General features: G+C 61.2%; 104 protein-coding genes and 1 other RNA gene (1 of these 105 cut by a window edge). 56 read left to right on the top strand and 49 right to left on the bottom strand.

What is annotated here, in order from left to right:
* Positions 1-160 precede the first annotated feature (160 nt).
* Positions 161-721 (top strand): PAS and helix-turn-helix domain-containing protein, encoded by a 561-nt coding sequence (locus tag AKL25_RS19140; protein ID WP_050479316.1) that lies wholly within the window; start codon positions 161-163, stop codon positions 719-721.
* Between the two features lie 7 nt (positions 722-728).
* On the opposite strand, the gene AKL25_RS19145 is transcribed toward AKL25_RS19140, so the two are convergent.
* Positions 729-1,628, bottom strand: coding sequence for a LysR family transcriptional regulator (locus AKL25_RS19145; RefSeq protein ID WP_050479317.1), 900 nt, complete (start codon positions 1,626-1,628; stop codon positions 729-731).
* Positions 1,629-1,782: 154 nt separating this feature from the next.
* Between AKL25_RS19145 and AKL25_RS19150 the strand changes: the two genes are divergently transcribed.
* Positions 1,783-2,691: an MBL fold metallo-hydrolase gene (locus AKL25_RS19150; RefSeq protein ID WP_050479318.1), complete on the top strand. Its 909-nt coding sequence runs from the start codon at positions 1,783-1,785 to the stop codon at positions 2,689-2,691.
* 104 nt (positions 2,692-2,795) lie between these two features.
* On the top strand, positions 2,796-3,452 hold the full coding sequence (locus tag AKL25_RS19155; RefSeq protein WP_050479319.1) for a DsbA family protein: 657 nt from the start codon (positions 2,796-2,798) through the stop codon (positions 3,450-3,452).
* A gap of 6 nt (positions 3,453-3,458) precedes the next feature.
* Here the strand turns inward: AKL25_RS19155 and AKL25_RS19160 are convergent, their stop codons facing one another.
* Together AKL25_RS19160 and AKL25_RS19165 are read right to left on the bottom strand one after the other, a co-directional pair.
* The gene (locus AKL25_RS19160) at positions 3,459-4,115 is read right to left on the bottom strand and encodes an HAD family hydrolase (protein ID WP_205627277.1); all 657 of its coding nucleotides are present in this window, start codon (positions 4,113-4,115) and stop codon (positions 3,459-3,461) included.
* 41 nt (positions 4,116-4,156) lie between these two features.
* A complete protein-coding gene (locus tag AKL25_RS19165) occupies positions 4,157-5,593 on the bottom strand; it encodes an aminotransferase-like domain-containing protein (RefSeq protein ID WP_050479321.1) in 1,437 nt (478 codons plus the stop codon).
* Between the two features lie 238 nt (positions 5,594-5,831).
* Here AKL25_RS19165 and aptA point away from each other — a divergent pair, with 238 nt between their 5' ends.
* The 11 genes from aptA (at position 5,832) to AKL25_RS19215 (ending at position 17,796) form a co-directional block, all read left to right on the top strand.
* Positions 5,832-7,154 carry an omega-aminotransferase AptA gene (gene aptA, locus AKL25_RS19170; RefSeq protein WP_050479322.1) on the top strand — a complete coding sequence of 441 codons (1,323 nt, stop codon included), beginning with the start codon at positions 5,832-5,834 and terminating at the stop codon, positions 7,152-7,154.
* 21 nt (positions 7,155-7,175) lie between these two features.
* On the top strand, positions 7,176-8,669 hold the full coding sequence (locus AKL25_RS19175; RefSeq protein WP_050479323.1) for a CoA-acylating methylmalonate-semialdehyde dehydrogenase: 1,494 nt from the start codon (positions 7,176-7,178) through the stop codon (positions 8,667-8,669).
* A 597-nt stretch (positions 8,670-9,266) separates the two neighbouring features.
* Positions 9,267-10,460 (top strand): ABC transporter substrate-binding protein, encoded by a 1,194-nt coding sequence (locus tag AKL25_RS19180; RefSeq protein WP_050479411.1) that lies wholly within the window; start codon positions 9,267-9,269, stop codon positions 10,458-10,460.
* A gap of 59 nt (positions 10,461-10,519) precedes the next feature.
* Positions 10,520-10,594: non-coding RNA, sX9 sRNA (locus AKL25_RS23890), on the top strand.
* Positions 10,595-10,680: 86 nt separating this feature from the next.
* Complete coding sequence (locus tag AKL25_RS19185; protein WP_050479324.1) at positions 10,681-11,541, top strand: branched-chain amino acid ABC transporter permease; 861 nt, start codon at positions 10,681-10,683, stop codon at positions 11,539-11,541.
* Between the two features lie 10 nt (positions 11,542-11,551).
* Positions 11,552-12,544 (top strand): branched-chain amino acid ABC transporter permease, encoded by a 993-nt coding sequence (locus AKL25_RS19190; RefSeq protein ID WP_050479325.1) that lies wholly within the window; start codon positions 11,552-11,554, stop codon positions 12,542-12,544.
* Positions 12,544-13,338, top strand: coding sequence for an ABC transporter ATP-binding protein (locus tag AKL25_RS19195; RefSeq protein WP_050479326.1), 795 nt, complete (start codon positions 12,544-12,546; stop codon positions 13,336-13,338). Before AKL25_RS19190 ends, AKL25_RS19195 begins: the two co-directional genes overlap by 1 nt.
* Positions 13,335-14,039, top strand: a complete 705-nt coding sequence (locus tag AKL25_RS19200; RefSeq protein WP_050479327.1) for an ABC transporter ATP-binding protein — start codon at positions 13,335-13,337, stop codon at positions 14,037-14,039. The genes AKL25_RS19195 and AKL25_RS19200 overlap by 4 nt, the downstream gene beginning before the upstream one ends.
* Positions 14,040-14,084: 45 nt before the next feature.
* Positions 14,085-15,338, top strand: coding sequence for a Zn-dependent hydrolase (locus AKL25_RS19205; RefSeq protein ID WP_050479328.1), 1,254 nt, complete (start codon positions 14,085-14,087; stop codon positions 15,336-15,338).
* A 20-nt stretch (positions 15,339-15,358) separates the two neighbouring features.
* Entirely contained in the window at positions 15,359-16,858 is a 1,500-nt protein-coding gene (locus AKL25_RS19210) for a M81 family metallopeptidase (RefSeq protein ID WP_050479329.1), read from the top strand.
* Between the two features lie 5 nt (positions 16,859-16,863).
* A complete protein-coding gene (locus tag AKL25_RS19215) occupies positions 16,864-17,796 on the top strand; it encodes a DMT family transporter (RefSeq protein ID WP_240475801.1) in 933 nt (310 codons plus the stop codon).
* Here AKL25_RS19215 and AKL25_RS19220 read toward each other — a convergent pair whose 3' ends face one another.
* Positions 17,797-19,809 (bottom strand): bifunctional diguanylate cyclase/phosphodiesterase, encoded by a 2,013-nt coding sequence (locus AKL25_RS19220; RefSeq protein ID WP_167541918.1) that lies wholly within the window; start codon positions 19,807-19,809, stop codon positions 17,797-17,799. It abuts the gene before it with no gap.
* Between the two features lie 357 nt (positions 19,810-20,166).
* On the opposite strand from AKL25_RS19220, the gene AKL25_RS19225 reads away from it, so the two are divergent.
* Positions 20,167-21,867, top strand: coding sequence for a methyl-accepting chemotaxis protein (locus tag AKL25_RS19225; RefSeq protein ID WP_050479331.1), 1,701 nt, complete (start codon positions 20,167-20,169; stop codon positions 21,865-21,867).
* A gap of 92 nt (positions 21,868-21,959) precedes the next feature.
* Here AKL25_RS19225 and AKL25_RS19230 read toward each other — a convergent pair whose 3' ends face one another.
* The 5 genes from AKL25_RS19230 to AKL25_RS19250 form a co-directional block, all read right to left on the bottom strand.
* Positions 21,960-22,517: a peroxiredoxin family protein gene (locus AKL25_RS19230; protein ID WP_050479332.1), complete on the bottom strand. Its 558-nt coding sequence runs from the start codon at positions 22,515-22,517 to the stop codon at positions 21,960-21,962.
* Between the two features lie 236 nt (positions 22,518-22,753).
* Positions 22,754-23,407 (bottom strand): BON domain-containing protein, encoded by a 654-nt coding sequence (locus tag AKL25_RS19235; RefSeq protein WP_050479333.1) that lies wholly within the window; start codon positions 23,405-23,407, stop codon positions 22,754-22,756.
* Positions 23,400-23,996 (bottom strand): phosphoheptose isomerase, encoded by a 597-nt coding sequence (locus tag AKL25_RS19240; protein ID WP_050479334.1) that lies wholly within the window; start codon positions 23,994-23,996, stop codon positions 23,400-23,402. Before AKL25_RS19240 ends, AKL25_RS19235 begins: the two co-directional genes overlap by 8 nt.
* 173 nt (positions 23,997-24,169) lie before the next feature.
* Positions 24,170-24,565, bottom strand: a complete 396-nt coding sequence (locus AKL25_RS19245; protein WP_050479335.1) for a YraN family protein — start codon at positions 24,563-24,565, stop codon at positions 24,170-24,172.
* A gap of 23 nt (positions 24,566-24,588) precedes the next feature.
* A complete protein-coding gene (locus tag AKL25_RS19250; RefSeq protein ID WP_050479336.1) occupies positions 24,589-25,872 on the bottom strand; it encodes a penicillin-binding protein activator in 1,284 nt (427 codons plus the stop codon).
* An 11-nt stretch (positions 25,873-25,883) separates the two neighbouring features.
* Here AKL25_RS19250 and rsmI point away from each other — a divergent pair, with 11 nt between their 5' ends.
* Positions 25,884-26,825: a 16S rRNA (cytidine(1402)-2'-O)-methyltransferase gene (rsmI, locus tag AKL25_RS19255; RefSeq protein ID WP_050479337.1), complete on the top strand. Its 942-nt coding sequence runs from the start codon at positions 25,884-25,886 to the stop codon at positions 26,823-26,825.
* Between the two features lie 34 nt (positions 26,826-26,859).
* Here rsmI and AKL25_RS19260 read toward each other — a convergent pair whose 3' ends face one another.
* The 8 genes from AKL25_RS19260 to AKL25_RS19295 form a co-directional block, all read right to left on the bottom strand.
* On the bottom strand, positions 26,860-27,192 hold the full coding sequence (locus tag AKL25_RS19260) for an SMR family transporter (protein WP_050479338.1): 333 nt from the start codon (positions 27,190-27,192) through the stop codon (positions 26,860-26,862).
* Positions 27,193-27,231: 39 nt separating this feature from the next.
* Positions 27,232-28,368: a septal ring lytic transglycosylase RlpA family protein gene (locus tag AKL25_RS19265; RefSeq protein ID WP_083444799.1), complete on the bottom strand. Its 1,137-nt coding sequence runs from the start codon at positions 28,366-28,368 to the stop codon at positions 27,232-27,234.
* 140 nt (positions 28,369-28,508) lie between these two features.
* Positions 28,509-29,618 carry a rod shape-determining protein RodA gene (gene rodA / locus AKL25_RS19270; protein ID WP_050479414.1) on the bottom strand — a complete coding sequence of 370 codons (1,110 nt, stop codon included), beginning with the start codon at positions 29,616-29,618 and terminating at the stop codon, positions 28,509-28,511.
* Positions 29,619-29,626: 8 nt separating this feature from the next.
* Positions 29,627-31,576 carry a penicillin-binding protein 2 gene (mrdA, locus tag AKL25_RS19275; RefSeq protein ID WP_050479339.1) on the bottom strand — a complete coding sequence of 650 codons (1,950 nt, stop codon included), beginning with the start codon at positions 31,574-31,576 and terminating at the stop codon, positions 29,627-29,629.
* 26 nt (positions 31,577-31,602) lie between these two features.
* A complete protein-coding gene (gene mreD, locus AKL25_RS19280) occupies positions 31,603-32,115 on the bottom strand; it encodes a rod shape-determining protein MreD (RefSeq protein WP_050479340.1) in 513 nt (170 codons plus the stop codon).
* Complete coding sequence (mreC, locus tag AKL25_RS19285) at positions 32,112-33,239, bottom strand: rod shape-determining protein MreC (RefSeq protein WP_050479341.1); 1,128 nt, start codon at positions 33,237-33,239, stop codon at positions 32,112-32,114. Before mreC ends, mreD begins: the two co-directional genes overlap by 4 nt.
* Before the next feature lie 6 nt (positions 33,240-33,245).
* Positions 33,246-33,440, bottom strand: a complete 195-nt coding sequence (locus AKL25_RS19290; RefSeq protein WP_050479342.1) for a hypothetical protein — start codon at positions 33,438-33,440, stop codon at positions 33,246-33,248.
* Positions 33,441-33,486: 46 nt separating this feature from the next.
* Positions 33,487-34,530, bottom strand: a complete 1,044-nt coding sequence (locus tag AKL25_RS19295) for a rod shape-determining protein (protein ID WP_007881173.1) — start codon at positions 34,528-34,530, stop codon at positions 33,487-33,489.
* 400 nt (positions 34,531-34,930) lie between these two features.
* On the opposite strand from AKL25_RS19295, the gene gatC reads away from it, so the two are divergent.
* The 5 genes from gatC (at position 34,931) to AKL25_RS19320 (ending at position 40,322) form a co-directional block, all read left to right on the top strand.
* On the top strand, positions 34,931-35,233 hold the full coding sequence (gatC, locus tag AKL25_RS19300) for an Asp-tRNA(Asn)/Glu-tRNA(Gln) amidotransferase subunit GatC (RefSeq protein WP_007881174.1): 303 nt from the start codon (positions 34,931-34,933) through the stop codon (positions 35,231-35,233).
* A 72-nt stretch (positions 35,234-35,305) separates the two neighbouring features.
* Positions 35,306-36,772 carry an Asp-tRNA(Asn)/Glu-tRNA(Gln) amidotransferase subunit GatA gene (gatA, locus tag AKL25_RS19305; RefSeq protein ID WP_050479343.1) on the top strand — a complete coding sequence of 489 codons (1,467 nt, stop codon included), beginning with the start codon at positions 35,306-35,308 and terminating at the stop codon, positions 36,770-36,772.
* A gap of 153 nt (positions 36,773-36,925) precedes the next feature.
* A complete protein-coding gene (gatB, locus tag AKL25_RS19310) occupies positions 36,926-38,386 on the top strand; it encodes an Asp-tRNA(Asn)/Glu-tRNA(Gln) amidotransferase subunit GatB (protein ID WP_050479344.1) in 1,461 nt (486 codons plus the stop codon).
* A 361-nt stretch (positions 38,387-38,747) separates the two neighbouring features.
* Positions 38,748-39,644, top strand: coding sequence for a TauD/TfdA dioxygenase family protein (locus AKL25_RS19315; protein WP_050479345.1), 897 nt, complete (start codon positions 38,748-38,750; stop codon positions 39,642-39,644).
* A 171-nt stretch (positions 39,645-39,815) separates the two neighbouring features.
* The gene (locus AKL25_RS19320) at positions 39,816-40,322 is read left to right on the top strand and encodes a LapA family protein (protein WP_050479346.1); all 507 of its coding nucleotides are present in this window, start codon (positions 39,816-39,818) and stop codon (positions 40,320-40,322) included.
* A 183-nt stretch (positions 40,323-40,505) separates the two neighbouring features.
* On the opposite strand, the gene pyrE is transcribed toward AKL25_RS19320, so the two are convergent.
* The gene (pyrE, locus tag AKL25_RS19325) at positions 40,506-41,168 is read right to left on the bottom strand and encodes an orotate phosphoribosyltransferase (protein WP_050479347.1); all 663 of its coding nucleotides are present in this window, start codon (positions 41,166-41,168) and stop codon (positions 40,506-40,508) included.
* Positions 41,169-41,295: 127 nt separating this feature from the next.
* Here pyrE and AKL25_RS19330 point away from each other — a divergent pair, with 127 nt between their 5' ends.
* Positions 41,296-42,072: an exodeoxyribonuclease III gene (locus AKL25_RS19330; protein WP_050479415.1), complete on the top strand. Its 777-nt coding sequence runs from the start codon at positions 41,296-41,298 to the stop codon at positions 42,070-42,072.
* Positions 42,073-42,188: 116 nt separating this feature from the next.
* Here AKL25_RS19330 and AKL25_RS19335 read toward each other — a convergent pair whose 3' ends face one another.
* The 4 genes from AKL25_RS19335 to AKL25_RS19350 all read right to left on the bottom strand — a co-directional run bounded on the left by AKL25_RS19335 (position 42,189) and on the right by AKL25_RS19350 (position 47,652).
* On the bottom strand, positions 42,189-44,837 hold the full coding sequence (locus tag AKL25_RS19335) for a DNA topoisomerase III (protein WP_050479348.1): 2,649 nt from the start codon (positions 44,835-44,837) through the stop codon (positions 42,189-42,191).
* Positions 44,838-45,091: 254 nt separating this feature from the next.
* Positions 45,092-45,568: a Smg family protein gene (locus AKL25_RS19340; protein WP_050479349.1), complete on the bottom strand. Its 477-nt coding sequence runs from the start codon at positions 45,566-45,568 to the stop codon at positions 45,092-45,094.
* Between the two features lie 106 nt (positions 45,569-45,674).
* Entirely contained in the window at positions 45,675-46,796 is a 1,122-nt protein-coding gene (gene dprA / locus AKL25_RS19345; RefSeq protein WP_050479350.1) for a DNA-processing protein DprA, read from the bottom strand.
* Positions 46,786-47,652 carry a hypothetical protein gene (locus AKL25_RS19350; RefSeq protein ID WP_157050705.1) on the bottom strand — a complete coding sequence of 289 codons (867 nt, stop codon included), beginning with the start codon at positions 47,650-47,652 and terminating at the stop codon, positions 46,786-46,788. Before AKL25_RS19350 ends, dprA begins: the two co-directional genes overlap by 11 nt.
* A 173-nt stretch (positions 47,653-47,825) precedes the next feature.
* Between AKL25_RS19350 and def the strand changes: the two genes are divergently transcribed.
* Positions 47,826-48,338, top strand: a complete 513-nt coding sequence (def, locus tag AKL25_RS19355; RefSeq protein ID WP_050479352.1) for a peptide deformylase — start codon at positions 47,826-47,828, stop codon at positions 48,336-48,338.
* Positions 48,339-48,400: 62 nt separating this feature from the next.
* Here the strand turns inward: def and AKL25_RS19360 are convergent, their stop codons facing one another.
* A complete protein-coding gene (locus AKL25_RS19360; RefSeq protein WP_050479416.1) occupies positions 48,401-49,468 on the bottom strand; it encodes an MBL fold metallo-hydrolase in 1,068 nt (355 codons plus the stop codon).
* A gap of 172 nt (positions 49,469-49,640) precedes the next feature.
* On the opposite strand from AKL25_RS19360, the gene AKL25_RS19365 reads away from it, so the two are divergent.
* The 13 genes from AKL25_RS19365 to AKL25_RS19425 all read left to right on the top strand — a co-directional run bounded on the left by AKL25_RS19365 (position 49,641) and on the right by AKL25_RS19425 (position 63,253).
* Positions 49,641-50,081 (top strand): MerR family transcriptional regulator, encoded by a 441-nt coding sequence (locus AKL25_RS19365; RefSeq protein WP_050479353.1) that lies wholly within the window; start codon positions 49,641-49,643, stop codon positions 50,079-50,081.
* Between the two features lie 109 nt (positions 50,082-50,190).
* Positions 50,191-51,375 (top strand): isovaleryl-CoA dehydrogenase, encoded by a 1,185-nt coding sequence (locus AKL25_RS19370; RefSeq protein WP_050479354.1) that lies wholly within the window; start codon positions 50,191-50,193, stop codon positions 51,373-51,375.
* Between the two features lie 212 nt (positions 51,376-51,587).
* Positions 51,588-52,781, top strand: a complete 1,194-nt coding sequence (locus AKL25_RS19375) for an acetyl-CoA C-acetyltransferase (RefSeq protein WP_050479355.1) — start codon at positions 51,588-51,590, stop codon at positions 52,779-52,781.
* Between the two features lie 18 nt (positions 52,782-52,799).
* Positions 52,800-53,411, top strand: a complete 612-nt coding sequence (locus tag AKL25_RS19380; protein WP_050479356.1) for a 2-hydroxychromene-2-carboxylate isomerase — start codon at positions 52,800-52,802, stop codon at positions 53,409-53,411.
* Entirely contained in the window at positions 53,411-53,839 is a 429-nt protein-coding gene (locus AKL25_RS19385) for a YchJ family protein (RefSeq protein ID WP_050479357.1), read from the top strand. Before AKL25_RS19380 ends, AKL25_RS19385 begins: the two co-directional genes overlap by 1 nt.
* A 26-nt stretch (positions 53,840-53,865) precedes the next feature.
* Positions 53,866-55,488: a carboxyl transferase domain-containing protein gene (locus AKL25_RS19390; protein ID WP_050479358.1), complete on the top strand. Its 1,623-nt coding sequence runs from the start codon at positions 53,866-53,868 to the stop codon at positions 55,486-55,488.
* Between the two features lie 198 nt (positions 55,489-55,686).
* Positions 55,687-56,784, top strand: a complete 1,098-nt coding sequence (locus AKL25_RS19395; protein ID WP_157050706.1) for a DUF4410 domain-containing protein — start codon at positions 55,687-55,689, stop codon at positions 56,782-56,784.
* A gap of 117 nt (positions 56,785-56,901) precedes the next feature.
* A complete protein-coding gene (locus AKL25_RS19400) occupies positions 56,902-57,768 on the top strand; it encodes an alpha/beta hydrolase family protein (RefSeq protein WP_083444800.1) in 867 nt (288 codons plus the stop codon).
* Positions 57,769-57,820: 52 nt separating this feature from the next.
* Positions 57,821-59,833, top strand: coding sequence for an acetyl/propionyl/methylcrotonyl-CoA carboxylase subunit alpha (locus AKL25_RS19405; RefSeq protein WP_050479361.1), 2,013 nt, complete (start codon positions 57,821-57,823; stop codon positions 59,831-59,833).
* 10 nt (positions 59,834-59,843) lie between these two features.
* Positions 59,844-60,779, top strand: coding sequence for an MBL fold metallo-hydrolase (locus tag AKL25_RS19410; RefSeq protein ID WP_050479362.1), 936 nt, complete (start codon positions 59,844-59,846; stop codon positions 60,777-60,779).
* A gap of 61 nt (positions 60,780-60,840) precedes the next feature.
* Positions 60,841-61,770 (top strand): 2-hydroxyacid dehydrogenase, encoded by a 930-nt coding sequence (locus AKL25_RS19415; RefSeq protein WP_050479363.1) that lies wholly within the window; start codon positions 60,841-60,843, stop codon positions 61,768-61,770.
* 2 nt (positions 61,771-61,772) lie between these two features.
* Positions 61,773-62,291, top strand: a complete 519-nt coding sequence (locus tag AKL25_RS19420) for a YbaK/EbsC family protein (RefSeq protein WP_050479364.1) — start codon at positions 61,773-61,775, stop codon at positions 62,289-62,291.
* 53 nt (positions 62,292-62,344) lie between these two features.
* The gene (locus AKL25_RS19425; protein ID WP_050479365.1) at positions 62,345-63,253 is read left to right on the top strand and encodes a hydroxymethylglutaryl-CoA lyase; all 909 of its coding nucleotides are present in this window, start codon (positions 62,345-62,347) and stop codon (positions 63,251-63,253) included.
* 131 nt (positions 63,254-63,384) lie between these two features.
* On the opposite strand, the gene AKL25_RS19430 is transcribed toward AKL25_RS19425, so the two are convergent.
* Positions 63,385-65,193: a methyl-accepting chemotaxis protein gene (locus tag AKL25_RS19430; RefSeq protein ID WP_083444801.1), complete on the bottom strand. Its 1,809-nt coding sequence runs from the start codon at positions 65,191-65,193 to the stop codon at positions 63,385-63,387.
* Between the two features lie 508 nt (positions 65,194-65,701).
* On the opposite strand from AKL25_RS19430, the gene AKL25_RS19435 reads away from it, so the two are divergent.
* Positions 65,702-66,673 carry an NAD(P)H-dependent flavin oxidoreductase gene (locus AKL25_RS19435; RefSeq protein ID WP_050479366.1) on the top strand — a complete coding sequence of 324 codons (972 nt, stop codon included), beginning with the start codon at positions 65,702-65,704 and terminating at the stop codon, positions 66,671-66,673.
* A gap of 214 nt (positions 66,674-66,887) precedes the next feature.
* The gene (locus AKL25_RS19440; RefSeq protein WP_050479367.1) at positions 66,888-67,154 is read left to right on the top strand and encodes a hypothetical protein; all 267 of its coding nucleotides are present in this window, start codon (positions 66,888-66,890) and stop codon (positions 67,152-67,154) included.
* 220 nt (positions 67,155-67,374) lie between these two features.
* Here the strand turns inward: AKL25_RS19440 and AKL25_RS19445 are convergent, their stop codons facing one another.
* Genes AKL25_RS19445 through AKL25_RS19455 form a run of 3 tightly spaced genes read right to left on the bottom strand, consistent with a single transcriptional unit; the run spans position 67,375 to position 69,751 of the window.
* Positions 67,375-68,070 carry an alpha/beta fold hydrolase gene (locus AKL25_RS19445; protein WP_050479368.1) on the bottom strand — a complete coding sequence of 232 codons (696 nt, stop codon included), beginning with the start codon at positions 68,068-68,070 and terminating at the stop codon, positions 67,375-67,377.
* Between the two features lie 30 nt (positions 68,071-68,100).
* Positions 68,101-68,571: an META domain-containing protein gene (locus AKL25_RS19450; protein WP_050479369.1), complete on the bottom strand. Its 471-nt coding sequence runs from the start codon at positions 68,569-68,571 to the stop codon at positions 68,101-68,103.
* A gap of 19 nt (positions 68,572-68,590) precedes the next feature.
* Complete coding sequence (locus AKL25_RS19455; protein WP_050479370.1) at positions 68,591-69,751, bottom strand: MFS transporter; 1,161 nt, start codon at positions 69,749-69,751, stop codon at positions 68,591-68,593.
* A 196-nt stretch (positions 69,752-69,947) separates the two neighbouring features.
* Between AKL25_RS19455 and AKL25_RS19460 the strand changes: the two genes are divergently transcribed.
* Complete coding sequence (locus AKL25_RS19460; protein WP_050479371.1) at positions 69,948-70,598, top strand: HD-GYP domain-containing protein; 651 nt, start codon at positions 69,948-69,950, stop codon at positions 70,596-70,598.
* An 83-nt stretch (positions 70,599-70,681) separates the two neighbouring features.
* Positions 70,682-71,920, top strand: coding sequence for a YbfB/YjiJ family MFS transporter (locus AKL25_RS19465; RefSeq protein WP_050479372.1), 1,239 nt, complete (start codon positions 70,682-70,684; stop codon positions 71,918-71,920).
* Between the two features lie 6 nt (positions 71,921-71,926).
* On the opposite strand, the gene hisC is transcribed toward AKL25_RS19465, so the two are convergent.
* On the bottom strand, positions 71,927-72,994 hold the full coding sequence (hisC, locus tag AKL25_RS19470; RefSeq protein WP_050479373.1) for a histidinol-phosphate transaminase: 1,068 nt from the start codon (positions 72,992-72,994) through the stop codon (positions 71,927-71,929).
* A 221-nt stretch (positions 72,995-73,215) separates the two neighbouring features.
* Between hisC and AKL25_RS19475 the strand changes: the two genes are divergently transcribed.
* Entirely contained in the window at positions 73,216-73,794 is a 579-nt protein-coding gene (locus AKL25_RS19475; protein ID WP_050479374.1) for a DUF4337 domain-containing protein, read from the top strand.
* 39 nt (positions 73,795-73,833) lie between these two features.
* Here the strand turns inward: AKL25_RS19475 and AKL25_RS19480 are convergent, their stop codons facing one another.
* From AKL25_RS19480 to AKL25_RS19550, 15 genes are all read right to left on the bottom strand, one after another.
* Positions 73,834-74,427 (bottom strand): putative pterin-binding protein, encoded by a 594-nt coding sequence (locus tag AKL25_RS19480; protein WP_050479375.1) that lies wholly within the window; start codon positions 74,425-74,427, stop codon positions 73,834-73,836.
* Between the two features lie 117 nt (positions 74,428-74,544).
* Positions 74,545-75,465, bottom strand: coding sequence for a ketopantoate/pantoate/pantothenate transporter PanS (gene panS, locus AKL25_RS19485; RefSeq protein WP_050479376.1), 921 nt, complete (start codon positions 75,463-75,465; stop codon positions 74,545-74,547).
* A 325-nt stretch (positions 75,466-75,790) separates the two neighbouring features.
* Complete coding sequence (locus AKL25_RS19490) at positions 75,791-76,081, bottom strand: hypothetical protein (protein WP_157050707.1); 291 nt, start codon at positions 76,079-76,081, stop codon at positions 75,791-75,793.
* A gap of 119 nt (positions 76,082-76,200) precedes the next feature.
* The gene (locus AKL25_RS19495; RefSeq protein WP_240475802.1) at positions 76,201-77,382 is read right to left on the bottom strand and encodes a branched-chain amino acid ABC transporter substrate-binding protein; all 1,182 of its coding nucleotides are present in this window, start codon (positions 77,380-77,382) and stop codon (positions 76,201-76,203) included.
* Between the two features lie 190 nt (positions 77,383-77,572).
* Complete coding sequence (ettA, locus tag AKL25_RS19500; RefSeq protein WP_050479379.1) at positions 77,573-79,240, bottom strand: energy-dependent translational throttle protein EttA; 1,668 nt, start codon at positions 79,238-79,240, stop codon at positions 77,573-77,575.
* 69 nt (positions 79,241-79,309) lie between these two features.
* Positions 79,310-80,194: an EamA family transporter RarD gene (gene rarD / locus AKL25_RS19505; protein ID WP_050479380.1), complete on the bottom strand. Its 885-nt coding sequence runs from the start codon at positions 80,192-80,194 to the stop codon at positions 79,310-79,312.
* Between the two features lie 132 nt (positions 80,195-80,326).
* Positions 80,327-80,881 carry an ureidoglycolate lyase gene (locus tag AKL25_RS19510; protein ID WP_050479381.1) on the bottom strand — a complete coding sequence of 185 codons (555 nt, stop codon included), beginning with the start codon at positions 80,879-80,881 and terminating at the stop codon, positions 80,327-80,329.
* The gene (locus tag AKL25_RS19515) at positions 80,868-82,100 is read right to left on the bottom strand and encodes an amidase (RefSeq protein WP_050479382.1); all 1,233 of its coding nucleotides are present in this window, start codon (positions 82,098-82,100) and stop codon (positions 80,868-80,870) included. Before AKL25_RS19515 ends, AKL25_RS19510 begins: the two co-directional genes overlap by 14 nt.
* A gap of 58 nt (positions 82,101-82,158) precedes the next feature.
* Positions 82,159-83,175 carry an ABC transporter ATP-binding protein gene (locus AKL25_RS19520; RefSeq protein ID WP_050479383.1) on the bottom strand — a complete coding sequence of 339 codons (1,017 nt, stop codon included), beginning with the start codon at positions 83,173-83,175 and terminating at the stop codon, positions 82,159-82,161.
* Positions 83,168-84,214, bottom strand: coding sequence for an ABC transporter ATP-binding protein (locus tag AKL25_RS19525; RefSeq protein WP_050479384.1), 1,047 nt, complete (start codon positions 84,212-84,214; stop codon positions 83,168-83,170). Before AKL25_RS19525 ends, AKL25_RS19520 begins: the two co-directional genes overlap by 8 nt.
* Positions 84,211-85,104, bottom strand: coding sequence for an ABC transporter permease (locus tag AKL25_RS19530; protein WP_050479417.1), 894 nt, complete (start codon positions 85,102-85,104; stop codon positions 84,211-84,213). The genes AKL25_RS19525 and AKL25_RS19530 overlap by 4 nt, the downstream gene beginning before the upstream one ends.
* 17 nt (positions 85,105-85,121) lie before the next feature.
* Positions 85,122-86,075, bottom strand: a complete 954-nt coding sequence (locus AKL25_RS19535) for an ABC transporter permease (RefSeq protein ID WP_050479385.1) — start codon at positions 86,073-86,075, stop codon at positions 85,122-85,124.
* A 105-nt stretch (positions 86,076-86,180) separates the two neighbouring features.
* On the bottom strand, positions 86,181-87,833 hold the full coding sequence (locus AKL25_RS19540; RefSeq protein WP_050479386.1) for an ABC transporter substrate-binding protein: 1,653 nt from the start codon (positions 87,831-87,833) through the stop codon (positions 86,181-86,183).
* A gap of 109 nt (positions 87,834-87,942) precedes the next feature.
* Entirely contained in the window at positions 87,943-88,626 is a 684-nt protein-coding gene (locus AKL25_RS19545; RefSeq protein ID WP_050479387.1) for a FadR/GntR family transcriptional regulator, read from the bottom strand.
* A gap of 425 nt (positions 88,627-89,051) precedes the next feature.
* Positions 89,052-90,278 (bottom strand): Bcr/CflA family multidrug efflux MFS transporter, encoded by a 1,227-nt coding sequence (locus tag AKL25_RS19550; RefSeq protein ID WP_050479388.1) that lies wholly within the window; start codon positions 90,276-90,278, stop codon positions 89,052-89,054.
* A 378-nt stretch (positions 90,279-90,656) separates the two neighbouring features.
* On the opposite strand from AKL25_RS19550, the gene AKL25_RS19555 reads away from it, so the two are divergent.
* The 3 genes from AKL25_RS19555 to AKL25_RS19565 all read left to right on the top strand — a co-directional run bounded on the left by AKL25_RS19555 (position 90,657) and on the right by AKL25_RS19565 (position 95,763).
* A complete protein-coding gene (locus AKL25_RS19555; RefSeq protein ID WP_083444802.1) occupies positions 90,657-91,973 on the top strand; it encodes an ABC transporter substrate-binding protein in 1,317 nt (438 codons plus the stop codon).
* Between the two features lie 86 nt (positions 91,974-92,059).
* Positions 92,060-93,790, top strand: a complete 1,731-nt coding sequence (locus AKL25_RS19560) for a sensor domain-containing diguanylate cyclase (protein WP_050479390.1) — start codon at positions 92,060-92,062, stop codon at positions 93,788-93,790.
* A gap of 242 nt (positions 93,791-94,032) precedes the next feature.
* On the top strand, positions 94,033-95,763 hold the full coding sequence (locus AKL25_RS19565) for a methyl-accepting chemotaxis protein (RefSeq protein WP_050479391.1): 1,731 nt from the start codon (positions 94,033-94,035) through the stop codon (positions 95,761-95,763).
* 96 nt (positions 95,764-95,859) lie between these two features.
* Here AKL25_RS19565 and AKL25_RS19570 read toward each other — a convergent pair whose 3' ends face one another.
* The 4 genes from AKL25_RS19570 to AKL25_RS19585 all read right to left on the bottom strand — a co-directional run bounded on the left by AKL25_RS19570 (position 95,860) and on the right by AKL25_RS19585 (position 99,629).
* On the bottom strand, positions 95,860-97,413 hold the full coding sequence (locus AKL25_RS19570) for a methyl-accepting chemotaxis protein (protein WP_050479392.1): 1,554 nt from the start codon (positions 97,411-97,413) through the stop codon (positions 95,860-95,862).
* Between the two features lie 165 nt (positions 97,414-97,578).
* On the bottom strand, positions 97,579-98,136 hold the full coding sequence (locus AKL25_RS19575; protein ID WP_050479393.1) for a chlorite dismutase family protein: 558 nt from the start codon (positions 98,134-98,136) through the stop codon (positions 97,579-97,581).
* 83 nt (positions 98,137-98,219) lie between these two features.
* A complete protein-coding gene (locus AKL25_RS19580; protein WP_050479394.1) occupies positions 98,220-99,263 on the bottom strand; it encodes an oxidoreductase in 1,044 nt (347 codons plus the stop codon).
* Between the two features lie 24 nt (positions 99,264-99,287).
* A complete protein-coding gene (locus AKL25_RS19585) occupies positions 99,288-99,629 on the bottom strand; it encodes a zinc ribbon domain-containing protein YjdM (RefSeq protein ID WP_050479418.1) in 342 nt (113 codons plus the stop codon).
* Positions 99,630-99,786: 157 nt separating this feature from the next.
* Between AKL25_RS19585 and AKL25_RS19590 the strand changes: the two genes are divergently transcribed.
* The 3 genes from AKL25_RS19590 to AKL25_RS19600 all read left to right on the top strand — a co-directional run bounded on the left by AKL25_RS19590 (position 99,787) and on the right by AKL25_RS19600 (position 102,626).
* Positions 99,787-100,200 (top strand): hypothetical protein, encoded by a 414-nt coding sequence (locus AKL25_RS19590; RefSeq protein ID WP_050479395.1) that lies wholly within the window; start codon positions 99,787-99,789, stop codon positions 100,198-100,200.
* A gap of 125 nt (positions 100,201-100,325) precedes the next feature.
* Positions 100,326-101,288 carry a sulfonate ABC transporter substrate-binding protein gene (locus AKL25_RS19595; RefSeq protein WP_050479396.1) on the top strand — a complete coding sequence of 321 codons (963 nt, stop codon included), beginning with the start codon at positions 100,326-100,328 and terminating at the stop codon, positions 101,286-101,288.
* A 9-nt stretch (positions 101,289-101,297) separates the two neighbouring features.
* Positions 101,298-102,626 (top strand): LLM class flavin-dependent oxidoreductase, encoded by a 1,329-nt coding sequence (locus AKL25_RS19600; RefSeq protein ID WP_083444803.1) that lies wholly within the window; start codon positions 101,298-101,300, stop codon positions 102,624-102,626.
* A 220-nt stretch (positions 102,627-102,846) separates the two neighbouring features.
* Here AKL25_RS19600 and AKL25_RS19605 read toward each other — a convergent pair whose 3' ends face one another.
* Positions 102,847-105,552 carry a DbpA RNA binding domain-containing protein gene (locus AKL25_RS19605; RefSeq protein ID WP_050479397.1) on the bottom strand — a complete coding sequence of 902 codons (2,706 nt, stop codon included), beginning with the start codon at positions 105,550-105,552 and terminating at the stop codon, positions 102,847-102,849.
* 314 nt (positions 105,553-105,866) lie between these two features.
* Entirely contained in the window at positions 105,867-106,094 is a 228-nt protein-coding gene (locus tag AKL25_RS19610) for a hypothetical protein (protein ID WP_240475803.1), read from the bottom strand.
* 490 nt (positions 106,095-106,584) lie between these two features.
* Between AKL25_RS19610 and infA the strand changes: the two genes are divergently transcribed.
* The 9 genes from infA to urtD form a co-directional block, all read left to right on the top strand.
* The gene (gene infA, locus AKL25_RS19615) at positions 106,585-106,848 is read left to right on the top strand and encodes a translation initiation factor IF-1 (RefSeq protein ID WP_007881321.1); all 264 of its coding nucleotides are present in this window, start codon (positions 106,585-106,587) and stop codon (positions 106,846-106,848) included.
* 13 nt (positions 106,849-106,861) lie between these two features.
* Entirely contained in the window at positions 106,862-107,170 is a 309-nt protein-coding gene (locus AKL25_RS19620; protein ID WP_050479399.1) for a hypothetical protein, read from the top strand.
* Between the two features lie 251 nt (positions 107,171-107,421).
* A complete protein-coding gene (locus tag AKL25_RS19625; protein ID WP_007881326.1) occupies positions 107,422-107,634 on the top strand; it encodes a cold-shock protein in 213 nt (70 codons plus the stop codon).
* A gap of 232 nt (positions 107,635-107,866) precedes the next feature.
* On the top strand, positions 107,867-108,550 hold the full coding sequence (locus AKL25_RS19630; protein ID WP_050479400.1) for an HD domain-containing protein: 684 nt from the start codon (positions 107,867-107,869) through the stop codon (positions 108,548-108,550).
* A gap of 115 nt (positions 108,551-108,665) precedes the next feature.
* A complete protein-coding gene (locus AKL25_RS19635; RefSeq protein ID WP_050479401.1) occupies positions 108,666-109,493 on the top strand; it encodes a ferritin-like domain-containing protein in 828 nt (275 codons plus the stop codon).
* Positions 109,494-109,726: 233 nt separating this feature from the next.
* Positions 109,727-110,980, top strand: coding sequence for an urea ABC transporter substrate-binding protein (gene urtA, locus AKL25_RS19640; protein ID WP_007881331.1), 1,254 nt, complete (start codon positions 109,727-109,729; stop codon positions 110,978-110,980).
* Between the two features lie 205 nt (positions 110,981-111,185).
* Complete coding sequence (urtB, locus tag AKL25_RS19645; RefSeq protein WP_050479402.1) at positions 111,186-112,802, top strand: urea ABC transporter permease subunit UrtB; 1,617 nt, start codon at positions 111,186-111,188, stop codon at positions 112,800-112,802.
* The gene (gene urtC / locus AKL25_RS19650; protein ID WP_050479403.1) at positions 112,799-113,926 is read left to right on the top strand and encodes an urea ABC transporter permease subunit UrtC; all 1,128 of its coding nucleotides are present in this window, start codon (positions 112,799-112,801) and stop codon (positions 113,924-113,926) included. The genes urtB and urtC overlap by 4 nt, the downstream gene beginning before the upstream one ends.
* On the top strand, positions 113,923-114,721 hold the 5' portion of the coding sequence (gene urtD / locus AKL25_RS19655; RefSeq protein WP_007881334.1) for an urea ABC transporter ATP-binding protein UrtD. Its footprint extends 56 nt past the window's final position; only the first 799 of its 855 coding nucleotides appear in the window; its start codon is at positions 113,923-113,925; its stop codon lies off the right edge, out of view. The genes urtC and urtD overlap by 4 nt, the downstream gene beginning before the upstream one ends.

Below are 114,721 nucleotides of genomic sequence, written 5' to 3' on the forward strand. Positions count from 1 at the left end.
CGTGTCTCCTTTCGATTCTTATAGTTTGAAAATGTCAGCTGGCATCATAGGTTGCTGACATAGCCCCTACAATACGGTAAAAATACCTAGAACTCCCACCAGGCCTTATTATTGAGGATTCTTAGCAGTATTTTTACGATACAAGAATTAGCAACGGACAATGAGCAACTCGCATCTCGTCGACTTCGAACAAGTATTCATGCATGCCCCGATCGGCATGTGCGTATCGCATAACCGCGTCATCCAGCAAAGCAACCTGGCGCTGGCGAAGATGTTCGGTTACGCGCCGGGCGAACTGTCGGGGCTCTCATTCATGGTGCTGTATCCGACGCCCGACGAGTTCGAACGCACCGGCGTGCGGCTGGTGCCGATTCTCAACGAGAAGGGTTTTTACTCCGACGAGCGCATCATGAAGCGCGCCAACGAAGAAATGTTCTGGTGCCACGTCACCGGCGCGTCGCTGGTGCAGGGCGATCCGCATGCGGCCGGCATCTGGACTTTTGAAGACGTCAGCGCCAAGCGTCCGCTGGCTCCCGGACTGACGCCGCGCGAACGCGAGATCGCCGCGCTGCTGGTGGAAGGCAAGACCAGCAAACTGATCGCGCGCCAGGTCGAACTCAGCCCGCGCACGGTGGAAATGCACCGCGCGCGCCTGATGCGTAAATTCGGCGCGGCGACTTCTTCCGAACTCGTGCACAAGCTGCTTAGCATCACACCCTAGGGCCAATCTAGCCCTCACCCCATTCCGGCTCGCCGGTAAATCTCTCCGCCAGAAAATCCAGCATAGTGCGCAGCGTCGCCGGCATGTGCTTGCGCGAGGCATACACGCCGTAGATGTCGAGCACGGTCGGCTCATGTTGCGGCAGCAGCGCCACCAGCTTGCCTGACGCCACATAGGGCGCGGCCGCATAGGACGGCAGATGTGCAATCCCTGCGCCGGCCAATGCGGCGGACAGCAAGACCATCGCTTCGTTGGCGCTGATGTTGCCGCTGACCGCGACCGAACTCTGCTTACCCTTGTGATCGAACTCCCACAGGCTTTTTCCGACATAGGAGTGCGTCAGGCAATTGTGCAGGGCCAGATCCGCCACCTTCTTCGGCGTGCCGTGCTCGCGCAGATAATCGGGTGAGGCGCAAATCGTCGAACGGCACACCGACAGCCTGCGCGCAATCAGGCTGGGGTCAAGCCGGGTGGTCATGCGGATCGCCAGGTCGATGCGCTCTTCCACCAGATTGACGGTGCGATCCAGCATCATCAGGTCGACCGCCACCTCCGGATAACGCTTGCAATAGGCCGTGACGGCGCGTGCCAGTTGCGGACCGAACGAGGTGGTTGTGGTGATGCGCAGCAAGCCCCTGGGCGCCTGCTGCGGCTGGCTGACGGCGTTCTGCAGATCGCTAGCGGAAGACAGCATCTGGCGGCAGCGTTCGAGAATCTCGTTGCCGGCCGGCGTCAGGCTCAGGCGGCGCGTGGTCCGGTGCAACAAGCGCGCGCCGACCCACTCCTCCAGCTCCGCCAGATAACGCGAAATCACCGGGCGCGACATGTCCAGCTGCAAGGCCGCCGCCGACTGGCTGCCGCTGTCAACAACGCTCACAAACACCTGCATTGCCGTCAATCTGTCCATGTTGCGCTCTCCGTCCTTGGCTTCATATGCACGATTTCAGAAACAAACTATGTTTCATTATGCTGTTTTTCCAAAACAAATAAATCATTAATCTTCATCCGTCGCACTTTTCCCTGTGCTTAAACCGTTCTTAAACCGTTTTGGAGAGATCAACATGCATTCGCGCTTCCACATAATTTCCCGCCCATTGCTGGCCATCGCTGCCGCCATCGGCATCCTCGCCGCCGGCGCCGCTGCAGCGGCAACAACCGCATCCGGCGACGCTCTCAAGCTGGACGTCTACAACCCCGGCGACAAAGGGCTGTTCCCGGTCAGTTCGGTGCTGGTCAGCGGCAAGCAGGATGCGATTCTGGTCGACGCGCAATTCGGCCGCGCCCAGGCAGAGCAAGTCGTGGAGAAGATCCGCGCCAGCGGCAAGAAACTGGTCGCGGTCTACATCAGCCACGGCGACCCGGATTACTACTTCGGCCTCGACACCATCAAGGCCGCCTATCCCGACGTGAAGATTCTGGCGACGCCACAGACAGTTGCCCACATCAAGGAAACCGTCGCCCACAAGCTGGCCTTCTGGGGACCGAAACTGGGCGCCGATGCGCCGAAGCAAACCATCGTGCCCGACGTCCTTGACGGCAACACGCTGACGCTGGAAGGCAAGAAGCTGCAAGTGATCGGCCTCGACGGTCCGCAACCGGAGCGCAGCTTCGTCTGGATTCCTTCGATCAGGGCGGTGGTCGGCGGCGTGGTTGTCGATGGCAACGAACACGTCTGGATGGCCGATACGCAAGGCGCAAAGTCGCACAAGGATTGGCTGAGCACATTGGCCCATATCGAAAAACTGAAACCGAAGACCGTCATCCCCGGCCACTACGCCGCCGGCGCGCCGATGAACATCGCCTCGGTGAAATACACCCGCGATTACATCAAGGCCTTCGATGCGGAAACCGCGAAGGCAGCCGACTCCACCGCGCTGATCGCGGCGATGAAAGCCCGCTATCCAACACCAACCAATTTCTCGTCTCTGGAGTTGAGCGCCAAGGTCGCCAAGGGCGAGATGAAGTGGTAAGCCGGGTCAACACACATTGATCAACGAGGTCCTGTCTTGAATAGCCGGCGCACATGCGCCGGCGTTTCACGTTAGGCTACCGATCTCTCTTCAAGGAACGCATCATGAGCACTCACAACGCGAGCGGCGCTACTGCGCTGCACTACATCTACGACCCGCTATGCGGCTGGTGCTACGGCGCCGCGCCGCTGGCCGCAGTTGCACGCGAAGTCATGCCGGTGATCGGCCATGGGGGCGGCATGATGATGGGCGCCAACCGCCAGCAGGTCAGCCCGACTCTGCGCAATTACGTCATGCCCTACGATCATCGGATCGCAGAATTGACCGGCCAGCCATTCGGCGACGACTACTTCAACGGCTTGCTGTTGGACGACACCGCTGTCTTCGACTCAGCGCCGCCGATCAGGGCGATTCTGGCGGCGGAAGAAATTGCGGAGCGTGGCCTCGACATGCTGTCGCGTTTGCAAGTTGCGCATTACGTCGAAGGCAAGCGTGTTGCCGATACAGATGTGCTGCAAACCTTGGCGATAGAACTGGGATTGGATGCCGATGAATTCGCACAAGCATACGAGCGCATCGGCGAAGAAGAATTGCAGCAACACATCGCCGCCAGCCGCCGCTTGCTGGCGCAGGTCGGCGGTCACGGCTTTCCGACTTTTGTGCTGGAGCAGGACGGCCGCTTCGAAATGCTCGACGCCGGCCGCTGGCTCGGTGAACCCGACGCGTGGCGCGAGCATCTTGCCGCGTACACGCGTCGCTGATCCCGCTTAGACAGGCAAGCCGAGTTCTCGCAACTGCTTCACCGTCTCGGCGCAATCGACATGATGAATCGCATGCCAGCCGAGACGGCGCGCCGCTTCGACGTTCTTGGCGGAGTCGTCGAGGAAGACCAGTTCCGACGGCTTCAGATTGGGCAGATGCTTGCCGTAACGCGTCAGCGCGATCTGATAAATCACGTCGTCCGGCTTGATGCATTGCTCGGTGCCCGACACCACGATGTCGCGGAAGATCTGCAGGAAATCGTAGTTCGCCAGCGCATATGGAAAAGTCTCCGACGACCAGTTGGTGAGGCCGAACAGCGGCACTTCCTTGTCGTGCAAGGTGCGCAACAATTCCACGCCGTCATGCAACGGGCCGCGCAGCATTTCGGTCCAGCGATCGTAGAAGGCGCGGATCATCGGCTCATGCTGCGGATGTTCGGCCACCAGCAGTTCGGTGCCGTCCTTCAGCGTGCGGCCGCCGTCCTGGCGGATGTTCCAGTCGGGGGAGCAAACATTGCTCAGGAAGTGTTCGCGCTCGGCGGCGTCGGGAATCAGTTGTTGATACAGGTGCAGCGGATTCCAGTCGAACAGCACGCCGCCGAAATCGAACACCACGGCGCGAATGCCGGCCGAGCTTGCATAGTCAGGGTTAAATTTTTGCATCAGGCTTCATCAGATGAGTGGTGGAGGGAATGAGCTAGACATCACAGGGTGCGGAAAAATTCATACAGCTCGGGCGCATCCGCATACGCCACATTGAAACGGAACCACGGCTCGTCCGGCGGCGTGAGATGGAAGAATTCTCCCGGAGCCAGCCAAATTCCCTTCTGCCGCGCACGGTCGGCGATCTCGCGCGCGCTCAGCTCGCAACCGTCCAGCTTGGCCCAGGAGAACATGCCGCCGCGCGGCGTGGTGAACGGCGTCAGGCCGGTTTCGCTGAGCTTGCTGTTGACGCGCGATTGCGCATTGAGCAGGGATGCGGCCAGGTTTTCGACGTGGCGGCGATGATGGCCTTCGGTCAGCACGCTGTGCACCAGGCGCTCGTTGATTTCGGAATTGGTCAGGCTCAGCACCATCTTGGTATGCACCAGCTGGCGCGCCAGATCGCGCTGGCAGGCGATGAAGCCGAGGCGCAGCGACGGCGCGATGGTCTTGGAATAACTGCCGACGTAGATCACGCGCTGCAAGCCGTCCAGCGCCGCCAGCATGGGATCGGTCGGCTGGCCCAGCTCGCGGAAGATGTCGTCCTCCACCACCCAGAATCCGTGCCGCTCGGCCGCCTGCAACACGCGCATCGCGCACGCCGGCGTGTACGAAGTGCCGGTCGGGTTGTGCAGCACGCTGGTGGTGAAAAACAGTTTCGGCTTGTGCGTGCGCGCCAGCGTCTCCAGCATCTCGGTATCGACGCCGGTGGGCGTGCGCGGAATGCCGATGACGTTGAGGTCGGCCATCTTCAGCATGGCGATCAGATTGCAATAGCCGGGATCGTCGACCAGCACGGTGTCGCCGCGCTTGACCATGGTGCGGATGATCAAATCCAGCCCCTGCGTCGCGCCGTGCGAGGTCAGCACCTGATCGAGCGACACTTCCAGCGACCAGTTCGCCAGGAACTGGCAGATGATCTGGCGCAGCGGCGCGTAGCCGTAGGGGTGGCCGTAGCCGACCTGCTGCGCGCCGGGCGAACGGATGATGCGGCGCTCAGCCTGATGCAGGCCTTCGTCGTCCAGCCATTTGCCCGGCAGCCAGCCGCAGCCGGCCTTGATCGGCACGCGCTCGTCGGCAAACATTTCCGACAGCAGCCAGGCCGAATCGATGACCGGCTCGGGCGGCGTGAACGCCAGGCTGGGCGGAATATTGGTCCCTTTGGGGGCGATGAAGAAACCCGCTCCGCGCCGCGCCACCAGCAGGCCGCGCGCCACCAGTTGCTCGTAAGCCTCGACCACGGTGGAAGCGCCGATGCCGTGCGATTCGGCAAACTGGCGCACCGAAGGCAGCCGTTCACCCGAGCGCAGAGCGCCCTGTGCTATCGATTGCGCCAGTCCGCTCACCACTTGCTCGACCAGGCGCGTGGCGCCGCTCCGCTCCAAAGTCAGGAAAACCGCCTCGGGCTGCGTCTTTACTGCTTTTGCCGCATTCGTCATTCCATCCCCGCCACATTAGTCACGTCAGTCACATCGGGCTGCCGGGCTTGTCTCGCCGGCAACTGTTATCAATACAGATTGTTGAATTAAACAATACAGTTTTTCAGTTAATTCCAAAGTGTATCTAACAATACCGGCGGCGTCTCGCAATAATCGTCTCATTGATCATTGCATCGATCCTTCATCCATTCCTGTTTCGTCAACTCTTGTTTCGTCAACCCGCCAAGGTGCGCCTGAAATGAACAAACCACTGTCCTCTTCCGACCTCTCCGCTTACTGGATGCCCTATACCGCCAACCGCAACTTCAAGGCCAGCCCGCGCATGCTGGTCTCGGCCGAAGGCATGTACTACCGCGACGACGCCGGCAACGCCATCCTCGACGGCACCGCCGGCCTGTGGTGCGTACCGCTGGGTCATGCCCAACCGAAGATCGTCTCCGCCGTGCAAAAGGCCGTGGCGACGCTGGACTATGCGCCGTCCTTCCAGCTCGGCCATCCGATGGCATTCGAACTGGCCGAACGCCTGAAGCAATACACCGGCAACCGTTTTTCGCAAGTGTTCTACACCGGTTCCGGTTCGGAAGCGGTCGACACCGCCCTGAAAATTGCCCTGGCGTATCACCGCACCCGCGGCGACGCCACCCGCACCCGCCTGATCGGCCGTGAGCGCGGCTATCACGGCGTCGGTTTCGGCGGCATGTCGGTCGGCGGCATCGGCACCAATCGCAAAACCTTCAATTCGGCGCTGCTGCAAGGCGTGGATCACCTGCCGCACACGCACAACCTCGAAAAGAACGCCTTCACCAAGGGCGAGCCGGAATACGGCACGCACCTGGCCGATGAACTGGAACGCCTGGTCACGCTGCACGACGCTTCCAACATCGCCGCCGTCATCGTCGAGCCGGTGGCCGGCTCCACCGGCGTGCTGATTCCGCCCAAGGGTTACCTCAAGCGCCTGCGCGAGCTGTGCACCAAGCACGGCATCCTGCTGATTTTCGATGAAGTCATCACCGGCTTCGGCCGCCTGGGCACACCATTCGCGTCCGACTACTTCGACGTCGAGCCGGATCTGTTCACCACCGCCAAGGGCCTCACCAACGGCGTGGTGCCGATGGGCGCCGTGTTCGTCAAACCGCATATCCACGACGCCTTCATGCAGGGTCCGGACGGCATCGAACTGCTGCACGGCTACACCTACTCCGGCCATCCGCTGGCCTGCGCCGCCGGCCTGGCCTCGCTCGACATCTTCGAACAGGACGGCATCCTGGAACACGCCAACGGCGTCGCCGACTACTTCCAGGAAGCGGCGCATTCGCTGCGCGGCCTGCCGAACGTGATCGACATCCGCACCATCGGCATGATCGCCGGCATCGAGTTGTCGTCGATTCCGGGCAAGCCGGGCGCACGCGCCTACGACGCCTTCCGCCGTGCTTTCAACGACGGCATCCTGATCCGTGTGACCGGCGACATCATCGCCTTGTCGCCGCCGCTGATCATCGAGAAGAAACACATCGACGAACTGTTCGGCAAGCTCGCTGCGATTTTGAAAACCCTGGATTAATCTGAAAAGCATCTGCACAACATGGAAAAAATTACTCACTTCATCGGCGGACGCCGCGTCGACACCAACAGCGACCGCTACGCCGATGTCTTTAATCCTGCCTTGGGCGTTGCCGTAGCGCGCGTGGCGCTGGGCACGGCGGAAGAAGTCGATACCGCCGTCGCCAGCGCCGTCGCCGCTTTCCCGGCGTGGTCCAACACGCCGCCGCTGACGCGCGCACGCGTGCTGTTCAAGTTCCTGAACCTGATCCAGCAACACGCCGACGACTTCGCCGCCATCCTCACCCGCGAACACGGCAAGACCTTCTCCGATGCGCAAGGCGAAGTGGCGCGCGGCATTGAAGTGGTCGAGTACGCGGTCGGTATTCCGCAAATGCTCAAGGGCGAATACACCGATCAGATCGCACGCGGCATCGACGCCTGGTCGATGCGCCAGCCGCTGGGCGTGGTAGCCGGTATCACGCCGTTCAACTTCCCGGCGATGGTGCCGATGTGGATGTTCCCGATTGCGCTGGCCTGCGGCAACTGCTTCATCCTCAAGCCGTCCGAACGCGATCCGTCGGCCTCGCTGCTGATCGCCGAGCTGTTGCAGCAAGCCGGTTTGCCGGACGGCGTGTTCAGCGTGATCCAGGGCGACAAGGTCACCGTCGATGCGCTGCTCGATCACCCGAAAGTCAAAGCCATCAGCTTCGTCGGCTCGACGCCGATTGCCGAATACATCTATGCGCGCGGCAGCGCCAAGGGCAAGCGCGTGCAGGCATTGGGCGGCGCCAAGAATCACATGGTCGTCATGCCCGACGCCGACATGCAAGTCGCGGTCGATGCACTGATCGGCGCCGCCTACGGTTCCGCCGGCGAACGCTGCATGGCGATCTCGGTAGCGGTTGCAGTCGGCGATGCGGGCGACAAGCTGGTCGCCGCTTTGGCCGAACGCACGCGTAACCTGAAGATCAACGACGGCATGGAAAAAGATGCCGAAATGGGTCCGGTCGTTACCGCCGCAGCGAAAGCACGCATCGAAGGTCTGATCGGCAAGGGCGTCGAAGAAGGCGCGAAGCTGGTGGTCGACGGCCGCGGCTACAAAGTGCCGGGTCGTGAAAACGGCTTCTTCGTCGGCGGCACCTTGTTCGATCACGTCACGCCCGAGATGACCATCTACAAGGAAGAAATTTTCGGACCGGTGCTGTGCGTGTTGCGCGCACCCGATGTCGCCACCGCAGTCGAACTGATCAACAACCACGAATACGGCAACGGCGTCGCCATCTTCACGCGCGACGGCGGCGCAGCGCGCGAGTTCGTACGTCAGATCGAAGTCGGCATGGTTGGCGTCAACGTGCCGCTGCCGGTGCCAATGGCGTTCAGCAGCTTCGGCGGATGGAAGCGCAGCCTGTTCGGCGACCATCATGTCTACGGTCCGGAAGGCGTGCGTTTTTACACCCGCGCCAAGGCCGTGATGCAACGTTGGCCGAACACCGCCAGCGCCGGCGCCGAGTTCGCCTTCCCGCAGATGAAGTAAGTCTGCGGTGCATCTGAAAGTGCGATGAAAACAGCGCAGAAATGAGAAAGAAAAACGGCATGAGCGAACCTCATGCCGTCGCTGTTTTCAGCGCCGGATTCTGCGACGTGAAGTATTGGTGCAGCAGAGGAAATTGATGGTGCAAAGTGATGTTGAAAACGCACCGACATTGACGGAATTGGAGAATTAAATTCATCAAAAGAAAAAGCAGCGCAGGACGTAATTCACGTAGCATGCAGTAACGCGAAAAAACCAAAAAGCAGGCATGTAAAAACACATGACCATGCCGACATTCGCGGCAGTAAAAAATAAAAGCAGCAGACAAAAACAAACAGAGACATTAAACCAGGAGGAGCAACATGATCCATCGTCATCATGGTTTGCAGCAGGCGTCCATACGCATGCGCGCAAGGTCGCAAAGCCTTCATCATCACACCGTTCTTACCGAGGTAAACGCGGTGCATTTCCACATGTCCCTGCAGTAGATTTTTTCTCGTCGCGATGATGATTTTTTCATCAACACGGGCATAGAACTTGCGTCACAAGAGATTGATTTAACCTTTTCAATGCACAGTCATTTTTGGAGATGTGAATATGATGAATCGTCGTGATTTTCTCAAGCTGTCCGCACTCGCCGCACCAGGCGCCCTGTCTTACACCGATGTGTTTGCGCAAGCCGATGCGATCCAGTTCGGCTGTCCTGTTCCGATGTCCGGTCCGTTCGCCGCCAATGGCAAATATGCCGACATGGGCATGAAGCTGGCGCTGCAAAAATACGGCAAGGTGCTCGGCAAGAACCTGAGCTACACCACGCTGGACACAGAAGGAAAACCGGCGACCGCCGTGCGCAAGATGCAAGAGACGATGGAAAAAGGCACGCGCTTTTTTGCCGGCGGCATCCTCTCCGGCGAAGCGCTGGCGATGGGCAAGGAAGCGGAAAAAGGCGGCAGCATCTTCATCACCACGGCAGGCGCCGATGAAATTACCGGCAGCGATTGCAACCGCGCCACCTTCCGCTGGTCGGTGCCGACCTTCGGCGCGATCGAGCAAACCGTGCGTCCGCTGCTGGAAAAAATGCCGAACGCCAAACGCTGGTACACCATCACGCCGCAATACGTTTTCGGCGACGGTTTGCTGAGCGCCGCGAAAGCGATCTTCAAGGAAAAAGGCATCGAACACGTCGGCAACAGCTACCATTCGCTGGCCGAAAAAGAGTTCAGCGGCTACCTCACCAACGCCATGGCCGCCAAGCCGGACGTGCTGTTATTGTTGAATTTCGGTTCGCAATCGTCGGACACGCTGCGCCAGGCAGTGAGCTTCGGCATGAAGAACAACTGCACCATCCTGATGGCCTGGGCGTCGGGCCTGGAGCAATTCGAGACACTGGGTGCGGACATCTGCGACGGCGTCTACTTCGGCGCGCAATACTGGCACGCGATCGATTCGCCGTTCAACAAGGAGTTCGTCAAACTGGTCAACGACTCGCTGAAGATCGATCCGAACTACAGCCTGGCCGGTTCCTACATCTGCACCAAGATCATGCTGGACGCCATCATCAAGGCCAATAGCACCGATCCGAAAGCGGTCATCGCGGCCATGGAAGGCATGAAGTACGAAGGCTTGACCGGCACCGAAGAAATCCGCAAGGGCGATCATCAGGTCATCAAGAACTATTACCTGCTCAAGGGCAAGGCCAAGTCCAAGATGCGCAACAAGAACGACTATGCGGACATCATCTCGTCCGGAAAATCGTTCCTCGCGCTCGATAAAACAATGTGCAAGCTGGGCTGACCTGTCCCTGATCCTACTGCGAAGCCGTGATCCGGCAGCGGGCGGTGCTCGGAATCCTCGTGTACCCAAGTACACTCCGGTTCCTCCGCTCCGGCCGCTACCGGCTGACGGCTTCTCGCTACGGATCAGGAACAGGTCGACGACTGTGATTGCTCAAAGAAAGTCTTGGGCGAATCGCATCTGCCGCCGTCGCGAGCGCTTCTCAACGTATTGAGGTTTCATGAATATCTATCTGCTGCAAATTGCCAATGGCGTCGGCATCGGCATGCTGTATTTCCTGCTGGCGGTGGGCTTGTCCATCGTGTTCGGCCTGCTGCGTTTCGTCAATTTTTCGCATGGCGCATTTTTCCTGCTGGGTGCCTATTTCTGCTTCCAGCTCGGTGAAATGGGCGTCAATTTCTGGTGGTCCCTGCTGATCGCTCCCGTCGTCGTCGGCATGTTCGCGTTTCTGGTTGAGCGCTTCGTATTGCGCCATATTTATGCGCTGCCGCATCACTTCCATATTCTCTTTACCGTCGGTCTGGCGTTGGTGTTGCAGGAGGCCGTGATCTCTTACTGGGGCCCGCTGGGCAACAATATTTCGCCGCCGGACCTGCTGCAAGGCGTGGTCATGGCCGGCGGTTTCGTGTATCCGAAATATCGCCTGTTCGTGATCGCGCTCACTGCTGTGATGGCGCTGCTGTTGTGGTGGATTCTTGAAGGCACGCGCCTCGGCTCCATCGTGCGCGCCGGCAGCGAATCGACCGAAATGGTGTCGCTGCTGGGCTTGAATATTGCTCGCATTTTCAGCCTGGTGTTCGCGCTCGGCGCATTCACTGCGGGTCTGGCGGGAGCACTCGCGGCGCCGATTCGCGGTGTGGAACCGTTCATGGGCGTGGAAGCATTGGGCATCGCCTTCGTGGTGGTGGTGATCGGCGGCCTCGGCAGTTTTTCCGGTGCGCTGGTGGGCGGCATCCTGGTCGGCATCGTGCAGAGCGTGATGAGCACGGTGTGGTCGGAAGGCGCGCATCTGATGATTTATGTGGCGATGGCGGCGGTCATGCTGCTGCGTCCCAACGGCCTGCTCGGCCGCGCCAGCTGAGGAGACCGACATGAAACATATCGCTCATTTCCGCTTCACGCTACTGGCCATTGCCGTGGTGTTGCTGCTGCCGCTGTGCGTCGGTTCGGGCACGCTGGCAACCGAAGTCTTGATCTATGCGCTGGCTGCGCTGGGGTGCAATCTGCTGCTCGGCTATACCGGACTGATGTCGTTCGGCCAGGGGATATTCTTCGGTATCGGCAGCTATGCCACGGGTCTGGCTTTGCTGCACCTGAAGGCGCCGCTGCTGATTTCCCTGTTGATCGCCGCCGTCATCGGCGGGCTGATTGCGCTGCTGGTCGGCTGGTTTTCGATACGCCAGAAGGGTACCTACTTCGTCATGCTGACGCTGGCGTTTGCGCAGATGTTCTACTTCCTCGCCTACACGATGAAGGACATCACCGGCGGCGACAACGGCCTGCTCGACATCCCGCGCCCCAACCTGTCGGTGTTCGGCCATACCTTGTTGCCGACCACGACCTCGTGGCAGTACTACAGCTTCGTCGCGATCCTGTTCGTAGTGGTGTTCTGGCTGCTGCAACGCGTGGTCGATTCGGTGCTGGGACGCACCCTGCTGGCGGTGCGCGACAACGAGGCGCGCGCTTCCGCAGTGGGCTACGACGTGACCTTGCTGAAGCTTGCTGCTTTCGTGATTTCCGGCATGGTAACGGGACTTGCAGGCGGGCTGCACGCGATGATGACCGGCGTCGCGCCGTTGTCGAACATCGAATACCACACCAGCGAATCGATCCTGATCATGACCGTGATCGGCGGCACCGGCAACCTGTTCGCCTCGGTGCTGGGCGCATCCTTCTACGTCCTGATCGGCAACTGGCTGTCGACGCTGTGGCCGCGCTGGCTGATGCTGCTCGGCTTCCTGCTGATCGGCGTGAGCCTGTACATGCACAAGGGCTTGTACGGTCTTGCGCAATCGCTGCTGCAACGCCTGCGCCCTGCCGCGAAAAACAGTATGAGTACCGACATCGCCAAGGAGAGCCATTGATGAGTACGCCCATCCTCAAAGCGGTGAATGTCACCAAGCGCTACGGCAAGTTCACCGCCGTCAATAACATCACGCTGGATATCCTGCCGGGCACCGTGCATTCCGTGATCGGTCCCAACGGCGCCGGCAAGACCACGCTGTTTCATACGCTGACCGGCACCACGGCTATCACCGAGGGCAGCATCCTGGTCGAAGGCGAAGAAGTCTCGCACCTGCCCGGTTACAAGCGCGTACGCAAGGGCCTGGCGCGTTCGTTCCAGGTGACCAGCCTGTTCCCCAACCTGAGCGTGCGCGAGAACCTGCGGCTGGCCGCACAGGGTACGCGTCCGGCGCAGGCGCTCAATCCGTGGAAGCGGCCCGAATTGCTGCACCAGGCCTGCGACATCGCCGAACAACTGGTGACGCGCCTGAATCTGCAAAGCGTGGCCGACCGCCTCTCCTCCGAACTCTCGCACGGCCAGCAACGCCGTCTGGAAGTCGGCATGGCGATGGCGGGACAGCCGAAGGTGATCTTCCTCGACGAACCAACCTCAGGCATGGGCATCGACGATATCGCCGACATGAAAAAACTGATCCACAGCCTGCGCGACAACTACACCGTGGTGCTGATCGAACACAACATGGACATCGTGATGGATATCTCCGACAGCATCACCGTGATGCAGCAGGGGCAGATTCTGGCGCAGGGCAAACCCAACGATATCCGCAACGACGAACGCGTGCGCCGCGCTTATCTGGGCAGCATGATTACCGGCGGAAAGAAAGCTGAAACAAAAGCAGGAGAGACAACGTGATCCTCAACGTACAGGACATTCATAGTTACTACGGCAAGAGCCATATCCTGCAGGGCGTGTCGCTGCAGGTCGCCGCCGGCGAAGTGATCACGCTGCTGGGCCGCAACGGCGCCGGCAAGAGCACGACGCTCAAAAGCATCGTCGGCGTGGTCGAGCCGCGCCAGGGCAAGGTCATGTTCGAAGGCAACAACGTCGCCGGCCTGCCGGCCTACAAGATCGCCTCACGCGGTGTCTGCCTGGTGCCGGAGCATCGCGGCATCTTCAAGCTGCTGACGGTAGAAGAGAACCTGACCATGGCGGCGCGCAAGGATTCGGCGTGGGGCCTGGAAGACGTGTACAAGATCTTCCCGCGCCTGAAAGAGCGCCGCAAGAACGGCGGCGGCCAGCTGTCCGGCGGCGAGCAGCAGATGCTGGCGATTGCGCGCGCGCTGATGACGCATCCCAAGGTGCTGATGCTGGATGAACCGGTCGAAGGGCTGGCGCCGGTGATCGTCGACGAGATCGTGGCGCAGATCAAACTGATCAAGGCGACCGGCATGTCGATCATCCTGGTCGAGCAAAACCTGGAGGTTTGCACGCAACTGGCGGATCGGCATTACATTGTCGAACAGGGACGCATCGCCTATACCGCGACCAATGCAGAATTCCTCGCCGACGACAGCGCGAAAGACCGCTATCTTGGCGTAAATCTTGCTGCTTAAATGAAGAACTGAGTTGCAGCACAAACCGAATTTGACGGAGTCATCATGGACATGAAAACCAGCATCACCAATTTACGCATCGACGGCAAACGCCTGTGGAACTCGCTGATGGATCTGGGCGCAATCGGCGCAACCCCCAAGGGCGGCGTCTGCCGTCTGGCGCTGAGCGATCTCGACAAGCAGGGCCGCGACCTCGTCAGCAGTTGGGCGAAACAGGAAGGCATGAGCGTCGTGGTCGACCAGATCGGCAACATCTTCATGCGCCGCGACGGCCGCAACAACGACCTGCCGCCGGTGGTTACCGGCTCGCACATCGACACCCAGCCGACCGGCGGCAAGTTCGACGGCAACTACGGCGTGCTGGCCGGCATGGAAGTGATCCGCACGCTGAACCAGCACAACATCCAGACCGAAGCGCCGATCGAAGTCGCGGTGTGGACCAATGAAGAAGGCTCGCGCTTCGTGCCGGTGATGATGGGCTCGGGCGTGTTTTGCGGCGCGTTCACGCTGGAGCATGCCTACGGCGCCACCGACGTCGACGGCAAGAATGTGAAAGATGAACTGACGCGCATCGGCTACATCGGCGAGCAGAAGTGCGGCGACCATCCTATCGGCGCGTATTACGAAGCGCACATCGAACAAGGTCCGGTGCTGGAAAACGCCGACACCGTCATCGGCGTGGTGCCGGCCGTACTCGGCCTGTCGTGGTATGACTGCACGGTCACCGGTTTTGAATCGCACGCCGGCCCGACGCCGATGGAAATCCGTAAGGATGCGTTGCAGGTATCCACCTACATCATGCAGGAAGTCGTCGCCATCGCAAACTGCTATCCGCCTTACGGCCGCGGCACCGTCGGCCAGGTGCAGGTGATGCCGAACAGCCGCAACGTGATTCCGGGACAGGTGAAATTTTCCATCGACCTGCGCAACGTCAGCGACGAGACGCTGAACCAGATGCATGAAGATTTGCTGGCCTATCTGGAGCAAACCCGCCAGAAGACCGGACTGAAAATCGAGCTGGAGCGTGTGTCTTATTTCCCGCCCTGCCCTTTCCATCCCGACTGCGTGAGCGAAGTGCGCAATGCCTCGGCGATGCTCGGCTACGCGACCATGGATGTGGTCTCTGGCGCCGGCCACGATGCGATCTACGCCGCGCGCCTGGCGCCGGCCGGCATGATCTTCGTACCGTGCAAGGACGGCGTCAGCCATAACGAAATCGAGGACGCCAAACCTGAGCATCTGGAAGCCGGCGCCAACGTACTGTTGCACGCCATGCTCGCCAGCGCCAAGGTCGTCTGAATATCATCAAGGAATTTGTCATGCCGTTGAAAATTGTCATCGCCCGCCTGAACCACGAGACCAATACCTTCTCACCCATCCCGACGCCGCTGGAAGCGTTTGCGCCGCAATGGGACAGCGCCGCGTATCAGGACCAGAAAGGCGCGCGCACCGCGATGGGCGCTTTCCTCGATATCGCCGACGGCATGTCGGCGTCCATCGTCACGCCGCTGGCGGCCACGGCCAATCCGAGCGCGACGGTGGCGGGCGACGCCTATACCCTGATGACCGACGCCATCGTGCGCGCCGTCGAAGGCGGTTGCGACGCCATCATGCTGGATCTGCACGGCGCCATGGTGGCGGAGAATGCCGACGACGGCGAAGGCGCGCTGCTCGAACGCATCCGCAAGATCGCGCCGCAGGTGCCGCTATGCGTGGCGCTCGACCTGCACGGCAACGTCACGCAAAAGATGGTCGACAACACCGACGTCATCGTCAGCTTCAAGACTTATCCGCATATCGACATGTACGAAACCGGCGAGCACGCCGGCCGCCTGCTGCTGCAATTGCTGCAGGAGAAATCGCGTCCGGTCACCGGCTGGCGGCAAGTGCCGCTGCTGTCGGCGACGCTGACCAGCAATACCTCGGCATCGGCCATGCAGCGCGCGGTGGAACAGGCCAAACTGGCCGAGAAGCAAACCGGCGTGCTGGCGGTGTCGGTGCTGGCCGGTTTTCCTTTGTCCGATTTCCGCGATGCAGGCATGTCGGTGGTGGTCGTGACCGACAATGATGCAGCGCTCGCGCAGAGCGTCGCCGATACGATTGCAAAACAGATCTGGGCCGAGCGCGACGATTTCGTCTACGACAGCCAACCTTTGCGTCAGTCATTGGCGCATGCGCGCGAGATGGCGGCAGGTCCGGACAAGGGCCCGGTGCTGTTGCTGGACCATAGCGACAACGTCATGTCGGGCGGCACCTGCAACACCATGGACGTACTGGAAGCGGCGCTGGCCGAAGGCATGAGCGGCATCGCCGCCGGCCCGATCAGCGATCCGGAAGCGGTCGCGCAATTGCTGAAAGCGGGTGTGGGCGGCACGGTCACGCTGGCAGTCGGCAACAAGGTGCCGCTGACGCAGCAAGGCATCACCAAGACGCCGCTGCAACTGACCGGCAAGGTGCTGGCGATCACCGACGGCGTGTTCCGCGTGTCCGGTCCTATCTATACCGGCTCGACCATCAACATGGGTAACAGCGTGCTGTTCGATACCGGTGCGGCAAAAATCGTCATCACGGAAGAGCGTGTCGAACCCTACGACCTTGGCGTGTTCACCAGCCTCGGCCTGGATCCGGCGAGCATGGATTACGTGATCCTGAAATCGCGCATGTATTGCCGTCCGGTGTTTGTGCCGATCAGCAAGGGGCTGGAAGAATGCGATTCCGACAGCGGCGGCCCGACCAGCTCGAACTTCGACCTGTTCCCGATTCGCAAGGTGCGCCGTCCGGTGTATCCGCTCGACGCAGCGACACCGGCCCCGGTCTGAGTACCTTGCCGACGCCGCAAGCAACTGCGCAGAGCCGCAAGGACAACGGCAGAGCCAAGCTGTTGCTGCTGATCCTCGGCGTGGTCTGGGGATTGAACTGGCCGGCGGTCAAGGTCTCGCTGAGCGGCGTCTCGCCGTGGACCTTGCGCACCATCGGCCTCGGCGCGGCGGCGTGCACGCTGTTCGTGCTGGCGCTGGTGCGCGGCCGCGCGCTGCGCATCGGCGCGCGCGACCGTGTGCACATCGTGATGACCGGCCTGCTCAACATTGCGCTGTTCAATATCCTGCTGACCTTTGCCCAACTCGGCGCGGCGACTTCGCGCGTGGCGATCATCACTTATTCGATGCCGCTGTGGGCGACGCTGTTTGCGCGCATCGCGCTGGGCGAGAAGCTGGACCGCGTACGCGGCATGGGACTGGCGCTGGGCGCGGGCGGCCTGGCGGTGCTGATTTCTCCGCTGCTCGGCGGCGGCCTGCAGGCGCTGCCGCACGGCATCCTGTACGCACTGGCGGCGGCGCTGACCTGGGCGGCGGGAACGGTCTACATGAAGTGGGCGAAGATCAATGCCGAACCGCTGGCGATCGCAGCGTGGCAATTGCTGATCGGCGCGCTGGTGGCGCTGACCGGCTTGCTTTCCTTCGAGGGCTGGCCGCATCCGGGGGCACTGCATGTGCAAGTGATCGGCGCGCTGGCGTATCACATCTTTTTCGGCATGGCGGCGGGCTACATCCTGTGGTTTGAAATCATCGCCAGACTGCCGGCCGGCATCGCCGCGCTCGGCACGCTGCTGGTGCCGGTGGTCGGCGTCAGCGGCGCGGTGCTGTTGCTGGGCGAACGCCCGAGCGCGCCGGACATGCTGGGCTTCGTGCTGATTTTCAGCGCCGCGATTTGCGTGTTGCTGCCGGCGGGTTCACTGCGGTTGTTGTGCAGGACCTGACTACTCTTCCAGCGCCTGCAGCGAATTGACGTAGGCGGTTTCCAGCACGTGATGCGGGACGTACAACAGATCCGTGATGGTTTCCGCCGCCAGCGCACGCGAGAAGAAAAATCCCTGGCCGAAATCGCAGCCGAGATTGCGCAGATGGTCGACCTGCATTTCCGTTTCCGTTCCTTCCGCCACCACTTCGATACCGAGATTGCGCGCCAGCGTCATGATGGTTTCGACGATTTGCAGGCGCTCCTTGTCTTCCTTCATGCCCATGACGAAGGAGCGGTCGATCTTCAGCACGTCCAGCGGGAAGCGATGCAGGTAACTCAGTGACGAATAGCCGGTGCCGAAGTCGTCGATGCTGAAGCGCACGCCCAGCGCGCGCAGTTGCGACAGGATCTTGATCGTGCGCTCGACGTCGCCCATGGTGACGCTCTCGGTGATCTCCAGCCGCAGCGTATTGGGATCGATGCCGGTCTCTCTGATGATCTGCTGGATCTGATCGACCAGATTGGGTTGCACGAACTGGCGCGGCGAAATATTGACGCTGATGGTCAGCGGCTTGGCGCGCGGGAATTGCTGGTGCCATACATGCATCTGGCGGCAGGCTTCGCGCAGCACCCACATGCCGATGTGCAGAATCAGGCCGGTGTCTTCGGCGACATCGATGAAGTCGCCCGGATACACCAGTTCCTCCGCACCACGGCGCCAGCGCACCAGCGCTTCGACGCCGACGATGGTGCCGGCCTGCAGCTCGATGATGGGCTGGTAATGCAGCACGAACTCATTGTTCTTCAACGCGTGGCGCAGCGCCGTCTCTATCGTCAGGCGGCTGACCGCGCCCTTGCGCATGCTGCGGTCGAATATTTCGTACTGGCTCTTGCCGGCGGCCTTGGCGCGATACAGCGCCAGGTCGGCGTCGCGCAGCACTTCGTCGGCCAGGGTATGGCCGACGTCGCTGAAGACGATGCCGATGCTGGCGCTGGCGTAGATTTCCTGATCGCGGATCAGGAAGGGCAAGGCCAGCGCCAGCTGGATACGCTCGGCGATGCGTTCGGCTTCGCCGACATCGGGAATGTCGCGCAGGAGCACGGTGAATTCGTCGCCGCCCATGCGCGCCAGCGTGTATTTGGGATTGCCCGGGGAAGGCTCGGCGCCGGTCGTGCCGACAATGACATCCGGGCGCACGGCGTTTTTCAGACGGGCCGCCACCTGGATGATCATGCGGTCGCCCGCCAGGTGGCCGAGGCTGTCGTTAATGATCTTGAAGCGGTCGAGGTCGATGAACAGCACCGCGAAGCCGGCGTTGTCGTCTTCCCATTGGCGTTGCAGCGCCAGATCCAGCTGCTGCAGGAACAGGCTGCGGTTGGGCAGGCCGGTCAGCGCGTCGTGGGAGGCCTCATGAATCAGGCGCGCTTCGTTCTGGCGGCGCTCGGCGACACGGCCGATGCGGCCGGCGATCTGGCGCATCAGGCTCATCAGCCGCAGCAGATTGTCGTCCAGCGAGAGCACGCGGTCGGAGAAAAATTCCAGAACGGCAACGACTTCACCGCCGCTCACTACCGGGAAGGCGACGCCGGCCTTGATGCCGGCCGCGCGCGCCACATCGGCGCGCGGCGCATCGCGGTCGACGCCGATGTTGACGGTCCAGACCGGTGCGGCCTCCTTGAAGGCGCGGCCCGGCAAATCTTTATGCGCCTGGAAGCCGGGGCTGCCGGTCATGCAATGAAAGGCGCTGAATTCGGGGCGGATGGCGCCGTACCAGATGCCGGCCGATACCAGCGCAGTCTGGCTGCCGCTCTTGCGCACGTGATAGCAATGCCCCAGCGGCCAGCCGGTATAACGGCAGATCTCGTCAACGGCGAACTGGAGAATCACGTCGACCGAGTCGGCCTGGTTGGCGGCAGCGGCGACGCCTTCGAGCAGCTGCAATTGGCGCAGACGGCTTTCCAGGCGAGCGTCGGATTGCATGCGTGCATCGCGCTCGCGAATCAGGGACTGCGTCAGCTTTTCTATTTCCACGGCATGCGCGGCCGTGTCCGGTTTTATTGTCATTTGGGTGAAAGGTATGGCCGTGTTGATATGCGCATTGCCGTGTTGCACTTTCCAAGCCTGCGATTATAGCGGGCGGTTGTCACTGTTGCATCAAATCATCGCCGGCCGCGACGTAAAGTTATCTGCCGGTACTGCCGATGTCCTTGATAAAACGCTAACAGGCACGGCAAATGGCGGCTATCCTGCGATTTAGCGCCCTTCCCCTGTGATACGCTGAACCTGCCGACAAGAAAAAATATCGATGCCTGCGCCCGCCAGGGCGCAGAAATGCAAACCGGGACCGACGCTGCGTGCAGCGCTGGAAACACGGATAAGGAGACAGCCATGAAAAACTTCAGGATAGGTGTACGTCTGGGCATCGGCTTCATTGCGATGCTGATGCTGATGGCAGTGATGGTCGGCATCGGCGTCTGGCGGCTGCAGGGCATCGGCGACGCCACCGACGACATGGTCAAAAATGCCTTGCAGAAAGAACGCGACGCCTCGAAATGGCATGCCGCCATCAAGGAAAACGGCGTGCGCACCTTCGCCGTGATGCGCAGCGACGATGCCGAATTCCAGAAGTACTTCCAGACCCAGATCGATGCGGAATCGAAGAAGGTCAGCGATATCCAGAAACGCGTGGAAACCGCCATTTCCTTACCGGAAGAAAAGCAGCTGTTCGACGAGGTCGGCAAGCTGCGTGCGGCATACCGCAACGCGCGCGAAGACATCTTCAAGATGAAGGCCGCCGGCAATGCCGAGGAAGCCAAGCAGTTGACCAACACCAAACTGGTCAAGATGATGGACGACTATTCCGGCAGCGTGCTGAAGTACGCCGACTATCAGACACAGGTCATTGACCGCTCCGCCCAACACATCAACGACAGCTATCAGTCGGGACGCACGCTGCTGCTGAGCCTGGGCGTGATTGAGCTGGTGCTGGGCGGCATCCTCGGCTGGCTGCTGACGCTGAGCATCACGCGTCCGCTCAACGAGGCTGTCAGCATCGCCGAAACCGTCGCCTCGGGCGACCTGACTTCGCACATCGACGGCAGCGGCAAGGATGAAACCAGCAAGCTGCTGCAAGCACTGAAAACCATGAACGACAATCTGCTCAATATCGTCGGCAAGGTGCGCAGCGGCACCGATACCATCGCCACGGCTTCCAGTGAAATCGCCAGCGGCAATCTCGATCTGTCGGCACGCACCGAAAGCCAGGCCGGTTCGCTGGAAGAAACGGCGTCGGCGATGGAACAACTCACCTCCACGGTCAAGCAGAATGCCGACAATGCGCGCCAGGCGAATCAGCTCGCCGTATCCGCCTCGGAAGTCGCCGTGCAAGGCGGCAGCGTGGTCGGCCAGGTGGTCGACACCATGGGCGCAATCAATGCTTCGTCGAAGAGAATCGTCGATATCATCAGCGTGATCGACGGCATCGCTTTCCAGACCAATATCCTGGCGCTGAACGCGGCAGTCGAAGCCGCACGCGCCGGCGAACAGGGGCGCGGCTTTGCCGTGGTGGCGTCGGAGGTGCGCAGCCTGGCGCAACGCTCGGCGGCGGCGGCCAAGGAAATCAAAACCCTGATCGACGACTCGGTGGAAAAGGTCGACTCCGGCAGCAAGCTGGTGGAGCAAGCCGGCGCCACCATGACCGAAGTGGTGGCCAGCGTGCGGCGCGTGACCGACATCGTGGCGGAGATCAGTTCCGCCAGCCAGGAACAAAGCGACGGCATCGAGCAGGTCAACCAGGCCATCACGCAGATGGACGAAACCACACAGCAAAATGCGGCGCTGGTCGAACAAGCCGCCGCCGCCGCGCAGTCGCTGCAGGACCAGGCGGCCACGCTGACGCAGGTGGTCAGTGTCTTCAAACTCGACAATACCCGCCTGGCGCCTCAGCCGGTGCTGCGCACCGTCGACATCACGCCGCTGCACAAACCGGCCAAGGTTGCTACCGCAACGCCGCCTAAACTGAAGCAGGCTGCATCCTTAAAATCTCCCGTGGCAAACAAACCGGCGGAGGAAGACTGGGAGCAATTCTGAACGCCGGGATAAAAGCGGCTTCATCGCTGCAGGCATAAAAAAGCGCCGGTATCGAACCGGCGCTTTTTTATTTGGTGGAGCGTATCCGACGATCAGGCGGCCAGCGCCTTTTCCAGCAACTGATGCAATTCAGCGAATTGCGGCTCGCCGACATAGCGCTTCAGGATGCTGCCGTCCTTGCCGATGACGAAGGTGGTCGGCGTCAGCTTGACGTCGCCGAAGGCCTTGGCCAGCGTATCTTGCGGATCCAGCGCAACCTTGAACGGCAGCTTGCGCGTCTCGGTGTAGTTCAGCACGTAATTCGGCGGGTCATAGCTCATCGCAACGGCGACGAAGTCCAGGCCCTGGTCCTTGTACTTGTTGTAGGTCGAAATCATCTGCGGCATTTCGCCCACGCAGGTAGTGCAGCTGGTCGCCCAGAAATTGACCATGACAACCTTGCCGCGCATGTCCTTGAGCGCGACCTTCTGGCCGTCGAGCTTGACGAAGGTCACGTCGGGCGCGGTGTTCTTCGCCGACAGCGAGGTGTAGCCGAACAGCGCAATGGCGGCAACGACCGCAACGCCGCCGAGTTTGAGGGCAAGGCGGCTGCGCGGAGCAGCGCCGGCAGCTGGAGTGGTAACAGAGGTGGTGGCGTGTTGGGCTTCCATGTCTTTTCCGTTGTGAGTACTGCTGGTCAGTTGCGTTGCCAGATTGGCAATATTGCAGACATGACTGTCGGGCCATTATAGACGCGCTTTCCGCTTCGTGCCGGAGGCGGTGTCCCGAATGACAACACCATGAAAAAACCGCCGGTGTCGGGGACATCGGCGGTTCTTGTCGTTGCTGCGGCGCCTGACCTGCATCTGACATGGCAGCGTCAGACCAGTTCCGGCACGGTTCCCGATTACTTGGCGGGATCCGGCGGCGGCTGCTTGATGTATTGCTTCAATTCTTCTTCCGAGATGTACTCGTACAGCGTCACGACCTTTTGCACGCCGCTGACGCCGCTGGCGATTTCGGCGCCGCGCTTGCCTTCGCGTTCGGTCACGCGTCCCATCATGTAGACGATGCCGCGTTCGGTGGTGATCTTGAAGGCGCTGGCGTACAGGTCCTTGGCGTCCACCAGGCTGGCCAGCACTTTGCTGGTGATCAGCGCATCGCCGGAACGGGCCGAGAAGCCGGACGAACCGGAAACAACCAGTTCGTTGAACACGCCGTTGACGTTCGGCAGGCTCTTGATCTCGCGCTCGGCGGCGGCCTTCGATGCTTCATCAGGCACTTCACCGGAGAGCAGGACCTTGCGGTTGAAGCTGGTCACGTTGACGTGAGAACCGGCGGCGACCACGTCAGGGATATTGGATTCACCCTTGACGACAATCGACTTGTCTTCGGTCTGCGCACCCAGCGTGCGGCGATCCGTTGCCGCGAACGTGCCTGCCAGCATACCGCCGGCGAGTACGCCGAAGCAGCCTTGCAGCCCGATCGCGAGCATCCCGCCAACGGCGACTGCCGCCAGCGGACGACGCCATTTCAACCAACCTGCCTTGACATCATTCATTCACATCACCTCCAAATAGCGCGACATCGATACCGTCGCAAATACAATGCAGAGTCACCAGATGCACTTCCTGAATGCGCGCGGTACGGTCATGCGGCACGCAGATATGCACATCGGCGTCGGTAAGTTTCTTGCCGATGGCGCCGCCGCCTTTGCCGGTCAGCGCCACCACGCGCATGTCGCGTTCCTGTGCTACTTCGATCGCCGCCAGCACGTTGCCGGAGTTGCCCGAAGTCGAGAACGCCAGCAACACGTCGCCGGCCTGGCCGAAGGCCTGGACCTGCTTCGAGAAAATTTCCATGTAGCTGTAATCGTTGCCGACTGCAGTCAGGATCGAAGTATCCGTAGTCAGCGCCAGCGCCGGCAGCGGCAGACGTTCACGTTCGAAACGTCCCACCAGTTCGGCCGCGAAATGCTGGCAGTCTGCTGCCGATCCGCCGTTGCCGCAGGCAAGAATCTTGTTGCCGTTCGACAGCGCTGTGAACATAAGTTCAATCGCCTGCTCAATCGGCTGCGCCAATACGGCACCGGCGTGGAGCTTGAGTTCGGCACTTTCCTGAAAGTGCGAGAGGATACGTTGATTAGTCATGGTACGAGAGTATTTAACAGTGCATGAAGAACGACAGTCCCTGGTTCGTCCCGGTCAGGCTGCCGGCATGGGAGGGGAGAAAAACGGATCAACCCGGCATGCAACGGCAACAGGCCCGCCAATTATAGTGTAGTTGGCCTGCTCCTCCCCGGTGCGAGGGGTAAAGAAGCGTATCAAAATGCTTCAGATATTGCTTCCACGGCATTTTTCAGCCAGGTCATCTGCTCGCCGTCATAGCCGATGACGTCGAAACGGCAGTCCGGCGGCATGCGGTAGCGCTGCAAAAATACTTGTGCAGCAATGATCAGGCGTTTTTGTTTCGTGCGTGTGACGCTGGCGAGCGCGCCGCCGAAGTCGCTTTTGCTGCGTTTGCGCACTTCGACGAAAACGATGGTGTCGCGCTCGCGCATGATCAGGTCGATTTCGCCGCCTTTGCAGCGGAAGTTGCGTTCGACCTCGACCAATCCCTGCTTGAGCAAGAATGCCAGGGCGTCATCCTCGGCCGCGTCGCCGCTGACTTGCTTGCTGGTGCGTTGCTTGCGGCCGCGAAGATGGTCGAACAAGGCCATGCGCTTGATCTTTCAGTAAGCCGTCAGCGCTGATTGGCAACCGGCACGGCAATGCCGTCCTGATAGACGGCCTGGGTTTCCTTGCGCTGGAAGTACGTCGCGCCGGCCGCCATGTTGACGTTGATCTGGCCGGTCACGCCGTCGATGTCGAAACCCGAGCGCCGCTGGGCAATTTCATTGGCGACGCGGAAAGCGTCGATGCCGAGCGCATAGAGACGTTCCAGGTCGGCGTTCGGCTTGACATCGGCATTGGCGACGGAGCGCGGATACGCCATGACGGCGGCGTTGTCGGCCTGCAATTGCCACGGCATGTCGACCAGACGCACGCCGTCGAGCTCGGGCAGACGGTTGTCGGGAGCCGGCGGGGTGCCGGTGGCGGCGCTGGCGGCAGCATTGTTGGCCGCGGCATTGACCGCCGCCGTGGCGCTGGCCAGCGTCAGCGGATTAAGCTGCGAGGTGCCGTAGAGCGCGATCTCGTTGCCGATGGCGCTGCGCAACTGAATGGTTTGCGCGGCATCGAGCGCAACGAACAGCAAGGCCGGCTTCTCGGCCTGGATGCGCTGGCCCAGTTGCGCCAGGCCGGTGGCGCTCAGCGCGTTGTTGGGCACGCTCAGTTCGAGGTTTTCCACGGCCATCCCTTGCTGGCGCGCCTGCTGGACAAACGCTTTCACCGCGCGGCGCTGCCAGGCGATGTTGGTGGAGATCGCAAAAATCTTGCCGGGCGTCTTTTCATGCTCGACCCAGGCCGCGACCTGGCGCGCCTCTTCTTCAATCGACAAACCCATCATGATCATCTGGCGCGGCAGACGCTGGTCGGCGGTGTCGGGCAGATCCGGCTGGGCCAGGGCGATGGTCGGCTTGCGCACCGCGGCCGACTGCACCAGCGCCGTCACCGCGCTACGCGAGAGCGGGCCGACGATGATGTCGTATTTGCCCGAGGCATCGTTATAGGCGTTGAGGGCTTCCTGTGCGGAGTCCCCGGTTTCGATGATGGTGATGACGAGGTTGTCTTTCTTGCGCTCGGAAGCGGTCAGGAATCCGGTGCGCACCGCATCGGCAGCGGCGCCGAACACGCTGGAGCGCAGCGGCAGCAGCAGAGCCACGCGCACAGGCGGCTGGCTGTTCTCGGGCGGCAAGCTGAAGTCGGTCGCCGGCGCAGCGGCGGAAGCAGCGGGTGCGGACGCAGGTGCAGCGGAGGGTGCAGGAGCGGCATCATTCGCGCCAACGGTTGTAAATGCCTGCACGGAAGCGCACAATCCGCTCAGCAGCGCGGTCAGCAAGATGACTTTCGCCCATTTTCCCAACATGATCTTCTCCAATGAGTCACCCCAACTCGAACGCACACGCTGCATCCATTGCATCCATCACGTCTCTTGCCGCGTCCGTCCTGACGGAAGCCGCGCAACAGACTTATCCTGAGTCGGCATTATATGTGCTGGCTACGCCCATCGGAAATGTTTGCGACCTGACGTTGCGCGCTTTGCACGTGTTGTCGATGGTGAACGCCGTGGCCTGTGAAGACACCCGCAACACCAGCCATCTGCTGACGCGCTACGGCATCAGCCAGACGCTCATCGCCGCGCATGAACACAACGAACGCGAAGCCGCCGACAAGATCATTGCGCGCCTGCAGCAGGGCGAGCGCATTGCGCTGGTGTCCGATGCCGGCACGCCGGCGGTATCCGATCCGGGCGCGCGCATTGTCGAGGCGGTGCGCGCCGCCGGCCTGACCGTGGTGCCGCTGCCGGGCGCATCGGCTGCCGTGACGGCGCTGTCGGCCAGCGGTCTGGTCAACGATCAGTTCCACTTCGTCGGCTTCTTGCCGAACAAGAGCAAGCAGCGCGAAAGCGCCTTGCTGAAGCTGGCGCAGGATGCTTCCACGCTGGTGTTTTATGAAGCGCCGCATCGCATCGTGGAAACCGTCGATGCGCTGTTGCTGGCTTTCGGACCGCAACGCCAGATCGTTCTGGCGCGCGAGCTGACCAAGCTGTTCGAAACCATCCACCGCTGCGCATTGGCCGACGCGCCGGCCTGGCTGGCGGCGGACGCCAACCGCCAGCGCGGCGAGTTCGTGATCCTGGTGGAAGGCGCCACCGCCGGTGAAGACGCGGTCGCCGACGCCGATGCCGAACGCATCCTGCAAATTCTGCTGGCGGAGTTGCCGGTGAAGCAAGCCGCCGCCTTGACGGCGCAAATCACCGGCCAAAAGAAAAACGCGCTCTATGAGCGCGCTTTGCAACTGCGGGACGCCGCCGAATAAGTCCGTCGCCTGGTCGATTTCACCGATGGAAGACTCAGTGCGCGGTCGACTTCGAAAACAGGTTCAATACCAGCACCCCCGCCAGAATCAACCCCATGCCGATGATGGCCGGGGTATCCAGGGTCTGGCCGTAGACAAAATACGCCACGATGGAAATCAGGACGATGCCGAGGCCGGACCAGATCGCGTAGGCGATGCCGACCGGAATCGTCTTGAGCGTCATCGACAGGAACAAGAACGCCAGCGCATAACCGACCACCACCGCCACTGACGGAATCAGCTTGGTGAAACCATCGGACGCCCGCAAGGCGGAAGTGGCGATGACTTCCGAAACAATGGCGATGCCCAGCAACAGGTAGGGATGCATGCGTTCTCCGCTAGATAAGTAAGAGATTGGGCGAGCGGATCAGCGCTCGACCACAAAGCCCGTTACGTTGGCGCGCTGACGGATCAGTTGCGCGGCGTCCATGGCGGCAGGACGGCTGGCGTAAGGACCGGCGTAGAGGCGATAGAGTCCGTTGACGACCACGGTTTCCAGCTTGTCGACGGCGCCGCTCAGGTTTTGCATCAGCTTGTCGCGCGCGCTGCGGGCGTTGGCTTCCTGGGCATAAGCGCCGAACTGCAAATAGAAACCGCTCGCCAACGCCGCCGTGCTTCCGTTTTCGCCGGTTGCCGTGCCGCCGGCTGGCTGCGTTGCGGCGGCCGTTGTCATGGCGATCGGGACGATCTGGCCTGGCGGCGCGACGCTGCCCACCGATACCGCCGACGTTGCCGGCGCGTTGTTGGCGGCATTCACCGGCACCGGCGCGGCCGTGACGCCATTGCGCTTGTTCTCCGCGATGCGGTTGATTTCATCCGGCAACAGGCGCTCCACTTCCAGTTCGCTGCTGCCGGAGGACAAGTAGCCCAGCTTCAGCGCGGCGGTGTACGACAAGTCGATGATGCGGGTCGAATGGAAAGGTCCGCGATCGTTGATGCGCACAATGACTTGCGCGCCGGTCTTCAGGTTGGTGACGCGGGCGTAGGACGGAATCGGCAAGGTCGGATGCGCGGCCGTCATCTTGTACATGTCGTAAAGCTCGCCCGACGAGGTCTTCTGGCCGTGGAATTTCTTGCCGTACCAGCTGCCGATGCCGCGCTGCTTGAACGGACGGTCGTCGGTAATCGGCGTGTAGGTTTTGCCGAACACGACATAAGGACGGCTGCCGGCCCTGGAAAACGGTTCGACCTTGGGATCGGCGTCCGGCGTATCGAGCAGGCCGTCAGGCGGCTGGTCGCCCGGGCCGTCATCCTTGTAGTAACCGCCGCGGCCCGAACCTGCCGCCGGCAGCGCCGGCAACGGTTTGCCGTTGGCAGTGCGCGCCGCCGGCGTCGATGCGGCCGGAGACGGCGCGGGCGTGTTCAGCGACGGCGCGCTGCTGCAGGCGGCCAGCGCCAGCGGCGCCAGAATGGAAACGTAACGCAGCAGGCACGATATGCGCAGTGGACGCACCAGACGCGCCGAACATGCGGAGAGTGCCGCGGGGGCAAAGAAAACTCGCATTGCAATCTTTCCAGACTTGTTAGTTTTATCAGGCTTGCAAACTTGGGCAAGCGCAACGATACCAGAGTATCGGAAGCATCCCTGAAATGTCTGTCAGGAAAAACTGATCTTACAAAAGGAAACTTCCCGAACAACCAGTCCTAGGTCTGCACCAGCTTGCGATGCCGCTGAATGCTCATCAGAATGCCCGCGCCCAGGCCCAGCGTGACCAGCGCGGTGCCGCCGTAACTCATGAACGGCAACGGCACACCGACCACCGGCAAAATGCCGCTGACCATGCCCATGTTCACGAAGGCGTAGGTGAAGAAAATCATGGTGATCGCGCCGCCCAGCAGGCGCGTGAACAGCGTCGGCGCATTGGCCGTGATCATCAGCCCGCGGCCGATCAGCAGCAGATACAGGAACAGCAGGATCAGGTTGCCGATCAGGCCGAACTCTTCCGAATACACCGAAAAGATGAAGTCGGTGGTGCGTTCCGGGATGAATTCCAGATGCGTCTGGGTGCCCATCAGCCAGCCTTTGCCGGTAATGCCGCCGGAACCGATGGCGATGGTCGACTGGATGATGTGGAAACCCTTGCCCAGCGGATCGGAGGTCGGATCGATCAGCATCATCACGCGCTGGCGCTGGTAATCGTGCAGCACCGACCAGATCACGGGCAAGCTGGCGGCGCCGGCGATGACCAGTCCGGTCAGCACCTTCCACGACAAACCCGCAAAGAAGATCACATAGAAACCGGCCGCCAGCACCAGTACGCCGGTGCCGAGATCCGGCTGGCGGATGATCAGGCCGACCGGCACCGCCAGCAGCACCCCCGCGATCAGGAACACGGGCCAGCGGATCATGCCTTCGCGCTTCTGGAAGTACCAGGCCAGCATCAGCGGCATGGCGATCTTCATGATTTCGGACGGCTGCACGACCATACCGATATTGAGCCAGCGGCGCGAGCCTTTCTTGACGATGCCGAACACCGCCACGGCAACCAGCAGCGCCACGCCGATGGTGTAAATCGGCACGGCGAAGCGCAGCAGCGTCTGCGGCGAGACATTGGCCGCAATCCACATGACGATGAAGGCGACCAGAATATTGCGCAACTGGTCTTCGACGCGGCCGGGGAAGTTCATGCCCGCCGAATACAGCGTGACGATGCCGACCGACATGATCAGGAAAATAATCAGCGACAGCGCGCCGTCAAACACCGCCAGGTGCGGTTTGATGATTTGCCAGAGGGGAGGCCGGTGCAAGCTCATGGTGTTGTTCAATCCCTCAGATCGTTGCCGACCGGATCCGGTCCGGAGGTGGTTGCGGCGGTAGCAGCGGCGTCATCGCCCTTGCCGGCCGGTTTGGCCTTGTCGCCGGGACGCTTGCCGAGCAGATAGAAATCGATCGCCTTGCGCGCCAGCGGCGCGGCGGCTTCCGCACCCCATCCGCCGTTTTCGACGATGACCGCCAAGGCGATGCGCGGCTTGTCGGCCGGGGCGAACGCCGTGAACAACGCATTATCCAGCAGATGCGTGGCGAGGCGCTTGGCGTCGTACTTTTCGTTCTTCTTGATTGACACCACCTGGGCGGTGCCGCTCTTGCCGGCCGAGGTGTATTCGGTGCCGGCGAAGACGCGCGCGCCGGTGCCTTCCTTGTTCACGCCGACCATGGCTTGCTTGATGACGTCGATGTTTTCCTGCTTGAGCGGAATACGATAGCTCTCCTTCGGCACGGTCACGGTGCGCTCGTGCGTGACGCCGTCTTCGATCATCTTGACCAGATGCGGCTTCATGACGATGCCGTTGTTGGCCAGGGTCGCGGTGGCGTGCGCCAGCTGGATCGGCGTGAAGGCGTTGTAACCCTGGCCGATGCCCAGCGAAATGGTTTCGCCGGCGTACCACTTGCGCTGCTCCGGCTTGCGGTAGGCGTTGGCCTTCCAGGTGGTCGACGGCAGCAGGCCCTTGCGTTCGTGCTCGAGGTCGATGCCGGTGATCTGGCCGAAGCCGAACGGCTTCATGAAATCGTGGATGGCGTCGACGCCAAGGTCGTTGGCCAGCATGTAATAGTAGGTATCGCAGGACACCACGATCGAGCGGTACATGTCGACCACGCCGTGGCCGCCTTCCTTGTCGTCGCGGAACTTGTGGTTGCCGAGCCAGAAGTAACCCGGATCGCGGATGGAGTCGGACGGCTTGCGCTTGCCCAGCTCCAGCGCCGCCAGCGCCATGAACGGCTTGTAGGTCGACCCGGGCGGATAGGTGCCGGACAGCGGACGATTGATCAGCGGACGGTCGGGCGAGTTGTTCAGCTCGTCCCAGGTTTGCTGGTCGATGCCTTCGACAAAAACGTTGGGGTCGAACGAAGGCTGCGACACGTAGGCCAGGATGTCGCCGGTGGCGGGATCGATCGCCACCAGTGCGCCCTTGCGGTCGCCGAAGGCTTCTTCGATGACTTTTTGCAGCTCGATGTCGATCGACAGGATCAGGTTCTGGCCCGGGCTGGCCGGCGTGCGCGACAGCGTACGCACGGCGCGGCCGCCGGCGGAGATTTCCACCTCTTCGTAGCCGGTGGTGCCGTGGAGCTGGGTTTCGTAACTCTTTTCCAGGCCTTCCTTGCCGATGTAGTCGGTGCCGTTGTAGTTGGCTTCGTCGTCGGAGTCGGCAATGCGGTCGGCATCGCGCTGGCTGATGCGGCCGATGTAGCCGATCACGTGCGCGGCGGTCTTGCCGTAAGGATATTGGCGGAACAGGCGCGCCTGGATGTCGACGCCGGGAAAGCGGTAGCGCTGCGCGGTGAACTTGGCGACTTCTTCGTCGGTCAGGCGCGTGCGGATCGGCAGGCTTTCAAAGTTCTTGGATTCTTCCTGCAGCTTGCGGAAGCGGCGCCGGTCCTTGGGCTGGATGTCGACCAGCGTACCGAGTTCGTCGACCAGCTCGTCGAGGCCCATGGTGATCTTGGACGGCGTGATTTCCAGCGTGTAGGCGGAATAGTTGCGCGCCAGCACGACGCCATTGCGATCCAGGATCAGGCCGCGGTTGGGCACGATGGGCACCACCGAGATGCGGTTTTCTTCCGCCTGCGCCGCATAGGCGTCGTGGCGGACGATCTGCAGCCAGATGAAGCGCGCCGTCAGCAGGCTGAAACAAACGAGCACCAGCATCGCCACTGCGAACAGGCGCAGCCGGAAGAGCTTGAGTTCATGCTCGGTGTTTTTGAATTCTGTCATGTTGAAGACACGCTCTGCGCTCTGGTCTAGATCGGACGGTTATCGTCGCGATTGATCGCGCGTCGTTGCGGGGCGAGCAGCAGCCATGTCACCAGCGGCCACAACAGCGCGCAGACAAAGCTCTCGCTGAAGTAATACCAATGCGGGAATTTGCCGCTGACCATCAGGCGCACCACCAGCTGCACGGCTTGCGTGAGCAGCATCAGCGGCAGGATGTGCAGGGCTTGCGTGCCGACCGGGAACCACAGTACGCGGCGGTGGATCATGATCGAGAAATACGACAGCAGCGTGTAGGCCAATGCGTTCTCGCCCAGCAGCGTGGCTTCGTTGACGTCCATCAGCAGGCCCATCATGAAGGCGATGCTGATGCCGATCTTGCGCGGCTCGTGGATGGCCCAGAACACCAGCACCAGCGCGACGAAGTCGGGAACGCCGACCCATTGGCCCCATGGCAGCAGGTTGAGCAGAAAAGCCGCGATCAGACTGATCGCGATGAAAATCGGATTCGCCGGCAGCAGGATGTAATGTGGATCGTTCATCGGGTGCTCTTGGCTGGTTGTGCAGCGGCAGGGGTGGCCGCGGTGGCAGGTTTGGCTGCCGGGACGGCTGGTGTTGCGGGCGCAGCGGCGGCCGGTTTCGCTGCTGCGGCAGCGGGTGCCGCAGTTGCTGCCGGTGTAGTGGCCGGCGCAGCCGTCGGTGCTTGTCCCTTGCGATCTTCGCTAGGCGCATCCTTGGCAGGCGCCGCTTCGCCCTCTTTCGCGCTATCGCGGAAACGGCGCTTGAGCAGCTTGTCGGCCTTGTCCAGACCGCCTTCCGGATCCGGACGCGGGGCCACGGTCTGCTCGACCAGCAGGATCAGCAACTGCTTGTGGCGATCGACGCCGGCCGACGGCAGGCAGACGATGTGCGCGAAGGCGTCCGTCGACTTGGTCTCCACCTGCAGCACGCTGGCCACCGACAGGCCCGGCGGATATACGCCGTCGATACCGGACGTCACCAGCGCATCGCCCTTCTGGATGTCGGCGTTGGCGGCCATGAACCGCAGATCGAGCACGCCGGACTGGCCGCGGCCGTAAGCCACGCTGCGCAAGCCGTTGCGCAGGACCTGGACCGGGATGGCCTGGTCCTTGTCGGTCAGCAGGGTCACTTCGGACGTGAACGGAAACACGCGCGTCACCTGGCCGACGATACCGACGTCGTCAATCACCGGCTGGCCGGGCGCTACGCCTTGCTGGGAGCCGCGGTTGAGGATGATCTTGCGGGTAAAGGGGTCGCGCGCGTCGTACAGGATCTCGCCGACGATGGATTTGCTCTGGATGCGCTGCTGCATGCTCAGCAGATTGCGCAGCTGCGTATTCTCGGCGGCCATCTGGCGCTCTTGCTGCAGCAGCTGGGCGGTCATCGCCTGCTGGCGGCGCAAGGCGTCGTTTTCTTTTTGCAGCGCGTTGAGCGAGTTGAAATAGTCGCCAACCCGGTAGGCGGCGTCGCGCGGCATCAGCGCCACCACCTGGAACGGGTACAAGCCGGTGCCGACCGCCTGCCGCACCATGGTCAGGGCATGCATGCGCGAATCGACCACCAGCATGATGATGGAGATCAGGGCGAAAAAGCCGGCGCGGGCGCGGGCCGATGCACCTTGTTTGAAGAGTGGTGGGATATCCATTGATGGTCAGGCCGAGACCGATGCCGGGGAAGCCGAGAACCGCAACAGCCCGCGCAGGGCGGGCTGGAGGATGAACAGCGGACGGATACCGGGAAGGTTGCAGTCAATATCAGGAAGACAATGCGCCATCGCAGCCGAGATTTCGCCGCTGTGCGAACCGGAAGTTCGCAGCACCGGCCAAATCTGCTTGTGCTCTGTCATAGGCGCGTTTCAGTTCCTTGAGGTTGACCAGGCTCCTGTAACGGAATTATTCGTTGGAGAAGATCGAACCCAGTTTGTCCATGCGATCGAGCGCCATGCCGGAACCGCGCACAACGCAGGTCAGCGGGTCTTCGGCGACGATCACCGGCAGGCCGGTTTCTTCCATCAGCAAACGGTCCAGATCACGCAGCAGCGCGCCGCCGCCGGTCAGCATCATGCCCTTTTCGGCAATGTCGGCGCCCAGTTCCGGAGGAGTTTGCTCCAGAGCATTCTTGACTGCGGAAACGATGTTGTTCAGCGGATCGGTCAGCGCTTCCAGGATTTCGTTGCTGGAGATGGTGAACGAGCGCGGGATGCCTTCGGACAGGTTGCGGCCCTTGACTTCCATTTCCTTGACTTCGGAGCCGGGGAAAGCGGAACCGATTTCCTTCTTGATCGCTTCGGCGGTTTGCTCGCCGATCAGCATGCCGTAGTTGCGGCGGATGTAGTTGACGATGGCTTCGTCGAACTTGTCGCCGCCGACGCGGACCGAACCCTTGTACACCATGCCGCCCAGCGAAATGATGCCGACTTCAGTGGTGCCGCCGCCGATGTCGACGACCATCGAGCCGGTTGCATCCGACACCGGCAGGCCGGAGCCGATTGCCGCCGCCATCGGCTCTTCGATCAGGTAAACCTGCGAAGCGCCGGCGCCCAGCGCCGATTCACGGATCGCGCGGCGTTCCACCTGGGTCGAACCGCAGGGAACGCAGATGATGATGCGTGGGGACGGACGGAACAGCTTGGAGTCGTGCACCATGCGGATGAATTGCTTCAGCATCTGCTCGGTGACGGTGAAATCTGCAATCACGCCGTCTTTCATCGGGCGGATGGCTTCGATATTGCCGGGAACCTTGCCCAGCATCTGTTTTGCTTCCTTGCCGACTGCCTGGATGGTCTTTTTGCCGTTCGGGCCGCCTTGCTGGCGGATCGCCACAACCGACGGCTCGTCGAGGACGATGCCTTGACCACGTACGTAAATCAGAGTGTTTGCCGTTCCAAGGTCAATAGCGAGGTCGTTAGAGAAATAACTACGTAAAAATCCAAACATGAAGTGTCCTGATGCGCCAGAGCCGCGCGCTTTGCAATTTTGTAAGTGGGATGTCTTTTCAGAAGCTGTTGCAAAATGAAGCTGCCCGAGGCGCCGCCATGGACCTGCACGGAACGCATACAGGAGTACAACCGGGGCGACGCAGCTACGTCAGCCTCATTTTGCAACAGCTTCTTTTATGACTGCGGCGACACAAATCGGCGCCAGCAAGGCATTAGTCCTACATTCTACCTTATAATTTGAGAGAAACCAGCAGGCAAAACTGTCAATAATCCTTGCCTGATGCCAGATACTTCTGCGTTTTTACCGGCATTTACCTGCGTAATTGCAAGCGCGTGCATGGTCGACGACGCGATTTTTCAACACACTAGCTCTCGCGCCCGGCGCGCACCTTCCTATCATGACTCTAGCCCTTTCCGATGTTAAGCGCATTGCCAATCTGTCCCGTCTGGAATTGACAGATGAACAAGCAGGTCAAACCCTGGACAAACTGAACGGCATTTTCTCCCTGGTCGAACAGATGAAAGCGGTCGACACCACCGGCATCGAGCCGCTGAGCCACCCGATTGCCGCACTGACCACCGATTTGTCGCTGCGCCTGCGCGAAGACGCCGTGACCGAAACCAATCACCGCGACGACTATCAGAAGCCCGCCCCGGCAACCCAGGACGGCCTGTACCTCGTACCCAAGGTCATCGAATAATCGCCGCTCGTCACGACATGCGCATCGCGCGTCCGCAGCCTCACAGAACCTGAAAAAACGAATATCTTTTCCATGCATACCAAGACCATTAAAGAGCTTTCGACGCTACTGCAGACCAAGAAAATCTCGGCGACCGAACTGGCCACTTTATTCCTCGACCGCATCGGCGGCAGCGACCTCAACGCCTTCCTGCACGTCGACCGCGAACTCACGCTCAGGCAAGCCGCGCAAGCCGACCAACGCATCGCGTCCAACGACGTCACGCCGCTGACCGGCATTCCGATCGCGCACAAGGACATCTTCGTCACACGCGACTGGCGCACCACGGCCGGTTCGAAGATGCTGGAAAATTATGTAAGCCCGTTTGACGCAACCGTGGTGGAACAGTTCAACGCTGCCGGCACTGTTACATTGGGCAAGCTCAACTGCGACGAATTCGCCATGGGCTCGGGTAACGAAAATTCCTACTTCGGCCCGGTCAAGAATCCATGGGACAAGACCGCCGTTCCGGGCGGCTCTTCCGGCGGCTCGGCCGCAGCAATCGCCGCGCGCCTGGCGCCGGCAGCGACCGCCACCGACACCGGCGGCTCGATCCGCCAACCGTCTTCGCTGTGCGGCGTCACCGGCATCAAGCCGACCTACGGCAGCGTCTCGCGCTACGGCATGATCGCGTTTGCCTCCTCGCTCGACCAGGGCGGCCCGATTGCCAAAACCGCCGAAGACTGCGGCCTGCTGCTCAACGCCATGACCGGTTTCGATCAGCGCGATTCGACCAGCATCGAACGTCCGAAGGAAGATTTCAACCGCTCGCTCAACGACAGCCTCAAAGGCTTGCGTATCGGCATACCGAAAGAATTCTTCGGCGCCGGCCTGGCCGCCGATGTTGAACAAGCCGTGCGCGCCGCGCTCAGGGAATACGAAAAACTCGGCGCCACGCTGGTCGATATTTCGCTGCCGAAAACCGAGCTGTCGATCCCCGTGTATTACGTGATCGCGCCAGCGGAAGCGTCGTCGAACCTCTCGCGTTTCGACGGTGTGCGCTACGGCCACCGCGCCGCCGATTACAAGGATCTCGCCGACATGTACAAGAAGTCGCGCGCAGAAGGTTTCGGCGATGAAGTGAAGCGCCGCATTCTGGTCGGCGCCTATGTGTTGTCGCACGGTTATTACGACGCCTACTACTTGCAGGCGCAAAAAATCCGCCGCCTGATCGCGCAGGAATTCCAGAACGCGCTGCTCGGCCCGGACCGTCAATGCGACGTCATCATGGGTCCCGTGTCGCCGACCGTGGCATGGGATCTGGGCGACAAAACCGACGACCCGATTGCCAACTACCTGGCCGATATCTTCACGCTGTCGACCAGCCTGGCAGGCTTGCCGGGCATGTCGATTCCCTGCGGTTTCGGTCAGGGTGAAAAGAACGGCAAGCGTCCGGTCGGCCTGCAAATCATCGGCAGCTACTACGATGAAGCGCGCCTGCTGAACGTCGCGCACCAGTACCAGCAAGTCACCGATTGGCATTTGCGCGCGCCGGCTTAATTGCCTTGCGCAGATAAGAAATAATGGGACTTACGCAAAATTGTCCTGGCTAGGCGTGCTGACGAAGACAGTACGGCGTACGGCGAGGAAGCACAACGACGTCAGGGCGGTTTTGCGTAAGTCCTGACGAATACAGAATCAGCGAGGAATACTATGCAGTGGGAAGTCGTCATCGGTCTGGAAACGCACACACAGCTTTCGACCGAATCCAAAATTTTCAGCGGCTCGTCGACACAGTTCGGCTCTGCTCCCAACACCCAGGCCAGCCCGGTCGATCTGGCATTGCCGGGCGTCTTGCCGGTGCTGAACAAAGGCGCGGTCGAACGCGCCATCCAGTTCGGCCTGGCCATCGGCGCAACGATCGCGCCGCGCTCCGTTTTTGCGCGCAAAAACTACTTCTATCCCGACCTGCCGAAGGGCTATCAGATCAGCCAGTTTGAAATTCCGGTGGTCCAGGGCGGCAAGATTTCCTTCGTGATGGAAAAAGACGGCAAGGCAGAAATCAAGACCCTGCAACTGACCCGCGCCCACCTCGAAGAAGACGCCGGCAAGTCGCTGCACGAAGACTACCAGGGCATGAGCGGCATCGACCTCAACCGCGCCGGCACGCCGCTGCTGGAAATCGTCACCGAACCCGACATGCGCAGCGCCGCTGAAGCCGTCGCCTACGCCAAGGCCCTGCACTCGCTGGTGATGTGGCTCGGCATCTGCGACGGCAACATGCAGGAAGGCTCGTTCCGCTGCGACGCCAACGTCTCCGTGCGCCCGGTAGGCCAGAAGGAATACGGCACCCGCTGCGAGATCAAGAACCTCAACTCCTTCCGCTTCATGGAAGACGCGATCAACTACGAAGTGCGCCGCCAGGTCGAGCTCATCGAAGACGGCGGCACCGTCGTGCAGGAAACGCGCCTCTACGATCCGGACAAGAAAGAAACGCGCTCCATGCGCAGCAAGGAAGACGCGCAGGATTACCGCTACTTCCCCGACCCCGACCTGCCGCCGCTGGTCATCGCGCAAGAATGGATAGCACGCGTGAAGGCCTCCATGCCGGAACTGCCGGGCGCCATGCGCGAGCGCTTCGTCAACGACTACGGCCTGCCCGAATACGACGCCGCCGTGCTCACGCAATCGAAGTCGATGGCCTCCTACTTTGAAGCCGTCGTCACTGCGGCCGGCAAAGAGCAGGCCAAGCCCGCCGCCAACTGGCTCATGGGCGACGTCGCCTCCACTCTCAACCGCGAAGACACCGACATCGCCGACGCTCCCGTCAGCGCCGTGCAACTGTCACTGCTGTTGAAACGCATCGCCGATGGCACGATCTCCAACAAGATCGCCAAGGAAGTCTTCGCCGGCATGTGGGAAGCCAAGTCCGGCAAAGACACGCTCGCCGACGACATCATCGACGCCAAGGGCCTCAAGCAAATCTCCGACAGCGGCGCGCTGGAAACGATCGTCGATCAGGTGCTGGCGGCGAATGAAAAATCGGTGGCGGAATTCCGCTCGGGCAAGGAACAAGCCATCAACGCCTTGATCGGCCAGGCCATGAAGGCGACCAAGGGCAAGGCGAATCCGGCGCAGCTGACGGAGCTGTTGCGCAAGAAACTGACAGCGTAATAAGACTGCTGTTTTAAGTAGTAAATGGTCGGGAACATCAACGGCATTCGCTTGTTGTTGTCCCGGCCACCATTCAGGTACGCAATGCAGTTGCCGGTCACCGCCACAAATCCCCATCTGCGACAACCTGTGCGCTCTACTCCATGTCGCCGCTGAATAGCGCGAGAATCCGACCGCTACTCCCTACGTCAAATCTCCCCTATCAGACAGTGAGAACAAAAACCGCATATCGATATGAAGTCTTATTCGTTGATCCCATCCCTCTGTCGCTGTGTAATGCTTTTTTAGCCTTATCCAAGGCGGAGCCGCCATCCCTGCCATCCTATGACGCGTGCCGCCTTTTCATGGAGCCAGCACCGACATGTCCAGCGCAACCGCATTACTGCAACGCCCTACAGAAAATGACAAACGCGATTTCAGCATCCTGCCTTTCGACGGCCCCCTCGGCGCCGAGATCACCGGTCTCGATATCAACCTGACGTCGGATCGCGACATCGCCGAACTGCGCGCTGCACTCGTCAAGCATAGCGTCATCGTCCTGCGCGACCAACGCATCACGCCGGAAGAGCATGTTGCTTTCAGCCGCCGCTTCGGGCCATTGCAGGTACATGTGCTCAATCGCTTTCACCTCAAGCATCATCCGGAAATCATGATCGTTTCCAACGTGGTCGAAAACGGTCAGCCGATCGGGCTGGTCGATGCGGGCGCGGACTGGCATTCGGATCTGTCCTACATGCCCAGGCCCAGCCTGGGTTCGTTGCTGCACGCGCAGGAGCTGCCGCCGGAACAGGGCGACACGCAGTTCGCCAACATGTTTCACGCTTATGACAGCTTGCCGGCGGAGGTGAAGAAGACCATCGAAGGACGTCGCGCCGTACATTCTTACGTGTATCGCTATCGTCGCTTGCAGGCATTGTCGCCGTGGCGGGTCGACCTGACGCAAAAGCAGATCGACGAGGTGCCTGACGTCGAACATCCGGTCGTGCGTACGCATCCGGAAAGCGGTCGCAAGGCCTTGTTCGTGAGCGAGGGTTTTACCTCCCACATCATCGGTTTGCCGAAGGATGAAAGCGATGCGTTGCTGAAGTTGTTGCATGAGCATACCGTACGCGCCGAGAACGTTTATACGCACAAGTGGCGGCCGCACGATATCGTGTTCTGGGATAACCGCAGCACCGTGCATTACGCGCCGATCACGCCGCAGCATTTGCGCCGCACGCTGTATCGCACGACGGTGGAAGGCGATGTGCCGTTTTGAATTGTTTCTGTTTTACCAACGGATAAGTAGGACAAACCCGCCAAAAGCCCTCCACGGAGGGCTTTTTTATTGGCGATCTTGCATTGTTGCCATCGAATAAGGAACGACGCTCATTGCCTCAGGTCCAAATTGCATCCCGCCGCATTATTCAAACAACACAAGGAGAACGCAATGAGATTCCGCACAACTTTCATGATCGTCGTATTGGCGCTGGTCGGCATTTTTGCCGCCGTGAACTGGGAGGCTTTTCTGGCGCCGACGCAGTTGACGCTGGTGTTCACGGATTTTCAGGCGCCATTGGGGTTGGTGATGCTGGGCGTGGTGATCGTGCTGACGGCGGTCTTTTTGATGTATGTGATGGCGTTGCAGACCAGCGTGCTGTTTGAGACGCGCCGCCTGACCAAACAGCTCGATACGCAGCGCGATCTGGCCGACCAGGCCGAGAAGTCGCGCTTCATCGAATTGCGAGGTTATCTGCAGAGTGAATTGCAGCAGCTGCAGCAACGTCAGAACGCGCACCTGAGCGCGCTGACCAACAAGCTGGAGTCGGTGCAGCAGGATATCCAGCAACGCGGCCAGTTGACGGAAAACGCCGTAGCCGCGCAGATTGGAGAACTGGACGATCGCCTGCAGCGACATGGCGTCGGCGTGAGCGCGGTCGGCATCAAGGCGATCTGAGCCGCCCCGCGCCTTTTCATTCTTCGTTCAAAATGAACAATGCCCCATGAGAGGGGCATTGTTTTTTGCGCGTGCATCGTGGCGATCCACTATCCATGATGCATGCGCTGCGCCGGGAAGGCATCAAACCGGCATCAGGCGCCATCAAACCACGTCAGACACCTTGGGATGCATCTTCCGATTTCAGACGCCGTAGCGCGTGCGATACGCCGCCACAGCGTCCTTGTATTGCGCGAGCTGCGCATCGGCGCCGGCGTGAGCCAGGTATTCCAACAGGTCGTTGAGGTTGCCGATGGAGATCACGGGCATGTCGTAGGCCTTGGCGACTTCCTGCACGGCCGAGTGGGCCGACAGCGCGTCGTCCTTGCCGGAGCGTTCCATGCGGTCGAGCGCGATCAGCACGGCGCATGGCGTGGCGCCTGCTGCACGGATCATGTCGACCGACTCGCGCACCGAGGTGCCGGCGGAGATGACGTCGTCGATGATCACCACGCGGCCTTGCAGCTTGGCGCCGACGATGGTGCCGCCTTCGCCGTGGTCCTTGGCTTCCTTGCGGTTGTAGGCGAACGGTACGTTGCGGCCGTGGCCTGCCAGCGCGACGGCGGTGGCGGACGCCAGCGTGATGCCCTTGTAGGCGGGGCCGAACAGCATGTCGTATTCGACGCCGGACTCTTGCAGCGTCTGCGCGTAAAACTGCGCGACCTTGGCCAGCGCGGCACCTTCGTTGAACAGGCCGGCGTTGAAGAAGTACGGCGAGGTGCGGCCGGCCTTGGTGATGAACTCGCCGAAGCGCAATACGCCTGCGGAGACGGCGAACTCGATGAATTCTTGTCGTAAGTTGCTCAAAATATATTCCCGAAAAATTGTCTGCGGAGAAACCCGCACGCTGCCGCCCGACAGCGCCAGCTTGCAAAGACCCACATTTTAAATGAATCAGGTATGCTACGCGCCTGACTTTTACGTGAGTTTCCCCATGCCAAAAATCGTCTCCGCCAATCTCAACGGCATCCGCTCCGCCGCAAAAAAGGGTTTCTTCGAGTGGATGGCCAAGGAATCCGCCGACTTCATCTGCGTGCAGGAGCTCAAGGCGCAGGAAGCCGACATGACTGAAGATTTCTTGACGCCGAAGGGCTATGTCGGCCACTTCCACTATGCCGAGAAGAAGGGTTACTCCGGCGTCGGCCTGTACAGCAAGCGCAAGCCCGATGCCGTGCGCATCGGCTTCGGCACCAAGGAGTTCGACGATGAAGGCCGCTACGTCGAGTGCGACTTCGGCGACATCACGGTGATCTCGCTGTACTGCCCGTCGGGCTCGTCGAGCGAAGAGCGCCAGCAGGCCAAGTTCCGTTTCATGGAAGTGTTCCTGCCGCACTTGCAGGAGCTGAAGGACAGCGGCCGCGAAGTCGTCATCTGCGGCGACTGGAACATCGCGCACAAGGAAATCGACCTGAAGAACTGGAAGAGCAACCAGAAGAACTCGGGCTTCCTGCCGGAAGAGCGCGCGTGGCTGACACGCGTGTTCGACGAGCTCGGCCTGGTGGACGTGTATCGCACCATCCATCCGGAAACCACCGGCGACGCCTACACCTGGTGGAGCAATCGCGGCCAGGCCTGGGCCAACAACGTGGGTTGGCGCATCGACTATCACATCGCAACTGCCGGTATCGCCAAGAAGGCGAAGACGGCGGCCATCTACAAGGAAGCGCGCTTCTCGGATCACGCGCCGCTGACGATTGATTACAAAGGCTGATCGCCTTTGCATGCCGCCTGAGCGCCGCTTATGCTGCGCCGGCGGCGATAAAAAAAAGCCCTCGGTGACGAGGGCTTTTTTGTGCGCGGAAGAAAACCGCTCGCGTAAGGTGCAGACTACGCGGCGACTTTTTTCGGTGCGGCCTTTTTAGCGGCGGGCTTCTTTGCTGCTGCAGGTTTCTTGGCGACAGCCGGCTTCTTCGCTGCGGCGGCCGGCTTGGTCTTGGCGGTTGCAGTGGTTTCGGCGTCGTCGCCTTCTTTTGCTGCAGCCGCTTTGCCCTTGGCAGGCGCCTTGGCTTTGCGCTCTTCAAACTCGAAGCTGATCTTGCCGTCCTTGCCGCGCGTCAGGAAGGCCTTGAACGGACGGCGCGTACGTTGCGAGATGAAGCCCGGCAGCAAATCGGTCTTGCCTTCGTTGAGCAGCTTGGCCATTTGTTCCGGCAGGATTTCTTGCTGCAGGATGATGCGACCGCTGCGGAAATCGCAGGCCTTGGGCTTGGCGACCTGTTTTTCGCAGACGTAGGCCAGACCCATTTCATAGACGCCGCTGCCGCATTTCGGGCAAGGGCCGAGCGGGGTCTGTTCGCTGAAGTCGACCGGCTCGCCGCCTTCGGCATCATCGTTCTGGCCGAAGTCGAATTCGAGCTTGTAGTTGTTGATTTCGTTGTCGCGCGAAATCTTCAGGATCGCCGCGAACGGACGGCCCATCTTGGAGCGGAAGCCTTGCAGCGGGCCGATGGTGCGATTGGCCAGCAGTTCTTCCACTTCGGGGATTTCAAACTGGCGTCCACCGGGCACCTTGCTCATCGAAAATTCGCACTTGGTGCAGGCGAAACGGCGATAGTTTTCCTTCACCACGCTGCCGCAATTCGGGCATGGCGTTTTCAGCGTCGCGTAATCGCCGGGGATGGTGTCGTTGTTGTATTCCTTGGCGCGTTTGACGATGACTTGCGTCATCTGGGCGATCTCGCGCATGAATTCTTCACGGCTGATCTTGCCGCGTTCCATCTGCGCCAGCTTCTGTTCCCATTCGCCGGTCAGTTCAGGTTCGGTCAACTCGTCCACGCCGAGGCCGTGCAGCAGCGTCATGAGCTGGAACGCCTTGGCGGTCGGCATCATTTCGCGGCCTTCGCGCAGCAGGTATTTTTCGTTCAGCAAACCTTCGATGATGGCAGCGCGCGTGGCCGGCGTGCCGAGGCCCTTGCCGGCCATCGCCTCGCGCAGCTCGTCGGAGTCGATCAGCTTGCCGGCGCCTTCCATGGCCGACAGCAGCGTCGCTTCGGTGTAGCGTGCAGGCGGTTTGGTGACCAGGCCGTTGGCGGCGACCTTGTCGGTCTTGACCTTTTCGTCCTTGGCGACGGCGACCAAAGTGCCGCTGTTTTCATCTTTCTCGTCGACGATATCCTTGCCGTAAATCGCCAGCCAGCCCGGATTGGTCATGACCTTGCCTTCAGTCTTGAACTGATGGCCGGAGACTTCGGTGAAGCGCGTGGTGACCTGGAACTCGGCAGCCGGGAAGAACACCGCCATGAAGCGGCGCGTCACCAGGTCGTACAGTTTTTGTTCCGGCTCGGACAGGTTCTTCGGCACTTGCGTGGTCGGAATGATCGCAAAGTGATCGCTGATCTTGGTGTTGTCGAAGATGCGCTTGTTCGGCTTGACCCAACCCTGCTTGAGGATCTGCTTGGAGAACTGGTGGTAATTGTTGTTCTCGGACAGCGACTCCATCGTGTCCTTGACGGTCTGCAGGTAATCTTCCGGCAGATGGCGCGAGTCGGTACGCGGATAGGTCAGGACCTTGTGCTTTTCGTACAGGGCCTGGGCCAGGCCGAGTGTGTTCTTGGCCGAGAAGCCGAAGCGCGAGTTGGCTTCGCGTTGCAGGCTGGTCAGGTCGAACAGGCCGGGCGCCATTTGCGTGGTCGGCTTGGATTCTTCGGTGACGGTGCCGATCTTGCCGCGGCAGGCGGCGACGATGGATTCGGCCGCAGCCTTGCTCCACAGACGCTCAGGACGCTTCTCGGGATCGTTCTCGTCCTTCTTGTGCATCTTGTCGAGCCAGCGGCCTTCATAGATGCCGGCGGCGCAGACGAAGTCGGCGCGCACTTCCCAGAAATCGCGCGACACGAACTTCTTGATCTTCTCTTCACGCTCGACCACGATCGACAGCGTCGGCGTTTGCACGCGGCCGACGGTGGTCAGGTAGAAGCCGCCTTCTTTCGAATTGAAAGCGGTCATGGCGCGCGTGCCGTTGATGCCGATCAGCCAGTCCGCTTCGCTGCGGCAACGGGCGGCGTCGGCCAGCGGCAACATGTCTTCATCCTTGCGCAGATTGGCGAAACCGTCGCGGATCGCGCCCGGCGTCATCGATTGCAGCCACAGGCGCTGCACCGGTTGCTTGGCTTTGGTGTATTGCGCGATCAGGCGGAAAATCAGTTCGCCTTCCCGCCCCGCGTCGCAGGCGTTGATCAGGCCAGTGACGTCCTTGCGCTTGATGAGCTTGTTGAGCGCCTTGAGGCGCGACTCGGTCTTGGCGATCGGGTTGAGCGCAAAGTGCGGCGGAATCATCGGCAGATGCGTGAAAGTCCATTTGCCGCGTTTGACGTCGTATTCCTCGGGCACCGCGATTTCCAGCAGGTGGCCGACGGCGGAGGACAGTACGTATTCGTCGGATTCGAAGTACTCATCGTGCTTGGTAAAGCCGCCGAGCGTCTTCGCGATATCGTTCGCGACAGAGGGCTTCTCGGCAATGATGAGGGTCTTGCTCATAAATATGATCTCAAAAGAGGATACAAAATGTGGTCGTCAGCTACTTTCCGGGCGGCACCAAAATGAGGCGGCCTGGCAGAATTTATATTGCGTATTGGCAATATGCTTTTTATATAGTAGCTAATATTCGAGGATTGCGGGGGAATGATAAGCGCGATGCGGAAGAAACGGCAAGCGCGGCGGCATGCCTGTGGTGGGCGAAAGACGCGCCCACCAAGGAAAACCGAGGGGATCTCAGAGAATAACGAACCGATTTAGTGCAACAGACGCGGTTCGTCGTCATCTTCGTCGAGAAACAGCTCGTCGAACATCAGGCCGTCCGGCTCCTTGCCCTGGCTCCACAACACCATCAGCACGATGACCTTGAGCTTTTCCAGCGAGACAGGCGCATCGCCGATGGCCAGCGCGCGTTCGATGACGATCTCGCGTTGGATGGCGTTGAGCATTTTGGCCGACTCGAGGAACTGGATGAAACCGACCGCTTCCGTTCCCAGTACGTCCATTTCTTGCGTAGCGTAAATGCGGATACCGAAAGAGAAGGCGGTTTGCTGAGGGTATTGATCGGCGAATTCGTGATTGGCTTCTTCAAGATCGGTCAGCCAACCGAGGGCGCGCGTGATTTCCTCATCCTCAAAACCAATGGCGGTCAATTTCTTGACCAAGGCCGCTGGTTCAGGGCAGGCATCGGGGCGATAGTAGGTTTCGTACAGATAAACAAGGACGTCAAACATGGCTCTACTCTATCGCGAAGGTTGACACAACACAAGTCTACGAATCCAGTATGGCAGGATTTTTAAATCTTCGCAGAATATCTTTCGGTTGTTTTTTGTGCATTGTCTAATTCACACGACGATACATTCCACCGGGTAAGCATTCGACAACGCCCTCCATTTCCAGCGTGAGCAAACGCGCGTTCAATGCGGCCGCATCGAGCCCGCTGCGCACGCTCAGCATGTCGCCGTCGATGGGATCGAACCCCATCGCCTTCAACACGATGTCTTCATCGAGATCCCCCATCTTCGTCAGTTGTTTCGGCGCCTGCAAGGGCAACGATAGAGGCAACCTTCCCAGCTCTTCCAGAATGTCTTCCGCCGACTCGACCAGCTTCGCGCCCTGCTTGATCAACAGGTGACATCCTTTGGACAAGGGCGAGTGAATCGATCCCGGAATCGCGAACACATCGCGTCCCTGTTCGGCCGCCATGCGTGCCGTGATCAGCGAGCCCGATTGCGCCGCTGCCTCCACTACCAGCACGGCGCGCGACAATCCCGAAATGATCCGATTGCGGCGTGGAAAATTACTGGCGATCGGCGGCATGCCGAGCGGATATTCGCTGACGATGCAGCCTTCCTCCGTGAGACGATGCGCGAGTGTGCGATTGCGCGCCGGATAGACGATGTCGAGACCGGTGCCGATCACCGCGACGGTGGACCCGCTGCCGCGCAGACCACCCTGATGCGCCGCGGCGTCGATGCCGAGTGCAAGTCCCGATACGATCGTCAGTCCGGCGCGGCTGGCCGCATCGGAAAAACGTTCGCTGTGCTGTATGCCCTGCGCAGTCGCATTGCGGCTGCCGACCACGGCCAGCGATGTCGCCGCCAGCAATTCCGCGCGCCCTTTTATATAGAGCAGCACCGGCGGATCGGGGATATTCAGCAAGGCTTGCGGATACCCGGCATCGGCCAGCGTGACGATGCGATTGCCCGGTTCTTCAACCCAGGCCAGCGTGCGCTCGATATGGTTTTGCATCATCGCCGACGGCGGCTTCAGCAGGGCGCGCGCGATGCGTGCGGTCACCACCGTGCTCAAGGCGGCGCCGTCGGCGGTGAAGATATCCGACGGCATGCCGAAAACGGTCAGCAGGCGGCGGGCGCCTTCCACACCGAGGCCTTCGATTTGCATGAGGCGGAGCCAGTCGGACAGCTCCCTTGTGTCATTCACAGACGCGTTATTCAACATCCCTGGTGTTCGCTTTTTCTGGCTGTGGCGCGTACGCCTTATCCCCCACCTGCACCGGCTCGCGCGCTTGTATGATCAAGCCGTACGAAACCCGGTCGAAGACACGCACAATCATCAAACGGCCACACTCCTCTTGCGGGAGCTGTTGAAGCTGCAGCGTTTGCGCGGTGCGCGACATTGTTTTTGCAGCAGACAAGCTCAGCAACTCGCCCTCGCCGAGGCGATCGCGTGCGCCCTTGTTGATCGCCACGATCTGGTGTTGCGCTGCGAGGTCGGCGCCGTCGGCAATCGATACGATCAACGCATCAATCGCCTGCAAAGAACGCCGCGGAGAAATTGCGCGCGGCGCTTCCGCCGGCATCGCCATCAGACGATCGCCGATGGCGATTTCGCGCGTGGCGTCCATGATCAGAAAGCGGTGCAATCCGTCCGCTGTCTGTTCCTGCAAGACGGCTTTGCCCAAGGGGATGACTTCGTCGCCGAGAGACTCCTTGCTGGCCGGGTCCGACAAACGCCGCCCCGCGCGCACGATGCGGAATTCGGACGCCCCATGCAGATCTCCCTGCACATACATCTGGTCGTCCTTGCCCAGATAGGCGCGTTTTTCCGGTGCGGCGACGATACGCGGCGCAGACGCCAGCGCGACGGCGTCGAGCACCATCGGCAGGCGCAACAGCGGCAGCAGCGCGCGGCCGGAGATCGTCGCGGCGGACGCCGCCGGCAAGGCGCTGCTCCTGATTGCCGGTGCAATATGCACCGCCGGCGAGGTCTCCTGAGCGTCCGGCGATGTTGCACAAACGCCGCCGGCAAGGCCGAACAAGAGGAGAGCGAAGCCGGCTATGATAAAATTTTTCACGAATTGCCCCTCAGTGCGGCAAATTGCGGCGCACGCCAGAATCGGCCAAAAGTCTTTTTAGTTGCAACATTGACAATAAAAAGCTGATTCTGCCGACAAATCCTTGAACTAGCAAGAACAACCCTCAGCTAACTCCCAGCGCTATCTTTTTATAGCCCAGTGAGCAAATACGTATGGCCTTATTGAATATCCTCCGCTACCCGGACCCCCGACTGCACAAAGTCGCCAAGCCCGTCACCGTGTTTGACGATCGCATCAAGAAGCTGGTCGCCGACATGGCCGAAACCATGTACGACGCGCCCGGCGTCGGCCTGGCCGCGACCCAGATCGACGTGCACGAACAAGTCATCGTGATCGATGTCTCCGACACCAGCAACGAGTTGCGTGTGTTCATCAATCCGGAAATCACCTGGTCCAGCGACGAGAAGCAGGTCTACGATGAAGGCTGCCTGTCGGTGCCCGGCATTTACGACGGCGTCGAACGCCCGGCACGCGTGAAAGCGCGCGCCCTGGATGCGGATGGAAAAGAATTTGAAGTGGAAGCCGACGGCCTGCTGGCGGTCTGCATCCAGCACGAAATGGATCACCTCAAAGGCAAGGTGTTCGTGGAATACCTGTCGCCGCTCAAGCGCAATCGCATCAAGACCAAGATGCTCAAGGAAGAGCGCGAACTGAAGCGCGGATAACGCCGGACGATCTTGGTAAAACGGCCTGTTTGCATCATGCAGACAGGCCGTTTTTCATTGCGTCAGGCGCTCGCCGTGAAGCGATAGATCCCATCGTCGCCAAGCCGCCTTTCCAACACACCGTCAAACCACAGCTTGTGCAAATGCGCCACCGCTTCGCCCAGCGCAAAACTCAGCTGATGCGTATCGAGCGGGCGCTTGAACATCACCGGCAAGATCTCCACCGCCGTCTGCGGCGTCGCGCAGGCCTCCACCACTTCCGCCAGACGCGCGCGGTGATGGTCGTTGAGTTGCGCGATGCGCGTATGCAGTCCGCGGAACGGTTTGCCATGCGACGGCAGCACCAGCGTGTCGTCGGCCAGGCCGGCATATTTTTCCAGCGAATCCAGATACTGCTGCACCGGATTGGCTTCCGGTTCGATGGCGAACACGGACACGTTGGTGGAGATGCGCGGCAGCACCATGTCGCCGGAAATCAGCACGCGCACATCGTCGGCATACAACGATACATGTTCCGGCGAGTGACCGAAGCCGGTAATCACGCGCCAGTCGCGCCCGCCGATACGTACCATGCGCTGATCCTGCAAGCGCGTATACGACAGCGGCACGTCCGGCACCAGATTCTGATAGTAGTTGTTGCGTCCTGACAATTTGTCGATCAGCTCTTCATCGATCAGCCCATGCCGACGGAAATGCGGCGCCGCCGCGGTACCGTCCGCGCCCGGCAAACCGGCTGACATCAGCCGCGCAAACGCATATTCGCCGGCGCTCATCCACAGCGGCACGTCCCAGCGCTTGCACAGCCAGTCGGCCAGGCCGACGTGATCCGGATGGCAATGTGTGACCAGCACGCGAATAATCGGCAGGCCGCGCAGTTGCGTGGCGAAAATGCTTTCCCAGCTTTCTTTCGTGACATCGGTGGAGATGCCGCAATCGACCGCGGTCCAGCCGCGCACGCGTCCGGACGGCGTCTCGATCTCGTCTTCCAGCAGCCACAGGTTGATGTGGTCCAGCGCAAACGGCAGCCCCATGCGCAGCCACAGGATGCCGGGCGCGACTTCCAGGGTGGTGCCCAGAGCGGGCAAGGTGTCGCCGAAGGCGTATTCGAGCTGGGATTCAAGAGCGTTCATGAGTACCTGACTGTCGCCGGTGTGTTCCGGCATATTGGCAAACTGGCAAAACCGAAGAAGGGGTTTTCATTTTTTTGCAGACAAGCCTACAATATACTTTACGTTAACGTAAAGTGCCACCGCCGCCCCGAAACCAGTAGTCAGCCCAATAATCCGCCATCGCCCAGAGATCATGCCGACCTACACCATTACCGAGCTGGCAAAAGAATTCGACATCACTCCGCGCGCGATCCGGTTCTATGAAGATCAGGGCTTGCTGAGTCCAAGACGCGAAGGCAGCGGCGGCCGCAACCGGGTCTATGCCGCACGCGAACGCACCCGCCTCAAACTCACCCTGCGCGGCAAACGTCTCGGCCTCACTCTCTCGGAGATCAAGAACCTGGTTGACATGTACGAGTCGCCCAAGGACACCGAAGCGCAGCTAAAACGCTTCCTTGGCGTGCTCGCCCAGCATCGCGAAAAACTGGAACGCCAGCGCGAAGACCTCGAAGTCACGCTGGAAGAAATTGCCGCCCACGAAGCCGAATGCCTGCAATTGCTGGACACCGATCTGCCGCAAAAAGCGCCGGCAAAGCGCACTTCGCGCACCATCGCAGCCAGAAAATCGGCCTGACCCCATGAATATCTATTGCTCAATATTTAGGCACATTACGCATTTCAATTGACGTTAACGTAAAGCATATAAATCAATAACGCATTTATCAGAAACGAGGAGACACAACATGATCCATCTGCCAGGTTTGACCTTCGATCACGGTGAAGACATCGCGGCGCTGCGCGAGAGCGTGGCCGCATTCGCGCAAGCTGAAATCGCCCCGCGCGCAGCGGAAATCGACCGCAGCGACCAGTTTCCGATGGACTTGTGGAAAAAGATGGGCGACCTCGGCGTGCTCGGCATCACCGCCGACGAAGAATACGGCGGCGCGGCCATGGGCTACCTCGCCCACATCGTCGCGCTGGAAGAAATCTCGCGCGCCTCGGCCTCGGTCGGCTTGTCCTACGGTGCGCACTCCAATCTGTGCGTCAACCAAATCAAGCGCAACGGCACTACAGAACAAAAGAACAAATACCTGCCCAAGCTGATCTCGGGCGACTTCATCGGCGCGCTCGCCATGTCCGAACCGAACGCCGGCTCCGATGTGGTCAGCATGAAGCTGCGCGCCGACAAGAAGGGCGACCGCTACGTGCTCAACGGCAGCAAGATGTGGATCACCAACGGCCCCGACGCCGACGTGCTGGTGGTGTACGCCAAGACCGACCTGGAAGCGGGCGCGCGCGGCATGACGGCCTTCCTGGTGGAAAAAGGTTTCAAGGGATTCTCAGTCGCGCAAAAACTCGACAAACTCGGCATGCGCGGTTCGCACACCGGCGAGCTGGTGTTCCAGGATTGCGAAGTGCCGGCGGAGAACGTGCTCGGCGGCGTCGGCCGCGGCGTCAACGTGCTGATGTCGGGACTTGATTACGAACGCACCGTGCTGTCCGGCGGACCGCTGGGCATTATGCAAGCCTGTATGGACGTCGTCGTGCCGTACGTGCATGACCGCAAGCAGTTCGGCCAGTCGATTGGCGAATTCCAGCTGATGCAGGGCAAGATCGCCGACATGTACTCGACCATGATGGCCTGCAAGGCTTATGTCTATGCCGTCGGCCAGGCCTGCGACCGCGCCAAGACGCCGGATGCGGCGCGCGCGCTGCGCAAGGACGCCGCCGGCGCTATCCTCTACTCTGCAGAAAAAGCCACCTGGATGGCCGGCGAAGCAATCCAGGCGCTGGGCGGCAACGGCTATATCAATGAATACCCGGTGGGCCGCCTGTGGCGCGACGCCAAACTGTACGAAATCGGCGCCGGCACCAGCGAAATCCGCCGCATGCTGATCGGCCGCGAATTGTTCGCCGAGACCATGTAAGTCGGATGGTAGGAGATGTGCGACGCCCGACTCGCTATCGCCGTCGTCCCAGCGAAAGCTGGGACCCAGTGTCGTGACAACTGTCGACACGACGCTGGGTCCTGACTTTCGTCAGGACGACAGCCCAGGTTTGCTGTGTAAAAGAGGTTTTCAGATTTCATTATTTCCATACTTCGTTCACGTATTTCATTGACCAGCAGCAGGAGAAGATCATGCAAGACCGTATTGAAGATCCCATTGTTATCGTCGGCGCCGCGCGCACGCCCATGGGCGCCTTTCAGGGCGAATTGTCGGCGTTGACCGCCAGCGATCTCGGCGCCGCCGCCATCAAGGCCGCGCTGGAACGCGCCGGCGTCGCTCCCGATCAGGTGCAGGACGTGTTGTTCGGTAACTGCCTGATGGCGGGACAAGGCCAGGCGCCCGCGCGCCAGGCGGCGATCAAGGCCGGCATCCCGGTCTCGGCCGGCGCCGTGACCTTGTCGAAGATGTGCGGCTCGGCCATGCAGGCCGCCATGTTCGGCTTTGATTCCATCCTCGCCGGCACCAATGACATCGTCGTCGCCGGCGGCATGGAATCGATGACCAACGCGCCTTACCTGATTCCAAAAGCGCGCGGCGGCTATCGCATCGGCCACGGCATGATCTACGACCACATGATGCTCGACGGCCTGGAAGACGCCTACGACAAGGGCCGCGCCATGGGTACTTTCGGCGAGGACTGCGCGGCGAAATACCACTTCACGCGCGAGGATCAGGATGCGTTTGCGATTGCTTCGGTCAAGCGCGCGCAGCAAGCCACCGCCGACGGCTCCTTTCAATGGGAGATCGCCCCCGTGACCGTCGCCACCCGCGCCGGCGATGTCGTCGTCGACACCGATGAAGGCCCGCGCAAGGCCAAGGTCGAGAAGATCCCGACGTTAAAAGCCGCCTTCAAGAAAGACGGCACCATCACCGCCGCCTCCTCATCCTCCATCAACGACGGCGCCGCCGCCCTGGTGCTGATGCGCGCATCGACCGCGAAGAAACTCGGCTGCACGCCGATTGCCCGCATCGTCGGCCATGCACGCCACTCGCAGGAACCGAACTGGTTCACCACCGCACCGATCGGCGCCATCAACAACCTGTACAAGAAAACCGGCTGGAGCACCGCCGACGTCGACCTGTTCGAAATCAACGAAGCCTTTGCCGCCGTGCCGATGGCCGCGATGAAGGAACTCGGCATCACCCACGACAAGGTCAACATCCACGGCGGCGCCTGTGCGCTGGGCCATCCCATCGGCGCTTCGGGTGCGCGCATCATCGTCACGCTGATCGGCGCGCTGAAAAAAACCGGCGGCAAGCGCGGCGTGGCCTCGCTGTGCATCGGCGGCGGCGAAGGCACGGCGATGGCGATTGAACTGGTCTGAACCCATCAGAGAAAAAACATGAGCGATCAAAAAACTCCCATCGATTTTTATTTCGATTTCAGCTCGCCCTACGGCTATTTCGGTTCGCTGCATATCGAAAAGCTGGCGGCGCAATACGGCCGTGCGGTCAACTGGCACGCGATCCTGCTCGGCCCGGTGTTCAAGGTGATGGGCATTGCGCCGATCGCCAACGTTCCCTTGAAAGGCGAGTATTCGCACCACGACATGGAACGTACGGCGCGCTTTCACAACATCCTGTTCAAGCGTCCGGACGTGATGCCGATCGCCTCGCAGCACGCGGCGCGCGCGGTGTTGTGGGCGCAGAAGAACGATGCGGCCAAAGCCGTCAGTCTCATTCACACGCTGTACAGCGCCTACTTCACCGAGAACATCGACATCAGCAAACTCGAGACGGTGCTGCGTATCGCCGGCGACGTCGGCATCGATGCAGAAAAATTGACGACCGCGCTGAACGACGATGCCATCAAGGATGCCTTGAAGGCGGAAGTCGCCGCTTCGATCGAACGCGGCGTGTTCGGCTCGCCGTTCGTGATCGTCGACGGCGAGTCGTTCTGGGGCTTCGACCGCTTCAACCAGCTTGAAGTCTTCCTGAAGGATGGAAAGATCTGATGGCGGGCAAGGAAGACAAACAAGCTTGTCCCTGCGGCAAAGGCGTCTATGGCGCCTGCTGCGGTCGCTTCATCTCCGGTGCCGCGGTACCGGCGACGGCGGAGCAGCTGATGCGTTCGCGCTATACGGCGTTCGCGCTGCGCGACGAAGCCTACCTGCGCTCGACTTGGCATCCCGACACGCTGCCGGACGAGCCGATCACGGCGGAGAGCGACGTGAAGTGGATAGGCCTTGATGTGATCAAGCACAAGCACTTGAAAGATAACGACAGGGACACCGACGAAGCAACGGTGGAATTTGTCGCCCGCTTCAAGGTCGGCGGCCGCGCCCATCGCCTGCATGAAGTCAGCAGTTTTGTACGCCAACCCGATGCCGCGGGTGTGGCGCGCTGGTACTACGTCGACGGCGCTTTTCCGGACGACGAATAAAAAATACATTGAGACAGAGGATCACCATGCCGCAACTCGACAGCAAACTGAACACGCGCAGCGAAGACTTCCAGAGCAACACGGCGGCGATGCAAGCCATCATCGACGATCTGAAAGAAAAGATTGCCGTCATCGCGCAGGGCGGCGGCGAAACCGCACGCAACAAGCATCTGGCGCGCGGAAAGTTGCTGCCGCGCGACCGCGTGCAGATGCTGCTCGACCCGGGCACGCCTTTCCTGGAATTCTCGCAGCTGGCGGCCTACGGCATGTACCAGGAAAAAGAAGGCAAGGATGCGGCGCCATCGGCCGGCATCATCACCGGCATCGGCCGCGTGGCCGGGCAGGAATGCGTGATCGTCTGCAACGACGCCACCGTCAAGGGCGGCACTTATTATCCGATGACCGCCAAGAAGCATTTGCGCGCGCAGGAGATCGCCGAGTTCAATCACCTGCCCTGCATCTATCTGGTCGACAGCGGCGGCGCCAACTTGCCGAATCAGGATGAAGTTTTCCCCGACCGCGATCACTTCGGCCGCATCTTCTTCAACCAGGCCAACCTGTCGGCCAAGGGCATTCCGCAGATCGCAGTGGTGATGGGCTCGTGCACCGCCGGCGGCGCCTATGTGCCGGCGATGAGCGATGAGTCCATCATCGTCAAGGACCAGGGCACCATCTTCCTGGCCGGCCCGCCGCTGGTGAAGGCCGCCACCGGCGAAGTCGTCACCGCAGAAGAGCTGGGCGGCGGCGATGTGCATACGCGGCTGTCCGGCGTGGTCGATCATCTGGCGCAGAACGACCTGCACGCGCTGTCGATTGCGCGCAGCATCGTCGGCAATCTCAACCGCAGCAAGCCGCAGCAACTGGCCATGCGCGAGGTGCAGGAGCCGAAGTATCCGGCACGCGAGCTGTACGGCATCATTCCGACCGATACACGCAAACCCTTCGATGTGCGCGAAGTGATTGCGCGCGTGGTCGACGGCAGCGAGTTCGACGAATTCAAGGCGCGCTACGGCGCCACGCTGGTGTGCGGCTTCGCGCATCTGTACGGCATGCCGGTCGGCATCATCGCCAACAACGGCATCCTGTTTTCCGAATCGGCGTTGAAGGGCGCGCACTTCATCGAGCTGTGCTGCCAGCGCAAGATCCCGCTGATCTTTTTGCAGAACATCACCGGCTTCATGGTCGGCAAGAAATACGAGAACGAAGGCATCGCCCGCAACGGCGCCAAGATGGTGACGGCCGTATCCACCGCTGCGGTGCCCAAGCTGACGATGATCATCGGCGGCAGTTTCGGCGCCGGCAATTACGGCATGTGCGGCCGCGCGTTCTCGCCGCGCTTTCTCTGGATGTGGCCGAATGCGCGCATCTCGGTGATGGGCGGCGAACAGGCGGCCAGCGTGCTGGCGACCGTCAAGCGCGACGGCATCGAATCCCGGGGCGGCAGCTGGTCGGCGGAAGAAGAAGCCGCCTTCAAGTCGCCGATCCGCGAACAATACGAACACCAGGGCCATCCCTACTACGCCTCGGCGCGCCTGTGGGACGACGGCGTGATCGACCCCGCCGATACGCGCATGGTGCTGGGCCTGGGACTGAGCGCGGCGTTGAATGCCCCGATTGAAGAAACGAAGTTTGGCGTGTTCCGGATGTAAGCTGGAATCGATCTGTCGAGCGCGCAGCCTGAGCGGAGCGGATCGCGATGCTTGTCCCATGAGGGGCGTTTGACGGACCGTTGCAATGGCACCATCTCGCGAAAAAATCTGCGCCTGTGGAGGCAACAAATCTCTCGGCATTTTGCCCTTGAATACCGGTAGAATTTTGAGCCTCAACAACAAAAAAAGGTGGGGAATATGCTGAAATTCGGGGGAGTAATTCTACTTAGTATCTTTGTTCTTAGTGGTTGTGCGGGCACCGTCCATCGCGAAAATAACGCCATGAAATCGAGTTTCTCTGCGGATTCGGTCAGCGAAGTGGAAGTCCGGATGACGGAAGAGGCGCAAAAATTGCAGGCAAGCAATACGCAATTCAGTACAAAAATGTTGCTCGGCTACCTTGAGCGCAAGCTCGATGGAAACGATCTGCTGAAAACCGACTCGTCTTATCGCTTGCAGGTCACTATTACGCGCTTTCGGATTCGGTCGTCGTTCAGTGCAGTGATGTGGGGAATCATGGCCGGCACCGACTCCGTTGAAGGAAAAGTCCGGGTCTTGAATCGCGAAGGCAAGCAGGTCCACGCCTTCGACGTATCCGCCTCGTACGGGCTCGGCGGATGGGGCGGCGGACAGGACGGCATGCGGATGAACTGGCTTTACGGCAAATTTGCCGAGCTGACGATTGCCGAACTGACCGGTAAAACGGAAGCTACCGCCGTAAGAAAAGAAAAGCGGGAACCGGTCGCACCGCAAGTGATCCAGGCCCGGCAGAAGGAGCCGGGAGACGCACAGGTTGCGACGGCGCGCGAAGGCAACACCAGCACCCGCTCCGCCGCCGTTGCGGGAACGGCAAAAACAGTGGTCGCGAAACCGGCCGCAAGACACAATTTCACGATGCCTGAAGACAGCAGCTTTGCCTCTCTGAACAACGCCGATGCGATTCCCTATGTGGACCAGCGCGCCAAGGACAGTTACGCGCTATACCTGACCAGGCCGAAGCCGCGCGCCTATGTTGTCTCCCGCAGCGGCGCCTGGGCCTATCGGATCGGCAAGGATGCGCTGACCAATGCACTTGCCGTTTGCGAGGCCAAAACGCAGTCGACCTGCTATCCCTACGCCATCGATGACCATGTGGTCTGGCAAAGCGATAACGTTGCGCGGGAAACCATGCGCAGGAACGTCCTGGCAGAGATCGCCATCAACCAGAACGCTGGAACAGTGGTGCCGACTGCCGAAGAATTCGTGCAAGACGCTCTGCCGCCTCAGCAGCAACAGCCTCAACAAGCAGAGAAATAAGGCCCCACGGTGCAGCCTTGAATGCACCGGCAACAGAGACGAAGTCCGGTACGTTCCGGAAGTCGCATCGCACTTGGCGATTGATTCAGATTCTCCTTTTTCAGCACGCCGCCATCCATGAAAAGATCAAACTTCCTGCTATTGCTCGTCAGTGCGTTAAGTTGCCTGGCCGACGCCGCCTCGGCAGCGATTACGGAACAGACGATCGCCATTCCGATTGCGAAGAACGGCAATCCGGGTTCGGATATCCAGTTGACGGGCATCGAATACAAACCTGAAGGAAACGGGCCGTTCCCGCTGCTCGTGATCAATCACGGCTCGCCCCGTTCCAGCGTCGACCGCCCCGGGATGAAGCCGGGTTACCAGGCGCAAGCCCGGTATTTTGCGGAACATGGCTTCGTGGTGATCACGCCGATGCGGCGCGGTTACGGGAAGTCGGGCGGCAACTGGGCCGAGGATTTTTTCAGCTGCGATAACCCGGCCTACTACGATGCCGGGCGGGAAGGCGCCAAGGACATTGCCGCCGCGATCAGTTACGAGAAAGCGCGCAGCTATGTCGACGGCGACAAGATCGTCCTGCTCGGCCATTCGGCGGGCGGCTTCGCATCGCTGGCCTTGTCCAGCCAGAATCCTCCCGGCGTACTGGGCGCCGTCATCTTCGCCGCCGGCCGCGGTTCTCGCAGCGCCGAGCATGTCTGCGGCGAGCCGAACCTGATCAAGAGCTTCTCCCGCTACGCTGCCGGCACACACATGCCGATGCTGTGGTTCTACTCCGAGAACGACCATTTCTTCGGCCCGGCGATGGCGCGGAAATTTTATGCCGCCTATCGGGAAAAAGGCGTCGACGTGCGCTTCGTCGCGGCGCCGCCCTATCGGGATGACGGTCACGGCTATGTGTATAGCCGCAATAACGATGTCCCGGCGTGGATAGGCGAAGTTCAGCAATTTCTGAAGAAACTGGGATTGCCGCAGCAAGTCCAGTAACGGTTCGTACGCAAATAACACCAGTGAGCCGCAGGCTCAACGAGGAGACAAGATGTTCAGCAAAATCCTGATCGCCAATCGCGGCGAAATCGCTTGCCGCGTGGCGGAGACCGCGCGCAAGCTCGGCATCAAGACCGTCGCCGTGTATTCGGAAGCCGACGCGCAGGCCAAGCATGTCGCGGCCTGCGACGAAGCCGTGCTGATCGGCCCGGCGCCGGCCAAGGAAAGCTATCTGCTGGGCGACAAGATCATCGCCGTGGCGCTGGCGACCGGCGCGCAGGCGATCCATCCCGGCTACGGCTTCCTGTCGGAGAATGCCGGTTTTGCCGAAGCCTGCGCCCGGGCGGGGCTGGTCTTCATCGGTCCGCCGGCATCGGCCATCCATGCGATGGGATCGAAGTCGGCCGCCAAGGCCTTGATGGAAAAAGCCAAGGTGCCACTGGTGCCCGGCTATCACGGCGACAATCAGGAGGCCGACTTCCTGCAGCAGGAAGCCGACCGCATCAGCTATCCGGTGTTGCTCAAGGCGAGCGCGGGCGGCGGCGGCAAGGGCATGCGCATTGTCGAGAAATCGGAAGACTTCAAGGCCGCGCTGGCATCGTGCAAGCGCGAAGCGATCAACAGTTTCGGCGACGACAAGGTGCTGGTGGAGCGCTACCTGACGCGCCCGCGCCATATCGAGATCCAGGTGTTCGCCGACAGCCATGGCGAATGCGTTTACCTGTTTGAACGAGATTGCTCGGTGCAGCGCCGCCATCAGAAAGTATTGGAAGAAGCCCCCGCACCTGGCATGAGTGAAGAGCGTCGCCGCGCCATGGGTGAAGCGGCGGTTGCCGCTGCGAAAGCAGTCGGCTATGTCGGCGCCGGCACAGTCGAGTTCATTGCAAATCAGGACGGCTCGTTCTACTTCATGGAGATGAACACGCGCCTGCAGGTCGAGCATCCCGTGACCGAAATGATCACCGGCCTCGATCTGGTGGAATGGCAATTGCGCGTGGCCTTCGGCGAACATCTGCCCTTGCGCCAGGAACAATTGCAGCTCAACGGCCATGCCATTGAAGCGCGCATCTATGCCGAGAATCCGGAGAAGGGTTTCCTGCCGTCGATAGGCACGCTGCGCTACCTGCATACGCCGCCTGCGGTGCATTTCCGCGTCGACAGCCATGTCCAGACACCGGCGGCGGTGCGCATCGATTCCGGCGTGCGCGAAGGCGATGCGATTTCGCCGTTCTATGACCCGATGATCGCCAAGCTGATCGTCTGGGGCAAGGATCGCGATGCTGCACTGGCGAATATGGCAGCGGCGCTGGCGCAGTACCGCATCGTCGGGCTCGCCACCAATATCGGCTTCCTGCAGCGGCTGATTGCCGGACAGGCGTTCTCTGCTGCGGATCTCGATACCGGACTGATCGAGCGCAACCATGATGCGCTGTTTCCGGCCCTGCAACCGGCGTCCACGGCCACACTGGCAATGGCGGCCTCGCTGCTGCTGTCGCAGGAAGCGGAACGCGTCGTCGAGACCAATAATCCCTGGGCGCACACCAGCGGCTGGCGCATGAACGGCAGCCTGCTGCGCACCTTGCAGTTTGCCGACGAGGCGGGCGTGTATCAGGTCCGTATCGAATACCGCAGCGAGCGGCAATGGGTGCTGCATCGCGACGGCGTGCTGCACACGCTGCGCTTTGACCGGCAGGGAGAGACCGACCTTCGCATCACGCTGGACGATTCCGCACTGGCAGGCAATGTGGTGCGCGACGGCGATGCCTTCCACGTCTTCCAGCAGGGCCGCCATGCCGTGCTGACCTGGGATGATCCGCTCGCGCACGCCGGCCACAGCGAAAGCGAAGGCGGCCGGTTGACGGCGCCGATGCCGGGCAAGATTGTTGCCGTGCTGGTCGAGAAAGGCCATAGCGTCACCAAGGGCGCGCCGCTGCTGATCATGGAAGCAATGAAGATGGAACATACGATTGCCGCGCCGGCCGATGGCGTGATCGACGAGCTGCTGTACCTGGTCGGCGATCAGGTGACGGAAGGCGCGCAATTGCTGGCGTTCACGCCGGGCTGATCCGACGCCGATGCGCACCCATCCCTACGGCCTGCCGTCCAGCGTGTATGTGCTGGAGCGCGGCTGGCTGTCTTCCAACAACGTCTTGTTTCTCGGCGCCGAAGAAACCGCGCTGGTCGACACCGGTTATGTCACGCACGCGGAGCAAACCCTGGCGCTGGTCGCACATGTGCTCAACGAACGAGACTATGCGCCGCAACTCCATCGCGTGATCAACACACATCTGCATTCCGACCATTGCGGCGGCAATGCCGCCTTGCAGGCGCGCTATGGCTGCCGAACGACGATCCCGCATGCCGAGGCCAGCAAGGTGGCGCGCTGGGATGAGGAGGCGCTGAGCTATCGCGCAACCGGCCAGCAATGTCCGCGCTTTGCCTTCGACGACACCTTGCGGGACGGCGACACGCTGCTGCTCGGCGATCTGGAATGGACCGCGCTCGCCGCGCCCGGCCACGATCCGCATTCGCTGATCCTTTATTGCGCGCAGGAAGGGATTCTGATCTCTGCCGATGCCTTGTGGCAGAACGGCTTCGGCGTGATCTTTCCCGAACTGGACGGCGAGTCGGGCTTTGCCGAAGCGCGCGCGACACTGGACCTGATTGCCGGACTCGACGTCCGTGTGGTGATTCCCGGTCACGGTGCGCCGTTCACGGAAGTGAAGCAGGCGCTGGCGACGGCTTATTCGCGTCTCGACTATTTGCAGGCCGATCCCCTGCGCAATGCGCAGAACAGCGTCAAGGTCATGCTCAAGTTCTTGCTGCTGGAAAGACAGGCGATTCCCTTGCGGGACGTCGCATTGATGATGGCCGATATTCCTCTGCTGGCGCGCTGCAATCGTCGCTACTTCCGGCTCAGCGACGAAGCGCTGGCAGAGTGGGCGAGCGCACAGCTGATCAAAGCGGGCGCAGCAAGCAGCGACGGCGTCCTGCTGCACAATGCCGGCTGACGGCAACGATGATGCGTTGCGGGTAAAATCAGCGGCTTACTCCACTATTCTCTCCGACGCGATGCGCATCCTGTTTCAGACCGCCGATACCGCCAGCCAGGACGCCTGGCTGCACGCTCTCCGTTCCGCCATGCCGCATGCCGAAATTCGTCTCTGGCAATCCGGCGACACCGCGCCGGCCGATTACGCCATCGTGTGGAAACCGCCGTTCGAGATGCTGCAAGGCCATCCCGAACTGAAAGCCGTCTTCAACCTCGGCGCGGGCGTGGATGCGATCCTGCAACTGAACGTGGTGCCGGAGAATCTGCCGCTGATCCGCATCGATGACGGCGGCATGGCGGAACAGATGGCGGAGTTCGCCACGCACGCCGTGCTGCGCTACTACCGCCGCCTCGATGAATATGAACAACTGTCGCGCCGTGGCGAATGGAAGCCGCTGCCGCCTTTCGAGCGCCGCGACTTCGGCGTCGGCGTGCTGGGCCTGGGCGTGCTGGGACAACGCATCACCGAGAGCCTGCAGCACTTTGGCTTTCAGGTCAGCGGCTGGAGCCGCAGCCCGAAGACGCTGCCGGGTGTGAAGGCGTATGCCGGCAACGAACAGCTGAGCCAATTCCTGCAAGGCGCACGCGTGCTGATCTGCATGCTGCCGCTGACGCCCGACACGGCCGGCATCCTCAATCGCGAGACCTTGTCGCAACTGCCGCGCGGCGCCTATCTGGTCAACCTGGCGCGCGGCGGCCATCTGGTTGAAGCCGATCTGCCGCCGCTGCTGGAGAGCGGCCGGATCGCCGGCGCCACGCTGGACGTGTTCCAGGAAGAACCGTTGCCGCCGCAGCATCCGTTCTGGAAAGATCCGCGCATCGCGATCACGCCGCACATTTCTGCGCTGACCATCCGCAGTGAAGCGGCGCGGCAGATTGCGGAGAAGATCGTTGCCCTGCAGCGCGGCGAACGCGTGGTCGGGCTGGTGGATCGCAGCAAAGGATATTGAGCATGGAACAGCAAACCGACGTCCTTCCCGATTCCGCGCAACGCGTGGCGGATCTTCTGGTCGAACTGAAACACGACAAGCCGGTGGTCATGCTGCCCAGCGCAGGACGGACATCGGCCGAAGCGGCGGCCGGCCTCGGCTGCAGCGTGGCGGAGATCGCCAAGTCCATCATCTTCCGCCGCCTGTCCGACGATGCGCCGGTGCTGGTGATCGCCAGCGGCAGCAATCGCGTCGATGAAGCCAAGGTAGCGGCGCAGGTCGGCGCACTCGGCAAGGCCGACGCCAAATTCGTGCGCGAGAAAACCGGTTATGTGATCGGCGGCGTCTGCCCGATCGGCCATGCCGTCAAGCCGGTGATGCTGCTGGATCAGGATCTGTTCCGTTACGACAGCGTGTGGGCGGCGGCGGGACATCCGCATGCCGTCTTCAACCTGACCGCACAGCAATTGCAGGCGATGACCGGTGCGCCGGTGGCGGATGTGGCGCTGGCGCCGGCCGGGAGCATGCCGCAGGCAAGCTGATATCATCAAAACCATATTCAAATGCATCGCCGCCAAGGCAGAGGAGACACCCCATGAGCTTGCCCAAGAAAGTCAAAATCGTTGAAGTCGGTCCGCGCGACGGCTTGCAAAACGAGAAGGAAACCATCTCCGCCGAGGTCAAGATCGAGCTGGTGAATCGCTTGACCTCGGCCGGCTTCGTCAATGTCGAGGCCGCCTCCTTCGTCTCGCCGAAATGGGTGCCGCAAATGGCGACGTCGAGCGAAGTCATACAAGGCATCACGCGCAAACCCGGAGTGATCTATTCGGCGCTGACGCCCAACATGAAGGGCTTTGAAGCAGCGCTGGCAGCCGGCGTCGACGAAGTCGTGATCTTCGGCGCGGCGTCGGAGGCCTTCTCGCAAAAGAACATCAACTGCTCGATTGCGGAATCGATCGAGCGCTTCCGCGAAGTCGCGCAGGCCGCCAAGGAACACAAGATCCGCCTGCGCGCCGCGATCAGCTGCGCCTTCGGTTGCCCGTATCAGGGCGAGGTGCCGCTGTCGTCCGTTTCGGACGTGGTCGGCCGCTTCCGCGATCTGGGCTGCGACGAGATCGACATCGCCGACACCATCGGCGTGGCTACCCCCAACAAGGTGGCGCCGGTGATGCAGGCGGCGATCCGCGAATTCAACATCGATGGTTTGTCCGGGCATTTCCACGACACCTACGGCCAGGCGCTTGCCAACATCTACGCCAGCCTGGAAGTCGGCATTACGATTTATCACTCCTCGGTGGCCGGCCTGGGCGGCTGCCCTTACGCCAAGGGAGCCACCGGCAACGTGGCCTCGGAAGATGTGCTGTACATGATGCAGGGACTGGGAATTGAAACCGGCATCGATCTGGATATCGTCGTCGACGCCGGCCAGTTCATTTCAGAACATCTGGGCCGCAAGGCGGTGAGCCGCGCAGGGAATGCGATTGCGGCGAAACGCAAAGGATAGCGCAAGGAATAGTGCAAGGAATAGTGCAAGCGACATTGCAAGCGACATTGAAAGAAACGGCATTGCCGCCATCCCGGCGAATGCCAAAGGCCTGCCCGGTAATACGGACAGGCCTTTTTCATGTGCAGACCTCAGAACTCTTCCCACGACGCATCGTCGCCCGACGCCGGCTTGACTGTCTTGCTGGCGGCAGGCGCGGCCGGTAGCGCCACTGATTTGACCGGGGTTGCCGGCGTCCGTGCGACTGTTCGCTGCACCGGTGCGACTTTGGCAACGAGCGGACGCCGTGGGGCGGCAGCGGTCGCCGTCGTCGCCTGCACGCCGGGCTGCTCGCCGGCGGACAGCTTGAAGACGCTGACCGCCTGTGTCAGCAGGTCGGCTTGCTCCTGCAGGCTCTCGGCCGCAGCAGCGGCCTGCTCCACCAGCGCGGCGTTCTGTTGCGTGATCTCGTCCATCTGCGTGATGGCGCGATTGACTTCCTCGATGCCGGTGCTCTGCTCCTGGCTTGCCGCCGTAATTTCACCCATGATGTCGGCCACGTGCTTGACCGAGGTCACGATTTCGCCCATGGTCGCGCCGGCTTCGTCGACCAGCTTGCCGCCGGCGTCGACCTTGCCGACCGAGTCGCTGATGAGCTGCTTGATCTCTTTGGCGGCGGTGGCCGAGCGTTGCGCCAGGCTGCGCACTTCCGAGGCCACTACGGCAAAGCCGCGGCCTTGTTCGCCGGCGCGCGCAGCTTCCACGGCAGCGTTCAAGGCGAGAATATTGGTCTGGAAGGCGATGCCGTCGATCACGCTGATAATGTCGACGATCTTGCTCGAACTCTCTTTGATCGACCCCATGGTGTGCACCACGTTGCCGACGACCTCGCCGCCCTTGACCGCCAGTTCGGAAGCCGAGGTCACCAGCGAGTTGGCCTGGCGCGCGTTGTCGGCGTTTTGCCGTACGGTGGAGGTCAGCTCTTCCATCGAGCTGGCGGTTTCTTCGAGACTGGATGCCTGCGACTCGGTGCGGCTGGACAAGTCGGCGTTGCCGATGGCGATTTCGCGCGAGGCGACGTTGATGGTTTCGGTCCCGCTGCGCACGTTGCCGACCACGCTCGCCAGGCCCTGTCCGATGCCGTTGATGGCAGCCATCAGGCGCCCGATCTCGTCGTCGCGCTCCACCTGAAGTGTGGCCGTCAGGTCGCCGGTGGCCAGTTTTTCGGCAGCGACCAGACCGTGGTCAAGCTGCTTCTTGATCAGCACGTAGAGGGCATACAGCACGGCGACCGAAATGATCACCATCAGGCCGAGCATGATCATCGCGACGACATAAGCCCTGGCGCCGTCGCGGCGCGCCTTGTCCTGTTCCGCGCCGGTACGCTGGTCCATCAGCTTCTCGAATTCGTTGATCGGACGCATGATGGCGGCGGCATTTTTTTCGTACACGTCGTCATGTACCAGCTTGCGCGCCTTTTCCAGGTCGGGAGTGTCTTTTTTGGTGAACTTGCCGGTGCCGTCATCGTATTCGCCTTTGATCATGTGCATGGCGATGTCTTCGGTCTTGATCAGTGCAGTGGACAGCGACTGCGCTTCATTGAGCCTGGCGAATTCCTGGTCGGTGAAGCCGGCCTGCTTCATCAGGTCGATGATGGATGCCGTGCTGCCGTCGGGGCGCGGCTTCTTGCCGGTGCTGACGGCGACGATGTCCCAGTAGATCGTCTCGTACTTCGGATCGCCGGTCACGACATAGCTGCGTACGGATTCAGTGAGATGTTCGGAGTTGCTCCTGACCTCATTGGCTAGTTTGTAGGATGCATAACGTGCGTCGCCGGACCGCTCGATTTCGTGCTGCGCGTCCAGAATCAATTGCAGGGCGCCGAACATCAATAAGGACAATGCCGCCAGCACTGCAAAAAACATCAAAAAACTGCGCTTCAGTGTAAATAGTTTGCCCATGGCTAATCCTCCTTGATTGATACAAAGAAAAATTATTTCGGGCGAGGAAGTACGGCATCAGAGACGACAAGGCGCCGCTCGAAGGCGGCGCCGCGCAACGGCTGCTGTGCTGTTTTATTGTAGGTTCAGTGTATCTCAGTACGTCAGTGCGTATATCGGCTACGTGTCCGCACGTGCCGCAGGCGCGCCTGCAAGTGACGGCTGTGGAGCACAGCAGCGCCGATCAGTCCGCCTGCGATGGCGGCGATAATCAGATAGGTATTCATATATCCCCCTCGGAAAGATATCACCTTCGACAAACCAGGATTGGTATGCGGGAGCGGATGCAAAACCCATGCCTGGAACCTGCTCCGCATATTTATCACTGATTCATGGAAAAAATAGCATATTTGCAAAATGAAAAGATCGGTCAAAAGCAAAAAACATTTGATGCAACAACACAAAAAAGCACGATCGTAATATTTTTATCCTATAATCTTCGGATTACCTACAACGATGAGACGCCGCCATGCCCAATCCCGCCCTCCCTGCCATTCTGCAAAACCTTCGTTTGCCCGTGATTGCTTCGCCGATGTTCATCGCCAGCAGCCCTGCGCTGGTGGCGGCCCAATGCAAGGCGGGCATCGTCGGCTCCTTTCCTGCGCTCAACGCGCGTCCGGCGGAGCAGCTCGACGTCTGGCTGACGCAGTTGCAGACGGAACTGGCGGACTACCAGGCCGCCCATCCCGACGCCGTCATCGGCCCGATCGCCGTCAACCAGATCGTGCATCAGTCCAACGACCGCCTCGCCCATGACGTGGAAGTCTGCGTGAAGCATCGCGTGCCTATCATCATCTCCAGCCTGCGCGCGCCGCCGAAGGAAATGCTGGACGCCATCCACAGCTACGGCGGCATCGTGCTGCACGACGTGATTTCGATCCGCCATGCGCAGAAGGCGCTGGAGGCCGGCGTCGACGGTCTGATCCTGGTGGCGGCCGGCGCCGGCGGCCATGCGGGCGCGCTGTCGCCGTTCGCGCTGGTGGGCGAAGTGCGCAAGTTCTTCAAGGGTCCGCTGATCCTGTCGGGCGCAATCGCCACGGGCGACGCCGTCCTGTCGGCGCAGGCCATGGGCGCCGACCTGGCTTACATCGGTTCGCGCTGGCTGGCGACCAGGGAAGCCAACGTCACCGACGAATATCGCCAGGCCATCGTCGACTCGACTGCCGCCGATGTGGTCTATACCAACCTGTTCACCGGCGTGCACGGCAACTACCTGAAGAAGTCCATCATCAATGCCGGGCTCGATCCCGACAACCTGCCGGAAGCGGACAAGACCAAGATGAATTTCGGCTCCGGCGGCGACACCAAGGCCAAGGCATGGCGCGACATCTGGGGCGCAGGCCAGGCGGTGGGCCTGATGGACGACGTGCCGACGGTCGCTGAAATGGTGGATCGCCTGGAAAAAGAATACGCTGCAGCGCGTCAACGCCTGGCTATTTGAACGGCTGCCGACGATATGGCGCATCGTCGGCAAAGCAAGTACCGGCGCGGCTTTACGGGCCGTCCCGGGATCCCGCCGGCACGACTCCGACAGACAGCTTCTGTCGGACAAGCTCATCGCTTGCAAATGACTTTGTAACTAACTTCACTTCTTCGGCACTTCTTTCCCGCTTGTATGTCGTACAGCTTCAGACACCATACACGTGAGGATTTTTATGACCAGCTTTCTCCGCACCAGAAAAGACCGCCATCCAAAACCGGAAAACAAAGCCCGTCTCCCCCATGAGCATGACCAGTCCGGCGACAGCCAGCGCAGCGACGTCGATCAGAAGGAGATGCGCCGTGCCTATCAGGACATCCGTGAAGGCCAGGTGGACACCGATCTGCGCGGCAGCGGCGGACTCGACGAGATCAACAAGGGCGCCGGCAAACGCGCCAGCGAAGCGCCGCGCAAGGATGATCCTTACGACAAGTCGCACTGAGTTCGCGCACTGAATCCGCTCTCAAGCGGAAGTGCGATCAAGTTTGATTCAGAGGTATGCCGGAGCCGCGCGGGAACAGCGCGCATTGACAGAAAATCAAGAGACCAGCTAGTGACACTCGCATCGCATCGATGAAGACAGGGGCCGGAAAAACCCGCTCGTTCATCTTCATGCGATCGCAGCAATACGCCGCTTCCGAGCGGCGTATTGCATTGGCGCCTTACAACTGCGAATCTGCAAGCCAGTCGCGGATGATGCGGAACAACTCCTGCGGTTTTTCCATCGGCGTCATGTGGCCGCAATCGCTGACGATGTCGAAGCGCGCCGCCGGAATCCGCTGCGCCATTTCTTCCGACTCTTCCACCGTACGCAAACGATCGGCATCGCTCGCCACGATCAGCGTCGGGCAGGCGATGCGATGCAGGTCGGCGTAGCTGCCGTCGCGCAGCGTCGACAGTTGGCGCAGGAAAACTTTCTTGCCGTTGGCCAGCGCCATGGCTTGCAAACGTTGCAACAGGCGCGGATCCGTGGCGCGATCCGGATGCAGCGAGGACGCCAGCGCGCGCGAGGTCAAGCCTTTGAACGGCGTCTTTTCCGCCAGTGCGATCTGCGCCAGGGTGCCGGCCGATTCCTTCTCGCTTTGCGGACGCGAAGAGGTATTCAGCAAACCCAGGCCGAGTACGCGCCCGGGCGCTTTCAAGGCAATCGCCTGCGCCACGAAACCGCCCATCGAAAAACCGAACAGCACGAACTTCTCCGGCGCCGTCGACAAGACGCGATCGGCCATCGCGGAGATGGAATCATCCAGCCCCAGATTACCGAAATGCAGATTGCCCAGCGTGGCAAGATCGGTACGCATGTCGTCCCACAGCGCTTCGTTCAACATGAAGCCGGGCAAAAAAACCAGATCGCGCATGTTCTTTTTCTCTTTCCTTGTTCGAGGGGATTACTTGTTACCGACGGCAGCGGCGCCGGCTTCTTTGTCGCGTGCCTGCAGCGTCATCACTTCGCCGTCGACCGCAAACAATTGCAGCGTCTTGCCGTCGATCTTGTAGCGATCCAGCGCTTGCAGCTTGTCGAGGAAGGCCGATTCAAACTCCATCGCCTTGCCCATGCAGGCCATGCGCGTCGCCGCAGCGTGGCCGATGGTCAGGCGGCTGCCTTCGCGCAGCACATAGGGCGCGTTGAACCGGTTGCACCAGGCGCGGCCGCTGACACTGGCTTCCTTGCCGTTGTCCTGGAAGCTGAGGATCACCGGCTCGCCGTTGTCGCCATGCGGGATCTCGTGACCGGGCCAGCTGGTCAGTTCCCATTGCGAGGCGGTCAGGCCGGCGCCCGTCGTCGCCGACGATGTTGCACATGCCGCCAACGTCAATGAAGCCAGCGTTACCGCGATGATTGCCAGAGATCGTTTCATGCCTGCACTCCTTTAAAATTCATTCCAACCATTTTGCACGGCTGGCAGCCAGCGCCACGGCAAGACACAACACGCCGATAAACGCCAGGCCTGCCTGCAAGCCGAAGCCATGCGCCAGAAAACCCACCACCGGCGGGCCGATCAGACTGCCGCTGTAGCCCAGCGTCGCCACACCCGCCAAGGCAATCGCGCCATGCCTGCCGGCCGCGCTGAACACGAACGGAAACACCATCGCCACGCCGGTGCCGGCAATCGCAAAACCGAAAATCGCCAGCGGGATGGCCGGCGCCGCCACTGCAACAAACACGCCGACGCTGGCCAGCAGCGAACCGAAGCCGACCACCTTGCGCGCGCCCCAACGTTCCTTGAGGCGATCGCCGACCAGCCGCGCCAGCAGCATCATGCCGGCGAAAGCCGCATACGCCAGCGGTGCGCCGCCGTCGCCCGCGCCCATATGATCCTTCATGTACAGACCGCTCCAGTCGGCAATCGATCCCTCGACAATGGCGCCGCAAAAACCGATCAGGCCCAGCGCCACCAGATGGCCGTGCGGTATGGCGAAAATCTTGCGATCGGCACTCGGCTCCGGCCGGTCATTGGGCAAGGACTTGTAGCCCCAGCGCAGCGGCAAGAGGAAGGCCAGGCTCAGCGCCAGGAAATGCCATATCGGCGCGATCTCGAACGATGCCACCGCGCTGCCCAGCAAGGCGCCGCTGAAGGTGCCGACGCAAAACCATGCATGCAGCAAAGACATGATGGAGCGTCCGGCCTTTTTCTCGGCCACGGCGCCCAGCGCATTGATGGCGACGTCGAAGCAGCTGGACGCCGCGCCGTACACCATGCTGAACAGCATCAGCACCGGCAGGCCCGGCGCGCAGCCGATGGCCGGCAGCGACAGCAACAGCATCAGTCCCGCGTACCATGCCGTGCGGCGCGCACCGTAGTGCGCATTGAGCCACGCCGCCAGCGGAAACGAACCGACCGCGCCGATGCCGCCGCACAGCAACACCAGACTCAAGGTCGCGGCATCCAGCTGCAGGTTGTCGCGAATCGATGGAATACGCGCGGCCCAACTGGCGTACAGCAAGCCCAGCAGGAAAAAGAGAAATGGAATGGCGATCTGCCGCCATCGCACGCGCAACGCCGAAGCGCCGAGACTTTCAGTCAGGTCGGTTGTCATGCAATCAAGAGAGGAATAAACTTCGGTCAGCCGCCATTATCTCGCATCCGCCGATATCGCTTTTGCATTCTGTGCATTCCCTGCGATTTCATACGATTCCGATGATGTTTTTTCATCGCGCCCGCTCTGCCTGTTCTGCCCGCCTGTTTTTTCGCCCGCTGTTACTTGCTGCTCCCGGTGCTGTTCCGTTTCTTGCATGACTGACCTGACCGCCCCTACCGAACCGCCCTCTCTCTCCACGCTGACGCTTGAACGACAAGCCATCGATGCGCTGCTCGCACTGCAACACCTGATCGACGATTACACGCCGGAACACGAAAGCCGTGTCGCCAACCTGGCGCTGCGCATCGGCCGGCAACTGCGGCTGAACGACACGCAACTGGAAACGCTCTACCTGGCCGCACGCGTGCACGACATCGGCAAGGTCAACATTCCGCTGGAGATCCTCAACAAACCCGGCAAGCTCAGCGATGCAGAATTCGCCCTGATCAAGACCCATGCGCAGGCCAGTTACGACGTATTGAACCGCATCGCCTTCACGCTGCCGGTGGCGGAAATCGTCTACACCCATCACGAATACCTCGACGGTTCCGGTTATCCGCGCGGCTTGCGCGGCGAGCAGATCCGGCTGGAGTCGCGCATCCTGACCGTGGCGGACATCGTCGAATCGATGTCGGAAGACCGGCCCTATCGCAAGAGTCTCGGCCTGGAAGCGGCATTGACGGAAATCCGCCGCCTGCGCGGCACGCGCCTCGACCCGCTCGCGGTCGACGCCTGCCTGCAATTGAGCGGCGACGACGGCGCGACGGCCTGGCAACAAGAATCTGTGCAATCCGCTACACTCTGAGCAGCGCGGCGGTCAGCAGCAACTGCCCCGGCGCATCATAAAAACCAGACGGCAAGCAGCCGTCGACGCTCAAGAGACAAGCCATGCACGATCCGACTGCCGCCTCCGATCCGGCGCGCACTTCCCCGACGCATCACGATTTCATCATGCGCCATCCGCTGCTGACCGCGCTGGCCTTGTCGCTGGGCACCGCCATCGCGCTCGGCGTGGCGCGTTTCTCTTACGCACTGCTGCTGTCGCCGATGCGTACCGATCTCGGCTGGCCCTACCTGATCGCCGGCGGCATGAACACCGGCAATGCGCTCGGCTACCTGCTCGGCGCGCTCGCCACGCCGGCGCTGGCGCGCCGCTTCGGCATGCACAAAATGCTGATCGGCGGCGCGCTGGCGACGGCGTTCTTCATCATCCTGTCGGGACTCTTCGTCGACACCGCAAGCCTGCTGTTGCTGCGCGTCGTGACCGGCGCGGTCAGCGCGTTTATCTTTATTGCCGGCGGCATCCTGGTGACCCGTCTGGCGGCGCTGCATCCACAACGCGCCGGATTTCTGCTGGGCGTGTTCTATGGCGGCAGCGGCATTGGCATTGTGATTTCGGCGTGGCTGGTGCCGCTGACGATCGCCGCCGCAAACGCTTATGGCGTGGCGCACAGCTGGCAATGGGCGTGGCTGGCGATGGGCATCCTGAGCCTGATCGCCACCGCCTTCATGGCGCCTCCGGCGCTGCGCATTCCCGACCTGCCGCAACAGGCGCGCGGTGCGGGACGCGTTCGCTATCGCAGCCTGGGTTTCGGCCTGAGCGGATATTTCATGTTCGGGCTTGGCTATATCGGCTACATGACCTTCGTCATCGCGCTGCTGAAAGAGCAAGGCATGTCGGCCACGATGATCACGCTGTTTTATACGCTGCTGGGTGTCGCGGTGGTGGCGTCGTCGCGGCTGTGGGCCGGCATGCTGGACAAGTTCAGGGGCGGCGAATCGCTGGCGATACTCAACACCCTGCTGAGTATCGCCACGCTGCTGCCGGCGGTGACCGCCCAGCCGGTGGCGGTGTTCATCTCGGGATTGATGTTCGGCGGCGTGTTTCTCTCCGCAGTCGCATCGACCACGGCGCTGGTCCGGCACAACCTGCCGCCGGCCAGCTGGTCGGTCGGCATCAGCGCCTTCACGATCGTGTTTGCGGCCGGGCAGATCGTCGGGCCGAGCATCGTCGGCTGGATCGCCGACCGCAGCGGCGGCTTGCAGCAAGGCCTGATGTTCTCTGCCGCGGCCTTGCTGATCGGGGCGCTGCTGGCATGGCGCCAGCGTCCCCTGTCGTCGAACTAAGGAAAATTAAGCCAGATGCTTGCGCAATGACGTGATCAGCGTCCGGCATGCCTCGTCGGTGCCGACGGTAATGCGCAGAAACTGATTGATGCGCGCGCTGGTGAAATGGCGCACGATGATGCCGTCGCCGCGCAGCGATGCCGCCAGTCCTGCCGCGTCATGCTGCGGATGGCGCGCAAACACGAAGTTGGCCGCCGACGGCAATACCTCGAAACCCAGCGCCGTCAGATCCGCCACCATCTTGCCGCGGCTGGCGATGACCGCCTTGCGGGTGGTGTCGAAATGCTCGTCGTCTTCGATTGCCGCTGTCGCGCCGGCAATCGCGATGCGATCCAGCGGATAGGAATTGAAACTGTTCTTGACACGTTCCAGCGCGCTGATCAGATCGGCGTGACCGACCGCAAAACCGACGCGCAAGCCGGCCAGCGAGCGCGACTTCGACAGCGTCTGCACCACCAGCAGGTTAGGATGGCGCGCCACCAGGCTGATGGCGCTGTCGCCGCCGAAATCGATATACGCCTCATCGACGATCACCACGCGGTCCGGATTGCCCGCCAGCATGCGCTCGATGGCATCCAGCGCGAGCAGGCAGCCGGTCGGCGCGTTCGGATTGGGGAAGATGATGCCGCCGATGGCGTCGCCGTGGCCGAGGTAGTCGTCGACGCGAATCGAGAAGTCGTCCGCCAGCGGCACCGCGCGATAAGCCACTTCATACAGGCCGGCGTAGGTCGGGTAGAAACTGTAGGTGATGTCCGGGAACAGGATCGGCGCGCCGTGCTTGAGCAGGGCCTGGAAGGCATGCGCCAGCACTTCGTCGGAACCGTTGCCGACGAACACTTGCGCCGGCGACAAGCCGTGGCGTTTGGCGATCGCCAGCTTCAGCGGCTCGGCGTCGGGATTCGGGTACAGACGCAGGTTGTCGCCGACTTCCTGGGCCATCGCGGCAATCGCCTTGGGCGACGGGCCGTAGGGGTTTTCGTTGGTGTTGAGCTTGACCAGCTTGCTGATCTTGGGCTGTTCGCCGGGGGTATAAGGCGTCAGGCGGCTGACGATGGGGCTCCAGAATTTGCTCATGGGAATGGTTTTCGACGGATTTGGCGAGGTTTTACGGGAAAGCAGCTATGGTAACAAACCCCGGCTGCCTACGCGGTGCAGATAAATGCGAGCAATGAGCGAGCGCCACGTCAACTGAGGCCCTTGCTTGCGCATTAATGGCATGCGCAAGGAGGGTTGCGCAGGTTCCCGGCGGCAACACCGGATAACTCCATCACGATAAATCTATAAAGAGCACTCGCATGGCTGAAGAATTCGAAGTCCCAAGTCCGCACGAACATCATCTGGAACACGTTACTGAACACGCCCACGGCAGCGGCGACAACTTTGCCGGCAAGATCGCCGTCATGACCGCGATCATGGCGACCATCGGCGCGCTATTCAGCTACCAGGCCGGCTCCACCGAGAGCGCCGCCGCCATGAACAAGAACAACGCCGCCATCAAGAAGACCGAAGCGGCCAACCAGTGGAATTACTACCAGGCCAAATCCAGCCGCCAGAACCTGGCCGAACTGGCCGCGACCATTCCCGGCGTCGACGCGGCGAAATACACGGCTGCGGCGGAACGCTACAAGTCGGAAAAGGAAGACATCCGCAAGGCCGCCGAAAAGCTGGAAGAACAATCCAAGGAATGGGACGAGCTGTCCGAAGTCAAACTGCACCAGCACCACCGCTGGGCGCAGTCCATGACGGCGATCCAGATCGCCATCTCTCTGGCGGCCATCACGCTGCTCACCCGCAAGAACTGGCTCAAGCGTATTTCCTACACCGCCGCGGGCGCCAGCGTGATCCTGGGCACGCTGGCGGCGATGCATATCTGAGCCGGCATGATCCGCGCATGCCGCCCGGCGTGATCAGATCTACACCTTCACTTCGATGTGATACATGCCCCACGGGCACAGCGCAAAACGTGCGCTGATCGGCTTCTCCATGATGTCCGGGAAACTGTCGGCGTCGTATACCGCCCACAAGGGACCGAGCCCGCCCAGCGGAATCGGCTTGCCGTCGAGATGCGTGGCGACGATGAAGCGGTACTTGCGGATCTCGGCCAGCGCCACCTGCACGGCATAGCCGTCGACGGCGCGCAGCAGCACGTCGCTGCCCGCGCCGGCGCCGGCGGCATTGACGACGTCAGTCAGCAGAGGACCGCTCAGCACGTGCTGCTTGCTGTCGTATTCCAGCGTGGGCTTGATGGTGGTTTGCGGCAAGGCGCTCAAGGATGCAAAGTCGAAAGTGTGGGCGCGGTTGAATTGCAGCTTCTGCTTGGCCATCATCTGATCCAGCGCCGGATCGAGCGCGCCGCGATTGCCTGCGCCGATGGCGCCGGTGACGGTCAGCAGCACCGGGCCGGACTCTTTGCCGCCGGCACAGGCGGCCTGCATCTTCTTGTTTGCCGCGACGGCGACGCCGCTCATGCCAAGCAGGCCGGCGGCGAGAAATTGTCGTTTCTTCATGATCGATCTTCCTTTTTCTGCACAAACGATGCCTCGCATGATGCACGATAAATACCGGCGCCGGACATGAAAAAAGCGGCCCGGAGTCCGCTTTTTTCATTCATGCCGAGAACCTGATCAAGCCTGGTCTTTCGGCGGGCGACCGCGCCAGTAGCCGGCCAGCATCGAACCCGACAGATTGTGCCAGACCGAGAACAGCGCGCCCGGCAATGCCGCCAGCGGCGTGAAGTAGAGCTTGCCCAGCGCAGCGGCCAGGCCGGAGTTCTGCATGCCGACTTCGATCGCCAGCGTGCGGCAGATGGCTTCGTCGAACCCGAGCAGGCGACCGCCCCAGTAACCACCCAGCAAACCCAGGGCATTGTGCAGGATGACGCCGACCAGCACCACCAGCCCGACCGAAGCGATGCTGGCCTGGCTGCCGCCGACCACGGCGGCAATGATCAGCAGGATCGCAACCATCGACACCAGCGACAGGTAAGGCTCGATACGGCGGATCAGCTTCCCCGCGAACAGGTTCAGCACGACGCCGACGACGATAGGCACCACCACAATCTGCACGATGCTCATCAGCATCGCATGCGCGTCGAAGTGGATCGAGGCATCGACATACAGCTCGGTCAGCAGCGGCGTGGCGAACACGCTCACCAGCGCCGACAGGGTCGAGATCGTCACCGACAGGGCGACGTCGCCGCGCGACAGGTAGATCATGACGTTGGACGCCGTGCCGCTGGCGACGCTGCCGACCAGCACCATGCCGGCAGTCAGGTCAGGCGGCATGCGCAGCAGCTTGGCAATAACCCAGGCAGCCAGCGGCATGACAAGGTAGTGCAGCACGATGCCGGCGGCAACCGGCGCCGGACGTTTGACGATGCGTTTGAAATCGTCCAGCGTCAGCGTGACGCCCATGGTCAGCATGATCAGCGTCAGCAGGCCGGTGACGTGCGGGCCGATCGGGGTGAAGGTGGATGGCGAGAAATAAGCGGCGGCGGACAGCAACAGCGCCCACAGCGGAAACAGGCGGGTAAGGCTAGCAAGCATGATAAGACAATCGTTGAGGCGCTCGGACAGAAGCGCGGAGTAAAAGAGAAAAAGAGAGAAATAGTGAGAGTATGTTTTTGTTTTTCGACATCTCCGCGGGTTGCGCGCAATGTGGAATTCGGTACGGGAATTCAGTCATCAGCAGATGAGCAGACGAACACATGATCAGGAAAACAAACAGGATTCGGCGGCTGCAGCGGATAGGATGCGGTCATGCCGGTCCGGCGGTGCATCTTGTGGACGCATCGGGACCGCTATTTTAACCGCGCCCGGGAATCCTTGCCGGCAGGCGCTTTGCATGGATTGCGACGCGTCGGATGCAATCTTATCCGCCTACGCACTTGAACATCACCACGCTCCTGGACGGCCACACGCCGAAGACCCCATCCGACGTTTCGGCGCTGGTCAGTTGCATGCGCTTGCCGCGCTCCTTGCAATAGGCATCCGCTCTGAGCGCAGCACTGGCGGCGGCGCCGTCGTTGCCGTTCAGGCGCGACTGCCCGGTGACCATGTAGGTATCGCGGTCGAGCTGCTGAATGGCGCCGCCGGAAGCGCACGCCGACAGCAATAACAAAAGAGGGAGGGTGAATCCCCGCCCCAGGCGATGCAGCTTCACGTATCCTCCGGCAAGCAGTGCAATGAAAACGCAAGGCTAGCGCACAAATTGCCGCAGCGACCGAATGTAAAGAGCGCCGTTACATTGCCTTTACAAGCAGCCGCCATGCGACGGAAGCATCAACGCAGCGTGTGGCTTTTCAGTGCCATCCATTTTTGATTCTGCGCTTCGTAGATCGTGAACGAGGGATGCTTCAGATTTCCCTTGGCATCGAATGAAATCAGGCCGGTCAGACCCCGGTGCCTGATCTGATGCAGGGTTTCCACGATTCTTCCGGTATTGAGCGAATTGGCCTGGCGCACCGCCGCAATCAGGACTTGAGTCGCATCATACGAAAACGGCGTCAGCCCGTACATGTTGAGACCGAAGCGCTGCGTATAGTCAGCCTCAAATTTCTTCCAGCCCGGCATTTTTGAAAAAGGCAAACCGGGCTCCTGAGCAAACACGCCATTGCCGGCGGTGCCGGCAGAGACGAAGAAAGATTGGCCGACGATGCCCATCATGGACGTCACGAGTCTGGCCTTCACATCCAGACGCAACATGCCTTGTGCGATGACGCTGGATTGCGCCGAATAGCCCGAGAAGAAAATGACGTCGATGTCCTGTTCCTTGATGCGCTTGAGCAAACTATCGAAATTGCCCTCCATCAGCGGGACGGTCTCATAGAAGACGATCGTGGCGCCATTGCTTTTGGCGACACTGGCAAATTGCGCAGCAATGCCGGCGCCGAATATTGAACCATTGGTGATGACCGCGATGCGATTGGCGTGTAAATCATGGACAACGTAATCCGCCAGATAGGGCGCCGCTTCATCGTCGCCGCCCACGGTACGAAATGTCGAACGATATCCGAGCTCCGGATATTTTCGCGATGTTGCGGCAGGCGATATCTGGGCAATGCCGGCTGCCGCATACACTTTTGCCGCTGCAATGGTGGTGGTGCTGTTGGAACTGCCGATCACGCCAACCACTCCTGCTTGCACCAGGAGTTTGGCGACTTGCTGCGCGCGTTCCGGATCGCCGCGATCATCCATCCGCACAAGCCGGAACACGACGCGTTTGCCGTCGATCTTGAATGCAGTGCGATTGGCTTCTTCAATGGCCAGTTCCGCACCGTTTGCCGTGCTTTTTCCATACATTTCGGAGATGCCGCTGAGCGGTCCGGTGAACCCGATCAGCACCGTCTGAAAATCGCCTCCGCAGACACGCGTGGAGACGGAAAACAATACAACCAATATCCCTGCCCTGTATAAGCGGCTCAAAAGGAGCATCTCACCTCCGTATGTTTTTTTCGTAATCAAAATGACATCTCTTATACCTCACGAGACCTTCGATCACGATCAAAAAAATACGAAATCCGGGCACCATTACAAACTGTCACAGGACCGATTCCTGAAAGCAACAACGCCCCGAAATCGGGGCGTTGTGAATAGCTTGTTGCAGCTTGCCTCAGCGTGCCGTTCGTCATGCCGCGCATGACGAACGCAGCGATCAGCGCGTGACGGGCTTGTAGCGGATACGCTTCGGCTTGGCGCCTTCTTCGCCGAGACGCTTCTTCTTGTCGGCTTCATATTCCTGATAGTTGCCGTCGAAGAAGGAAACCTGCGAATCGCCTTCGAAGGAAATGATGTGCGTGGCGATACGGTCCAGGAACCAGCGATCATGGCTGATCACCAGCACAGTGCCGGCGAATTCCAGCAACGCATCTTCCAGCGCGCGCAGGGTTTCCACGTCGAGATCGTTGGACGGTTCATCCAGCAGCAGGACGTTGCCGCCTTGCAGCAGCGTCTTGGCCAGATGCAGACGACCGCGCTCGCCGCCGGACAGGTTGCCGACGATCTTTTGCTGATCGCCGCCTTTGAAGTTGAAGCGACCAAGATACGCACGCGACGGCATTTCGAAACGGCCCACCGTCAGGATGTCGGCGCCGCCGGCGACGTCTTCGAAGACGGTCTTCTTGTTTTCCAGATCTTCGCGCGACTGATCGACCAGCGAAATCTTCACCGTAGGTCCCAGCACCAGATCGCCGCTGTCCGGCTGTTCGCGGCCCGCCAGCATGCGGAACAAGGTCGACTTGCCGGCGCCGTTGGGGCCGATGATGCCGACGATGGCGCCCGCAGGGATCTTGAAGTTGAGGTTGTCGATCAGCAGACGATCGCCGTAACCCTTGCTGACGCCCTTGAATTCGATGACTTCGTTGCCCAGACGCTCAGCCACCGGAATGAAGATTTCCGAAGTCTCGTTGCGCTTCTGGTATTCGTGCTCGCTCAACTCGTTGAAACGCGACAGACGCGCCTTGCTCTTGGCCTGGCGGCCCTTGGGATTCTGGCGCACCCATTCGAGTTCCTTGGCGATGGTCTTCTGGCGTGCCGATTCGGTCGCTTCTTCCTGCTTCAGGCGCGCTTCCTTCTGCTCCAGCCAGGACGAGTAATTGCCCTTCCATGGGATGCCGTGGCCGCGATCCAGTTCCAGGATCCATTCGGCGGCGTTGTCGAGGAAGTAGCGATCATGGGTGATGGCGACGACGGTGCCCGGGAAGCGCAGCAGGAACTGTTCCAGCCAGTCCACCGATTCGGCGTCCAGATGGTTGGTCGGTTCGTCGAGCAGCAGCATGTCAGGCTTGGAAAGCAGCAGCTTGCACAGCGCCACGCGGCGCTTTTCACCGCCCGACAGCACACCGATCTTGGCATCCCACGGCGGCAGGCGCAGCGCGTCGGCGGCCATTTCCAGTTGCTGGTTGAGGCTGTTGCCGTCGGAGGCGGAGATGATCGCTTCCAGGCGCGCCTGCTCGGTGGCGAGCGCATCGAAATCGGCATCTTCTTCCGCGTACGCCGCGTACACGGCATCGAGCTTGGCTTGCGCTTCAAACACTTCGCCGAGTGCGCTTTCGACTTCCTGGCGCACGTTCTTTTCCGGATCGAGCTGCGGTTCCTGCGGCAGGTAGCCGATGTTCAGGTTCGGCGCCGGCGTTGCTTCGCCTTCGATTTCCTTGTCGATGCCGGCCATGATTTTCAGCAGTGTCGATTTGCCGGAGCCGTTCAGGCCGAGCACGCCGATCTTGGCGCCGGGGAAGAAGGACAGCGAGATGTCTTTCAGGATCTGACGCTTCGGCGGCACGATCTTGCCGACGCGGTTCATAGTGAATACGTATTGAGCCATGTTTGGATGCCAGTAATGAGGGTAAGAGAATTGGGACGACTGGGCGGACGCTTGCCGGGCTAGCCTCAGCTAGATGCTGGCCGGACGGGTCTTCGCAGACCACAAGCGCCACAGTCCTTCCAGAGAGTATACAGCCAGCGCGCTCCAAATCACCATGAATCCGGTCAGACGCGGCCCGTCGAAGGGTTCGTCATAGATGAAAACCCCGGTCAGCAGCTGCATCGTGGGCGAAATATATTGCAGCAAACCCAGCAGCGACAAGGGAATCCGGCGAGCCGCGCGGGCGAACATCAGCAAGGGAATCGCCGTCACCGGGCCCGATAGCGCCAGCAGGATCTGCGACGGCAGCGAGGCCTGCAGGAAGCCTCCGCTACCCTTGCCGTGCAGCGCCGATACCGCGAGCACCACCAGCACCAGCGGCGAGAGCAGGATGGTTTCCAGCGCCAGGCCTTCCAGCGCGCCGAGATGCGCGATCTTGCGCAGCAGGCCGTAGATGCCGAAGGTGGCGGCGATGGTCAGCCCGATCCACGGCAAGGCGCCGTTCATCCACGTCAGCCACAGCACCGCGCCCAGCGCCATGAACACCGCCAGCCATTGCAAGGGACGCAATTTTTCCTTGAGGATGACATAGCCCAGCAGCACGCTGATCAGCGGACTCATGAAATAGCCGAGGCTGGCGTCGACGATGCGGTCGCTGTTGACCGCCCACACATACAACACCCAGTTGCCCGACAACAGCAAGGCGCTGATCAGGAATCCCAGCAGCACACGCGGCTTGCGTACGACTTCGCCGAGCCAGGCCCACTGGCGCTTCCAGCTCAGCACGACGATGAGAAACAGCAGCGACCAGAAAATGCGCTGGAGCACGATGTCGAAGGAGCCGACATCCTGCAGCAATTTGAAATAAAGCGGGAACAGCCCCCACAGGAGAAAACAGCTTATCGCGTAAAACATGGCGACCTGAAAGTAGGAAAAGTGGAATGACAAAAATGAAAGCGCCGCGAAAACTCTGGAAAGTTTCGCGGCAGCAACGACATTATCTCAGGATTCCTCTTTTCCGGCTGGCAGGGCCGGGAGCGCATCGGATCAAAGCGTGACGATGAAGCTCCCCCGGATACGTTGAATCTCACAATCCACCTGCGCCGCGCGGCGCTCGATCACGAACACATCCGCGCCGCCGATAGTGATCATCGGATGGTGCCAGACGCCGCGCCTGAGCGTGACACCCTGGCCGGGTTCGACAATGAAAGCCTGGATGGCGTCTTCATCCGGCGCATCGGCGCCTTGCGTCACCACCACCAGCACACGCCCCTGCCCCATCGGCACGAAACTCTGGCTGCCCAGCAGATGGCGCTCGAACATGGTCAAGGCGTAGGGCGCGACGTGGGTGCCGTCGCGGGTGCGAAAGATCGCCACGCAAGCCTCGCCGCCCTGCTCGCTCACGTCGAGCTGCGTCAGGTCGTCGAAACGCTGTGCGGTGCCTTCATTGATCGGCGTGCTGCTGGCCGACACATCGGACTGCATCTTTTCTGGAGCAATGACATCGCCGAATGGCGCGAACGCCGCCGGCGTCAGCGCCTGCGCGACGATGACTTTGCTTGCGGCTGTTGTCGCCGATGCCGGCGAGTCAGGCGAGTTCATCGATGAGCTTTCTCGACAAACGGATCAAGGCCTGATCGCTGCCCTGCGGGCCGATGATGGAGAAGCCGAACGGCGCGCCGTCGAGCGTCATCAGCGGCAGCGAAATCTGCGGGCAACCCGACAGGCCGGCCAGGCACAGCATGCGCACGGCCTGGTTGCGGTAGTTTTCCAGCACTTGCTCCGACTCGCTCAGCAGCGGCGCAATGTCGGGCATGGTCGGCAAGACGATCACCCGATCGCTGCCGAGCAGGCGCAGGAAATCTTCGCGGAAGCGGTCGCGCACGCTGCTGTGCTCTTCCATCTGCTGCGGCGTGATCTGACTCGACCAGGCGAAACGTTCGGCCACGCCGGGGCCGAGTTGCAGGTCGTGGCGGACGATGGTTTCGCCGTGGCTTTGCCAGGCTTCGTAACCCTGGATATAACGAAACGACCAGTACAAGGCGTCGAACGAAGGCGTCGCGGTCTTGACCGGCAGGGGCGTGCCGATGATGCCGGCCAGGCATTCCAGCGTCTGCATGAAGACCGCCTGCACGCGCGGCTCCAGCAAGGCCAGTACGTCGGCCGCCACCAGCACCTGCGGCATAGCCGGCGCACCGTCGGGCAGCAGGCAGCTGTCTTCGCGCAGCAGCACTTCGCCCACGCGCGAGAAGCTGTCGATGTCGCGCGCGAACCAGCCGCAGGTATCGAAGGACGGCGCCAGATCCATGCAGCCCTTGAGGCTCACGCGCGCATGCGTCGGGCGCAGGCCGATCAGCCCGCAGTGGCTGGCGGGAGCACGTACGGAACCGCCGGTATCGGTGCCGAGTGCAACATCCGCCAGCCCGTTGGACACCGCGGAGGCCGACCCCGAGCTGGAGCCGCCTGGAATCCGGTCAGGCGCGCCGCCGTTGCGCGGCGTGCCGAAATGGGCATTCTTGCCGTTCATCGAAAACGCCAGTTCGTCGGTATAAGTCTTGCCGACGAATTTGGCGCCCGCCTGCGCCAGCGCCACCACCGACGGCGCCGATGCCGTCTTCACACCGGACATCGCCAGCATGTGCGGATTGCCGCAGCCGGTCGGAAAACCGGCAACGTCGAAGATGTCTTTCACCGCCAGACGGATGCCTGACAACGGACCCGACGAGATCGCCGTTGCGGCAGACGCAGGATAGGGAACGAAACAGCGAGCTGCAGAGACAGAGGCGGAGACTGACTGAGTTGCGGATGCGTCGGCGGACATGGACGATTCTTTCAGACGTAAAAAAGATGATGGATAGAGTTGAGCATTCCCGACAGGTTCAATCTGCCGGCACACTGGCCACACTGGTCGCTGCATTCGCGTCGGCAATCTGGTGCACGCGCAGACAGCTCACGACATGGCCGGGAGAGAGCGTCTCTTCGCGCGGCTGCACGCTGCGGCATTCGGCGACGGCGTATTTGCAGCGTTCGGCAAAGGCGCAGCCGGCCGGCAGGTTGCTCAGGTCCGGCGGTGCGCCGCCGATCGTTTCCAGGCGCTGGCCTTTTTGCATGGCGCCATGGCTGCGGCTCTTGAGCAGCGACAAGGTATAGGGATGGCGCGGCCGCGTCAGCAACTCCGCCGCCGGGCCTTGCTCGATGATCTTGCCGGCGTACATGACGGCGATGCGATCGGCCACTTCGGCGGCGGCGCCGATGTCATGCGTGACGAAGACGATGGACAGGCCGAGTTCCTTTTGCAGATCGCGCAGCAACAGCAGGATCTGGATCTGCACGGTGGCGTCGAGCGCGGTGGTCGGTTCGTCCGCCAGCAACACCTTGGGCGAGCAGGACAAGGCCAGCGCAATCATCGCGCGCTGGCGCATGCCGCCGGACATTTCGTGCGGATAGGCGTCGAGACGGCGTTCCGGGCTCGGGATGCGGACTTTTTCGAACAGGCTCAGCGCCTGCTTGTGCGCTTCGGCTTTCGATACTTTCTTGTGGCGGCGGATCGCTTCGACGATTTGTGCGCCGACGGTGTAGACCGGATCGAGCGCCAGCAAAGGCTCCTGGAAGATCATCGCCACCGTGTCGCCGCGCAAGGCCGCCAGTTCGCGCTGCGACATCTTCAGCACGTCCTTGCCGTCGACCTCCAGCCCGCCGCTGATGCGGGTCGAGCGTTCCGAATGCAGGCGCATGATGGAGCGCAACGTCACGCTCTTGCCCGAGCCGGACTCTCCGATCAGGGCCACCACTTCACCCTGGCCGACGGTGAGGTTGACGCCGTTGACGGCGCGGATCAGTTTCTTCGGCGCGAAGAACTGCACCTGCAGATCGCGCAGGGAAATCATGTCATGCATAGCTCACCTCGCCGGTAGCGGAAAACAAGGATGCGGTATCGGCTTCATAGCGCAGGCAGGAGACGCCATGCCCCGTATCATCGCTGGCGAATACCGGTGCACGTTGACTGCATACCGGCTGGGCATAGGCGCAGCGCGTGTGAAAGCGGCAACCGCTCGGCGGATTGATGGGGTTCGGCGGATCGCCTGCCAGCGGCGCTTCCAGCGTGCGCTGCAGCGGATCCATGCTGGGCATCGATTTGAGCAGCGCGCGCGTGTAGGGATGCTTGGGCTGGTCGAACACCTGGTCGGACGAGCCGATTTCCACCACTTGCCCGAGATACATCACCAGCACGCGGTCGGAGATGAAGCGCACGACGTTGAGGTCGTGGCTGATGAACAGGTAGGTCAAGCCAAACTCTTGCTTGAGGTCGAGCAGCAGATTGAGCACCTGCGCTTCCACCGATTTGTCGAGCGCCGACACCGCTTCGTCGAGGATCACCAGGCGCGGCTCCAGCGCCAGGGCGCGCGCGATGTTGACGCGCTGGCGTTGGCCGCCGGACAGCTCGTGTGGATAGCGCCCGGCGAAACGCTCCGGCTGCAAGCCGACGCGCGCCAGCAGATCGCGTGCGCGCGTGATCGCTTCACGCGACGGCAGGCCGTGCACGGTCGGCGCGAAGGCGATCGAGTCTTCGATGGTCATGCGCGGATTGAGCGAGGAATAGCTGTCCTGAAACACCATCTGCGTCTGGCGGCGGAACTGGCGCAGCGGCAAGGCGCGCGAACCGACGGTTTCACCGTCGAACACCAGCTCGCCGCTATCCTGGCTGATCAGCTGCATCAGCACGCGTGCGGTGGTCGACTTGCCGCAGCCGGACTCGCCGACCACGCCCAGCGTCTCGCCCTTGAGGATGTCGAAGTTGACGCCATCCACCGCGCGGACGGCGGTACGCGGCGAGGCGAAGGGCAAGCCCTTGCCCTTCAGCGGAAAATGCTTGAGCAGATTGCGCACCTGCAGCAGGGGCTGGCGCGGTCCGCCGATATCGCGTTCGTCTGTCATTGCTTGACCTCCATCGCCGAACGCAAACCGTCGGACAACATGTTGAACGAAATCGATGTGATGAAAATGAAGGCGCCAGGCAAGGCCGCCACCCAGGGTTGCGTGTAGATCGCCGTACGCAGGGTGTTGAGCATCAGGCCCCATTCCGGCTCCGGCGGCTTGACGCCGAGGCCGAGGAAGGACAAGCCCGAGGCCAGGATCATCGAGACCGAAATCAGGCTGGTCGAATACACGAAGATCGGTCCGAGCACGTTGCCCAGCACATGAGCGCGCACGATGGTGAACGCACTCGCGCCCGAGGCCCGCGCCGCGTCGACGTAATCGCTGCGGCGCACCTGCGTGGTGACACTCTCGGCGATGCGTGCAATCTGCGGGATGAAGACGATGGTCAGCGAGGTCAGCGCGTTGACGATGCCGGCGCCGAGCGCGCCCGACAAGGCGATCGCCAGCAACACCGACGGGAAGGCGTACAGCACGTCGATGGTGCGCATGATCGCGGTGTTGATGAAACCGCCCGCATAGCCGGCCAGGATGCCGATGCCGCTGCCGATCACGAAGGCCATCAGCACCGGTGTGATGCCCATGAACAGCGACAGGCGGCCGCCCAGCATCAGGCGCGACAGCAGGTCGCGGCCCAGCTCGTCGGTGCCGAACAGATGATCGGGCGTGCCGATCGGTTTCAGGCGCGTGAACATCGAGGTGGCGAAGGGATCGGCCGGCATGATCCAAGGCGCGAACACGGCGATGGCGATCAGCACCAACAGGATCGCGGCGGCGATCATCGCCAGCGGATTGCGCACGATGCGCGCGGCGACATTGGCCCAGTGGCCGCGCGAACGTTTGTAGGGCGCAGCGACGATGGGAGCAGAAACGGCAGCAGTCGCCGACATGGGTTGCATGCTCATGATCAGGCCCTTTCTATGCGAGGATCGAACACGGTCTGCAGGATGTCGACCAGCAGGTTCAGCGACACGAAAAACAAGGCCAGCACCAGGATCGTGCCTTGCAGCAGCGGCAGGTCGCGCTGGAAGATCGCCTGGTTCAGCAGGAAGCCGGTGCCGGGCCAGGAGAACACGGTCTCGATCAGGATCGAACCGCCCAGCAGATAGCCGAGCTGCAAACCCATGACGGCCATCGACGTCGGCGCGCAGTTCTTGACCACGTGGCGGAACACGCCGAACTCGCCGAGGCCGCGCGCCCTCAGGCCGATGACGAATTCCTGCGACAGGATGTCGGCCACCAGCGCGCGCACGGTGCGCGCGATGATGCCCATGGGGATGAAGGACATCGTCACCGCCGGCATGATCAGGTATTTGACGTGTTCGAAATCCCACACCCAGGCGGCCGAACCGTCAGGTCCGGCGCCGGTGGCGGGCAGCCACATCAGTTGCGAGGAGAAGATGATGACCAGCACCATGCCGAGCCAGTAGTGCGGCACGCTGACGCCGATCACGGAGATGAAGGAGGCGATCTTGTCGACCCAGGAGTTGCGGAAATAACCGGCGACAAAGCCGAACAGCGAGCCGAAGAAAAAGCCGATCAGCGTCGCCAGCGCGGCCAGCATGAAGGTGTTGCCGACGGCCTTGAAGACTTCTTGCGCGACCGGTCGTCCGGTGGCGATGGAACTGCCGAGGTCGCCGTGCACGGCACGCCAGACCCAGCTGAAAAATTGTTCGGGATAGCTGCGATTGAAACCGTAGAGTTCCATCAGTTGCTTCTGCAGATCGACGGACGCATCCGGCGGCAGAATCGACACCAGCGGATCGCCCGGCGCGATATGGACCAGCATGAAGCACAGGAACGCCACACCCAGCATGATGGGCAAGGCATACAGCACGCGGCGGATCAGATAGGAAATCATGGGGTGTCTTCAGTAAGTATTGAGCTGCTTCTCTTGCTTGCGTCCGGCACTGCCCTCGCAGCACCGGACGCAATGTTCACAACATCAACTCAGGTCTGACTCAACTCAATCCATCGACATTGTGGCGATGTCGATGAACCAGCTTTGCGGCTGTACCACGCCCTTGACCTTGGCCGAGATGGCGCGCGGACCGGTGTCGTGCGCCACCCAGACGAACGGCGCTTCATCGACGATCTTGGCGTGCAGCTGGGCCAGCAAGGCGTCGCGCGGTTTGGCGTCAAACGTGGTGCGCGCCTTGGCGATGATGGCGTCGACTTCCGGGTTGCTGTAGAAGCCCCAGTTGTTGGACACCGGCGGCGCAGCCTTGGAGCTGACGAAACGCACCATCGCGAAGAACGGATCCATCGAGGCGAAGCTGATGTTCACCGCATCCGAGCCGTGCGCGCTCGGATCCTTGGCGCCGATGCGCCAGTTGGTGTACAGCGTGTTCCACTCGATCACGTCGAACTGCACGTCGAAGAAGCAGGCCTTCAGGTTTTGCTGCATGAATTCGTTCATCGGCAGCGGCTGCATCTGGCCGGAACCGGAGGCCGAAATCTGCACCTTGACCTTGAGCGGCTTGGCGGCCGAATAGCCGGCTTCGGTCATCAGCTTGCGCGCGCCGTCCGGGTCGTACTTGATATGGAAGCTCGGGTTGCCGCGCCATGGATGGCCCGGCTCGACGGTGCCGGTGGCTTCGCCCATCAGGCCGCCCAGCAATTGCTTCATCGCCGGACGATTCACGCACAGGTTGGCGGCGTAGCGCACGCGCTTGTCCAGCCACGGCGAGCCGGGCACAAAGGACAACTGCCATGGCCACACGTGCGGCTGCGGATTGGAGTAGATCTTGAAGCCGCGCGCCTTTATGGTGTCGAGCGCATCAGGCGCCGGTGCTTCGATCCAGTCGACCTGGCCGGACAACAGCGCGGCGGTGCGCGAGTTGGCTTCCGGCAGCGGCAGCATCACCACCTTGTCGATTTGCGGACGGCGCTTGGCGTCCCAGTATTCCGGGTTCTTCGCCAGTTCCAGACGTTCGCGCGGTACGAACTTGATCATCTTGAACGGGCCGGTGCCGGAGGCATCGGCAGCGAACGCGGCCCAGGCCTGCTTGGCGCGCTCGGCCTTGTCGCTCACGGAGCCCGGCACCGCGGCCAGCTTCTTGGCCCATTGCAGCGGCGAAGCCATGAACAGGTTGGTCAGGTTGATCGGCAGGAAGGAATCCGGCTCGGAAGTGGTCAGCTCGACAGTAAGGTCGTCGATCTTCTTGGCCGAACGCAGCGTCGGCATGCGCGAGGCGGTCACGCCGACCTGGCTTGGATCGAAGTTGGGCGCATCCTTGTCGAGCACCTTGTTGACGTTCCACACCACGGCGTCGGCGTTGAAGGCGGAGCCGTCATGGAACTTGACGCCCGGGCGCAGCTTGAAGATCCACTTGGTCTTGTCCTTGGCGTCGACCGCCCACGACACCGCCAGATCGGGAATCACTTCGCTCGGCTTGTCGGCCTTGGACAGATCCCATTGCGTCAGGCTGTCGTACATCGGGATACCGGTGAAGCGGTTGCCTTCAAACCCCTGGTCAGGCTGGCCCAGCGTGCGCGGGATATCGCCTGCGGTCATGGCGATACGCAAGACTTTTTCTGCGTGTGCGCCGGCGCTCATGAGCAGGCCGAAAGCCAGTGTACAGGCCAGGGTAAGTGCGCTTGGTTTGGTCAGTTTCATGTTGATGCTTCCTTTACGAGAACGACGTGATGGAGGACTTGGTTTTTTACTGTGGTCAAAAGCTGAATCAGGCTTAAATCAAGGTTGAATCAGAGGTGAAGCAAAACGGTCATGGCTGTAAAAAGGAAATGCCGGCGCGCGCGGCGGTGTGCAGCAAGTGCACCTGCATCGCCGCACGGGCGCCGTCGGCGTCGCCGGCGGAGATCGCCGCAGCGATGGCGCGATGTTCTTCGGCTGGCTCCCAGATGCGCGAATGGTCGGCGAACGGCAGGCGCAGGCTGTGGCTGATGCGGGTTTCGAAATCGCGGGAAATCTGCAGCAGGCCGGGGTTGCCGGACAACTCGGCGATCAGTTGATGGAAGGCCAGGTCGGCCTGCGATGCGCTGACCAGGTCCACGGTCTTGAGCGCATCTTCAAAACGCGCCTGCACGCTCCACAGGCGCGGCGTGGTGTGCGTGTTGGTGACGCGCGCGGCCAGTGCGGCGGCGTCGGGTTCAATGACGTAGCGCAGTTGAAAGGTGGATTGCAACTCCGCCGACGATGGCGCGGCCGAGCTCGCTTTTTCCTTGGCGGCGGGATGGCTGCGGCCGGAGGTGACCAGCGTGCCCTTGCCCGGCATGGAGCGGATGAAGCCCAGCGCTTCGAGCATCGACAAGGCTTCGCGCAAGGAAGCGCGGCTGATGCCCAGCGACTCGGCGAGATCGCGCTGGCCGGGCAGCATCTGGCCGGTCTTGTAGGTCCCGGACAGGATCTGGCGTTGCAAGGTCTGCGCGGCGATATTGGGCATGCTCATCGATTTTCCCTTTTTTGGTCTGACTGGTCAGACCGCAAGAATCGATATAGCAAGTGATGTGCCACCTACCTCGAAAAATGTCGATTACATAGACGAGACGAGGCTTGCCGCGTTGAAGATCACAGGCTCGCAGCGTGCGGATGAGCGGTGAAAAAACGCTCCGAAAGAAACCGCCGCACGAATTTCATGCAGGCGCGTGTGCGAAAGCGTGCACGGAAAATGGAGATGAAAAATGAGGAGAGGCGATGCGCAAGTGGGTGCAGATTTTTCCGCCCAGTGCGCGATCACTACATACCGTCGTCCTGACGAAAGTCAGGACCCAGCGTCGTATCGACGGTCATCGCGACACTGGGTCCCGGCGTTCGCCGGGACGACCAGAAAGAAGAAGAGATTTGCGAGGGAGTTGTTAAGCAGCGCCGGTGTCATCAGGCCTGAGGCGCCACCGCCGGCATGGTGTGACGCGCGACGTAGCGATACAGCAGCAGCGCGGCGACGCCGCACACCGCCATCACGGTCACCAGCGGCAGCGCCGTGCCGTCGTGCCACAAGCCCATCACGACGCCGGACAGCATGCCGATGCCGAATTGCAGCGTGCCCATCAGCGCCGCCGCGGTGCCGGCCTGTTTGCCTTGCTGCGCCAGCGCGATGGCCGAGGCGTTGGGGCCGACGAAACCGTGGCAGGACAGGAAGCCGAAGAAACCGATCAGCAGCAGCGGCAAGCTCTCGTAGCCGCAGACGACCAATACCGCCACCGTGGTGGTCAGGATGGCCGGAATCCAGATGATCTTGCCCAGTACGCGGTCGGCGCTGCGCTTGATCACCAGACGCGCATTGATCTGCGAACAGGCGATCAGGCCGATGGCGTTGGCGCCGAAGACGAAGCCGAAGTTCTGCGGCTTGATGCCGTGCAGTTCAATGATCACAAACGGACCGCCGGAAATATACGCAAACAGACCGGCCTGGATCAAACCGCCACACAGGACGTAGGCCATGAACTGGCGATGCCGCAACAGGTCGAGATACTGGCGCAGCACGCGCCCAAGGTGCAGCGGCACCACATGGGCAGCGTCGCGGGTTTCTTCCATCACGCGGTGGGTGCAGATCAGGCAGATGGCGCCGAACACGGTCAGCGTGGCGAAGATGGCGCGCCAGGTCGAGAAGGTGAGCAACAAGCCGCCGATGAAGGGCGCGAGGATGGGCGCCAGGCCGAACACCAGCATCAGCATCGAGAAAGCGCGGGCGGCGCCTTCCGCGCCCATCTTGTCGCGCACCACCGCGCGCGGGATCACCATGCCGGAGCTGCCGCCCAGGCCCTGGAAGAAACGCAGCACCAGCAGCGTTTCGATATTCGGCGCCAGGGTGCAGCCGATCGACGACAGGACATATAAACAGATGCCGAAATACAGCGGCGGCTTGCGGCCGAAACGATCGCTGATCGGACCATAAAACATTTGCCCCAGCGCCAGCCCGACCAGGAAGGTCGACAGCGTCAGCTGAATCGTGTTGCTGCCCACGCCGAGATCCTTGGCGATGAAGGAAAAACTGGGCAGGTACATGTCGATCGACAAGGCGCCCATCGCCGTCAGCGCGGCCATCAAGATCAGCCAGCCGGGAAGGCGTTTGCCCTGAAAAGGCGAAGAGTCTGTATGCATGAAAAAATGACAAATACCGCCTGATGCAAAAGACGGTCGAACCAGAAGAGAGGGAATGATTTGCGCAAATTGATCGCCGCAGAACGGCATGTGACGCCGGCCATTATACCGTCTGGGAGACAAAGCTTCCGGCGGGCGTTGCGGGCGGATAAGCGGCGGACCAGCGGCAGACAAAGCAGCGCACGCCGGATACCGGCCAAGGATGGCGCGGCGACAACGAAGACGTAAATTTTTCCGCAGAACCCTCAACATTCACCTGCAAAATACCTAAAAGATGGCACACTGAATGTTGAATAAAAAAAGCTGGACGAACACTTCTCCGTACTACGCGGAATGTTTTATAAGTAGCCAGATTGGGGAAGGTTTCAGGAAAGATTCATGGGTCACGCAGCAAGAAAAAGAGCCTCGGGTGTTTTCACCACGTTTGCCGCCATTGCCGTTCTCTGTAGTTGCAGTCTGTTGTCGGCCTGCGATCAGTCTGCCGGCAGCGCTTCTTCCGTACCTGCGACGCACACGCGTCTCACCGCGCTGATCTGGGCGCCGGACTGGCCGGAGGAAATGCACAAGATCGCCGATGCCTTCCATCGCGAGAATCCCGACATCACCGTCGACGTGCAGTTCATGATCGGCAACTCGGTCGAAGAAAACCTCAAACCCAAAGTCGCCACCAACAACCTGCCCGACCTGGTCTCGGTCAATCCGAACGCCTATGCCGCCGAACTGGCGACGCAAGGCATTCTGGCCGACGTCGGCGGCAGCGCCGCCTGGGACAATATGCTGGATTCGCTCAAGCCCGACTGGACCACGCTGTACGGCAAGCGTTTCGGCATTTCGGGCGGGGTCGCAGCGACGCTGATCTATTACAACAAGGACATGTTCCGCAAAGCCGGCATCACGGCCTTGCCGGGCAACTTCGACGAATTTCTCGCTACCTGCGCTGCACTGCGCAAGGCCGGCTTCACGCCCATCGTCTGGAGCGGCGCGTTTCCCAACATGCTGGCCAACGGTCCGTTCAGTTCCGGCTTCGCCAACAATGTGGTCGCACATCATCCGAAAGACTGGAAGGCCCGCATCGCCGACGGCAGTCTCGACCTGAACAACGACGCCGCCGTCGACATCTTCGCCAAGATCAAGTTGATCGCCGACAAGGGCTATGTCCAGCGCGGCTACATGAGCACCGGCTACGACGAAGGCAACCGCCTGTTCGCCGAGGGCAAGGCGGCCATGGCGTTCCAGGGCACATGGTCGTCGGGACAGTTGATGCACGGCAATCATTTTGAAACCGGGACGTTTGTGCCGCCCTGGAACGCGCCGGGAAAAACCGTGGTCCCGGTGGTCGGCAGCGAGACCGGTTTCGCCGTTGCCGAAACACGCAACAAGAAGGCGGCGATGAAATTCCTCGAATTCATCTACGACAAGGGTTATCCCATCCTGCAGAACAAGCGGCAAAACGTCTCTCCGCTGAAATACGTCGGCGGCAAGACCGTCACTGACCAGAAAATCGTCGACTATGTAGAACACGTCGCTCAGGCGCCGCTAACGGCCGGACCGTATTATTCGTATCTGCCGACCAACACCATCGACATGCTGCACCCCTTGCTGCAAGATGTGCTGTTCGGTAAAAAAACCCCGCGCCAGGCGGCCCAGGCGCTCGAGAAATCGATCCGGCATGAAGCCAGAACGGAGAACAAGTAAGCCATGCGCTGCTTCCCTGCGACCACAGCATCGGTACATCACCTCACGCCATCGGTGCGCCATGCCGCGTGCGGAAAGTTGCCCTCATGAGAAGCCTGCTGGATTTCCTGTCGCTGAAACTGCTGCGCAAGATCGAGATTCGCTACCGGCTGATCAATTCCTTCGTGCTGGTATCGCTGGTGCCGCTGCTGATTGCCGGCATCGTCGCCTATCGCGAATCGAGCAACGCCTCGCAGGAAAAGATCCGCATCTTCGCCGGCGAAGTGGTCAAGCAGGTCGCGCAGAATATGCTGCAGCAAATCGAGAAAATCGAATCCTCCAGCGAAGAACTGGTGGTGTCCGGACGCATGCAAGGCGCGCTGGCGGCCTACTACAGCAGCAACGAATCCGAGCGCGCCGCCGCGCATGCCGAGATGACGCGGCTGATGCTGGAGAACTACGGTTCCTTCGAGTACGTCAACCAGAAGTATGTGCTCGACCGCAAGCACAGGATCATGGATGCCCAGGTGTTTGCGCAGCTCGGCGACGGCGTCGCCCACTTCGTCGACGATGCGCCCGACATGAAGGGCAAACCCTATTGGAGCACCTACAGCACCGCCGCCGGCCAGAAGAGCGTGGTGATGCTGCGCGACATCCTGTTCAAGGGCAACAACCGGCTGGCCGGCACCTTGTTCGTCGGACTCAAGCCGACCCATTTTTCGCGCATCTTCGATTCGGTCGATCTCGGCTACGGCTCACGGCTGTTCGTCATCGACAGCCGCGACGGCAGCATCGTCGTCAGCGGCAGCCAGGACAACAGCGATGCCGTGGAAGCCGGCCTGGCAGGCGCCATTGCCCAGACGGTCGCCAACGGCGGCAAGGACTTCACGTCTTACCAGGACAACAACAAGAAAAAGCATCTGGCGGCCTTCGCACCGATTCCGCACACCGACTGGATGGTGGTGAGCACCACGCCGCTCAATGCGCTCAACGCCGAAGTGCGCTCGATCCGCAACAAGATCGTCTTCATCGGCGTGCTGTGCTTCATCGTTTCGTTCGCGCTGTCCTTCATCATCGCGCGCAGCATTTCGCTGCCGCTCAAGCAGCTGGTCGGCGTGATGAAAGAAACCAAAACCGGCAACTACCTGATCCGCATGGACTACGAAGGCAAGGATGAGATCACGGTGCTGTCGCAGCGCTTCAACGAAATGGCCAGCAAGGTCTACCAGCACAACGAACATCTGGAAGAACAGGTCGCCGCGCGCACCCGCGAGCTGGAACTGGTCAATCAGAAACTGGAAGCCCTGAGCGCCACCGACAGCCTCACCGGCATCGCCAACCGGCGCCGCTTCGACGAGGCGCTGGCTACCGAATTGCGGCGTGCGGTGCGGTCGCAAAAACCGCTGGCGCTGCTGATGCTGGACGTCGACTTTTTCAAGAACTACAACGACCGCTACGGTCACCTGGCCGGCGACGATTGCCTGCGCACCGTGGCGCAGATCCTGCGCACCAGCTCGCGCCGCGCCACCGACCTGGCGGCGCGCTACGGCGGCGAAGAGTTTTCCATCATCGTCGCCGAAAGCGACAGCACCCACGCCATGCAACTGGGGGAAAACATCCGCAGCGCCATCGAAAACCTGCACATCCCGCATGATGAGTCGCCGTTCGGCTACGTGACCTGCAGCATCGGCGTGACGGCGGTGCAGGTCGATGACAACATGACTACCGACACCCTGCTGCGCATGGCCGACGTGGCGATGTACCTGGCCAAATCGCAGGGCCGCAATCGCGTCGTGCTCAACGACCGCAACGGCATCGCCGGCGGACCGGCAGCCTGATGCCCATCCTCTGACGAACCTTCCCGGCGGTATGTTTTCTCCGGCCTGCCTGAACATGCCGCAGTTATTAATTCTTCAATAACAAAACATGCCGCCGGACGCGACGTGGCCGCTTTCATCCGCCATAAAGCCCCGCTTTACCGGCCTTTTCGCCGGATTGCCATGTTGCCGGCTGGCATAGTATGCATACTGCCCGTGCATCCCCTGCACGGTAACGACAACAATATCTGGACGAGACAAACATGAAAAATATCCGCATCGGTTCGCGGCTGGGGCTTGGATTTGCCCTGGTGTTATCCCTGCTGGTGTTGATGACCGTGATCGGCGTATGGCGCCTGCAGGACATCGGCAGTCGCACCGCCAGCATGATCAGCCAGGATCTGCTGAAAGAGCGGCTGGCCTCGGAATGGGCTGCCAATATCGACGCCAACGGCGTGCGCACCGTGGCGCTGATCAAGAGCAGCAACCCCGATCACCAGAAATTCTTCAAGGACCAGGTCGCCGGCACCGTTGACCGCACCAGCGCCGTCCAGAAGCAGCTCGATGAAATGATCAAGTCCGATGAAGGACGCAAATTATTCAATTCGCTGCTGGAGCAGCGCAAGGTTTACAACGATCTGCGCAACAAGGTTTTCAAGATGAAGGAAGCCGGCGACGAAGCCGGCGCTCTGGCCGAACTCGACGGCAAGCTGATCCCGGCGATGAAGGAATACACTGCGCGCGTCAACGCGGTCGCGGCACACCAGAAGGACGTGATCAATCGCAATGCCGCCATCGTTGACGACCAGTACCGTTCCGGTCGCATGATTCTGATCGCCGTCGGCGTGGTGGCGCTGCTGCTGGGCATTCTGACCTCGTGGCGTCTGGCCGAAGGCATCACGCGTCCGCTGCACCGCGCCGTGCAAGCGACCGCCGCCGTCGCGGCAGGCGACCTCAGCAATCACGTCGTCGTGGATCGCAAGGATGAAATCGGCCAGTTGCTGCAAGGTCTGCACGACATGACGCAGAATCTGCTCAAGACCGTGCGCGAGGTCCGCTCCGGCGCCGACACCATCGCCACCGCATCATCCGAAATCGCCACCGGCAATCTCGACCTGTCGTCGCGCACCGAGCAGCAAGCCGGCTCGCTGGAAGAAACCGCCTCCGCCGTCGAACAACTGACCTCCACCGTCAAGCAGAACGCCGACAATGCACGCGAAGCCAATGAGCTGGCCTTGTCGGCATCCAGGGTTGCAGTCGAAGGCGGCGCCGTGGTCGGACAGGTGGTCGACACCATGGACGCCATCAACGAATCCTCGCGCCGCATCGTCGACATCATCAGCGTGATCGACGGCATTGCGTTCCAGACCAACATCCTGGCGCTCAACGCCGCAGTGGAAGCCGCGCGCGCCGGCGAGCAAGGCCGCGGCTTTGCGGTGGTGGCGTCGGAAGTGCGCAGCCTGGCGCAACGCTCGGCGTCTGCCGCCAAGGAAATCAAAACACTCATCGGCGACTCCGTCGACAAGGTCGGCTCAGGCACGCGTCTGGTGGAGCAGGCCGGCAAGACCATGGCCGACGTCGTCAGCAGCGTCAAACGCGTGAGCGACATCGTGGCCGAGATCAGCGCCGCCACGCAAGAACAGAGCACCGGCATCGGCGAAGTCAATCATGCCATCACGCAGATGGATCAGGTGACGCAGCAAAATGCGGCGCTGGTGGAACAGGCTGCCGCCGCTGCGGGTTCGCTGCAGGATCAGGCTGCGCGTCTGGCGGAGGTGGTCAGCGTGTTCAAGCTGGATGCCAACGGTGTTGCGATCGCCGCATCGTCGCCACGTGCGCCGGCGGCTGCCGCTGCGCCGCTCAGGAACATTACGCCGCAACGCCCTGCCGCACTTGGCGCCGGCGCGAACCGGCCGGCAACACGCCTCATCCCGCCGCCGCAACCGGCAAGAAAGCCGGTCAACGGCGGTTCGGAAGAGTGGGAAACCTTCTGAACGAAGACTCCGGCTTGAAGCAAAGCCGATATGAAAACGGGCGCCTTGTTACAGGCGCCCGTTTTTTATTGTTGCCACAGCGTGCAGCAATACCGATCAGACCTTCCCGAGCTTGAACTGCCGCCCTACTTCGGCCAGCTTGCCGGCCTGGGCCTGCAACAGTTCTGAAGTCGCACTCGCCTGCTCAACCAGCGCAGCGTTTTGCTGCGTGGTGTTGTCCATCTCGGTGACGGCCTGATTGATCTGTTCGATGCCCTGGCTTTGTTCCTGGCTGGCGGTGGCGATTTCGCTCATGATGAGCGTGACGCGTTTGACGCTTTCCACCATCTCGCTCATGGTGGCGCCGGCCTGCTCCACCAGTTTGCTGCCGGAGCCGACCTTTTCCACCGAGTCGCCGATGAGGGTCTTGATTTCCTTGGCGGCGGCCGCGCTGCGCTGCGCCAGGCTGCGCACTTCCGACGCCACCACCGCAAAGCCGCGGCCCTGCTCGCCTGCCCGCGCCGCTTCCACCGCAGCGTTCAGCGCGAGGATGTTGGTCTGGAAGGCAATGCCGTCGATCACGCTGATGATGTCGACAATCTTGTTCGAGGAAGCGTTGATGGCGCCCATGGTGTCCACCACTTGCGACACCACGCCGCTGCCTTTGACGGCGACATCGGAGGCGCTTTGCGCCAGCTGGTTGGCCTGGCGCGCGTTCTCGGCATTCTGCTTGACGGTGGAAGTGAGCTGCTCGATCGAGGCGGCGGTTTCTTCCAGCGAACCGGCTTGCTGCTCCGTGCGCGAGGACAGGTCGAAATTGCCGGAGGCGATTTCGTTGGCGGCGGTCGAGATCGACTCGGTGCCGATCTGCACTTCCGACACGATCTTGCGCAGCGCTTCGTTCATCTCGTCCAGGGCCTGCATCAGCTCGGCGATTTCATCCTTGCCCTGTTTCTCGATGTTGGCGGTGAGGTCGCCTGCGGCGACCATCTTGGCCACCTGCAGCGCGCGCTTCAAGGGCGTGGTGATGCTGCGCGAAATGATGATCACGGCAACCACGCTGATGCACACCAGCAGTACGCCCAGCACCATCATCAGCTGCATGCCGCGCGTATTGGTGCGATCGATGTCGAGCGCCATCTGGTCGATGGCCTTGCGCTGCATCGACAGCAAGGCGTTGACCTTGTCCGAATAGGCCTTGGAGGCCGGTTCGAACACTTCCTTGTAAGCTTTCTCGGCGGCGGGGCCGTCGCCGGTCTTGCGCGTATTCATGACCAGTTCCTTGGCGGCCTGGTATTTGTTGCGCGCGGCGATGATTTCCTTGAACAGGGCTTTTTCATCTTCCGAGCTCAGCCGCGGCTCGATCTGCTTGATGATGCCGCTGCCGGATACCACGCTGGCGGCGATGGCGTCCTTGAAGGTCTCCGACAGGTTGGCGTCGGAGCTGCGCGCGATCATCGAGGTGCGCACGATCGCCGAATAGGTCAGCACGAACCAGTCGGCGACCAGCCGTTCCTTGGCCAGCGGCATCTCCATCATGGCGCGGGTCGATTCGGCATTGCGCCTGGCGTTGAGCAATCCCATCGACGTGGAAATGATCGCCAGAATGAGAACGATGGCAAAACCGAAAATCAGGCGGCTGGAAATCCGCATGTTGGAAAGTTGTTTCATGATGGCGATCGTCCCCGCTTACTGTCGTTTTGATGTATTTCCCCTCACCCCTTTTCGCCCGGGCTTGAATGCAGATTACCGCGTTTTAAACCTGGCGAAAATATATATTGTCTGGAAAGCTACACTATTGCCGCGCAGCATAAGAGCCGGCGATTTGCAGCGCAGTCAGGGGCCTTCATTGCGTTGCAGGCGCACCTCGGTTTCGCGCTCGACATACGTCCATTCCGGCGTGTTGCGCAGCGCAGCGAGAAGATCGTCGAAGGCGCCGGCATGCTCCGGTGCGAACTCGAACCAGGTCAGGAAATCGTAGGCTTGCACAGTGGCAAGATCGCGACAGTGATGCAGCCGGCGGGCGATCGGCGGCAGGTAACGCAGGCCGATTTCGATATGGCGCGACCGGATTTCCAGGATGTCGCGACGTTCGTCTTGCGTCAACGCCCACCATGCGGCGCTTTTGCGAATGGGTATCAGCGCCGCCTGCGTGGACGCCGCGCGCCCCAGGCCTTGCTGAACGGCAACGAGTTTTTGTTTTTCATCCTGTTGCACATAGCGCTCGTTGCTGGTAACGCCTTGCAGGGTCCAGACGGCAGGCCGGGATGGCGCGCCGTTGACAATGTCGATTTGCGCCGTCACGGCCAGCGCCTCGCCGGTAACGGCGATGACGTCCGTCACCCGCCATTGCCCGTGATCGCCGCCGGAAAAACTCCAAAGCCGTTCGTTCATGCCTGCCCTCACCGATGATGTTTTAGTTCTGGTTAGTCGCACCGCGCCGGCGCTTCTTACATCGGTCAGATGGGAACAGTGTCTCAGGCGGAGGCAAAGGGCAGGCGCCGTCCCTCGGCGTTGCTGCGGATGGCGAGATCGATGATGTGCATGACATCGACGGCATCCTGCGCCGCAATCGGGAAAGGCTTGCCCTCGAGCAGCGTCGCCGCTACTGCGCGATAGAAGCCGGCATAGTCGCCGTCCTGCGTGGCGTAAGCCGACTGCGCATCGTGCTCGCCGTCGGCTTCGCGCAGCAGACCGGGGGCATTCTTGCCGAAGCCGGTATCGCCGGGACGCAAGCCGGCCTTGAGCTGATCTTCCTGCACATCGAGGCCGTTGATGACATAGCTGCCGCGCGTGCCGTGCACGGTGAAGCGCGGCGGCGGCAAGGCGGTCAGCGCGCTGGCGTGCAGGATGACTTCCTTGTCGGCATAGTGCAGTTGCAGATGGACGTAATCCGGCACCTGCACGTTGTCGCGTTGCTGCCTCACTGTCGCCGAGACGGACTGCGGCGTACCGAACAAGGCCAGCGCCTGGTCGATCAGATGCGGCCCCAGGTCGAACAGCAGGCCGCCGCCATGTGCTGCTTCTTCTCGCCAGCGTTTTGGAATCGCCGGACGGAAGCGGTCGAAGTGCGATTCGTAATGCGTGACGCGCCCCAGCTTGCCGTCAGCGATCAAGGCGCGCAGCGTCATGAAGTCGCCGTCCCAGCGCCGGTTGTGGAAGGGCGCGAACAGCAAGCCGCGCTGCGTCGCCAAATCAGCGAGTGCCTGCGCATCGGCGCCGGACAAGGTCACCGGTTTGTCGACCACCACGTGCTTGCCGGCATTCAGTGCGCGGCGGGCCAGATCGAAGTGGGTGTCGTTGGGCGTGGCGATGACGATGCAGGTGATATCTTCGCGCGCGAGCAAGGCGTCGAAATCCGCCACGATGGCGGCGTCGGGATAATCGGTGCGGACGCGCTCGGCCTGCGAGGTTGCAATCACGGCAACGGCGGTGCGACCGCTGTGCGCGATCACCGGCGCGTGGAAGGTCGAACCGGCAAAACCGTAACCCATCAAACCCAGTTTCAGCATCTCGGACATTCGGCGTCTCCTTGTTCTCGTCGTTCAGACTTTTTTGACAAACTCGGTCTTCAGGCCCATCTGGCCGAAACCGTCGATCTTGCAATCGATGTCGTGGTCGCCCTCGACCAGGCGGATGTTCTTGACCTTGGTGCCGATCTTGACCACCCCGCCGCCGCCCTTGAGTTTGAGATCCTTGATCACGCTGACGGTATCGCCGTCTTGCAGGATATTGCCGGCGGCGTCGCGCCACACTTTGACGGCTTCATCCGCGGCCTCTGCCGCTTGCGCCGACCACTCATGCGCACACTCGGGGCAGATGTAGAGCGCGCCGTCTTCGTAGGTGAATTCGGATTGACATTGCGGACAGGGTGGCAGGGTACTCATGATGGCTTTCTTGATGATGTGGCAATGATGCTGCGGACGCGTCGGAAGCAGCAAATGCCGGTTGCAGAGTGTGCAGTATACAGTGCCGCTATACTATGCAAGTTCAATACGGCAGTGAAAATCGGTTCTTGGTGAAAGTCGAAATTCAGGAGTTGGCATGCAGTCGCTTTCAGGTATCCCCATTCGCAAGGAGTGCCCGCCCGGCGCGTGCGTGTGCGATCGCGAAAACCTGCTCAGCAACGCCGGCGCGGACACCGATCTGCGCATCCTGACGCTGACCCAGGAACAGGAGCGCAGGCTGATCGAACGCATCGATCGCATCAACAGCTACGAAGACCTCCAGCACGTCGGCAATCTGCTGTACAAGCAGCTCGGCGTAGTCCTGCACATTACGCCCAGCCCGCGCGAAGTGCGCACGGTGCGCGGCTTCATGATCCTGCTGGAAGACCGTCCCGGCCTGTGCAAGAAGACCCGTCAGGCAGTGCCCGCCGCGATTCGCAAATGCCTGGAAAATAATCCCGAAATCGCCTTCACCATCCTCAACGCGCACGACTTGTTGGGCGACGCCTGATCAATACATTCTCGCCCTCGCATCGAGGATATGCAGAAACCGCCTAAGCATCATCGAAAGCATTCGTTCTGATTCACCATCGATTTGTTTAGTCTTGACGCCCACGACATTCTACGGGGCAGGACATGACAACATCGAACAAACGCCGCCTGCTGTTGCAAGCGACCGCAGCAGCAACGCTGGCGGGAACCGCCGCCTGGAGTAGCGCGGCCGAAGAACGCACGCTGCGCATCGGCTATCAGAAGTTCAACACGCTCAACATCCTCAAAGGCACCGGCAACCTGGAAAAGGCGCTGGCGCCGCTGGGCTGGAAAGTGAAGTGGTTCGAGTTCGCCGCCGGGCCGCAATTGACCGAAGCCCTGAACGCCGACGCCATCGACTTCGGCCATGCCGCCGACACGCCGTCGGTGTTCGCCAATGCCTCCGGCGTGAATGCGGTTTATCTCGCTGCCGAACAACCGTATCCGAAGGGCATCGGAATCTTCGTCGCACAAGATTCGACTATCCGTTCGATCAAGGAATTGAAGGGCAAGAAGGTCGCGCTGGGCCGCGGCTGGAATGTGCAATACCTGCTGGTGCGCGCGCTGGAAGAAGCCGGCCTGAGCTACAACGACATCGTGCCGGTCTACGTCTCCAATGCCGCCGATGTGCGCGCGGCTTTCCAGTCGGGCAATGTCGATGCGGCCGGTTTGTGGGATCCCTTCCTGGCCGGTCAGGAACTGGCGACACGGCCGCGCATCCTGCGCGACGGCACCGGCCTGTCGAACAACCGCACCTTCCATCTGACCACGCCGAAGTTCGTCGACCAGAACAAGAACATCATCCGCATCCTGTTCGCCGAGCTGAAGAAAACCAACAACTGGACCCAGGCGCACCCGCAGGAAACCGCCGAGCTGTTGGCGCCGCAGCTGGGTGTCGACGCCAAGGTGCTGCGCCTGGCCACCGAACGCCGCAACTACACCACGGTGCCTATCGACGCCGGCATCATCCAGGAACAACAGCAAATCGTCGAGGCCTTCTACAAACTGAACCTGATCAAGAATCCGGTGCAGGTCAAGGACAAGGTCTATGGCGAAGCTCTGCTGTAAGCCTGCGCCATGACAATCCTGAAGTCGATCGCGAAGCCGATCCATCTTGCCGCCTTCCTCATCGCCGGCAACGCCGCTCACAGCCAGGTGCTGTGGCGGCATCCGCAGAGCCGGCCGGGCGGCTTCCTCACGCTCGACTACTACAAGCGCATCGCCCAGACGCTGGAACGCGGCAAGTTCGACTTGCTGTTCTTTGCGGACCGGCTGGCGGTGTCGACGCGCTTCGGCGGCGATCATCGCTATGGCGTCGCCTGCGGCGACCAGGACGCGACGCGCATGGACCCGTTGCCGGTGCTGGGTGCGATTGCGGCGGTGACCTCGCACATCGGCCTCGGCGCCACGCGCTCGACGACCTACTCGCAGCCCTACAGCCTGGCGCGGGAATTTTCCACGCTCGACCATCTGTCGGCGGGACGTGCGGCATGGAACGTGGTGACCTCGGTCAACCAGGGCGAAGCCGACAACTTCGGCTTGCGCGAGACGCTGGGACACGATGAACGTTACGACCGCGCCGACGAATTCCTCGACGTTGCGCACAAGCTGTGGCAAAGCTGGCAACCGGAGGCGCTGTTGCTGGACGCCGAGGGCGGACGCTACGCCGATCCGGACAAGGTCAATCCCATCGATCATCGCGGCACGCATTTCAATGTGCGCGGCCCGCTCAACATTCCGGCGTCGCCGCAGGGCGGACCGGTGATCATCCAGGCCGGCTCCTCGCACCGCGGCCAGGATTTCGCAGCGCGCTGGGCCGAAGTGGTGTTCGGCATCCAGCCGGATCTGGCGCGCATGCAGCGCTTCTATCAGGACCTGAAAGGTCGCACGGAAAAGTTCGGGCGCCAACCGCAGGACATCAAGGTGCTGACGGCAGTCATGCCGTTTGTCGCCGCCAGCAGGGAACAAGCCGAAGAGCAGCGCGCGCGTCACAACGCCATGGTCGATCCGGCGGTGGGCCTGTCGACACTGTCCAGTCACATGAACGTGGATTTTTCCCGATATGCGCTGGATGCGCCGGTAGACGACATCCAGGTCGAGGGCATGCAAGGCCTGTTCAAACTGGTGAAGGAATTGTCGCGCGACGGCAGCCTGACGCTGGCCGATATCGGCCGCCTGTATGCCAGCGGCGTGCTGGTGCCGCAGGTGGCGAGCACGGCGGCGGACATCGCCGACTGGATGGAGCACATCGTCGCACAACAAGGCGCGGATGGTTTTGTGATCACGCCTACGCATCTGCCCGAAGGCTTCGACGATTTCGTCGACCTTGCCGTACCCGAGTTGCAGCGGCGCGGCTTATTCCGCTGGGACTACGAGGGCGATACCTTGCGCAGCCATTTGCGCTGAAGACGTTTCTTTTTGCAAACCCATAACGGCTGCCGTCCTGACGAAAGTCAGGGCCCAGCGTCGTATCGAGCGTTAGTACGACACTGGGTCCCAGCGTTCGCTGGGACGACGGCGATGGATTGCAAGCTGACGGCAAAGCGAACCAAACGGCGGCATCCATAAAAAAACGGCGCGAAGTCACTCGCGCCGTTTTTCATTTCACCATACCGATGACTACCGTTTACTCAGGCTTGCCGCCCTTGCGATGCGGCGCAGCTTTGCCCGAGACGCGCGTATCAGGGCGCGCATCGCGCTTGTCCGAACGTTTGTCGCCCGGACGGCCGGCGCGCGCACTGCTATTGACCTTCGGCGGCGTGGAATTCTTCGCCGGGGTCTTGTCGTGGTGCTCAGTGCCGGTGCCGATGATGCTGATGTTCATCTTGCGGCCGTCAATTTCCACCGCCTTCAACTGATGCAGCAGCGGCTTGGGCATGCCGGCCGGCAGGTCCAGGGTGCTGTGATCGTCGTGGATGTCGATGCGGCCGATGTGCTTGGCTTCGAGCCCGGCTTCGGTGGCGATGGCGTTGACGATGCCCGCCGGCGTGGCGGCATGCGCGCGGCCGATCTCGATGCGGAAGGTCTGCATCTGGAATTCCGGCTTGCTCTTTTCCTTGCCCTTGCCTTTGCGCGGTTCCTCGACCGGACCGTGGTTGGGACGTTCGGAACGTTCAGCATGCTCGGTACGCTCTGGACGATCTGCGCGCACAGGGCGATCGTCACTACGTTCAGGGCGGCTGTCGCGCTGATCCCGGTCTCCACGCGGACCGCGTTCGGCGCGCAGCATCGGCGGACGCTCGTCGGTCACGCTGATCTTGAGTTGCTGACCGGCGACCCAGACCTTTTTGAGATGCTGCAGCAAATCGTCCGGCATGTCGCCCGGCAGATCCAGCACGCTGTGGTCGTCGAAAATCTCGATGCGGCCGATGTGCTTGGCATCCATCCCGGCTTCGTTGGCGATGGCACCGACGATGTTGCCAGGCTTGACGCCGTGCTCATGACCGACTTCGATGCGGTAAGTCTGCGTCGTGTGGGCGGCGAAATCGGCCTTGGTCGGACGCGGACGCTCGGTGCGCTCGACACGTTCAGCGCGCTCGGGACGATCGCTGCGCTCAGCGCGTTCCGGACGTTCCGTACGCTCGCTGCGTGCGGCGCGTGGCGCGGGGGCGGCGCTGCCGTCGTCGCGGCTGATCTGCAATTGCTGGCCGGCGACGCGCACCGACTTCAGATGGTCGATCAGATCGGGAGGCATGTCGTCCGGCAGGTCGAGCACGCTGTAGTCGTCATAGATTTCAATGCGGCCGATGTGCTTGGAATCCATGCCGGCTTCGTTGGCGATGGCGCCGACGATGTTGCCCGGCTTGACGCCGTGCTGATGGCCGACTTCGATGCGGAAGGTCTGCATGCCGGGATCGGCGGCGCGCACGATGCGCTCCTTGGCGGCGTAGCTCGGGCGCTCGCTACGTTCATTACGATCAGGACGATCACCGCGTTCTGCACGCGGCGAACGATCCGGACGTTCGCGCGGGGCGCGGTCGTCGTTGCGGACAAACTCCGGCTCGCGCTGGTTCTTGTCGAGCAGCAGCGGCACGTCGCCGCGCGCCATCTTGGCCAGCGCTGCAGCGATGTCGACCGCAGTGACGTTCTGTTCGCGTTCGTAGTCTTCGATCAGCGAGCGGAAGATATCAAGACCGCCGTCGGCCAGCGTTTCGGCTATCTGTTCCTTGAAGCGCGCCACGCGCACGTCGTTGACGGCCTGCACGCTCGGCAGGGTCATCTGCGTGATGGGCTGGCGCGTCGAGCGTTCGATGCTCTTGAGCAGGTTCTTCTCACGCGGGGTAATGAACAGGATCGCTTCGCCGCTGCGGCCGGCGCGGCCGGTGCGGCCGATGCGGTGGGTGTAGCTTTCCGGATCGTAAGGCACGTCGTAGTTGATGACGTGGCTGATGCGTTCGACGTCGAGGCCGCGCGCGGCGACGTCGGTGGCGATCAGGATGTCGATCTGGCCGTCCTTCAGTTGCTGGATGGTGCGTTCGCGCTGCTGCTGCTGGACGTCGCCGTTGATGGCGGCGGCGGCAAACCCCCTCGCCTGGAGCTTGCCGGCGAGTTCTTCAGTGCCGAGTTTGGTGCGCGAAAAAATGATGAGGCCGTCGAAGGGTTCGACTTCCAGGATGCGCGTCAATGCGTCGAGCTTGTGCATGCCGCTGACCAGCCAGTAGCGCTGGCGGATGTTTTCGGCGGTGCCGGTCTTGGCGGCGACGGTGATTTCCGCCGGATCGCGCAGATAGGTCTTGGCGATGCGCTTGATGACGGCCGGCATGGTCGCCGAGAACAGCGTGGTCTGGCGCGTGGCCGGGGTCTTTTGCAGAATCGATTCGACGTCGTCGATGAAACCCATGCGCAGCATTTCATCGGCTTCGTCCAGCACCATGGTTTTCAGCTGCGACAGATCGAGCGAGCCTTTGTCGAGGTGATCAATCACGCGGCCGGGCGTGCCGACCACGACGTGCACGCCGCGGCGCAGGGCGCTCAGCTGCGGGCCGTAGCTCTGGCCGCCGTAAATCGGCAGGACGTGGAAGCCGGGAATGTGCGTGGCGTAGCGCTGGAAGGCTTCGGCCACCTGGATCGCCAGTTCGCGTGTCGGCGCCAGCACCAGCGCTTGCGGCGCAGTCTGGCGGATATCGATGCGCGACAGGATAGGCAGCGCGAACGCCGCGGTTTTGCCGGTGCCGGTCTGCGCCTGGCCCAGCACGTCGCGATTGCTCAGCAAGGTGGGGATGGTGGCAGCCTGGATCGGCGAGGGTGTTTCGTAACCGAGTTCTTTCAGGACGCGCAGCAGCGGTTCGCTGAGATTGAGATCGGAAAACTGAGGGAGAGGTGCTTCAGACATGGTGAGACTCACAGGTTCTTTTAGGCCGCAGGGCGCGGCCGGATGGTGACGCAGTTTACTCGCTTGTGACGGAATCAGCGAAGTTAAGTTGCAACACCCACAGGGAATCTGCTGCTAAGTGCGTGCTAAATACGCATTAAACAGGGTCTGCGCACAACGCGCCGGCAGGCCGCCGGCGATGGTTATACAACAGTCGTACGCGTGAAAAAATGCCGTGGCGGAAGATTCATCCGCTACAGGTGTTCGCCGCGATCCGCCATGAATGATGCCTGCAGGCAATCAGGACCATGGAAAACCAGCTGCAAATGTTGACCTTATTGAAAGGTATTGGGAGTCAGTTGCAGCGGTGTGCCCTGCACGCCGGCACGCACCATGCGGCGCGCGACGCCGGTGATGTTGGGTTCGAGTTCGCGGAAAGTTTGCATCGGGCCGATCGCGGTAAACATCTGCGAGGCCAGCTTGATCAGCGCTTCGTTGGAGATGAAGCACTCACGATTGACGAATTCGACACACACGGAAAAACCGATACCTGCTTTGGTCATTTTCACTTCGGTTGACGCTTGAGACATGACAGCTCACTTTCAATCGTGGAATCCACTTATAGTGCGCGCAAGCGTCGCCAATAGCAATTAAAATCGGCAAACGGCGGCCTTTCCGGGGCCTTTTGAGGCCGTGCAACAGGCGAATCCGACCGGCCCGCCGGCAACAGGGTATAATAGCGCTTAGTTGGGTATTACACCCTTTTCCGGACCGGCCAGCAATATTGCCTGTCTCCACTCTTTCCGGTCGTGCTTCTGTCGTTCTCGAGCAGTCGGCCCGTCCCGTAGTAACCGTCCTGCGCCGGCAAGGTTGTACTTCTGGCGCAAAAGTCTTTTTGTGTGTCCTTGTTGGGATACCTGAACGAAAAGCAAAATCGCACTGGTCCGCTCGCGCGGCAACCGGTCTCTTTTTTCTGCGTTCTCTGGCGAATGCCGTGCAGCTCGATTGCTGCGTGCCCGTTTCGCCCGTCGAGCGCCTTACCTGGAAACCACCATGGCTAAAGAAGAATTACTCGAAATGAACGGCCTCGTCGAAGAAGTCCTGCCGGACTCGCGCTTTCGCGTCAATCTGGAAAACGGTCATCGACTGATCGCCTACACCTCCGGCAAGATGCGCCAGAATCACATCCGCATCCTGGCCGGCGACAAAGTCACGCTGGAACTGTCGCCTTACGACCTGAGCAAGGGCCGCATCACTTTCCGCCATCTGGAAAAACGCGGACCGGTCGGTGGTGGCCAGCAACGTCGCCGCTATTAAGCCGAAACAGGCCATGTCCGACACCATCATCGAACGTTCCGCAGGCGCTGCGGCGATTTCCGCCAAGGCGCTCGACATTGCGCTCGCGCTCGACGTGCAGATCGCCGATTGCGTGTGGGATATCGGCGCCGACCTGACGCATGAACATGCGCATCGGCTGGAACTGGTGACCGAGGCAAAATCGGTGCGCGTGTATTTTCGCGAACTGGAATTGACCACTGCGGACAATGCCTCGCGCAGCAAACGCATCGATGAGCGCCTGCAACGCGCCATCGCGCAGTTGCAGCAGCGCGCACCGGCGCCGACCTACGGCTACAACTGAGTTCGCTGAACTGAGTTGAATTCGCAGCCCGGCCTTCAGGAAATAAATTTTCATTTATCACGATATGCTTAGGTAAGTCTCTGGTTTACCTGTATATTGAATTCTGCACTTACATCAAGTCGTCGTTATTGTTGGTCTCTCTCCCTTGCGCTTGTTCACAAGCCATCTCTGTTTGACTCTCTTCGGTTACATCTTGCTTGATCTCGGGTGCGCTTCGGGCGTCGTCCCTCATTTTTTCAAGGAAGTAAAACATGTCTACATCACAAACCGGCACAGTCAAATGGTTCAACGATTCCAAGGGCTTCGGCTTCATCACGCCTGATCAAGGCGGCGACGATCTGTTCGCGCATTTCCAGGACATCCAGTCGACCGGCTTCAAGAGCCTGGCTGAAAACCAACGCGTTTCGTTTGAGCGCGGCACTGGTCCTAAGGGCGAAAAAGCAACCAACATTCGTCCTATCTGATCGAATGTTCTGACGCGTAGACTACGGTCTGCGCGCATGCAAGTCCGGATTCAGCAGGTCGCCGATGACACCACGCAGATAGCATGGGTCGTTGCCGACCGGATCCGGCACCCTGCGGGAAACCGCAGATAAAGAAAGCTCGCTACGGCGGGCTTTTTTTCGTCCCGCGCTTTCTGTCCGGCCCGTGCGCTTCCGCTATCATCGCTGTTTCGTTATTCCCCGATTTCCGTTCATGAATCTTCCTTTGCACGACTGGCAAGCGCAATTTGTCGCCTTGGCCGGCAAACTCGCCGACAACGACGGCGCACATGACATCAACCATTTGCATCGCGTGTGGCATACCGCGCAAACCTTGCTGGATGCGCACCCCGAGGCCGATGCGCTGATCGTGCAGGCAGCATGCTATCTGCACGATCTGGTGAATCTGCCGAAGAACGATCCGCAACGCCACACTGCATCGACGCAGGCTGCGCAACTGGCCTGCCGCCATTTGCAGGCGATGCGTTTCCCCGCCGACAAGCTCGCAGGCGTAGCGCACGCGATCGAAGCGCACAGCTTCTCCGCCGGCATTGCGCCCGAGACGATCGAGGCAAAGATCGTGCAGGATGCCGACCGGCTCGATGCGCTCGGCGCAGTCGGGCTGGCGCGCCTGTTCTATACGGCCGGTCGCATGGGCAGCCGGCTTGCTCATCCCGACGATGCGCGCGGATCGCAACGCGCGCTCGATGACAAGCAGTACGCACTCGACCACATCGCCTGCAAGCTGGAGACGCTGCCGGCGTCGATGCAAACCGTCGCCGGTCGCCGCCTGGGCGACGAACGCGTGCAATGGCTACGCGATTTCCGCGCGACCTTTGTCGCCGAATGGGAAGGCGCCGCCGGCTCGCATTCTATCGACCGCTTTTACATTGCCTGACTGGAAACACGATGCAAGATAAATCCGCGCTTGTTACAAAAGGCTAATCTTTCTTTGCGAACCAAGCCGTTTTCTCTTCGTCATATTTCCATATCAGCATTGTCGAGGAGGTATCGTGGCAAGTCAGGAACAGCACCAACCGCGCTGGAGCATCGCCGATCTGGATTTTTCCCGCATCGATCTGCGACGCGTGCGCAACGATGAAAACACCTTCTACCTGGTCGCCTGCGCCTCCTTCGTCGAAAGCGGCTCCGATCTCTATACCCACAACCTGCTGGATTTCTTCAGCGACAACGCCGAAGTCGCGGCCTGGCTGCGCGAGCAGTGGGAGGTGGAAGAACTGCAGCACGGCCGGGCGCTGCGCGCGTATGTCGAGCATGTCTGGCCCGAATTCCCATGGCAGAGCGCTTACGACAATTTCCTCGAGGAGTACGCCACCTACTGCAAGGTCGAGCTGCTGGAGCCGACCAAGGCGCTGGAAATGGCGGCGCGCTGCGTGGTCGAGACCGGTACCGCGACTTACTACCGGGCGCTGTCGCGCAGCGTGAAGGAGCCGGTGCTGCGCGATCTGGCCGCGCGCATCTCCAATGACGAGGTTAACCACTACAAGCATTTCTATCGCTACTTCCGCGAATATCGCAAACGCGAAGGCATCGGCCGTTCGCGCGTGCTTGGCACCCTGAGCCGCCGCACGCTGGAAATGCGCAATGAAGACGCCGACTGCGCGATCCGTCATGTGCTGAAATTCCGCGACCCGACGCGCGCCGGCGACACCGCCTATCTGAAGCAGCTGAGCACCCGCATGAGCGCCACCGTACGCACCAATTTGACGCCGGAGATGACGCTGAAGATGATCATGCGCCCGCTGGAATTGCCGCCGCGGGTGCAAAGCTGGGTTCAATATCCGATACAGCAGCTGATGCAACACGTGTTTTTGCGCTAAAAACAATCACCTCCTCACCGATTTGCAGCAAATTGCTCCCGTTTGGGGCAAATCGGAATCTGTCGCACCGTCGCCATTTTTACCATCACTAAAATGGTGCGATAGCACGCACGCGCCTCCACAAAGTTCGAGAAATCGAGAGAGATTGACGAATTGTCATTGGCACGCAATCTGCTAAAGCAGAGAGGCAGTCAACAAACTCTCATTGATTCTTCTAACTGTAGGAGCACTTCATGTCACGTCGCACTATCCTAAAAGCAACAGCACTCGGCGCGTTCGCACTTGCAGCATCCTCCTGGCTCCCAGCCGCGTTCGCCGCGGACACCATCAAGGTCGGCATCCTGCACTCGCTGTCGGGCACCATGGCCATCTCCGAAACATCGCTCAAAGATGTGGCGCTGATGACAATCGATGAAATCAACGCCAACGGCGGCGTCATGGGCAAGAAGCTCGAACCCGTGATCGTTGACCCAGCCTCCAACTGGCCACTGTTCGCTGAAAAAGCGCGCCAGCTGATCTCGCAAGACAAGGTTTCCGTCGTGTTCGGCTGCTGGACTTCGGTCTCGCGTAAATCGGTGCTGCCGGTCTTCAAAGAGTTGAACAGCCTGCTGTTCTACCCGGTCCAGTACGAAGGCGAAGAGCTGGAAAAGAACGTGTTCTACACCGGCGCAGCGCCTAACCAGCAAGCGATCCCTGCCACCGAATACCTGATGTCGAAAGAAGGCGGCGGCGCCAAGCGTTTCGTCCTGCTGGGCACCGACTATGTGTACCCTCGCACCACCAACAAGATTCTGCGCGCCTTCCTGCATAGCAAGGGCGTGAAGGATTCCGACATCGATGAGGTCTACACACCGTTCGGCCATTCCGATTACCAGACCATCGTCGCCAACATCAAGAAGTTTGCAGCAGGCGGCAAGACTGCAGTGATCTCGACCATCAACGGCGACTCCAACGTTCCTTTCTATAAAGAACTCGGCAATGCCGGCCTGAAGGCGACCGACGTGCCTGTCGTGGCGTTCTCGGTGGGTGAAGAAGAACTGCGCGGCGTCGACACCAAGCCGCTGGTCGGCCACCTGGCTGCCTGGAACTACTTCGAATCCGTGAAGAACCCGGTCAACACCGCCTTCATCAAGAAGTGGAAAGCCTACGCCAAGGCCAAGGGTCTGCCGAACGCCGACACCGTCGTGACCAACGATCCGATGGAAGCGACTTACGTCGGTATCTACATGTGGAAGCAAGCCGTTGAAAAGGCCAAGACCACCGACACCGACAAGGTGATCGCAGCGATGGGCGGCCAGACCTTCAAGGCGCCGTCCGGTTACACGCTGGAAATGGACAAGACCAACCATCACCTGCACAAACCAGTGATGATCGGCGAAATCAAGGCCGACGGTCAGTTCAACGTGGTCAACAAGACCAAGACCACGATCCGCGCACAGCCATGGAGCCCTTACATCCCTGGCAACGAAAGCAAGCAAAAGATGTAATGCAACCGCTTGCAAGGTTTGCTTAGTTGAGCAGTCCCCGCTGCATGTTCCATGCAGCGGTTTGCAAGACCTTGCGCCGGACGTCCGACATCCCGTCCGGCGCAATCAATGCGGCGGTTCCCCTCCCGGGGCCGCCGGCATGAATCTCAGACAAGCGTCGTAAGACCGACTTTCTTTCCGTCTTGCAGTGCCACCGAAAAGAACCATGAGACTTCTCCCCAAGATCATTGCGTCCGCCATGCTCACAGGCTGGCTATGCACCCAGGCGATCAGCGCGCATGCCGCGATCGATCCGGCACTGCTCAAGCCGCTGGCCGGCGACGACCCCGATGCGCGGATTGCCGCCGTCACCCAGATTGCTGCGCTGGCCAATGCCGACGCACAGAAAATCCTCAACGCGATCAACAGCGATGCGCTGTACGCGACGCCTGCCGGCGACGTGCTGATCATCGAAGACGCCGAGGCGTTCAACCCGGCCACCGACAAGACCGGCCCGGCCCCTGACGACGCCGAAGGCATCACCGTCAACAACCGCCTGCGCGGCGTGGTGGAAGGCGCCTTGTCCGGCCTCAAGCTGTTTTCGCCGGACCGCGCCACGCGCCTGACTGCGGCGACCGAGTTGCTGAAGACCGCCGACGCGGCACAGACGCCGCTGATCAGCAAGGCGCTGGCGGCGGAAAAAGATCCGCAAATCCAGGAAGTGTTGAAGCAAGTCGTCGCCACCGCCAACCTGCATGCGCCCGATGCGGCCGCGCGCAAAGCCGCGGTCAAGGCCCTGGCCGAGACCACCAACGCCAACCTGAAGCCGGTGCTGGAACAAATGCTGGCCAAGAATCCCGACGGCAGCTATGTCGAAACCGACGAAGGCGTACGCATCGAAGCGGTCCGCACGCTGTCGGCGCTGGACCGTCACCTGTCCATCACCGAATTCGTCGGCAAGCTGTTCTACGGCGTCTCGCTCGGCAGCGTGCTGTTGCTGGCGGCGCTGGGCCTGGCGATCACCTTCGGCCTGATGGGCATCATCAACATGGCGCACGGCGAACTGCTGATGATCGGCGCCTACACGACGTATGTATGCCAACTGGTGTTCCGCAAATTCTTCCCCGGCGCGATCGATGCCTATATCGTCGTCGCACTGCCGGCGGCCTTCATCGTTGCCGCAGCAGTGGGCATTGCGCTGGAACGCCTGGTGATCCGCTGGCTTTACGGCCGCCCGCTGGAAACCCTGCTGTGCACCTGGGGTATCAGCCTGATGCTGATGCAGGGCGTGCGGTCGATCTTCGGCGCGCAAAACGTCGAAGTCGCCAACCCGAGCTGGATGTCGGGCGGCATCACGGTGCTGGGTTCGCTGGTGCTGTCGTATAACCGGATCGTGATCATCTTCTTTGCGCTGTTCGTGGTGTTTGCGGTGTGGCTGATCCTCAACAAGACGCGCCTCGGCCTGTTCGTGCGCGCGGTCACGCAGAATCGCCGCATGGCCGACTGCGTGGGCGTCTCGACCGGCAAGATCGACATGATGACCTTCGGCCTCGGCTGCGGCATCGCCGGTCTCGGCGGCGTGGCCTTGTCGCAGCTCGGCAATGTCGGCCCCGACCTTGGCCAGGGCTATATCGTCGACTCCTTCATGGTGGTGGTGCTGGGCGGCGTCGGCCAGTTGGCCGGCACCGTGATCGCCGCGTTCGGCCTGGGCGAGGTGAACAAGTTCCTGGAACCGGTCGCCGGCGCCGTGCTGGCCAAGATCGCCATCCTCGTGTTCATCATCGTGTTTATCCAAAAGCGCCCGCAAGGCCTGTTTGCACTGAAAGGCAGGAGCGTGGAATGAGTACCCTCAATCTCCCATTGAATCTTCCCCTTAAACCTTCGCTGTTTTCGCGGCCGGCCTGGACAGGCATCGTGGTCTTTACCGTGATCCTGGGTCTGCTGCCTATCCTCAACCTGATCTTCCCGGCCGGCCATCCGCTGTCCATCTCCAGCTACACCATCGCGCTGATCGGCAAGTTCATGTGCTACGCCATGGCGGCGCTGGCGCTCGATCTGGTGTGGGGCTACACCGGCATCCTGTCGCTGGGCCACGGCGTGTTCTTTGCGCTGGGCGGCTATGCGCACGGCATGTACCTGATGCGCGCCATCGGCCACGACGGCGTGTACCAGAGCGACTTGCCGGACTTCATGGTGTTCCTCAACTGGAAGGCTTATCCGTGGTACTGGTGGATGACCGAGCACTTCTGGTTTGCGATGCTGCTGGTGGTGCTGGTGCCGGGCGTGCTGGCCTTCGTGTTCGGTTACTTTGCCTTCCGTTCGCGCATCAAGGGCGTGTACTTCTCGATCATCACGCAGGCGATGACCTTTGCCTTCATGCTGCTGTTCTTCCGCAACGATACCGGCTTCGGCGGCAACAACGGCTTCACCGATTTCAAGCGCATCCTCGGCTTCACGATCACGGCGCCGTCGACCAAGGCGGTGCTGTACCTGGTGACGCTGGCCTTCCTGCTCGGTTCGCTGCTGCTGTGCCGCGCCATCGTGACGTCGAAGCTGGGCCGCGTGCTGCAGGGCGTGCGCGATTCCGAATCGCGGCTGATGTTCATCGGCTACAACCCGCTGTGGTTCAAGCTGTTCGTGTGGACCTTGTCGGCGGTGCTGTGCGGCATTGCCGGCGCGCTGTACGTGCCGCAGGTCGGCATCATCAATCCGTCCGAAATGTCGCCGGCCAACTCGATTGAGATGGTGATCTGGGCCGCGGTCGGCGGACGCGGTTCGCTGCTCGGCCCCATCATCGGCGCGTTCACCGTCAACGGTCTCAAGAGCTGGTTCACCGCCGCCTTCCCGGACCTGTGGCTGTATGCGCTGGGGCTGATCTTCATCCTCGTGACGCTGTTCCTGCCGCAAGGCATCCTGGGACTGATCAAGAAACTGAAAAAACAAGACTCTGCCAAGGAGGCCGCATGAGCGAAATGTACAATCGCGCCGCGCCGCAAGACAGCGTCGACAACGGCCAGCATGCCGACCACGGCACCTCGTATGCGCGCATCAAGCAGGAAGGTGTCGACACCACCCACGGCGCCATCCTGTATCTGGAAAACATCACGGTCTCGTTCGACGGCTTCAAGGCGATCAACAACCTGAACCTCGACATCTCGGTCGGCGAGCTGCGTTGCATCATCGGCCCCAACGGCGCCGGCAAGACCACGATGATGGACGTCATCACGGGCAAGACACGGCCGACGGCGGGCACGGCCTTCTTCGGCCAGACCATCGACCTGACCAGAATGACGGAATACGAAATCGCCCACGCCGGCATCGGCCGCAAGTTCCAGCGGCCGACGGTGTTCGAGCAGCATTCGGTATTCGAAAACCTGGAAATGGCGATGAAGATGGACAAGCGCGTGAAGACGACCTTGTTCGCACGCCTGAATTCGGAACAGATCGGCAAGATCGAAGAGATCCTCAAACTGATCCGCCTGAACGGCCAGGAAAACCGCGTCGCCGGCCTGCTTTCGCACGGCCAGAAACAATGGCTGGAAATCGGCATGCTGCTGATGCAGGAGCCGCAATTGCTGCTGCTGGACGAGCCGGTGGCCGGCATGTCCGACGCCGAAACCGTACGCACCGCCGAATTGCTCAACGAACTGCGCGGCAAACATTCGATCATGGTGGTCGAGCACGACATGGGCTTCGTCGAAGAGATCGCGCAGGGCGGCAAGGTAACCGTGCTGCACGAGGGTTCGGTGCTGGCCGAAGGCA

This window comes from Herbaspirillum rhizosphaerae (assembly GCF_001189965.1).
GTDB classification, from domain to species: Bacteria; Pseudomonadota; Gammaproteobacteria; order Burkholderiales; family Burkholderiaceae_D; genus Herbaspirillum; species Herbaspirillum rhizosphaerae.

Excerpts from the sequence above, each read along its gene's own strand:
- AKL25_RS19140 (WP_050479316.1), top strand. The coding sequence starts at position 161 with ATGAGCAACTCGCATCTCGTCGACTTCGAACAAGTATTCATGCATGCC.
- AKL25_RS19145 (WP_050479317.1), bottom strand. The coding sequence starts at position 1,628 with ATGGACAGATTGACGGCAATGCAGGTGTTTGTGAGCGTTGTTGACAGC.
- AKL25_RS19150 (WP_050479318.1), top strand. The coding sequence starts at position 1,783 with ATGCATTCGCGCTTCCACATAATTTCCCGCCCATTGCTGGCCATCGCT.
- AKL25_RS19155 (WP_050479319.1), top strand. The coding sequence starts at position 2,796 with ATGAGCACTCACAACGCGAGCGGCGCTACTGCGCTGCACTACATCTAC.
- AKL25_RS19160 (WP_205627277.1), bottom strand. The coding sequence starts at position 4,115 with ATGCAAAAATTTAACCCTGACTATGCAAGCTCGGCCGGCATTCGCGCC.
- AKL25_RS19165 (WP_050479321.1), bottom strand. The coding sequence starts at position 5,593 with ATGACGAATGCGGCAAAAGCAGTAAAGACGCAGCCCGAGGCGGTTTTC.
- aptA (WP_050479322.1), top strand. The coding sequence starts at position 5,832 with ATGAACAAACCACTGTCCTCTTCCGACCTCTCCGCTTACTGGATGCCC.
- AKL25_RS19175 (WP_050479323.1), top strand. The coding sequence starts at position 7,176 with ATGGAAAAAATTACTCACTTCATCGGCGGACGCCGCGTCGACACCAAC.
- AKL25_RS19180 (WP_050479411.1), top strand. The coding sequence starts at position 9,267 with ATGAATCGTCGTGATTTTCTCAAGCTGTCCGCACTCGCCGCACCAGGC.
- AKL25_RS19185 (WP_050479324.1), top strand. The coding sequence starts at position 10,681 with ATGAATATCTATCTGCTGCAAATTGCCAATGGCGTCGGCATCGGCATG.
- AKL25_RS19190 (WP_050479325.1), top strand. The coding sequence starts at position 11,552 with ATGAAACATATCGCTCATTTCCGCTTCACGCTACTGGCCATTGCCGTG.
- AKL25_RS19195 (WP_050479326.1), top strand. The coding sequence starts at position 12,544 with ATGAGTACGCCCATCCTCAAAGCGGTGAATGTCACCAAGCGCTACGGC.
- AKL25_RS19205 (WP_050479328.1), top strand. The coding sequence starts at position 14,085 with ATGGACATGAAAACCAGCATCACCAATTTACGCATCGACGGCAAACGC.
- AKL25_RS19210 (WP_050479329.1), top strand. The coding sequence starts at position 15,359 with ATGCCGTTGAAAATTGTCATCGCCCGCCTGAACCACGAGACCAATACC.
- AKL25_RS19225 (WP_050479331.1), top strand. The coding sequence starts at position 20,167 with ATGAAAAACTTCAGGATAGGTGTACGTCTGGGCATCGGCTTCATTGCG.
- AKL25_RS19230 (WP_050479332.1), bottom strand. The coding sequence starts at position 22,517 with ATGGAAGCCCAACACGCCACCACCTCTGTTACCACTCCAGCTGCCGGC.
- AKL25_RS19235 (WP_050479333.1), bottom strand. The coding sequence starts at position 23,407 with ATGAATGATGTCAAGGCAGGTTGGTTGAAATGGCGTCGTCCGCTGGCG.
- AKL25_RS19240 (WP_050479334.1), bottom strand. The coding sequence starts at position 23,996 with ATGACTAATCAACGTATCCTCTCGCACTTTCAGGAAAGTGCCGAACTC.
- AKL25_RS19245 (WP_050479335.1), bottom strand. The coding sequence starts at position 24,565 with ATGGCCTTGTTCGACCATCTTCGCGGCCGCAAGCAACGCACCAGCAAG.
- AKL25_RS19250 (WP_050479336.1), bottom strand. The coding sequence starts at position 25,872 with ATGTTGGGAAAATGGGCGAAAGTCATCTTGCTGACCGCGCTGCTGAGC.
- rsmI (WP_050479337.1), top strand. The coding sequence starts at position 25,884 with ATGAGTCACCCCAACTCGAACGCACACGCTGCATCCATTGCATCCATC.
- AKL25_RS19260 (WP_050479338.1), bottom strand. The coding sequence starts at position 27,192 with ATGCATCCCTACCTGTTGCTGGGCATCGCCATTGTTTCGGAAGTCATC.
- AKL25_RS19265 (WP_083444799.1), bottom strand. The coding sequence starts at position 28,368 with ATGCGAGTTTTCTTTGCCCCCGCGGCACTCTCCGCATGTTCGGCGCGT.
- rodA (WP_050479414.1), bottom strand. The coding sequence starts at position 29,618 with ATGAGCTTGCACCGGCCTCCCCTCTGGCAAATCATCAAACCGCACCTG.
- mrdA (WP_050479339.1), bottom strand. The coding sequence starts at position 31,576 with ATGACAGAATTCAAAAACACCGAGCATGAACTCAAGCTCTTCCGGCTG.
- mreD (WP_050479340.1), bottom strand. The coding sequence starts at position 32,115 with ATGAACGATCCACATTACATCCTGCTGCCGGCGAATCCGATTTTCATC.
- mreC (WP_050479341.1), bottom strand. The coding sequence starts at position 33,239 with ATGGATATCCCACCACTCTTCAAACAAGGTGCATCGGCCCGCGCCCGC.
- AKL25_RS19290 (WP_050479342.1), bottom strand. The coding sequence starts at position 33,440 with ATGACAGAGCACAAGCAGATTTGGCCGGTGCTGCGAACTTCCGGTTCG.
- AKL25_RS19295 (WP_007881173.1), bottom strand. The coding sequence starts at position 34,530 with ATGTTTGGATTTTTACGTAGTTATTTCTCTAACGACCTCGCTATTGAC.
- gatC (WP_007881174.1), top strand. The coding sequence starts at position 34,931 with ATGACTCTAGCCCTTTCCGATGTTAAGCGCATTGCCAATCTGTCCCGT.
- gatA (WP_050479343.1), top strand. The coding sequence starts at position 35,306 with ATGCATACCAAGACCATTAAAGAGCTTTCGACGCTACTGCAGACCAAG.
- gatB (WP_050479344.1), top strand. The coding sequence starts at position 36,926 with ATGCAGTGGGAAGTCGTCATCGGTCTGGAAACGCACACACAGCTTTCG.
- AKL25_RS19315 (WP_050479345.1), top strand. The coding sequence starts at position 38,748 with ATGTCCAGCGCAACCGCATTACTGCAACGCCCTACAGAAAATGACAAA.
- AKL25_RS19320 (WP_050479346.1), top strand. The coding sequence starts at position 39,816 with ATGAGATTCCGCACAACTTTCATGATCGTCGTATTGGCGCTGGTCGGC.
- AKL25_RS19330 (WP_050479415.1), top strand. The coding sequence starts at position 41,296 with ATGCCAAAAATCGTCTCCGCCAATCTCAACGGCATCCGCTCCGCCGCA.
- AKL25_RS19335 (WP_050479348.1), bottom strand. The coding sequence starts at position 44,837 with ATGAGCAAGACCCTCATCATTGCCGAGAAGCCCTCTGTCGCGAACGAT.
- AKL25_RS19340 (WP_050479349.1), bottom strand. The coding sequence starts at position 45,568 with ATGTTTGACGTCCTTGTTTATCTGTACGAAACCTACTATCGCCCCGAT.
- dprA (WP_050479350.1), bottom strand. The coding sequence starts at position 46,796 with ATGTTGAATAACGCGTCTGTGAATGACACAAGGGAGCTGTCCGACTGG.
- def (WP_050479352.1), top strand. The coding sequence starts at position 47,826 with ATGGCCTTATTGAATATCCTCCGCTACCCGGACCCCCGACTGCACAAA.
- AKL25_RS19360 (WP_050479416.1), bottom strand. The coding sequence starts at position 49,468 with ATGAACGCTCTTGAATCCCAGCTCGAATACGCCTTCGGCGACACCTTG.
- AKL25_RS19365 (WP_050479353.1), top strand. The coding sequence starts at position 49,641 with ATGCCGACCTACACCATTACCGAGCTGGCAAAAGAATTCGACATCACT.
- AKL25_RS19370 (WP_050479354.1), top strand. The coding sequence starts at position 50,191 with ATGATCCATCTGCCAGGTTTGACCTTCGATCACGGTGAAGACATCGCG.
- AKL25_RS19375 (WP_050479355.1), top strand. The coding sequence starts at position 51,588 with ATGCAAGACCGTATTGAAGATCCCATTGTTATCGTCGGCGCCGCGCGC.
- AKL25_RS19380 (WP_050479356.1), top strand. The coding sequence starts at position 52,800 with ATGAGCGATCAAAAAACTCCCATCGATTTTTATTTCGATTTCAGCTCG.
- AKL25_RS19385 (WP_050479357.1), top strand. The coding sequence starts at position 53,411 with ATGGCGGGCAAGGAAGACAAACAAGCTTGTCCCTGCGGCAAAGGCGTC.
- AKL25_RS19390 (WP_050479358.1), top strand. The coding sequence starts at position 53,866 with ATGCCGCAACTCGACAGCAAACTGAACACGCGCAGCGAAGACTTCCAG.
- AKL25_RS19395 (WP_157050706.1), top strand. The coding sequence starts at position 55,687 with ATGCTGAAATTCGGGGGAGTAATTCTACTTAGTATCTTTGTTCTTAGT.
- AKL25_RS19400 (WP_083444800.1), top strand. The coding sequence starts at position 56,902 with ATGAAAAGATCAAACTTCCTGCTATTGCTCGTCAGTGCGTTAAGTTGC.
- AKL25_RS19405 (WP_050479361.1), top strand. The coding sequence starts at position 57,821 with ATGTTCAGCAAAATCCTGATCGCCAATCGCGGCGAAATCGCTTGCCGC.
- AKL25_RS19410 (WP_050479362.1), top strand. The coding sequence starts at position 59,844 with ATGCGCACCCATCCCTACGGCCTGCCGTCCAGCGTGTATGTGCTGGAG.
- AKL25_RS19415 (WP_050479363.1), top strand. The coding sequence starts at position 60,841 with ATGCGCATCCTGTTTCAGACCGCCGATACCGCCAGCCAGGACGCCTGG.
- AKL25_RS19420 (WP_050479364.1), top strand. The coding sequence starts at position 61,773 with ATGGAACAGCAAACCGACGTCCTTCCCGATTCCGCGCAACGCGTGGCG.
- AKL25_RS19425 (WP_050479365.1), top strand. The coding sequence starts at position 62,345 with ATGAGCTTGCCCAAGAAAGTCAAAATCGTTGAAGTCGGTCCGCGCGAC.
- AKL25_RS19430 (WP_083444801.1), bottom strand. The coding sequence starts at position 65,193 with ATGGGCAAACTATTTACACTGAAGCGCAGTTTTTTGATGTTTTTTGCA.
- AKL25_RS19435 (WP_050479366.1), top strand. The coding sequence starts at position 65,702 with ATGCCCAATCCCGCCCTCCCTGCCATTCTGCAAAACCTTCGTTTGCCC.
- AKL25_RS19440 (WP_050479367.1), top strand. The coding sequence starts at position 66,888 with ATGACCAGCTTTCTCCGCACCAGAAAAGACCGCCATCCAAAACCGGAA.
- AKL25_RS19445 (WP_050479368.1), bottom strand. The coding sequence starts at position 68,070 with ATGCGCGATCTGGTTTTTTTGCCCGGCTTCATGTTGAACGAAGCGCTG.
- AKL25_RS19450 (WP_050479369.1), bottom strand. The coding sequence starts at position 68,571 with ATGAAACGATCTCTGGCAATCATCGCGGTAACGCTGGCTTCATTGACG.
- AKL25_RS19455 (WP_050479370.1), bottom strand. The coding sequence starts at position 69,751 with ATGACAACCGACCTGACTGAAAGTCTCGGCGCTTCGGCGTTGCGCGTG.
- AKL25_RS19460 (WP_050479371.1), top strand. The coding sequence starts at position 69,948 with ATGACTGACCTGACCGCCCCTACCGAACCGCCCTCTCTCTCCACGCTG.
- AKL25_RS19465 (WP_050479372.1), top strand. The coding sequence starts at position 70,682 with ATGCACGATCCGACTGCCGCCTCCGATCCGGCGCGCACTTCCCCGACG.
- hisC (WP_050479373.1), bottom strand. The coding sequence starts at position 72,994 with ATGAGCAAATTCTGGAGCCCCATCGTCAGCCGCCTGACGCCTTATACC.
- AKL25_RS19475 (WP_050479374.1), top strand. The coding sequence starts at position 73,216 with ATGGCTGAAGAATTCGAAGTCCCAAGTCCGCACGAACATCATCTGGAA.
- AKL25_RS19480 (WP_050479375.1), bottom strand. The coding sequence starts at position 74,427 with ATGAAGAAACGACAATTTCTCGCCGCCGGCCTGCTTGGCATGAGCGGC.
- panS (WP_050479376.1), bottom strand. The coding sequence starts at position 75,465 with ATGCTTGCTAGCCTTACCCGCCTGTTTCCGCTGTGGGCGCTGTTGCTG.
- ettA (WP_050479379.1), bottom strand. The coding sequence starts at position 79,240 with ATGGCTCAATACGTATTCACTATGAACCGCGTCGGCAAGATCGTGCCG.
- rarD (WP_050479380.1), bottom strand. The coding sequence starts at position 80,194 with ATGTTTTACGCGATAAGCTGTTTTCTCCTGTGGGGGCTGTTCCCGCTT.
- AKL25_RS19510 (WP_050479381.1), bottom strand. The coding sequence starts at position 80,881 with ATGAACTCGCCTGACTCGCCGGCATCGGCGACAACAGCCGCAAGCAAA.
- AKL25_RS19515 (WP_050479382.1), bottom strand. The coding sequence starts at position 82,100 with ATGTCCGCCGACGCATCCGCAACTCAGTCAGTCTCCGCCTCTGTCTCT.
- AKL25_RS19520 (WP_050479383.1), bottom strand. The coding sequence starts at position 83,175 with ATGCATGACATGATTTCCCTGCGCGATCTGCAGGTGCAGTTCTTCGCG.
- AKL25_RS19525 (WP_050479384.1), bottom strand. The coding sequence starts at position 84,214 with ATGACAGACGAACGCGATATCGGCGGACCGCGCCAGCCCCTGCTGCAG.
- AKL25_RS19530 (WP_050479417.1), bottom strand. The coding sequence starts at position 85,104 with ATGTCGGCGACTGCTGCCGTTTCTGCTCCCATCGTCGCTGCGCCCTAC.
- AKL25_RS19535 (WP_050479385.1), bottom strand. The coding sequence starts at position 86,075 with ATGATTTCCTATCTGATCCGCCGCGTGCTGTATGCCTTGCCCATCATG.
- AKL25_RS19540 (WP_050479386.1), bottom strand. The coding sequence starts at position 87,833 with ATGAAACTGACCAAACCAAGCGCACTTACCCTGGCCTGTACACTGGCT.
- AKL25_RS19545 (WP_050479387.1), bottom strand. The coding sequence starts at position 88,626 with ATGAGCATGCCCAATATCGCCGCGCAGACCTTGCAACGCCAGATCCTG.
- AKL25_RS19550 (WP_050479388.1), bottom strand. The coding sequence starts at position 90,278 with ATGCATACAGACTCTTCGCCTTTTCAGGGCAAACGCCTTCCCGGCTGG.
- AKL25_RS19555 (WP_083444802.1), top strand. The coding sequence starts at position 90,657 with ATGGGTCACGCAGCAAGAAAAAGAGCCTCGGGTGTTTTCACCACGTTT.
- AKL25_RS19560 (WP_050479390.1), top strand. The coding sequence starts at position 92,060 with ATGAGAAGCCTGCTGGATTTCCTGTCGCTGAAACTGCTGCGCAAGATC.
- AKL25_RS19565 (WP_050479391.1), top strand. The coding sequence starts at position 94,033 with ATGAAAAATATCCGCATCGGTTCGCGGCTGGGGCTTGGATTTGCCCTG.
- AKL25_RS19570 (WP_050479392.1), bottom strand. The coding sequence starts at position 97,413 with ATGAAACAACTTTCCAACATGCGGATTTCCAGCCGCCTGATTTTCGGT.
- AKL25_RS19575 (WP_050479393.1), bottom strand. The coding sequence starts at position 98,136 with ATGAACGAACGGCTTTGGAGTTTTTCCGGCGGCGATCACGGGCAATGG.
- AKL25_RS19580 (WP_050479394.1), bottom strand. The coding sequence starts at position 99,263 with ATGTCCGAGATGCTGAAACTGGGTTTGATGGGTTACGGTTTTGCCGGT.
- AKL25_RS19585 (WP_050479418.1), bottom strand. The coding sequence starts at position 99,629 with ATGAGTACCCTGCCACCCTGTCCGCAATGTCAATCCGAATTCACCTAC.
- AKL25_RS19590 (WP_050479395.1), top strand. The coding sequence starts at position 99,787 with ATGCAGTCGCTTTCAGGTATCCCCATTCGCAAGGAGTGCCCGCCCGGC.
- AKL25_RS19595 (WP_050479396.1), top strand. The coding sequence starts at position 100,326 with ATGACAACATCGAACAAACGCCGCCTGCTGTTGCAAGCGACCGCAGCA.
- AKL25_RS19600 (WP_083444803.1), top strand. The coding sequence starts at position 101,298 with ATGACAATCCTGAAGTCGATCGCGAAGCCGATCCATCTTGCCGCCTTC.
- AKL25_RS19605 (WP_050479397.1), bottom strand. The coding sequence starts at position 105,552 with ATGTCTGAAGCACCTCTCCCTCAGTTTTCCGATCTCAATCTCAGCGAA.
- AKL25_RS19610 (WP_240475803.1), bottom strand. The coding sequence starts at position 106,094 with ATGACCAAAGCAGGTATCGGTTTTTCCGTGTGTGTCGAATTCGTCAAT.
- infA (WP_007881321.1), top strand. The coding sequence starts at position 106,585 with ATGGCTAAAGAAGAATTACTCGAAATGAACGGCCTCGTCGAAGAAGTC.
- AKL25_RS19620 (WP_050479399.1), top strand. The coding sequence starts at position 106,862 with ATGTCCGACACCATCATCGAACGTTCCGCAGGCGCTGCGGCGATTTCC.
- AKL25_RS19625 (WP_007881326.1), top strand. The coding sequence starts at position 107,422 with ATGTCTACATCACAAACCGGCACAGTCAAATGGTTCAACGATTCCAAG.
- AKL25_RS19630 (WP_050479400.1), top strand. The coding sequence starts at position 107,867 with ATGAATCTTCCTTTGCACGACTGGCAAGCGCAATTTGTCGCCTTGGCC.
- urtA (WP_007881331.1), top strand. The coding sequence starts at position 109,727 with ATGTCACGTCGCACTATCCTAAAAGCAACAGCACTCGGCGCGTTCGCA.
- urtB (WP_050479402.1), top strand. The coding sequence starts at position 111,186 with ATGAGACTTCTCCCCAAGATCATTGCGTCCGCCATGCTCACAGGCTGG.
- urtC (WP_050479403.1), top strand. The coding sequence starts at position 112,799 with ATGAGTACCCTCAATCTCCCATTGAATCTTCCCCTTAAACCTTCGCTG.